95 protein-coding genes, 4 tRNA genes, 2 pseudogenes and 1 riboswitch are annotated in these 103222 nt (G+C 58.2%); of the genes and pseudogenes, 53 read left to right on the plus strand and 48 right to left on the minus strand.

The window, feature by feature from the left end:
* Positions 1-117: 117 nt before the first annotated feature.
* From LIX91_RS22455 to phhA, 4 genes are all read right to left on the minus strand, one after another.
* On the minus strand, positions 118-1317 hold the full coding sequence (locus LIX91_RS22455; RefSeq protein WP_004412826.1) for an MFS transporter: 1200 nt from the start codon (positions 1315-1317) through the stop codon (positions 118-120).
* Between the two features lie 140 nt (positions 1318-1457).
* The gene (locus LIX91_RS22460; protein ID WP_003314725.1) at positions 1458-1637 is read right to left on the minus strand and encodes a hypothetical protein; all 180 of its coding nucleotides are present in this window, start codon (positions 1635-1637) and stop codon (positions 1458-1460) included.
* Positions 1638-2091: 454 nt separating this feature from the next.
* Positions 2092-2448: a 4a-hydroxytetrahydrobiopterin dehydratase gene (locus LIX91_RS22465; RefSeq protein WP_003342603.1), complete on the minus strand. Its 357-nt coding sequence runs from the start codon at positions 2446-2448 to the stop codon at positions 2092-2094.
* A gap of 35 nt (positions 2449-2483) precedes the next feature.
* The gene (gene phhA, locus LIX91_RS22470) at positions 2484-3281 is read right to left on the minus strand and encodes a phenylalanine 4-monooxygenase (RefSeq protein WP_103696995.1); all 798 of its coding nucleotides are present in this window, start codon (positions 3279-3281) and stop codon (positions 2484-2486) included.
* 266 nt (positions 3282-3547) lie between these two features.
* Here phhA and LIX91_RS22475 point away from each other — a divergent pair, with 266 nt between their 5' ends.
* Complete coding sequence (locus LIX91_RS22475; protein ID WP_046237492.1) at positions 3548-5125, plus strand: sigma-54-dependent phenylalanine hydroxylase transcriptional regulator PhhR; 1578 nt, start codon at positions 3548-3550, stop codon at positions 5123-5125.
* Positions 5126-5222: 97 nt separating this feature from the next.
* Here LIX91_RS22475 and LIX91_RS22480 read toward each other — a convergent pair whose 3' ends face one another.
* Positions 5223-5489, minus strand: coding sequence for a DUF2790 domain-containing protein (locus LIX91_RS22480; protein ID WP_226489191.1), 267 nt, complete (start codon positions 5487-5489; stop codon positions 5223-5225).
* Positions 5490-5834: 345 nt separating this feature from the next.
* On the opposite strand from LIX91_RS22480, the gene acs reads away from it, so the two are divergent.
* The 14 genes from acs to astE all read left to right on the plus strand — a co-directional run bounded on the left by acs (position 5835) and on the right by astE (position 21523).
* Positions 5835-7790, plus strand: coding sequence for an acetate--CoA ligase (acs, locus tag LIX91_RS22485; protein ID WP_003342595.1), 1956 nt, complete (start codon positions 5835-5837; stop codon positions 7788-7790).
* Positions 7791-8321: 531 nt separating this feature from the next.
* Positions 8322-9098: an ABC transporter substrate-binding protein gene (locus tag LIX91_RS22490; RefSeq protein WP_003424807.1), complete on the plus strand. Its 777-nt coding sequence runs from the start codon at positions 8322-8324 to the stop codon at positions 9096-9098.
* An 84-nt stretch (positions 9099-9182) separates the two neighbouring features.
* The gene (locus tag LIX91_RS22495) at positions 9183-9872 is read left to right on the plus strand and encodes an ABC transporter permease (RefSeq protein WP_003369874.1); all 690 of its coding nucleotides are present in this window, start codon (positions 9183-9185) and stop codon (positions 9870-9872) included.
* Positions 9869-10567 carry an ABC transporter permease gene (locus LIX91_RS22500; protein WP_004412819.1) on the plus strand — a complete coding sequence of 233 codons (699 nt, stop codon included), beginning with the start codon at positions 9869-9871 and terminating at the stop codon, positions 10565-10567. Before LIX91_RS22495 ends, LIX91_RS22500 begins: the two co-directional genes overlap by 4 nt.
* 1 nt (position 10568) lies before the next feature.
* Complete coding sequence (locus tag LIX91_RS22505; RefSeq protein WP_226489192.1) at positions 10569-11672, plus strand: succinylglutamate desuccinylase/aspartoacylase family protein; 1104 nt, start codon at positions 10569-10571, stop codon at positions 11670-11672.
* Positions 11673-11694: 22 nt separating this feature from the next.
* Positions 11695-12459, plus strand: a complete 765-nt coding sequence (locus LIX91_RS22510) for an ABC transporter ATP-binding protein (protein ID WP_004412815.1) — start codon at positions 11695-11697, stop codon at positions 12457-12459.
* A 135-nt stretch (positions 12460-12594) separates the two neighbouring features.
* Positions 12595-13587 (plus strand): transcriptional regulator ArgR, encoded by a 993-nt coding sequence (gene argR, locus LIX91_RS22515; protein ID WP_032699250.1) that lies wholly within the window; start codon positions 12595-12597, stop codon positions 13585-13587.
* A 235-nt stretch (positions 13588-13822) separates the two neighbouring features.
* Positions 13823-15040, plus strand: a complete 1218-nt coding sequence (locus tag LIX91_RS22520) for an aspartate aminotransferase family protein (RefSeq protein WP_004411082.1) — start codon at positions 13823-13825, stop codon at positions 15038-15040.
* Positions 15041-15173: 133 nt separating this feature from the next.
* On the plus strand, positions 15174-16205 hold the full coding sequence (gene aruF / locus LIX91_RS22525; protein WP_003424821.1) for an arginine/ornithine succinyltransferase subunit alpha: 1032 nt from the start codon (positions 15174-15176) through the stop codon (positions 16203-16205).
* Between the two features lie 63 nt (positions 16206-16268).
* Complete coding sequence (gene astA / locus LIX91_RS22530) at positions 16269-17294, plus strand: arginine N-succinyltransferase (protein WP_004404400.1); 1026 nt, start codon at positions 16269-16271, stop codon at positions 17292-17294.
* Positions 17291-18760: a succinylglutamate-semialdehyde dehydrogenase gene (gene astD, locus LIX91_RS22535; RefSeq protein ID WP_226489193.1), complete on the plus strand. Its 1470-nt coding sequence runs from the start codon at positions 17291-17293 to the stop codon at positions 18758-18760. The genes astA and astD overlap by 4 nt, the downstream gene beginning before the upstream one ends.
* A 48-nt stretch (positions 18761-18808) precedes the next feature.
* A complete protein-coding gene (astB, locus tag LIX91_RS22540) occupies positions 18809-20155 on the plus strand; it encodes an N-succinylarginine dihydrolase (protein ID WP_003424827.1) in 1347 nt (448 codons plus the stop codon).
* A gap of 61 nt (positions 20156-20216) precedes the next feature.
* Positions 20217-20504, plus strand: coding sequence for a hypothetical protein (locus LIX91_RS22545; protein WP_003314741.1), 288 nt, complete (start codon positions 20217-20219; stop codon positions 20502-20504).
* Positions 20505-20515: 11 nt separating this feature from the next.
* Positions 20516-21523, plus strand: coding sequence for a succinylglutamate desuccinylase (gene astE / locus LIX91_RS22550; protein WP_096134264.1), 1008 nt, complete (start codon positions 20516-20518; stop codon positions 21521-21523).
* Between the two features lie 78 nt (positions 21524-21601).
* On the opposite strand, the gene LIX91_RS22555 is transcribed toward astE, so the two are convergent.
* Entirely contained in the window at positions 21602-22114 is a 513-nt protein-coding gene (locus LIX91_RS22555; protein WP_003369893.1) for a 6,7-dimethyl-8-ribityllumazine synthase, read from the minus strand.
* Between the two features lie 126 nt (positions 22115-22240).
* Positions 22241-22406, minus strand: a riboswitch (FMN riboswitch).
* A gap of 212 nt (positions 22407-22618) precedes the next feature.
* Between LIX91_RS22555 and ltaE the strand changes: the two genes are divergently transcribed.
* From ltaE to LIX91_RS22590, 7 genes are all read left to right on the plus strand, one after another.
* Positions 22619-23623 carry a low-specificity L-threonine aldolase gene (gene ltaE / locus LIX91_RS22560; protein WP_226489194.1) on the plus strand — a complete coding sequence of 335 codons (1005 nt, stop codon included), beginning with the start codon at positions 22619-22621 and terminating at the stop codon, positions 23621-23623.
* Between the two features lie 144 nt (positions 23624-23767).
* Positions 23768-26392, plus strand: coding sequence for an alanine--tRNA ligase (gene alaS / locus LIX91_RS22565; RefSeq protein WP_004412798.1), 2625 nt, complete (start codon positions 23768-23770; stop codon positions 26390-26392).
* 91 nt (positions 26393-26483) lie between these two features.
* Positions 26484-27716: an aspartate kinase gene (locus LIX91_RS22570; protein ID WP_003369901.1), complete on the plus strand. Its 1233-nt coding sequence runs from the start codon at positions 26484-26486 to the stop codon at positions 27714-27716.
* Positions 27717-27885: 169 nt separating this feature from the next.
* A complete protein-coding gene (gene csrA, locus LIX91_RS22575) occupies positions 27886-28074 on the plus strand; it encodes a carbon storage regulator CsrA (protein ID WP_002554426.1) in 189 nt (62 codons plus the stop codon).
* A 62-nt stretch (positions 28075-28136) separates the two neighbouring features.
* Positions 28137-28227 (plus strand) — tRNA-Ser (locus tag LIX91_RS22580).
* Between the two features lie 109 nt (positions 28228-28336).
* Positions 28337-28413 (plus strand) — tRNA-Arg (locus LIX91_RS22585).
* Positions 28414-28500: 87 nt separating this feature from the next.
* Positions 28501-28577: transfer RNA gene (locus LIX91_RS22590), tRNA-Arg, on the plus strand.
* A gap of 44 nt (positions 28578-28621) precedes the next feature.
* Here LIX91_RS22590 and bamE read toward each other — a convergent pair.
* Positions 28622-29113, minus strand: a complete 492-nt coding sequence (bamE, locus tag LIX91_RS22595) for an outer membrane protein assembly factor BamE (protein ID WP_004412797.1) — start codon at positions 29111-29113, stop codon at positions 28622-28624.
* A gap of 325 nt (positions 29114-29438) precedes the next feature.
* On the opposite strand from bamE, the gene mgtE reads away from it, so the two are divergent.
* Entirely contained in the window at positions 29439-30881 is a 1443-nt protein-coding gene (gene mgtE / locus LIX91_RS22600; RefSeq protein ID WP_003412626.1) for a magnesium transporter, read from the plus strand.
* Positions 30882-31068: 187 nt separating this feature from the next.
* Here the strand turns inward: mgtE and LIX91_RS22605 are convergent, their stop codons facing one another.
* From LIX91_RS22605 to LIX91_RS22615, 3 genes are all read right to left on the minus strand, one after another.
* Positions 31069-31395, minus strand: a complete 327-nt coding sequence (locus LIX91_RS22605) for an Arc family DNA-binding protein (RefSeq protein ID WP_002554423.1) — start codon at positions 31393-31395, stop codon at positions 31069-31071.
* A 430-nt stretch (positions 31396-31825) separates the two neighbouring features.
* On the minus strand, positions 31826-32011 hold the full coding sequence (locus tag LIX91_RS22610; protein ID WP_003369912.1) for a PA3371 family protein: 186 nt from the start codon (positions 32009-32011) through the stop codon (positions 31826-31828).
* A 36-nt stretch (positions 32012-32047) separates the two neighbouring features.
* Entirely contained in the window at positions 32048-32287 is a 240-nt protein-coding gene (locus tag LIX91_RS22615) for a hypothetical protein (RefSeq protein ID WP_010434882.1), read from the minus strand.
* 317 nt (positions 32288-32604) lie between these two features.
* On the opposite strand from LIX91_RS22615, the gene LIX91_RS22620 reads away from it, so the two are divergent.
* Positions 32605-32681, plus strand: a tRNA-Arg gene (locus LIX91_RS22620).
* Between the two features lie 111 nt (positions 32682-32792).
* The gene (locus LIX91_RS22625; protein ID WP_226489195.1) at positions 32793-34049 is read left to right on the plus strand and encodes a hypothetical protein; all 1257 of its coding nucleotides are present in this window, start codon (positions 32793-32795) and stop codon (positions 34047-34049) included.
* 22 nt (positions 34050-34071) lie between these two features.
* On the opposite strand, the gene LIX91_RS22630 is transcribed toward LIX91_RS22625, so the two are convergent.
* On the minus strand, positions 34072-34695 hold the full coding sequence (locus LIX91_RS22630; RefSeq protein WP_096125631.1) for a recombinase family protein: 624 nt from the start codon (positions 34693-34695) through the stop codon (positions 34072-34074).
* A 213-nt stretch (positions 34696-34908) separates the two neighbouring features.
* On the opposite strand from LIX91_RS22630, the gene LIX91_RS22635 reads away from it, so the two are divergent.
* Complete coding sequence (locus tag LIX91_RS22635; protein WP_096125630.1) at positions 34909-36030, plus strand: TIR domain-containing protein; 1122 nt, start codon at positions 34909-34911, stop codon at positions 36028-36030.
* A 72-nt stretch (positions 36031-36102) separates the two neighbouring features.
* Here LIX91_RS22635 and LIX91_RS22640 read toward each other — a convergent pair whose 3' ends face one another.
* From LIX91_RS22640 to LIX91_RS22675, 8 genes are all read right to left on the minus strand, one after another.
* Entirely contained in the window at positions 36103-36534 is a 432-nt protein-coding gene (locus tag LIX91_RS22640) for a hypothetical protein (protein ID WP_096125629.1), read from the minus strand.
* 43 nt (positions 36535-36577) lie between these two features.
* On the minus strand, positions 36578-37165 hold the full coding sequence (locus LIX91_RS22645) for a tail assembly protein (RefSeq protein WP_096125628.1): 588 nt from the start codon (positions 37163-37165) through the stop codon (positions 36578-36580).
* Positions 37166-37175: 10 nt separating this feature from the next.
* Positions 37176-37526 carry a hypothetical protein gene (locus tag LIX91_RS22650; RefSeq protein ID WP_096125627.1) on the minus strand — a complete coding sequence of 117 codons (351 nt, stop codon included), beginning with the start codon at positions 37524-37526 and terminating at the stop codon, positions 37176-37178.
* 9 nt (positions 37527-37535) lie between these two features.
* A complete protein-coding gene (locus tag LIX91_RS22655) occupies positions 37536-38408 on the minus strand; it encodes a hypothetical protein (RefSeq protein WP_096125626.1) in 873 nt (290 codons plus the stop codon).
* Positions 38409-38453: 45 nt separating this feature from the next.
* Positions 38454-38639, minus strand: coding sequence for a hypothetical protein (locus LIX91_RS22660; protein WP_096125625.1), 186 nt, complete (start codon positions 38637-38639; stop codon positions 38454-38456).
* Between the two features lie 419 nt (positions 38640-39058).
* The gene (locus tag LIX91_RS22665; RefSeq protein ID WP_096125624.1) at positions 39059-39511 is read right to left on the minus strand and encodes a DUF2280 domain-containing protein; all 453 of its coding nucleotides are present in this window, start codon (positions 39509-39511) and stop codon (positions 39059-39061) included.
* Between the two features lie 623 nt (positions 39512-40134).
* A complete protein-coding gene (locus tag LIX91_RS22670; protein ID WP_143482492.1) occupies positions 40135-40863 on the minus strand; it encodes a hypothetical protein in 729 nt (242 codons plus the stop codon).
* Positions 40864-40865: 2 nt separating this feature from the next.
* Positions 40866-42083: an AAA family ATPase gene (locus LIX91_RS22675; RefSeq protein ID WP_226489197.1), complete on the minus strand. Its 1218-nt coding sequence runs from the start codon at positions 42081-42083 to the stop codon at positions 40866-40868.
* Positions 42084-42847: 764 nt separating this feature from the next.
* Here LIX91_RS22675 and LIX91_RS22680 point away from each other — a divergent pair.
* Positions 42848-43126 (plus strand): hypothetical protein, encoded by a 279-nt coding sequence (locus tag LIX91_RS22680; RefSeq protein WP_226489198.1) that lies wholly within the window; start codon positions 42848-42850, stop codon positions 43124-43126.
* A gap of 279 nt (positions 43127-43405) precedes the next feature.
* Positions 43406-43729: a hypothetical protein gene (locus LIX91_RS22685; RefSeq protein WP_096125620.1), complete on the plus strand. Its 324-nt coding sequence runs from the start codon at positions 43406-43408 to the stop codon at positions 43727-43729.
* 258 nt (positions 43730-43987) lie between these two features.
* Here LIX91_RS22685 and LIX91_RS22690 read toward each other — a convergent pair whose 3' ends face one another.
* The 4 genes from LIX91_RS22690 to LIX91_RS22705 form a co-directional block, all read right to left on the minus strand.
* On the minus strand, positions 43988-44191 hold the full coding sequence (locus LIX91_RS22690) for a hypothetical protein (protein WP_096125619.1): 204 nt from the start codon (positions 44189-44191) through the stop codon (positions 43988-43990).
* 293 nt (positions 44192-44484) lie between these two features.
* Positions 44485-44889, minus strand: a complete 405-nt coding sequence (locus tag LIX91_RS22695) for a MarR family transcriptional regulator (RefSeq protein ID WP_032699229.1) — start codon at positions 44887-44889, stop codon at positions 44485-44487.
* A gap of 61 nt (positions 44890-44950) precedes the next feature.
* The gene (locus LIX91_RS22700; protein WP_080115813.1) at positions 44951-45187 is read right to left on the minus strand and encodes a helix-turn-helix domain-containing protein; all 237 of its coding nucleotides are present in this window, start codon (positions 45185-45187) and stop codon (positions 44951-44953) included.
* Between the two features lie 118 nt (positions 45188-45305).
* Entirely contained in the window at positions 45306-45506 is a 201-nt protein-coding gene (locus LIX91_RS22705; protein ID WP_032699225.1) for a helix-turn-helix domain-containing protein, read from the minus strand.
* 164 nt (positions 45507-45670) lie between these two features.
* On the opposite strand from LIX91_RS22705, the gene LIX91_RS22710 reads away from it, so the two are divergent.
* Positions 45671-46168: a hypothetical protein gene (locus tag LIX91_RS22710; RefSeq protein ID WP_096125618.1), complete on the plus strand. Its 498-nt coding sequence runs from the start codon at positions 45671-45673 to the stop codon at positions 46166-46168.
* On the opposite strand, the gene LIX91_RS22715 is transcribed toward LIX91_RS22710, so the two are convergent.
* Positions 46165-47376 carry a site-specific integrase gene (locus tag LIX91_RS22715; protein WP_096125617.1) on the minus strand — a complete coding sequence of 404 codons (1212 nt, stop codon included), beginning with the start codon at positions 47374-47376 and terminating at the stop codon, positions 46165-46167. The two genes, LIX91_RS22710 and LIX91_RS22715, sit on opposite strands and share 4 nt — an antisense overlap.
* 617 nt (positions 47377-47993) lie before the next feature.
* Here LIX91_RS22715 and LIX91_RS22720 point away from each other — a divergent pair.
* Complete coding sequence (locus LIX91_RS22720; protein WP_317135440.1) at positions 47994-48119, plus strand: hypothetical protein; 126 nt, start codon at positions 47994-47996, stop codon at positions 48117-48119.
* A gap of 322 nt (positions 48120-48441) precedes the next feature.
* On the opposite strand, the gene LIX91_RS22725 is transcribed toward LIX91_RS22720, so the two are convergent.
* Complete coding sequence (locus tag LIX91_RS22725; RefSeq protein ID WP_226489200.1) at positions 48442-48819, minus strand: hypothetical protein; 378 nt, start codon at positions 48817-48819, stop codon at positions 48442-48444.
* An 840-nt stretch (positions 48820-49659) separates the two neighbouring features.
* On the opposite strand from LIX91_RS22725, the gene LIX91_RS22730 reads away from it, so the two are divergent.
* From LIX91_RS22730 to LIX91_RS22740, 3 genes are all read left to right on the plus strand, one after another.
* On the plus strand, positions 49660-49899 hold the full coding sequence (locus LIX91_RS22730) for a hypothetical protein (RefSeq protein ID WP_226489201.1): 240 nt from the start codon (positions 49660-49662) through the stop codon (positions 49897-49899).
* 876 nt (positions 49900-50775) lie between these two features.
* Entirely contained in the window at positions 50776-51786 is a 1011-nt protein-coding gene (locus tag LIX91_RS22735) for a ParA family protein (RefSeq protein WP_024663524.1), read from the plus strand.
* A gap of 170 nt (positions 51787-51956) precedes the next feature.
* Positions 51957-52403 carry a DUF2280 domain-containing protein gene (locus LIX91_RS22740; protein WP_226489202.1) on the plus strand — a complete coding sequence of 149 codons (447 nt, stop codon included), beginning with the start codon at positions 51957-51959 and terminating at the stop codon, positions 52401-52403.
* A 371-nt stretch (positions 52404-52774) separates the two neighbouring features.
* Here LIX91_RS22740 and LIX91_RS22750 read toward each other — a convergent pair whose 3' ends face one another.
* From LIX91_RS22750 to LIX91_RS22760, 3 genes are all read right to left on the minus strand, one after another.
* The gene (locus LIX91_RS22750) at positions 52775-53014 is read right to left on the minus strand and encodes a hypothetical protein (protein ID WP_226489203.1); all 240 of its coding nucleotides are present in this window, start codon (positions 53012-53014) and stop codon (positions 52775-52777) included.
* 339 nt (positions 53015-53353) lie between these two features.
* Positions 53354-53890, minus strand: coding sequence for a hypothetical protein (locus LIX91_RS22755; RefSeq protein WP_226489204.1), 537 nt, complete (start codon positions 53888-53890; stop codon positions 53354-53356).
* A gap of 144 nt (positions 53891-54034) precedes the next feature.
* Complete coding sequence (locus LIX91_RS22760) at positions 54035-56446, minus strand: DUF3772 domain-containing protein (protein ID WP_226489205.1); 2412 nt, start codon at positions 56444-56446, stop codon at positions 54035-54037.
* Positions 56447-56784: 338 nt separating this feature from the next.
* Here LIX91_RS22760 and LIX91_RS22765 point away from each other — a divergent pair, with 338 nt between their 5' ends.
* Positions 56785-57486 carry a glutathione S-transferase family protein gene (locus LIX91_RS22765; RefSeq protein WP_226489206.1) on the plus strand — a complete coding sequence of 234 codons (702 nt, stop codon included), beginning with the start codon at positions 56785-56787 and terminating at the stop codon, positions 57484-57486.
* A gap of 198 nt (positions 57487-57684) precedes the next feature.
* Positions 57685-58269 (plus strand): TetR/AcrR family transcriptional regulator, encoded by a 585-nt coding sequence (locus LIX91_RS22770; RefSeq protein ID WP_003417990.1) that lies wholly within the window; start codon positions 57685-57687, stop codon positions 58267-58269.
* A gap of 39 nt (positions 58270-58308) precedes the next feature.
* On the opposite strand, the gene LIX91_RS22775 is transcribed toward LIX91_RS22770, so the two are convergent.
* The 4 genes from LIX91_RS22775 to LIX91_RS22790 form a co-directional block, all read right to left on the minus strand.
* Complete coding sequence (locus tag LIX91_RS22775) at positions 58309-59121, minus strand: oxidoreductase (protein ID WP_003417987.1); 813 nt, start codon at positions 59119-59121, stop codon at positions 58309-58311.
* 65 nt (positions 59122-59186) lie between these two features.
* Complete coding sequence (locus LIX91_RS22780) at positions 59187-60188, minus strand: NADP-dependent oxidoreductase (protein WP_103696962.1); 1002 nt, start codon at positions 60186-60188, stop codon at positions 59187-59189.
* A gap of 59 nt (positions 60189-60247) precedes the next feature.
* Positions 60248-61036, minus strand: a complete 789-nt coding sequence (locus LIX91_RS22785; RefSeq protein ID WP_003417983.1) for an SDR family NAD(P)-dependent oxidoreductase — start codon at positions 61034-61036, stop codon at positions 60248-60250.
* Positions 61037-61291: 255 nt separating this feature from the next.
* The gene (locus LIX91_RS22790; protein ID WP_226489207.1) at positions 61292-61894 is read right to left on the minus strand and encodes a TetR/AcrR family transcriptional regulator; all 603 of its coding nucleotides are present in this window, start codon (positions 61892-61894) and stop codon (positions 61292-61294) included.
* Between the two features lie 117 nt (positions 61895-62011).
* Between LIX91_RS22790 and LIX91_RS22795 the strand changes: the two are divergent.
* Positions 62012-62874 (plus strand): annotated as a pseudogene (locus tag LIX91_RS22795) (alpha/beta hydrolase).
* Between the two features lie 217 nt (positions 62875-63091).
* Positions 63092-63406: a hypothetical protein gene (locus LIX91_RS22800; protein WP_046270705.1), complete on the plus strand. Its 315-nt coding sequence runs from the start codon at positions 63092-63094 to the stop codon at positions 63404-63406.
* A gap of 74 nt (positions 63407-63480) precedes the next feature.
* Here LIX91_RS22800 and LIX91_RS22805 read toward each other — a convergent pair whose 3' ends face one another.
* From LIX91_RS22805 to LIX91_RS25980, 3 genes and pseudogenes are all read right to left on the minus strand, one after another.
* Positions 63481-64275 (minus strand): NYN domain-containing protein, encoded by a 795-nt coding sequence (locus LIX91_RS22805; protein WP_003314764.1) that lies wholly within the window; start codon positions 64273-64275, stop codon positions 63481-63483.
* Between the two features lie 117 nt (positions 64276-64392).
* Positions 64393-65232 carry a methyl-accepting chemotaxis protein gene (locus tag LIX91_RS25975; RefSeq protein WP_371927157.1) on the minus strand — a complete coding sequence of 280 codons (840 nt, stop codon included), beginning with the start codon at positions 65230-65232 and terminating at the stop codon, positions 64393-64395.
* Positions 65233-65247: 15 nt separating this feature from the next.
* Positions 65248-66282 (minus strand): annotated as a pseudogene (locus tag LIX91_RS25980) (cache domain-containing protein); the annotation flags it as partial.
* Positions 66283-66676: 394 nt separating this feature from the next.
* Here LIX91_RS25980 and LIX91_RS22820 point away from each other — a divergent pair.
* On the plus strand, positions 66677-67660 hold the full coding sequence (locus tag LIX91_RS22820) for a GlxA family transcriptional regulator (RefSeq protein WP_226489208.1): 984 nt from the start codon (positions 66677-66679) through the stop codon (positions 67658-67660).
* A gap of 57 nt (positions 67661-67717) precedes the next feature.
* On the opposite strand, the gene LIX91_RS22825 is transcribed toward LIX91_RS22820, so the two are convergent.
* From LIX91_RS22825 to LIX91_RS22835, 3 genes are all read right to left on the minus strand, one after another.
* Entirely contained in the window at positions 67718-68056 is a 339-nt protein-coding gene (locus LIX91_RS22825) for a hypothetical protein (protein ID WP_226489209.1), read from the minus strand.
* Between the two features lies 1 nt (position 68057).
* Entirely contained in the window at positions 68058-70133 is a 2076-nt protein-coding gene (locus LIX91_RS22830) for a PAS domain-containing sensor histidine kinase (protein WP_226489210.1), read from the minus strand.
* A 289-nt stretch (positions 70134-70422) separates the two neighbouring features.
* On the minus strand, positions 70423-71874 hold the full coding sequence (locus tag LIX91_RS22835) for an NCS1 family nucleobase:cation symporter-1 (RefSeq protein ID WP_003417967.1): 1452 nt from the start codon (positions 71872-71874) through the stop codon (positions 70423-70425).
* 344 nt (positions 71875-72218) lie between these two features.
* Here LIX91_RS22835 and LIX91_RS22840 point away from each other — a divergent pair, with 344 nt between their 5' ends.
* Complete coding sequence (locus tag LIX91_RS22840) at positions 72219-72938, plus strand: GntR family transcriptional regulator (protein ID WP_003417963.1); 720 nt, start codon at positions 72219-72221, stop codon at positions 72936-72938.
* Between the two features lie 10 nt (positions 72939-72948).
* Positions 72949-73680, plus strand: coding sequence for an aspartate/glutamate racemase family protein (locus LIX91_RS22845; protein WP_003412566.1), 732 nt, complete (start codon positions 72949-72951; stop codon positions 73678-73680).
* Positions 73681-74351: 671 nt separating this feature from the next.
* Here the strand turns inward: LIX91_RS22845 and LIX91_RS22850 are convergent.
* On the minus strand, positions 74352-75587 hold the full coding sequence (locus LIX91_RS22850) for a zinc-dependent alcohol dehydrogenase (protein ID WP_003417960.1): 1236 nt from the start codon (positions 75585-75587) through the stop codon (positions 74352-74354).
* Positions 75588-75692: 105 nt separating this feature from the next.
* On the minus strand, positions 75693-76598 hold the full coding sequence (locus tag LIX91_RS22855; protein WP_003314770.1) for a LysR family transcriptional regulator: 906 nt from the start codon (positions 76596-76598) through the stop codon (positions 75693-75695).
* A gap of 161 nt (positions 76599-76759) precedes the next feature.
* Between LIX91_RS22855 and LIX91_RS22860 the strand changes: the two genes are divergently transcribed.
* From LIX91_RS22860 to LIX91_RS22870, 3 genes are read left to right on the plus strand one after another with little or no spacing between them, the layout of a single operon-like run.
* Positions 76760-77650 (plus strand): NAD(P)-dependent oxidoreductase, encoded by an 891-nt coding sequence (locus LIX91_RS22860; protein WP_226489211.1) that lies wholly within the window; start codon positions 76760-76762, stop codon positions 77648-77650.
* Positions 77651-77653: 3 nt separating this feature from the next.
* Entirely contained in the window at positions 77654-79171 is a 1518-nt protein-coding gene (locus tag LIX91_RS22865; protein WP_103363486.1) for an aldehyde dehydrogenase family protein, read from the plus strand.
* Positions 79172-79175: 4 nt separating this feature from the next.
* Complete coding sequence (locus LIX91_RS22870; RefSeq protein ID WP_003417955.1) at positions 79176-80333, plus strand: M20 aminoacylase family protein; 1158 nt, start codon at positions 79176-79178, stop codon at positions 80331-80333.
* Between the two features lie 139 nt (positions 80334-80472).
* On the opposite strand, the gene LIX91_RS22875 is transcribed toward LIX91_RS22870, so the two are convergent.
* Positions 80473-81849, minus strand: a complete 1377-nt coding sequence (locus LIX91_RS22875) for an L-serine ammonia-lyase (RefSeq protein WP_003349229.1) — start codon at positions 81847-81849, stop codon at positions 80473-80475.
* 129 nt (positions 81850-81978) lie between these two features.
* On the opposite strand from LIX91_RS22875, the gene LIX91_RS22880 reads away from it, so the two are divergent.
* Positions 81979-82890: a LysR substrate-binding domain-containing protein gene (locus LIX91_RS22880; RefSeq protein WP_003314779.1), complete on the plus strand. Its 912-nt coding sequence runs from the start codon at positions 81979-81981 to the stop codon at positions 82888-82890.
* A 25-nt stretch (positions 82891-82915) separates the two neighbouring features.
* On the opposite strand, the gene LIX91_RS22885 is transcribed toward LIX91_RS22880, so the two are convergent.
* The 3 genes from LIX91_RS22885 to LIX91_RS22895 form a co-directional block, all read right to left on the minus strand.
* Positions 82916-84244, minus strand: coding sequence for a DUF3100 domain-containing protein (locus tag LIX91_RS22885; RefSeq protein ID WP_226489212.1), 1329 nt, complete (start codon positions 84242-84244; stop codon positions 82916-82918).
* A gap of 895 nt (positions 84245-85139) precedes the next feature.
* Positions 85140-86531, minus strand: coding sequence for a VOC family protein (locus LIX91_RS22890; protein WP_226489213.1), 1392 nt, complete (start codon positions 86529-86531; stop codon positions 85140-85142).
* 23 nt (positions 86532-86554) lie between these two features.
* Positions 86555-87802 (minus strand): aspartate aminotransferase family protein, encoded by a 1248-nt coding sequence (locus LIX91_RS22895; RefSeq protein ID WP_226489214.1) that lies wholly within the window; start codon positions 87800-87802, stop codon positions 86555-86557.
* 255 nt (positions 87803-88057) lie between these two features.
* On the opposite strand from LIX91_RS22895, the gene LIX91_RS22900 reads away from it, so the two are divergent.
* Together LIX91_RS22900 and LIX91_RS22905 are read left to right on the plus strand one after the other, a co-directional pair.
* Positions 88058-89548: an aldehyde dehydrogenase family protein gene (locus LIX91_RS22900; protein ID WP_024661328.1), complete on the plus strand. Its 1491-nt coding sequence runs from the start codon at positions 88058-88060 to the stop codon at positions 89546-89548.
* Positions 89549-89590: 42 nt separating this feature from the next.
* Positions 89591-90877: an NAD(P)/FAD-dependent oxidoreductase gene (locus tag LIX91_RS22905; protein WP_226489215.1), complete on the plus strand. Its 1287-nt coding sequence runs from the start codon at positions 89591-89593 to the stop codon at positions 90875-90877.
* A gap of 11 nt (positions 90878-90888) precedes the next feature.
* On the opposite strand, the gene LIX91_RS22910 is transcribed toward LIX91_RS22905, so the two are convergent.
* Together LIX91_RS22910 and LIX91_RS22915 are read right to left on the minus strand one after the other, a co-directional pair.
* Positions 90889-92262 carry a sensor histidine kinase gene (locus LIX91_RS22910; RefSeq protein ID WP_010413249.1) on the minus strand — a complete coding sequence of 458 codons (1374 nt, stop codon included), beginning with the start codon at positions 92260-92262 and terminating at the stop codon, positions 90889-90891.
* Positions 92259-92921: a response regulator gene (locus LIX91_RS22915; protein WP_003412541.1), complete on the minus strand. Its 663-nt coding sequence runs from the start codon at positions 92919-92921 to the stop codon at positions 92259-92261. Before LIX91_RS22915 ends, LIX91_RS22910 begins: the two co-directional genes overlap by 4 nt.
* Before the next feature lie 167 nt (positions 92922-93088).
* Between LIX91_RS22915 and LIX91_RS22920 the strand changes: the two genes are divergently transcribed.
* From LIX91_RS22920 to LIX91_RS22950, 7 genes are all read left to right on the plus strand, one after another.
* Positions 93089-93352, plus strand: coding sequence for a PepSY domain-containing protein (locus LIX91_RS22920; RefSeq protein ID WP_003349279.1), 264 nt, complete (start codon positions 93089-93091; stop codon positions 93350-93352).
* Positions 93352-93897, plus strand: a complete 546-nt coding sequence (locus tag LIX91_RS22925) for a cytochrome b/b6 domain-containing protein (RefSeq protein ID WP_100073018.1) — start codon at positions 93352-93354, stop codon at positions 93895-93897. The genes LIX91_RS22920 and LIX91_RS22925 overlap by 1 nt, the downstream gene beginning before the upstream one ends.
* A gap of 38 nt (positions 93898-93935) precedes the next feature.
* A complete protein-coding gene (locus LIX91_RS22930) occupies positions 93936-95234 on the plus strand; it encodes a sialidase family protein (protein WP_100073017.1) in 1299 nt (432 codons plus the stop codon).
* A complete protein-coding gene (locus LIX91_RS22935; protein WP_100073016.1) occupies positions 95231-95851 on the plus strand; it encodes a hypothetical protein in 621 nt (206 codons plus the stop codon). The genes LIX91_RS22930 and LIX91_RS22935 overlap by 4 nt, the downstream gene beginning before the upstream one ends.
* Before the next feature lie 10 nt (positions 95852-95861).
* Positions 95862-97895, plus strand: coding sequence for an LTA synthase family protein (locus LIX91_RS22940; protein ID WP_226489216.1), 2034 nt, complete (start codon positions 95862-95864; stop codon positions 97893-97895).
* A 351-nt stretch (positions 97896-98246) separates the two neighbouring features.
* Complete coding sequence (locus LIX91_RS22945) at positions 98247-98861, plus strand: biliverdin-producing heme oxygenase (protein WP_153221540.1); 615 nt, start codon at positions 98247-98249, stop codon at positions 98859-98861.
* Positions 98858-101095, plus strand: a complete 2238-nt coding sequence (locus LIX91_RS22950) for an ATP-binding protein (RefSeq protein WP_153221541.1) — start codon at positions 98858-98860, stop codon at positions 101093-101095. The genes LIX91_RS22945 and LIX91_RS22950 overlap by 4 nt, the downstream gene beginning before the upstream one ends.
* Before the next feature lie 47 nt (positions 101096-101142).
* Here the strand turns inward: LIX91_RS22950 and LIX91_RS22955 are convergent, their stop codons facing one another.
* A complete protein-coding gene (locus LIX91_RS22955; protein WP_226489217.1) occupies positions 101143-101835 on the minus strand; it encodes a permease in 693 nt (230 codons plus the stop codon).
* The coding region (locus LIX91_RS22960) for a hypothetical protein (protein WP_226489218.1) at positions 101832-103222 on the minus strand (1391 nt) is incomplete at its 5' end. The genes LIX91_RS22955 and LIX91_RS22960, both read right to left, overlap by 4 nt.

Raw genomic sequence — 103222 nt, forward strand, 5'->3', positions numbered from 1 at the left:
CTTAGCGTTCAAAACAATGCCTTCGCGAACAAGTTCGCCCCTACGCCCTGCGGGCAGCAGCCTGAAAACTCCGCTTTCCGGGCTCTTCAGGACCTGTGTGACTATGAGCACCGATCATTACTGGCGTAGTACCTGCGCCTGCTTGTACAGATAAACGCTCAACGCCAGCCCGGTGAGTGACGCAAGTGCCGCGAACAGGAAGATCGAGACGAAGCCGAAACCGGCGGCAATGGCGCCTGCCAGTGGGCCGGTGATGCCCAGTGACAGGTCGATGAACAGCGAGTAAGCGCCCACTGCCGCACCTCGGCTTGACGCCGGGACCAGGTTGACCGCTTCCACGCCCAGCGCCGGGAACACCAGCGAAAATCCGAAACCGGTCAGCGCCGCGCCAGCCAGTGCCAGGTCCGGAGTGGGCGCCAGCCATAGCAGCAACAGCCCCAGGCTTTCCACGGACATACAGACAATCGCTACTCGAAAGCCGCCCAGGCGATTGATCAGACTGCCGAACAGCAGGCGCGCGGCGATGAAACTGCCGCCAAACACTGTCAGGCACAGTGCAGCGTTCGGCCAGTGGTTGCTGGCGTAATACAGGGTGATGAACGTCGCGATAGTCCCGAAGCCGATACCGCCCAATGCCAGGCCCATGCCATGCGGAAACACTCGTCCCAGTACATGCATGAATGGCAGTCGCTCACCCTGCACGATCGGCGCGGGCTCTTTGTGCCACGTCAGGTAGAGCCCCAGCGCGCACAGCAGCATGATGCTCACACCCACTGTCCACAGGCCGAGTTCGTCGACCATCCACACACCCAGTGGCGCACCGATGGCCAGCGCGCCGTAGCTGGCGATGCCATTCCAGGAAATGACCTTGGCGGTGTTCTGCGCGCCGACCCGGCCGATGCCCCAGCCAATCGAGCCAGAACCGACCAGGCTTTCCGCGGCACCGAGGATCACTCGGCCAATCAGCAGGATCACCAGGCTCGCCATCGGCCAGCTGTCCAGCCACACCGGCACCAGCATGAACACACCGCTCAGCCCGCAACCGGTCAGCCCGATCTGCACAGCTTTCTTGCTGCCCAGATTGTCGATGATACGACTCGACCAGGGCCGACTGATCAGCGTGGCCAGGTATTGCACGCTGATGACCAGCCCGGCGATGACTGCACCGAAGCCCAGATCACTGTGGACGTAGCCGGGCAGAACGGCGAGGGGAATGCCGATGTTCAGGTAGCCGATAAAGGTGAACATCACGATGGACACGACGGTCAGGGTAACGGCCATCGGGGTTTGTGGTGTGTTTTGCTGTGTCTCGGACATGGGGCGGGCTTTCGTTCTTTTGCGGGCATGGCGTTCGAGCGGGCGGGGAAAAACCCTTAGCAAGCTCTCGAAGTGCTTATCATACCGATGCATCGGGCGATGCAGGTGTAACAGATTGAAATAAACCTGAATGGAGGGGGCTATTTGTCTCTGGGTGCCACAAGGTGTGTGGTCACGAGAGCGGCCAAGGCGTTTTCCTGAGTACCGAAACGGGCGAGCAGGGCGCTCTGTTTTTCCGGGCTGAGGCGTGACCAGATCTCGATCATTTTCTCGGCGGTGCCAATCAGGGCGCTGGCTTGGGTTTCAGTGAAGTCGCTCATAAAAATCTGCTGTTTGCCTGTTGCTGGTTTTCCAGGCGTATTGAAAACCGGCAAAACCGTTTTTCGATACGCCTGAAAACAATCGCCTTCAGTCTTTGCGTCCGGCTTTCTGGCTGTCTTGAGCCGAGGGTGCTGCTTTCATTGCTACAAGTTGACCAAGCTCTTGCTGAGCCAGAGTCGACTGTTGTGGTTCCTGTTGGCCTGGTGGGAAGTTAGGGATTTCATGCATCGTCGTCGCTCCTCGCAAGGGGTTGCAGATAGAACCGTGCTTTAAAAAAGCCTGCGCAGGATAACCCACTGAAAATGACAATCAGGATATTTTTTTACCCCGATTGCCCTGATCGTGAAACAAAATGGCTTTTTCACTGTCCGGCTTTTCGCCTCGCGAGGCGCTGAGCAGCTTGATTTCATTGGGCCGGACCGCGTGAGCAGGGTCCGCGGCCCATTGAACATTTTATTTTCGGCCTTCTGCACCCTTGGCCACTTCATCCGTGCGCGCGGCCATGATGAAGTCGTTGCGATGCAGGCCCTTGATCGAGTGGCTCCACCAGGTCACGGTCACCTTGCCCCACTCGGTCAACAGGCCCGGGTGATGGCCTTCCGCTTCGGCAATTTCGCCCACGGCATTGGTGAACGCCAGCGCCCATTTGAAATTCTTGAACAGAAACACTTTTTCCAGCTGCATCACCGCGTCGCGGACCTCGATGTTCCAGTCCGGGATCTGCTTGAGCAGTTCCGGCAATTCGGCTTCGCTGACCTGCGGCGCATCGGCACGGCAGGCTTCACAGTGGGCTTGATTCAAGGTGGTCATAAGCAGAGTGTCCTTTTCGAAGAGCGGGCCGAGTGTCAGGCGGCGTGGCTTTTGGTTTTAGGTGGAAACCTGGGAGCGTGCAAGCCCAACTGCATGCCTTGCCCGACCAGCGCCATGATGTCTTGCTGCGCCAGGTCGAACAGATGCTTCAGATCCGGCAGGACAAAGTACAGCGGTTGCAGAATGTCGATGCGATAAGGTGTGCGCATCGCCTCAAGCGGATCGAAAGGCTGGTGTTCCGGGGCTGACGACAAGCTGTACAACGCTTCCTTCGGTGAAGAAAGGATGCCGCCGCCGTAGATTTTCCGTCCTTGCGGGGTATCGACCAGACCAAACTCGATGGTCATCCAGTACAGTCGGGCCAGGTACACGCGTTGTTCCTTGCTCGCGCTCAGGCCGAGTTTGCCGTAGGTGTGGGTAAATTCGGCAAACCACGGATTGGTCAGCAGCGGGCAGTGGCCAAATATTTCATGAAAGATGTCCGGTTCCTGCAGGTAGTCCAGTTCTTCTGCGCTACGAATGAACGTCGCCACCGGAAAACGCTTGCTGGCCAGCAGTTCAAAAAATGTCTGGAAGGGGATCAGCGCGGGCACTCTCTCGACCTGCCAGCCCGTGGTCGCGCCCAGAACCTTGTTGATTTCGCCTAGCTGAGGAATGCGATCGAGTGGCAGGCCCAGTTGCTCGATGCCGTCCAGATAATCCTGACAGGCACGTCCTTCGACGATCTCCATCTGCCGGGTAATCAGGGTGTTCCATACCGCATGTTCGTCCGCCGTGTAATCGATGAAACCCGAAGCGTCCGGCTCGCGTGCCACATAAAGCGTCTGGGCCATGCTGATGTCCTCGAAAGGCTGCTGTTTTTAGAGTGTTCTTGTAAAAGCCTGGGTTCAGGAATAACCCGGTTTCGAGGGCGCGTCAGCGGGTGTGAGCAGGGCTGCGCGAGGGTTTGATCGCTGGTTCGTAACGAAAAGTTTACGCATTCAATGGATGAAGCCTGAAATCAAGCATCCTGCCGCTCGCGAAGCGCGCATGCGTAACGTATTGTTGACATTAATTTTCCCGCTTCATAAAAAACATACCCCTACAGGGACGATGACTCATGCGCATCAAGGTGCACTGCCAGAACCGCATCGGCATTCTTCGCGACATTCTCGACCTGCTGGTGGCTTACGGCGTCAACGTGGCGCGCGGTGAAGTGGGGGGCGAGCACGGTGATGCGATCTATCTGCATTGCCCGAACCTGATCAACCTGCAGTTCCAGGCCCTGCGCCCGAAGTTCGAGGCGATCACCGGGGTGTTCGGCGTCAAGCGCGTCGGGCTGATGCCCAGCGAGCGCCGGCACATGGAGCTCAATGCCTTGCTCGGCGCGCTGGAGTTCCCGGTGTTGTCCATCGACATGGGTGGGGCGATCGTTGCGGCCAATCGTGCCGCTGCGCAATTGCTGGGTGTGCGGGTCGATGAAGTGCCGGGCATGCCCTTGTCGCGTTACGCCGAAGATTTCGACCTGCCTGAGCTGGTGCGCGCCAGCCAGTCGCGGATCAATGGCCTGCGGGTCAAGGTGTGCGGCGATGTGTTTCTTGCCGACATCGCGCCCCTGCAATCGGAACATGACGACAGCGAGGCCATGGCCGGGGCCGTGTTGACGCTACACCGCGCTGATCGGGTCGGCGAGCGCATCTACCATGTGCGCAAACAGGAGTTGCGTGGCTTCGACAGCATTTTTCAAAGCTCGAAGGTCATGGCTGCTGTGGTTCGCGAGGCGCGGCGCATGGCGCCCCTTGATGCGCCGCTGCTGATCGAGGGGGAAACCGGCACCGGCAAGGAATTGCTGGCCCGCGCCTGTCACCTGGCCAGTCCGCGCGGCCAGTCACCGCTGATGGCGCTCAACTGTGCCGGGTTGTCGGAGTCCATGGCCGAGATCGAGCTGTTCGGTTATGACCCCGGTGCGTTCGAAGGCGCGCGCGCGGAAGGGCGGCTGGGGCTGTTGGAACTGACCGCGGGCGGCACGCTGTTTCTCGATGGTGTAGGTGAGCTGAGCGCGCGCATGCAGGCCAAGCTGCTGCGTTTCATTCAGGACGGCAGCTTTCGCCGGGTCGGCAGCGACGAGGACATGTTTCTCGATGTGCGGGTGATGTGTTCGACTCAGGTCGATCTCTCGGAGCTGTGCGCCAAGGGCCTGTTCAGGCAGGACCTTTATCATCGCCTTAACGTGCTGTCGCTGCATATACCGCCACTGCGCGACTGTCTGGACGGTCTTGAGCCTCTGGTGGAGCATTTTCTCGATCAGGCCAGCCGGCAGATCGGCTGTCCGCTGCCCGGCATATCGCCTGCGGCCATCAAGCGTCTGAGTCAGTACCACTGGCCCGGCAATGTGCGGCAACTGGAAAACGTATTGTTTCAGGCTGTATCGCTGTGTGACGGCGGCAAGGTGCAGGCCGAGCACATTCGTTTGCCGGACTACGGCGTGCGCCAGGGATTGAGTGAGGTGTCGCTGGAGGGCGGGCTGGGCGCTATTATCGGGCGCTTTGAAAAGTCGGTGCTGGAACAACTGTATGCGCAATACCCCAGCAGTCGCCAATTAGGTAAACGCTTGGGGGTGTCTCATACAACGATTGCCAACAAGTTGCGCGACTATGAATTGGGGCGCGAATCAGATCCGCATTCATTCGATAAATAACTCGCTCATTGATAGTCCTGTCAGCCACTTCGTGCATGCGCCTCGCACCCTAATATAGCGGCGAGGCGTCGTGCACAGGTTGCAACGGCAAGAAGCCTCAACCGTTGCTGCAGCCGTTGCCCATCACCTGATAGCCCATGATGTGGCGCGCGCCTTGCGAATCTTCATACACCATGCGCGCCGGGACCACTGCGCAGACGTTAGGGATCTGGCTGATGGAAATAACCCGGGCGATATCCAGATGAGTGCCGTAGGTATATTGCTCGACACGCGCCTGTTGCGCAGCCACTTTGGTCTGCGATTCTTCGGCCATGGCGAAACTGCTGATACCGCACAGGGCTAAGGCCACTAATAAAGCTTTCATTGTCGTTTACCTTTTTCAAAGTGAGCGCCGTCGCATCACGTTTTTGACGTCATGGGCTAGGGCGGTCTGATACGTTTTTCGAGTTGGAACAACACTGCGTGGGGGGCAGTTGATGTCTGCCTTGTTGGCGGATCGAATTCTATGCCTGTTGCGACAGCGCATATATAAAGACTTTGGATAAGCGCTTTTATCAAAATGGTAATAATCTTGAGGGCAGCTTGCAGCTTGCAGCTTATGGCTTGCAGCTCCGGCCCCGCCCGGTAAGACCAACGTCGAATGGCCCCTGCGGGTGGGGCGGGATACAACAGGGGCATAAAACAACAACTATCCACCGAGGTAACCAAGATGAGTGCAGCTTCCCTGTACCCCGTCCGCCCAGAAGTCGCAGCGACTACGCTGACGGATGAAGCGACCTACAAGGCCATGTACCAGCAGTCGGTGGTCAACCCTGATGGTTTCTGGCGTGAACAGGCTCAGCGCCTCGACTGGATCAAACCTTTCACCGTGGTCAAACAGACCTCGTTCGATGATCACCGTGTCGATATCAAATGGTTCGCCGACGGCACGCTGAACGTTGCCTACAACTGCCTGGATCGCCATCTGGAAGAACGCGGCGACAGCATCGCCATCATCTGGGAGGGCGATGACCCTTCCGAGCACCGGGAAATCACCTACCGCGAACTGCACGCCGAAGTGTGCAAGTTCGCCAACGCGCTGCGTGGCCAGGACGTGCACCGTGGTGACGTCGTGACCATCTACATGCCGATGATCCCCGAGGCTGTGGTCGCCATGCTGGCGTGCGCGCGGATCGGTGCGATTCACTCGGTGGTGTTCGGCGGCTTTTCGCCCGAAGCGCTGGCCGGCCGGATCATCGATTGCAGTTCCAAAGTGGTCATCACCGCTGACGAAGGTCTGCGTGGCGGCAAGAAGACGGCGCTCAAGGCCAACGTCGACCGCGCCCTGACCAACCCGGAAACCAGCAGCGTGCAGAAGGTCATCGTCTGCAAGCGCACCGGGGGCGAGATCGAATGGAACCGTCACCGTGACATCTGGTACCACTCGCTTCTGGAAGTGGCGTCCAGCACCTGCGCGCCGAAAGAGATGGGTGCCGAAGAGTCGCTGTTCATTCTCTACACCTCGGGCTCGACCGGCAAACCCAAGGGCGTGTTGCACACCACCGCAGGTTACCTGCTGTATGCCGCGCTGACTCACGAACGCGTGTTCGACTACAAACCAGGTGAAGTCTACTGGTGCACCGCCGACGTCGGCTGGGTCACCGGGCACAGTTATATCGTCTACGGCCCTCTGGCCAATGGTGCGACTACGCTGCTGTTCGAAGGCGTGCCGAACTATCCGGACATCACCCGCGTGTCGAAAATCATCGACAAGCACAAGGTCAATATCCTCTACACCGCGCCGACCGCGATTCGCGCCATGATGGCTGAAGGCACCAAGTCCGTTGAAGGTGCCGACGGTTCCAGTCTGCGCCTGCTGGGTTCGGTGGGCGAGCCGATCAACCCGGAAGCCTGGGCCTGGTACTACAACACGGTCGGCAAGCAGAACTGCCCGATTGTCGATACCTGGTGGCAGACCGAAACCGGCGGCATCCTGATCAGCCCGTTGCCGGGCGCGACCGCCCTGAAGCCGGGCTCGGCGACACGTCCTTTCTTCGGCGTGATCCCGGCGCTGGTGGACAACCTGGGCAATCTCATCGAGGGCGCTGCCGAGGGCAATCTGGTGATCCTCGATTCGTGGCCGGGTCAGTCGCGCTCGCTGTACGGCGATCACGACCGTTTCGTCGACACCTACTTCAAGACGTTCCGCGGCATGTACTTCACCGGTGACGGTGCCCGTCGTGACGAGGACGGTTATTTCTGGATCACCGGGCGTGTGGATGACGTGCTCAACGTTTCCGGCCACCGCATGGGCACGGCTGAAATCGAAAGCGCGATGGTTGCGCACCCGAAAGTCGCCGAGGCTGCTGTGGTCGGTGTGCCGCATGACCTGAAAGGGCAGGGCATCTACGTTTATGTGACCCTCAATGGCGGTGAAGAACCGAGCGATGCGCTGCGCACCGAATTGCGCAACTGGGTGCGCAAGGAGATCGGTCCGATTGCCTCGCCTGACTTCATTCAGTGGGCGCCCGGTCTGCCGAAGACCCGTTCGGGCAAGATCATGCGCCGTATCCTGCGCAAGATTGCGACTGCCGAGTACGATGCGCTGGGTGATATCTCCACCCTGGCCGACCCGGGCGTGGTGCAGCATCTGATCGACACGCACAAGGCCATGAACGCTGCCTGAGCGATCCTGTGACTGAAGCGCCCCGTTCGGTGAGAGCCGAACGGGGCGCCTTCGTTTTCGGCGTCTGGTACGGGAAAAGGGATATATATCGGGTTGTTACCGGTTTATACGGCGTTGTCGCCCAGTGCTTCGTTGTGGGATATGTCTGGGGTTTCTGTGTAGGAAAGTACGACGCAGCAAGGCTTTTAAATCGCCATGTGGCACGCTGGGCTTGCCGGATTAAAAGGGTTTGCCAATAATGGGCGCGCTTTTTGCTGTTATGACGGGTTAAGCCTCCACTGCTGGATCAGCAGAAACAGGCCCCGTCAATACCGTGTAATGGGTTTTCAAGCGCTTCTGTAACTAGTTGTCGCATTGAAGAAATATCGACTTCGAGCCTGTCGTTAAAATGCCCTTCATTCGCCGAAGGGCTGTGAGCCGCCAGCGCGGTGTCACGTATCCGGCGTCGCTTTTCCCCGAGATTGTCCTTTCGCACATTGGGCGCTTGCTCACTTTGCCACTTGTCGTGCTTTACCGATGGAGTCCCTGGAAATGAAAAAGCTCATGCTTATTGGCGCGATGGCGTTGTCCGTGCTCGCCCAGCCGATCTTTGCTGATGAAAAACCACTGAAAATCGGTATCGAAGCGGCTTACCCTCCGTTCGCGTCCAAGGCCCCGGATGGCAGCATCGTCGGCTTTGACTACGACATCGGCAATGCGCTGTGTGAAGAAATGAAGGTCAAGTGCACCTGGGTCGAGCAGGAATTCGACGGCCTTATCCCGGCGCTGAAAGTGCGTAAGATCGACGCGATCCTGTCGTCGATGTCCATCACTGACGACCGCAAGAAGTCCGTGGATTTCACCGGCAAGTATTACAATTCCCCGGCGCGTCTGGTCATGAAGGACGGCACTACGGTCAGCGACAGCCTGGCTGAACTCAAGGGCAAGAAGATCGGCGTGCAGCGTGGCTCGATCCACGAGCGTTTCGCCCGTGAAGTCCTCGCTCCCAAAGGTGTCGAAGTGACGCCGTACGGTTCGCAGAACGAAATCTACCTGGACATCGGTGCAGGTCGCCTGGACGGTACTGTCGCCGACGCCACGCTGTTGCAGGACGGCTTCCTGAAAACCGACGCAGGCAAAGGCTATGCGTTCGTAGGTCCGTCGTTCGTCGATCCGAAATACTTCGGTGACGGCATCGGCATTGCCGTGCGCAAGGGCGACAAGGCCGACCTTGACCGTCTCAACGCCGCCATCGCCGCGATCCGTGCCAACGGCAAGTACAAGGCTATCCAGGACAAGTATTTCGATTTCGATATCTACGGCAAATAAGTCGTCGTCCTTACCCTGACCAATGGCGCAAACAGAATTGCCTGGATTGCGCCATTTTTATTCCACGCTTGAGGACCGCACATCATGTTGAAAGGTTACGGAGCTGTCATCCTCGAAGGTGCCTGGCTGACGTTGCAGCTGGCCCTGTCGTCGATGGCTCTGGCGATCGTTCTCGGTCTGATCGGCGTGGCGCTGAGGCTGTCTCCGGTACGCTGGATCGCCTGGCTGGGCGATCTGTACAGCACGGTGATTCGTGGTATTCCCGATCTGGTCCTGATTCTGCTGATCTTCTACGGCGGCCAGGACCTGCTCAACCGCGTCGCCCCGTTGCTGGGGTTTGACGACTACATCGACCTTGATCCGTTGATGGCCGGCATCTGCACGCTGGGCTTCATCTTCGGCGCGTATCTCTCGGAAACCTTTCGCGGCGCGTTCATGGCCATCCCCAAGGGGCAGGCCGAGGCGGGCATGGCGTATGGCCTGAGCAGCGGCAAGGTGTTCTTCCGCATTCTGGTGCCGCAGATGATTCGTCTGGCGATTCCCGGTTTCACCAACAACTGGCTGGTGCTGACCAAGGCCACCGCGCTGATTTCCGTGGTCGGTCTGCAGGACATGATGTTCAAGGCCAAGCAGGCGGCCGATGCCACCCGCGAGCCTTTCACCTTCTTTCTGGCGGTTGCGGCGATGTATCTGGTGATCACCAGCGTGTCGCTGCTCGCCTTGCGTTACCTCGAAAAACGCTACTCGGTAGGCGTGAGGGCGGCTGACCTATGATCTTTGACTACAACGTGATCTGGGACAGCCTGCCGCTGTACTTCGGCGGCCTGCTGACCACCCTGAAGCTGTTGGCGATTTCGCTCGCGTTCGGGCTGCTGGCGGCATTGCCGCTGGGCCTGATGCGGGTCTCGAAAAACCCTTGGGTGAACATGCCTGCCTGGCTGTACACCTACGTGATTCGCGGCACGCCGATGCTGGTGCAGCTGTTCCTGATCTATTACGGGCTGGCCCAGTTCGAAGCGGTGCGCGAAAGCTTTTTGTGGCCCTGGCTGTCCAGCGCCACCTTCTGCGCCTGCCTGGCGTTCACCATCAACACCAGCGCCTACACGGCGGAGATCATCGCCGGCAGCCTCAAGGCCACACCGGCCGGTGAAATCGAGGCCGCGCGGGCCATGGGCATGTCGAAAGCCAAGATGTACCGGCGCATTCTGCTGCCGTCGGCCTTGCGCCGGGCGCTGCCGCAGTACAGCAACGAGGTCATCATGATGCTGCAGACCACCAGTCTGGCGTCCATCGTGACCCTGATCGACATCACCGGCGCGGCCCGTACGGTCAACGCGCAGTTCTACCTGCCTTTCGAGGCTTACATCACCGCAGGCGTTTTCTATCTGGGCCTGACATTCATTCTGGTGCGGCTGTTCAAGATCGCCGAACGTCGCTGGCTGGGCTACCTCGCCCCACGGAAGGTCTGAAATGCAAAGAACCGATCATGTATTGCCGTGGAGCACCCTCGGCACCGAACGCACGCTGAGCGTCTTTCGCTTCGGCACCGGCGAGCGCAAGGCCTACATCCAGGCCAGCCTGCATGCCGACGAACTGCCCGGCATGCGCACGGCCTGGGAGCTGAAAAAACGCCTGACCGAGCTGGAGCAGCAAGGCCTCCTCAAAGGTGTCGTCGAACTGGTGCCGGTGGCCAATCCGCTGGGCCTGGGGCAGTTGCTGCAAGGCGCGCATCAAGGCCGTTTCGAGTTCGGCAGTGGCAAGAATTTCAACCGTGACTTCACCGAGCTGAGCGAGCCGGTCGCCGAGTTGCTGGAAGGTCAGCTGGGCGATGACCCGCGCGCCAATACCCGGCTGATTCGCCAGGCAATGAGCGCTGCGCTCGAAGGTCTGCCCGCACCGCAGAGCGAATTGCAAGGCATGCAACGCATCCTGCTCAGTCATGCCTGCGTCGCTGATGTGGTGCTCGATCTGCATTGTGATGCCGATGCCGCGCTGCACATGTACGCCTTGCCGCAGCACTGGCCACAATGGCGTTCGCTGTCGGCGCATCTGAATATCCAGGTGGCGCTGCTCGCCGAGGATTCCGGTGGCAGCTCCTTCGATGAAGCCTGCTCGCTGCCTTGGTTGCGCCTTTCGCGGATTTTCCCGCAGGCGCAGATCCCGCTGGCCTGCCTCGCGACCACTCTTGAACTGGGCGGTCAGGCCGATACCGGCAAGCCGCAGGCAATCGCGCACGCCGAGGGCATTCTGGCGTTCCTCGCCGAACAGGGCTTCATCAGCGGCGACTGGCCGCAGCCGGCGCACGAAGCCTTGCCGTTCGAAGGCACCGAATTGCTCTATGCACCGCACCCCGGCGTGGTGACGTTCCTGCGCGCGGCAGGCGACAGGGTCGAGGTGGGCGATCCGCTGTTCGAAGTGATCGACCCGCTGTCCGATCAGGTCAGTACCATTTGCGCGAATACTGCCGGGGTGTTGTTCGCCATCGAGCGGCTTCGTTACGCTCAACCCGGTTTCTGGCTGGCCAAGGTGGCGGGGCGCACGGCGCTGCGTCACGGACGTCTGCTCAGTGATTGACCGTTCTGTGGAAACCCAAAGCATGAACAAACTGGAAGTGCAGGATCTGCACAAGCGCTATGGCAGTCACGAAGTGATCAAGGGCGTGTCCCTGACCGCCAAGGCTGGCGATGTCATCAGCATCATCGGCTCCAGCGGCTCGGGCAAAAGCACCTTTCTGCGCTGCATCAACCTGCTCGAACAGCCCCATGCCGGCAAGATCCTGCTCAACAACGAAGAGTTGAAGCTGGTGCCGAACAAGGAAGGCGGCCTGAAAGCTGCCGATGCCAAGCAGTTGCAGCGTATGCGTTCACGCCTGTCGATGGTGTTCCAGCACTTCAACCTGTGGTCGCACATGACGGCACTGCAGAACATCATCGAAGCGCCGGTCCATGTGCTGGGTGTGTCGAAAAAGGAAGCGCTGGAAAAGGCCGAACACTATCTGGCCAAAGTCGGCGTGTCCCATCGCAAGGACGCTTACCCTGGGCACATGTCCGGCGGTGAGCAGCAGCGTGTGGCGATTGCCCGCGCACTGGCGATGGAGCCCGAGGTGATGCTGTTCGATGAGCCGACCTCGGCGCTGGACCCGGAGCTGGTCGGTGATGTGCTCAAGGTCATGCAAGGGCTGGCTCAGGAAGGCCGCACCATGGTGGTGGTGACTCACGAAATGGGTTTTGCCCGTGAGGTCTCCAATCAGCTGGTTTTCCTGCATCAGGGCGTCGTTCTGGAGCGTGGCGATCCGCGCGAAGTGCTGGCCAATCCGCAGACCGAGCGTTTGCAGCAGTTCCTGTCCGGCAGCCTGAAGTGACGATCGGCAGCGCATGACGATGCCTTTTTATGGCAGAACAGGGCATGCTGCGCGACGCGCGACACGACCTGGATGTTCCAGATCGAGCTGTCTTCCAAGGCTCGGCTTTTGCGGCAATACGTATCGGATGTCCCAATGACTGCCCATCGAATAGGTTTCCTCGTCTGGCCTGGCACCAAAGCCCTGACCCTGGCACTGGCCGAGGAAGCCTTGCGCGTTGCGCAGCGCGTTCATCCTGAAGTGGTCTATGAGCTGTCGTTCCTGCAGGCCGAGGCTGCGGAGCCTTCGGCGCTTGCCGGCGCGTGGCAATTGCCGGGCGAGCCCTGGGCCGGGCGGCTGGAAGGCTTTCAGAAGCTGTTTTTGCTGGCTGACGAGCCTCCTGCAGGTGTGGCCCCGGCGCTGGGCAGTGCGCTCAAGCAACTGGTGCGTGCCGGCTGTTCGATTGGCGGGCTGTCAGCGGGCGTCTATCCGCTTGCGCAACTGGGCCTGCTGGATGGCTACCGGGCCGCCGTGCACTGGCGCTGGCAGGACGACTTCGCCGAGCGTTTCCCCAAGGTCATTGCCACCAGCCATTTGTTCGATTGGGACCGGGATCGCCTGACCGCCTGTGGTGGCATGTCGGTGCTCGACCTGCTGCTGGCGGTGCTGTCCCGTGATCATGGCGCTGAACTGGCCGGGGCGGTGTCCGAAGAGCTGGTGGTCGAGCGCATTCGCGAAGGCGGCGAGCGTCAGCGCATTCCGCTGCAGAACCGTCTGGGCTCCAGCCATCCCAAGCTGACTCAGGCGGTGCTGCTGATGGAAGCCAACATCGAAGAGCCATTGACCACCGACGAAATCGCCCAGCACGTGTGCGTGTCTCGTCGTCAGCTGGAACGGATCTTCAAGCAGTACCTCAACCGTGTGCCCAGCCAGTATTACCTGGAACTGCGCCTGAACAAGGCGCGCCAGATGCTGATGCAGACCAGCAAGTCAATCATTCAGATCGGCCTTTCGTGCGGTTTTTCCTCGGGGCCGCACTTCTCCAGCGCCTACCGCAATTTCTTCGGTGCCACGCCGCGCGAAGACCGCAATCAGCGACGCAGCAGCAGCCCGTTCGAACTTTCCCCTGTGCCTGCCGAACGCGGTTGATTGTCTTGTCGCGATAAAGTGCTGCCGCGATAGCTCAGGTCCAGACAGGCCGGCTTCAATCCGTTTAAACTGCGCCTTTGTTACGCAAATTGTCGCATTGCCGAAAACCTTGAAAAAACCCGGTTTTGCGCTGTAACAAGTTGTCGCCTGGCGGCAAGGCCGAACACAAATCAGTCCTTACAATCTTTCCATCGCTCGCCAGTTTCAGGCAGGCGTTCCTCATCAGGAGACTCCGATGTCCGTTGAGCATGCTGCGGTGCAACGCGCCGATTTCGACCAGGTAATGGTCCCCAATTACGCCCCGGCCGGGTTCATCCCTGTGCGCGGTGCGGGCTCCCGGGTCTGGGATCAGGCGGGGCGCGAACTGGTGGATTTCTCGGGCGGTATCGCCGTCAACGTATTGGGCCACTGCCACCCGGCGCTGGTCGGTGCCTTGACCGAGCAGGCCAATAACCTCTGGCATGTGTCCAACGTCTTCACCAACGAGCCGACCCTGCGTCTGGCGAAAAAGCTGGTGGATGCGACGTTCGCCGAGCGCGTGTTCTTCTGTAACTCCGGTGCTGAAGCCAACGAAGCCGCCTTCAAGCTGGCACGCCGTGTAGCGCATGACCAGTACGGCCCGGAGAAGTACGAAATCATCGCGGCGCTGAACAGCTTTCATGGCCGCACCCTGTTCACCGTCAGCGTGGGTGGGCAGCCGAAGTACTCCGATGGTTTCGGGCCGAAGATCACCGGCATCAGCCATGTGCCGTACAACGACCTCGACGCACTGAAGGCTGCTGTTACCGACAAGACCTGTGCCGTGGTGCTGGAGCCGATTCAGGGCGAGGGTGGTGTTCTGCCGGGTCAGCTGGAATACCTGCAAGGTGCGCGCAAGCTGTGTGACGAGCACAACGCCCTGCTGGTGTTCGATGAAGTGCAGAGCGGCATGGGCCGCAGCGGTCATCTGTTCGCCTACATGCATTACGGCGTGACCCCGGACATCCTTTCCAGCGCCAAGAGCATCGGCGGCGGTTTCCCGCTGGCGGCCATGCTCACCACTGAAAAGCTCGCCAGGCACTTCGCGGTCGGCGTGCACGGCACCACCTATGGCGGCAACCCGCTGGCCTGCGCGGTCGGTGAGGCGGTCATCGATGTCGTCAATACGCCTGAAGTGCTTGCGGGCGTGCAGCGCAAGCATCAGCAATTCAAGACCCGTCTGGAAAGTATCGGCCAGCAATACGGCGTGTTCAGCGAAGTGCGCGGTCTGGGCCTGTTGATCGGTTGCGTGTTGTCCGATGCCTGGAAAGGCAAGGCCAAGGACATCTTCAATGCGGCCGAGGCCCAGGACCTGATGATCCTGCAGGCCGGCCCTGACGTGATTCGTTTCGCGCCGAGCCTGGTGATTGAAGACGCAGACATCGAAGAGGGCCTGAACCGCTTCGAACGCGCCATCGCCAAACTGACATCCTGATTCGATGGCAGCCTTGCGGTGTCCGCTTGATGGCAGACGCCGCACCTGTTTCCTGCGCCATGCGGCCTGACGCCATGTGGTGCTTCTACTAGCGCCGGTCGTAAAGGCTGGTCGATCTACAAGGAGTGGCACCATGCTGGTAATGCGCCCTGCGCAAATGGCTGACCTGGCCGAGGTTCAACGCCTCGCTGCCGACAGCCCTATCGGTGTCACGTCCTTGCCCGACGATGCTGGCCGCCTGACCGACAAGATCGGCTCGTCGGAGGCGTCGTTTGCCGCCGAGGTCAGCTTCAACGGCGAAGAAACCTACTTCTTCGTGCTCGAAGACAGCGAAAGCGGCAAGCTGGTAGGCTGCTCGGGCATCGTGGCCTCGGCGGGCTACTCCGAGCCGTTCTACAGTTTTCGCAACGAAACCTTCGTGCATGCTTCCCGCGAACTGAAGATCCATAACAAGATTCACGTGCTGTCGCAGTGTCATGACCTGACCGGCAACAGTCTGCTGACCAGTTTTTACGTGGTCCCGGAGCTGGTCGGCACGGCATGGTCGGAGCTCAATTCGCGCGGCCGGCTGCTGTTTGTCGCCAGTCACCCCGAGCGCTTTGCCGATTCGGTGGTGACCGAGATCGTCGGTTACAGCGATGAGCAGGGCGACTCACCGTTCTGGGATGCCATCGGGCGCAACTTCTTCGATATCAATTACGCCGCTGCCGAACGCCTGTGCGGGCTGAAAAGCCGGACCTTCCTCGCCGAGCTGATGCCGCATTACCCGATCTACGTGCCACTGCTGCCCGACGCAGCGCAGGAAGCCATGGGACAGGTGCATCCGCGCGCGCAGATCACCTTCGACATCCTGATGCGCGAGGGCTTTGAAACCGATCACTACATCGACATTTTCGACGGTGGACCGACGCTGCACGCTCGGGTGTCCGGGATTCGTTCGATTGCCCAGAGCCGTCTGGTTCCGGTCAAGGTCGAGCCCGGGCAAGGCAGCGATGTCGGCAAGGGTGGGCGTCTGTATCTGATCGCCAATGGCCTGTTGCAGGACTACCGCGCGGTGCTGCTGGAACTGGACTGGGCGCCCGGCAGGCCGGTGGTGCTGAGTCTCCAGGCTGCCGATGCCCTGGGTGTTGGTGAAGGTGCCAGTGTGCGGATTGTCGCGGTCTGAACCGGACGTTCGATAGCTGATTAGCGAGTTTCAAGGCTCTTGATGAGCCGCTGAGGAGATAACATGATCGTTCGTCCTGTACGCAGCAGCGACCTGCCCGCGTTGATCGAGCTGGCGCGTAGCACCGGCGCCGGTCTGACGACTCTGCCCGCCAATGAGCAGCGTCTGGCGCACCGGGTAGGCTGGGCCGAAAAGACCTTTCGCGGAGAAGCCGAGCGCGGCGATGCCGATTACCTGTTCGTGCTGGAAGACGACGACGGCCGGGTGGTGGGTATTTCCGCCATTGCCGGAGCGGTCGGTCTGCGCGAGCCTTGGTACAACTACCGGGTCGGTCTGACCGTCAGCGCTTCACAGGAGCTGAACATCTACCGGGAAATTCCGACCCTGTTCCTGGCCAACGATCTGACCGGTAATTCCGAGCTGTGCTCGCTGTTCCTGCACAGTGATTCGCGTAACGGCCTCAACGGTCGCCTGCTGTCCAAGGCGCGCATGCTGTTCATCGCCGAATTCCCCAGGCTGTTCGGCAACAAGATCATTGCTGAAATGCGCGGCATGTCCGATGAGCAGGGCCGTTCGCCGTTCTGGGAAAGTCTGGGGCGGCACTTCTTCAAGATGGAATTCAGTCAGGCCGATTACCTGACCGGCGTGGGCAACAAGGCATTCATCGCCGAACTGATGCCCAAGTTTCCGTTGTACAGCTGCTTTCTTTCCGAAGACGCACGCAACGTGATCGGTCGGGTGCATGCCGACACCGAGCCTGCGCTGACCATGCTCAAGAGCGAAGGCTTTTCGTATCAGGGTTATGTCGACATCTTCGATGCCGGCCCGGCTATCGAGTGCGAGACCGGCAAGATTCGCGCAATCAAGGACAGCCAGGCGCTGGTGCTGGCCATCGGCACGCCAGGTGACGACGCTCCACAGTTCCTCATCTACAACCGCAAGCGTGAAGACTGCCGCGTCACGGTAGGCGCTGCGCGTTTTGCCGCCGGTACGCTGGTCGTCGCTCCGCAAACCGCCAAGCGCCTGCGCATGAGTGCGGGCGACAATGTGCGCGCGGTGCCCTTGTCTGCGGCGCGGGAGGGCGTTTGATGAATACCCTTTACATCGCAGGCGCGTGGCAGGACGGGCAGGGTGAGGTAGTCAATTCGCTGAACCCGGTGACCCAGCAAGTGCTGTGGTCCGGGCGTGGGGCGAGCGCCGCGCAGGTCGAGAAGGCGGTGCAGGCGGCGCGTCAGGCATTTCCCGCCTGGGCACTGCTGTCTCTGGATCAGCGCATCACGATACTGGAGGCCTTCGCTGCACGGCTCAAACATCACGCCGACGCGCTGGCGCAGTGCATTGGTGAAGAAACCGGCAAACCCTTGTGGGAGTCGGCGACCGAAGTGACCAGCATGGTCAACAAGATTGCCATCTCGGTGCAGAGCTATCGCGAACGAACCGGCGAAAAGAGCGGGCCACTGGGCGACGCCACTGCGGTACTGCGCCACAAGCCGCACGGCGTGGTCGCCGTGTTCGGCCCGTACAACTTTCCCGGGCATCTGCCCAACGGCCATATCGTCCCGGCCTTGCTGGCGGGCAACGTGGTGCTGTTCAAACCCAGCGAACTGACACCGAAAGTCGCTGAGCTGACCGTCAAGTGCTGGATCGAAGCCGGGCTGCCTGCCGGGGTCCTGAACCTGCTGCAGGGCGGTCGCGAAACCGGAATCGCGCTGGCGGCCAATCCGGGTATCGACGGCCTGTTCTTCACCGGGTCGAGCCGGATCGGCAATGCGCTGCATCAGCAGTTCGCCGGTCGGCCGGACAAGATCCTTGCCCTGGAAATGGGCGGTAACAACCCGTTGATCGTCGATCAGGTTCAGGACATCGATGCAGCGGTGTACACCATCATTCAGTCAGCCTTCATTTCCGCGGGCCAGCGCTGCACCTGTGCGCGTCGTCTGCTGGTGCCCGAAGGCGACTGGGGTGATGCCTTGCTGGCACGACTGGTGGGCGTCAGCGCTACTATCGAAGCCGGTGCGTTCGATCAACAGCCTGCGCCGTTCATGGGTTCGGTGATTTCGCTGGAGGCTGCACGCGCCTTGCTCGACGCGCAGCGCAATCTGCTCGCCAACGGCGCACTGACCCTGCTGGAAATGCGCCAGCCGCAGCCCGGCTCGGCGCTGCTGACGCCTGGCATTATCGATGTCAGCGCGGTGCCCGATCGACCCGACGAAGAGCTGTTCGGCCCGCTGCTGCAGGTCATCCGCTACGCCGGGTTTGACGCCGCCATCGCCGAAGCCAACGCCACCCGTTATGGCCTGGCGGCAGGCCTGCTCTCTGACTCCGAAGCGCGTTATCAGCAGTTCTGGCTGCACAGCCGTGCCGGGATCGTCAACTGGAACAAGCCGTTGACCGGAGCCGCCAGCAGCGCGCCGTTCGGCGGGGTAGGCGCCTCGGGCAACCATCGCGCCAGCGCCTATTACGCGGCCGATTACTGCGCCTATCCGGTGGCTTCGCTGGAGGCCGGCAGCCTGACGCTGCCTGCGACACTGACCCCCGGCATCAGGCTGAGCTGACAGTGTGCGCACGATTGCTTATAAGAATAGATCCACGGAGCCTTGCCGATGAAGTCCTGTGAAGTGAATTTTGACGGTCTGGTCGGGCCAACCCACAACTACGGCGGGTTGTCCTACGGTAACGTTGCCTCCCAGAGTAACAGCCAGCAAAGTGCTAACCCGCGTGAGGCGGCGCTGCAAGGCCTGGCGAAAATGAAAGCGCTGATGGACCTGGGTTTTACCCAAGGCGTGCTGGCACCGCAGGAACGTCCTGATGTGTCCGGCCTGCGCCGTCTGGGCTTCACCGGCAGCGATGAGCAGGTGATTGAAAAAGCGGCCCGTCAGGACATGCCGTTGCTGGTCGCCAGTTGCTCGGCATCCAGCATGTGGGTGGCCAACGCGGCCACGGTCAGCCCCAGTGCCGACACTGCCGATGGGCGCGTGCATTTCACGGCGGCCAACCTCAACTGCAAATACCACCGCAGCATCGAGCATCCGACCACCACTCGCGTGCTCGGCGCGATGTTCGCGGATGCAAAGCATTTCGCTCATCACCCTGCGCTACCGCCTGTCGCGCAGTTTGGCGATGAAGGCGCTGCCAACCACACCCGTTTCTGTCGTGATTACGGCGAGGCCGGTGTCGAGTTCTTCGTGTTTGGCCGCAGTGCCTTCGACACGCGCTACCCGGCGCCGCAGAAGTATCCGGCGCGTCAGACCCTGGAGGCGTCACGCGCCGTTGCGCGGCTGCACGGTCTGAGCGAAGCCGGCGTGGTCTATAGTCAGCAGAACCCGGCGGTCATTGATCAGGGGGTGTTCCACAACGATGTGATTGCGGTCGGCAACGGTGAGGTCTTGTTCTATCACCAGGACGCATTCCTCAATACCGAGCCGATGCTCGATGAGCTGCGCGACAAGCTCAGTCTTGTCGGCGGTAAGTTGCGGGCGATTTGCGTACCGCGTGCCGAGGTCTCGGTTCAGGATGCCGTGCGCTCCTACCTGTTCAATAGCCAGCTGTTGTCGCGGTCCGATGGCTCGATGCTGCTGATAGTGCCGCAGGAATGCCAGGCGAACGCGAGTGTCTGGGCTTACCTGCAACGATTGATCGCCGATGACAGCCCGGTTGCCGAGGTCAAGGTGTTCGACCTCAAACAAAGCATGCAGAACGGTGGTGGTCCAGCCTGCCTGCGCTTGCGGGTGGCGCTCAACGACACCGAGCTGGCGGCGGTGAATCCGGGGGTGATCATGACTGCGCCGTTGTACGAAACGTTGACGCAGTGGGTCGACAGGCACTACCGGGATCGCATGAGTGAAAGCGATCTGGCCGACCCTCGATTGCTCGACGAATGCCGCGCGGCATTGGATGAACTGACGCAAATCCTTAAACTGGGCGCGGTTTATCCGTTTCAACTGAATTGAAGCATCCTGCGCGCCGGGCCACTGTCCGGCGCACTATTTCCTTTATAGAGAGCATTTTTATATGAGCGACGCCCTGCAACTGATCCTTGAAGACACTGATGGCACCCAGCTGGAAACGTCCTGCACCCGCGTTGCCGTCATCTGGCAGGGCAAGGAACTGTGGATTCAGCAGGATGGCCGTGGCCAGTTGCTGATCGGCGTTGACGTCGAAGAGGACGATGCCGAATACGCCAACTTGCTGCTGCGTCCGCTGGCGACCAACCTGGTCAGCCTGCAACTGGAAATGGAACCGGCCGACATGGGCGTCGAGGAAGACGGTCACGTTCACGGCCCTGACTGCAACCACTAAGGAAGCGCGCCATGCTCGCCCTCGGCAAACTGCTTGAACTGACCCTGGCTGGACGTGAGCCGGCGGAAAAGACTCAACTGACCGTCGAAGGCGTGCGCATGCGCTGGATGGGCGAGGGCGCACTGGAAGTCCGCCCGCCACAGGCTCGTGACAATGGCACTGACCTGCTGCTGTCTGCCGGTATCCATGGCAACGAGACTGCGCCCATCGAGCTGCTGGATGAATTGATCCGCAGCATTGCGCGCGGCGACCTGAAACCGCGCGCACGAATTCTGTTCCTGTTCGGCAATCCCGACGCCATGCGACGCGGGGCGCGTTTTGTCGAGCAGGACGTCAATCGGCTGTTCAACGGCCGTCATCTGCAAAGCGGTGGCGCCGAGGCCTTGCGGGCCTGCGAGCTGGAACGACTGGCCGCCAGCTTTTTCAGTCTGCCGGAGCGTTATCGGCTGCATTACGATCTGCACACCGCCATTCGCGGCTCGACGATCGAACAGTTCGCGCTGTACCCGTGGAAGGAAGGACGTCAGCATTCCCGGCTTGAGCTGGCCAGGCTACGAGCGGCGGGCATGAGTGCGGTGCTGCTGCAAAACAAGCCGTCCATTGTGTTCAGCGCCTACACCTACGATCAATTGGGGGCCGAGGCTTTCACTCTGGAACTGGGCAAGGCGCGGCCGTTCGGGCAGAACCAGCAGGTCAATCTTGGGCCACTGCGCGTGTGTCTCGAGCAGCTCATCGAGGGCACTGAACCTGAGCTGGATGACGATCTTGAAGGGTTGCAACTGTTCAGCGTGGCGCGGGAAGTGATCAAGCGCACCGATGCGTTCACCTTCAACCTGGCCGATGACGTCGAGAACTTCTCCCCGCTGGAAAAGGGCTACGTGCTGGCCGAAGACGCGGGTGGTTCACGCTGGGTAGTGGAAGAAGAGGGCGCGAGAATCATCTTCCCCAACCCCAGGGTCAAAAACGGCCTGCGGGCGGGGATTCTGATCGTACCCACTGATGCGGACAGCCTCGGCTGATCGCTCGGCACCCTCAGGACCTGACGCAGAGCGTCCAGAACGATAGGTGTCCGGGAGAACACCTACCGATGCTGCGTCTCAGCAGGCCGCTTTCTGCTGTGCATCCAGACGGCGCAGGCTGCGTACCTTGTTCAGGGTGTCAGCGCAGGTCTTGGCTGCTTCTTCGCCCTTGTGCACGAAGTGATCGAAGAAGAACTTCTGATGCTCTTCGCCGGCATGGAAGTGATGCGGTGTCAGGACCACGGAGAACACCGGTACTTCGGTTTCCAGCTGGACCTGCATCAGCGCGCTGACCACTGACTGCGCGACGAATTCGTGACGATAGATGCCGCCGTCCACTACCAGTGCGGCGCCGACGATGCCGGCGTAGCGGCCGGTATTGGCCAGCAGTTTTGCATGCAGCGGGATTTCAAAGGCGCCGCCCACTTCAAAGATGTCGATATCGCTTTCGGCGTAGCCCTGATTGGCCATCTCGGCGATAAAACCTTTACGGCTCTGGTCGACGATATCCTTGTGCCAGCAGGCCTGGATGAACGCGACACGCTCGTTTGCGTGGCTTTTGCTTTTGCTGTCGATTGCAGTTGGTTGCACGTGTTCTGACTCCTGTTTATGGAAAAAACAGGGCGTTTGGATCGAAAGGGATTCAAGCTGCGTAGGAAAGCCTCCTGAACGATGTCGTTCATGGATAGGTTTTACAGACGTTCTTGTTGACGCCAATCCCGCTCTCTCTTCATCCGGACTATGACCGTCGGCCCCGGAATCACACCGGGTCTGCTGACCTTACAGATCGCGGCCAACGCCACGACCCCCAAGCGCTCGCGGGCTAGACGCATTGCGCGTCATTACCGCCGGTGGGGAATTACACCCCGCCCTGAGAACGTTGCCGTCACTTTACGTGGCCGGCGCGAGATTTTTATCATAGTTCGCTGGATCATGCATGGACACTTTCGTACGGTATACCTGCCTTTTTCTTATAAGGGGTCGGAGTATCGAGAGCGGCGGCGCTTGATTATCATGTACCGCGTCGTCAGTAATGCCTTGTTGCAAGCCAAAGGTTGCATGCATTATCGATCTTCAACTTCAGGGAGCTTTTTCGTGACTGTCATCGATCTGCGCAGCGACACAGTGACTCTGCCCACGGCCGGCATGCTTGATGCCATGGCACGTGCGCCCGTTGGCGATGACGTCTACGGCGAGGACCCTACCGTCAACCTGCTCGAAGCAACGCTTGCCGGACGCCTCGGGTTTGATGCCGCGCTGTTCGTGCCGTCGGGCACCATGAGCAATCTGCTGGCGCTGATGGCGCACTGTGAACGCGGCGACGAGTACATCGTCGGTCAGCAGGCCCACACCTATAAATACGAAGGTGGCGGTGCGGCAGTGCTGGGCTCCATTCAGCCACAGCCGCTGGAGGTACAGGCCGACGGTTCTCTGGACCTGCAGCAGGTGCTCGACGCCATCAAGCCCGATGATTTTCACTTTGCCCGCACGCGCCTGCTGGCCCTGGAAAACACCATGCAGGGCAAAGTGCTGCCCCTGGACTACCTGGCTGCCGCGCGTACCCTCACTCTGGAAAAGGGGCTCGCCCTCCATCTGGACGGCGCACGACTGTACAACGCCGCGGTCAGGCTGGGTGTCGATGTCCATGAGATCACCCGGCACTTCGATTCGGTTTCGGTCTGCCTTTCCAAGGGGCTGGGCGCGCCGATCGGCTCGGTGCTGTGCGGTTCGCAGCCGTTGATCGCCAAGGCCCGCCGCTTGCGCAAGATGCTCGGCGGTGGCATGCGTCAGGCTGGAGGGCTGGCGGCGGCAGGGCTCTACGCGCTGGATCATCAGGTCGAGCGGTTGGCGGACGACCATGCCAACGCGGCGTTTCTGGCTGAAGGCCTGAGCGGGCTCGGCTACGCTGTCGAGCCGGTGCAGACCAATATGGTCTATGTGCAGATCGGCGAGCGCGCGGCATCGCTCAAAGCGTTCTGCGCCGAGCGTGGCATCGTACTCACGGCCGCGTCGCGGCTGCGCATGGTGACCCACCTGAACGTGTCGCGCGCTCAGATCGAACAGGTCATCGCCGCATTCGCAGCCTTTGAACACCCATGACATGCCGATAATCCAGTTACTTGTTTCTATCGCACAAACACACTGTACCGAGGGCGCAACGCCTATATAATGCGGCCCTTTGCCGTCGCTACGTCATTTGACGTTTTGCACTTGCCTCTGGCCGCAGTCTCCGTGGAAGAACCTATGAAAAGCGCAGAAATCCGTGAAGCCTTCCTTGGCTTCTTCGAAGAGCAAGGCCACACCCGTGTCGCTTCAAGCTCCTTGATTCCGGGCAATGACCCAACCCTGCTGTTCACCAACGCAGGCATGAACCAGTTCAAGGATTGCTTCCTGGGCCAGGAAAAGCGCGCCTACACCCGCGCCGTTACCAGTCAGAAATGCGTGCGTGCCGGTGGCAAGCACAACGACCTGGAAAACGTCGGCTATACCGCTCGTCACCATACTTTTTTCGAAATGCTGGGCAACTTCAGCTTCGGTGACTATTTCAAGCGTGATGCCATCACCTACGCCTGGACCTTCCTGACCTCCGAAAAATGGCTCAACCTGCCCAAGGAAAAACTCTGGGTCACGGTATACGCCACTGACGACGAAGCCTACGACATCTGGACCAAGGAGATCGGCGTACCTGCCGAGCGCATGGTCCGTATTGGCGACAACAAAGGCGCACCGTACGCCTCCGATAACTTCTGGACCATGGGCGACACCGGCCCGTGCGGTCCTTGCAGCGAGATTTTCTTCGATCACGGCCCGGAAATCTGGGGCGGCCCGCCAGGCTCGCCGGAAGAAGACGGCGACCGTTACATCGAAATCTGGAATAACGTATTCATGCAGTTCAACCGGACTGCAGATGGCGTGCTGCACCCGCTGCCAGCGCCGTCGGTCGATACCGGCATGGGCCTGGAGCGCGTCAGTGCGGTCCTGCAGCACGTGCATTCCAACTATGAAATCGACCTGTTCCAGAGCCTGCTGGCTGCGTCGGCCAAGGCCATCGGTTGCAGCAATGACAACCAGGCTTCGCTGAAAGTCGTGGCTGACCACATTCGCTCGTGCGGCTTCCTGATCGCCGACGGCGTGCTGCCCTCCAACGAAGGGCGTGGTTATGTGCTGCGCCGCATCATTCGTCGCGCCTGCCGTCACGGCAACAAGCTGGGTGCCAAGGGCAGCTTCTTCTACCAGATCGTTGCCGCGCTGGTTGCCGAGATGGGGTCTGCGTTCCCTGAGCTGGTGCAGCAGCAGTCGCACATCGAACGCGTACTGAAAGGCGAAGAAGAGCAGTTCGCCAAGACCCTCGAGCAAGGTCTGAAAATTCTCGAGCAGGATCTGGCCGACCTCAAAGGCACCGTGGTTCCGGGCGAAGTGGTGTTCAAGCTGTACGACACCTACGGCTTCCCGATGGACCTGACCGGCGACATCGCCCGCGAGCGCAACCTGACCCTGGACGAAGCAGGCTTCGAGCGTGAAATGGACGCCCAGCGCGTGCGCGCCCGTTCGGCCAGTTCGTTCGGCATGGATTACAACAGCCTGGTCAAGGTCGATGTGGCCACGCAGTTCACCGGTTACTCGGCGACCACTGGCAGCGCCAGCGTCGTGGCCCTCTATAAGGAAGGCCAGTCGGTTTCTCACCTGAATGAAGGCGAAGAGGGCGTGGTGATTCTCGACATCACCCCGTTCTACGCCGAGTCGGGCGGTCAGATCGGTGACAGCGGTTTCCTGCTGGCCGGTGACGCGCGCTTTGACGTCAGTGATACCACCAAGACCGGTGGTGCGTTCCTGCACCACGGCGTTGTGGCGTCCGGCAGCCTGAGCGTTGGCGCGCAGGTTGAAACACAAGTGGCTGATGAAGTTCGCGATGCAACCAAATTGAACCATTCGGCCACTCACTTGCTGCACGCCGCATTGCGTCAGGTGCTGGGTGAGCACGTTCAGCAGAAAGGCTCGCTGGTCGACAGTCAGCGTCTGCGCTTCGACTTCAGCCATTTCGAAGCGATCAAGCCCGAGCAACTGCGCGCGCTGGAAGATATCGTCAACGCCGAGATTCGCAAGAACACCGAGGTAATGACCGAAGAAACCGATATCGACACGGCGAAGAAAAAGGGTGCCATGGCGCTGTTCGGCGAGAAGTACGGCGACAGCGTTCGCGTACTGAGCATGGGCGGCGAGTTTTCCGTCGAGCTGTGTGGTGGCATTCACGCCAGCCGCACCGGTGACATCGCGCTGTTCAAGATCGTCAGTGAGGGCGGTGTTGCAGCAGGCGTGCGCCGTATCGAGGCCGTCACTGGCGCTGCGGCCCTGGCCTGGCTGAATTCGGCCGAAGATCAACTCAAGGAAGCCGCGACGCTGGTCAAAGGCAATCGCGACAACCTGCTGGACAAGCTGACGGCGGTGATTGAACGCAACCGTCTGCTGGAAAAACAACTGGAACAACTGCAGGCCAAGGCAGCCAGTGCCGCCGGTGACGACCTGTCGTCAGCTGCGCTGGATGTCAAAGGGGTCAAGGTTCTGGCCACGCGCCTGGATGGTCAGGACGGCAAGGCGCTGTTGGCGCTTGTCGATCAGTTGAAGAACAAGCTCGGCCGCGCAGTGATCCTGCTCGGCAGTGTTCATGAGGACAAGGTTGTCTTGGTCGCAGGCGTGACCAAGGACCTGACTGGCCAACTCAAAGCCGGTGATTTGATGAAGCAGGCAGCTGCCGCCGTAGGTGGTAAAGGTGGCGGCCGTCCTGACATGGCTCAAGGCGGTGGTGTCGATGCCGGTGCGCTGGATTCAGCGCTGGCACTGGCCGTTCCTTTTGTAGAGCAGGGTATCTGAGTCGGGTCAGCGTGCCTGCCGCACACCGGCAGGCCGTACTGGGGCTCGAATGTTAATGGGTGCTCTTAACGGGATTTGAGGCGGCTTTGAGATGGCTTTAATCGTACAGAAATTTGGCGGCACCTCCGTGGGCTCTGTAGAGCGCATCGAGCAGGTGGCCGACAAGGTCAAGAAATTCCGTGAGGCGGGTGACGACCTTGTGGTCGTGCTGTCGGCCATGAGCGGTGAAACCAATCGTCTGATCGAGCTGGCCAGGCAGATCAGTGATCAGCCGGTTCCTCGCGAGCTGGATGTCATTGTCTCCACGGGCGAGCAGGTCACCATCGCGCTGCTGGCGATGGCCTTGATGAAGCGTGGCGTTCCGGCGGTGTCCTACACCGGCAATCAGGTGCGTATTCTCACCGACAGCGCGCACAACAAGGCGCGCATCCTGCAGATCGACGACCAGAAGATCCGCTCCGACCTGAAAGCGGGTCGCGTGGTGGTGGTCGCCGGCTTCCAGGGTGTCGATGAGCACGGCAACATCACGACCCTCGGGCGTGGTGGCTCGGACACGACCGGTGTTGCCCTGGCGGCGGCGCTGAAAGCGGACGAGTGCCAGATCTACACCGACGTCGATGGCGTCTACACCACTGATCCGCGCGTCGTGTCGCAGGCCCAGCGCCTCGACAAGATCACCTTCGAAGAGATGCTGGAAATGGCCAGCCTCGGTTCCAAGGTGCTGCAGATCCGTGCGGTCGAGTTCGCCGGCAAATACAATGTCCCGCTGCGCGTTCTGCACAGCTTCAAAGAGGGGCCGGGCACCCTCATTACAATCGATGAAGAGGAATCCATGGAACAGCCGATCATTTCCGGCATCGCCTTCAACCGCGATGAAGCCAAGCTGACCATCCGTGGCGTGCCAGACACCCCCGGCGTGGCGTTCAAGATTCTCGGCCCGATCAGCGCGGCCAATATCGAAGTGGACATGATCGTGCAGAACGTCTCGCACGATAACACCACCGATTTCACCTTCACGATCCATCGCAACGACTATCAGGCGGCCTTGCAGGTGCTTGAGGCCACCGCGCGTGAAATCAGCGCGCGTGAAGTCTCCGGCGATACCAAGATCGCCAAGGTGTCCATCGTCGGCGTCGGCATGCGCTCGCATGCCGGCGTTGCCAGTCGCATGTTCGAAGCGCTGGCCAAGGAGAGCATCAATATTCAGATGATCTCCACATCGGAAATCAAGGTTTCCGTGGTCATCGAAGAGAAATACCTGGAGTTGGCTGTGCGCGCATTGCACACGGCCTTTGAGCTGGATGCTCCGCGGCAGGGTGAATGACCCTGTCATCGAAGGGCGCGGCGTGACCGCGTCTTTCGGGTGCTGCGCAGAAGGGCTTTTGTTTTCTTTGCGTTAGTCGATATACAGGTAGTGGTCATGGCGTTTTGCTAGTGTCACTGCCTATAGGTTGCAGACTGTTGTCCCTGAATAAAGACGTAAGGAGAAAAGTATGCTGATTCTGACTCGTCGGTGCGCGGAAAGCCTGATCATTGGGGATGGTGAAATCACTGTCACCGTGCTCGGAGTGAAGGGTAATCAGGTGCGTATTGGTGTCAATGCGCCCAAGGAAGTCGCTGTCCACCGTGAAGAGATTTACCTGCGTATCAAGAAAGAGAAGGACGAAGAACCAAGCCATTAATTTTTATTGAATTTTTGGTTTGCAAACGGGGAAAAGGGTGGTTATTATACGCCCCGTGTTGCGGAGAGCTGGCCGAGTGGCCGAAGGCGCTCCCCTGCTAAGGGAGTACACCTCAAAAGGGTGTCGGGGGTTCGAATCCCCCGTTCTCCGCCATTATTTATGTAGTGCGTAAAACTGGGCTTGATCTGTAAGTTGTTGAATTTACTAGAAAAAGTGCTTGACTAAACAGTTTTACGACCTATAATGCGCGGCACCAACACATGCACTCGTAGCTCAGCTGGATAGAGTACTCGGCTACGAACCGAGCGGTCACAGGTTCGAATCCTGTCGAGTGCACCATTTAAAGTTGTTTGAAATGTTGTAAGCAATTACAAGGTTTCCGATAACTGGCTCCAACCAGAGGTGATCTGGTCTAAAAACACCAATGCACTCGTAGCTCAGCTGGATAGAGTACTCGGCTACGAACCGAGCGGTCACAGGTTCGAATCCTGTCGAGTGCACCATACAAACGAAAAGCCCACATCGAAAGATGTGGGCTTTTTGCTTTCTAGCGTTTTCCTTTAACGCATCCGTGCTCGTCGAACGTCACCTTATTGCTGCGGCCTTTTTTCTGGTTGTACACGTAATGCAATTCGCCGTTGCGGTTGGTGATCTTGTCGGGGCGCCCCAGCAGGCTCTCCACATCACGCTGCGTCATGCCGGGAGGGGTGCGCTGGTTGATGATCGCAGCCCGGCGCTGTTCGGCGCTTAAGCGGTTGCCGCAGCCATCATCGCGTGTGCCGACTACGACAACTGTCTGGTCTGCCGGTTTTCCGCGCGCGGTTTGTGCAGTACTGGCGGGCGGCAGCACGTCGATACGGGTTCCCGGTGGTGCATTGAAGGCTCTCTGCAGGCGGGTACTGTGCCCATCCGGGCAGCCCAGGGTGGTAAACGTAATCTTTCCCGATGCATCCTCGCAGCGATGAACGTTGCTGGCGGTTGCAGCGGCAGGAAGGCAGAGCAGGGCGCTCCACAGCAGCAGATGATTGACAGGTCGCATGCTCAAGGTCCTCCGTGACGGGTGTCAGCAAAGGCTAACTGCCGTCTTTGGGCGGGGCGAGCGTGTTTTGTTGGCTGAATGTGACGTCGAACCCTGGCTGGCTTACGGAGTTGTGCAGGTTTGCGCTGCAAACGGTTGTTCTGAGCTGAATTTTCTCGCGTGCGCTTCGCTCAAAGCGGTGTATCATTGCGCCCGTCAGCTCCGCCGGGGCTTGTGGAACACCTCCATGGACATACCCAGTCGTTACTCGATAATGTTTTTCAACAATCATGAATTAACTGATTGATCTCCCGGCGTGCTCCGCTGCTGGGAGTGGAGTTCGCCTATGACCGAAAGAGAAGTAAAAAAAACGCAGGAAAGCTTGCAGGATCGCCTGGCTCAGGTCGTCGATCTGCTGCAGCGCCAGCGTATTGTTGAGGACCTGACCCATCGTCAGGAAGGTCAGCATCAGGACCGTGTAGAAAACCTGGTTCACCGGCAGAACCTCGTCGAGTTGCAACGCAAGCTCGAAGACCTTCACTCTGCCGACGTCGCTTATATCCTTGAAGCCTTGCCCCTGGAAGACCGTCTGACCGTCTGGCAGCTGGTCAAGGCCGATCGCGATGGCGATATTCTTCTCGAAGTATCCGATTCCGTTCGTGAAACCCTGATCGCCGACATGGACGATCATGAGTTGCTCGCGGCGGCACGGGACATGGACGCCGACGAACTGGCCGACCTTGCTCCCGAGTTGCCCCGCGACGTCGTTCACGAGCTCATGGAAACACTGGATTCACAGCAGCGTGAGCGCGTGCGGTCGGCCCTGTCCTATGACGAGGATCAGGTCGGTGCGCTGATGGACTTCGAGATGGTGACGATCCGTGAGGATGTCAGCCTTGAAGTCGTGCTGCGCTACCTGCGCAGGCTCAAGGAGCTGCCCGGTCACACCGACAAACTGTTCGTAGTCGATTCCGAGGGCGTGCTCAAGGGCGTGCTGCCGATCAAGCGTCTGCTGGTCAATGATCCGGAGAAGCAGGTTGGCGAAGTCATGGCCAACGATCCGGTCAGCTTTCACCCGGAAGACGATGCCTACGATGCGGCACAGGCGTTCGAGCGTTACGACCTTATCTCCACGCCGGTCGTGGACAAGAACGGCAAGCTGATCGGCCGTCTGACGATCGATGAAATGGTCGACCTGATCCGTGAGGAAAGCGAAAGCGAAGTCCTCAACATGGCGGGTCTGCGTGAAGAAGAAGACATCTTCGCGTCAGTATGGCGTTCGCTACGCAACCGCTGGGCCTGGCTGGCAGTCAACCTGGTAACCGCGTTTCTGGCCTCGCGTGTGATCGGCCTGTTCGAAGGCTCCATCGAAAAGCTGGTGGCGCTCGCTGCGCTGATGCCTATCGTGGCCGGTATCGGTGGCAACTCCGGTAATCAGACCATCACCATGATCGTGCGCGCGATGGCGCTGGACCAGGTCAATACCGGTAACACGGCGCGATTGCTGCGCAAGGAGCTGGCTGTCGGCCTGATCAACGGCCTGATATGGGGGGGTGTGATCGGCGTGGTCGCCTACTTGCTGTATGACAGCTGGTCGCTGGGTGTGGTCATGACCGCAGCCATGACGCTCAACCTGTTGCTGGCAGCGCTGATGGGCGTTTCCATTCCCATGGCGCTTTCCCGCCTGGGACGAGATCCCGCGATGGGGGCAAGCGTCATGATTACGGCGATGACCGACAGCGGCGGCTTCTTCATCTTTCTCGGACTGGCGACGATCTTTCTGCTCTAAGCCTCGCGACTGCTACAGTCTTTTGAAATAAAAAAACCGCCATGATCAGGCGGTTTTTTTATGCTTCGGCCAAGTCTTCATGTCGCTGTGTAACGCAATAAGCCGACGACTAATAAAGAAAAAGACTACAAAAAGGCTACAACGAAAAAGGCCAGCTTTCGCTGGCCTTTGTCTGTTACGTCAAGTCTCAGGACTCTTCGGAAGCGAGTTCCGTGTCATGAGCAATCAGCGAAACAAGAGCGTTCTGTTGACGATGTGAAAGCTGACGAAAGCGCTGCAGCAGCTCGCGTTCGTGCAAGGACAGCTCAGGACTATCGAGGCGCAGGCTTGGTTCATCACCAAGAGCACCTTCCTGAATCAGGCTTTGTTCGAGACGAGCGATGATTTCCGAGTTCATGCTGCGGTGATGATTCTTGGCTACCTCTTGCACGCGATTACGCATGCCGTCTGGTAGGCGAACGACGAACTTGTCAGCCGTGCGGCTGGAATAAGTAGCCTGTTTCATAGGGCTCATATATTTAACCGGTTAGTTCAGGGGAAGCGGTTCTAGCAAGTGGCCGCAAGATTGTCACAGTCAGACAATCATTTTGGCCAAATGTTCAACCGGGGTTCCAAGGGGCCGACATCATGCCGTATTACGTCGAATCCTTGGCGTCAATTCTGTGACAAATATTGACTCAGGTAGCGGCGTATTGCCAGCACCAATTATCAGATATGCGAGCGAATTTGCAAAGTCATCGCATTTGTCCCCGGATAAAAGGGCACGCCACCGAGCCTTTTTAGCTGTCATGGCCATTTGACTCTGAGTGTGCGTCTAAATTCAGCGTGACCGAGGTTAGCCGACAAAGGGTTGGCTGCGGTGCAGGAAGGTTCTTTCGGAGGAGGGGAGATTCTGGATGCGAACGGTCAGGCGACCGGGCAAATTGCTGCAGGTAGCTTCGCTGTCAGCGAAGCACCGGGTCGAACTTGAAGCGACGACCGACGAACAACGCAACTACGAAGAGACTGGCGAACACACCGGCGGCGATGTTTGCAGCGATACTCATGGCTTGTGCATTAACAGGAAGCAAAAGGTCGGCGACGACAGCCATGATCGCCAGGACCAGAAATGACAACGCGGATTTTGACATGGCTACTCTCTCTTGAAAGGGTCGTTGCGGGCGTTATCAGAAAACCCAGCGCTGTTCGGCGCGTGGAAACTGAAGTGACTCATCATCGTCATTGGCCAGCATCGCTGCGCTTGCAACGCGTTCAGTCATGATTGCCAGCTTTGGCGCCTGACTGATCTGGTGGTGGACAGGAGCAGGCGTGATGGCCTGAGCATCCTTGATACCAGAATCCTGGAAATGAAATGCCACCAGAGCCACCAGAGCTGCCGCGTTCAACGCTGAGAGAGTCTTGTTCATTTTCCAGTACCTGTGCCCGACCGTTTGGGATGAGATGTGTTCCACAGATATCAATAATGCAGTCTGCATGCCAATCAGAAAATGATAAAAAATCCTTATAAATCAATAGCTTACTAAATTAAAAAAAGTGCTCTACAGTGCGTTTTGCAATGATGGCTTTTTGGGGTGTTGCAAATTGCATGATCGGTTTATCAGGCCGTGTTTTCAGGCGACATTGGCTACAGGGTTGAAGGGCAATGACGACATGACAAAAGCGCCACATGCCGCTAAGATGCACGCCGTCCTCGCTGGCACCGATCGGTGTGTCGGCACGCAGTGTCTCAGTAGCTCAATTGGATAGAGCATCCCCCTCCTAAGGGGAAGGTTGCAGGTTCGAACCCCGCCTGGGACACCATACAAATCAATGTGTTAAGCAGGTTTCGCTCCTTCCGCTCCGGTGTTGTGGGTGCACGGTGGGTGCAATTTTTGTTTGTCGGTAGAGCTTTTTTCGATAAGGACTTTGAAAATGCACCCAACGAAGGTTGCCCTCACAGCTGAGTTAGACGCAATTGATGCTGCAATCAAAGCACAAGTGCCATCTGATCAGATTTTTAGCGTTGCACACGGCAATTGGAGCTTTCCTAGCATAGCCCTGAGCGACCTGATTGAGCCTCTCACATTGCTCAAAAGCACCCTCAGTCAGGTAACTGATGAAGATTTTGCTGCTCATCAGCCAGTTCTTGAGGGCTTCTTGGCTCGGTTTGTATTTCTCCGTGGCAATACAGTGCCGCAAATATGGGCCAATCCGGCCTTAGCAGTCTCAGCCTATTTCATCACGCTTGATGCTTTCGAGCGTGTTTTGAAACCGCTTGTGAAAGCAGATGATGGTGGCGGCTTGCTTGAAAGCGTAAAAATCAGCTCTCGTCAGCTTAGGGCGGTTGAGATTCGCGTGAGGGATCTAACCGCGAGGTCTCAGGATCTGGGCACCATAATTGAGAGAATCGAAGCCGCTAACGATGCTGCTCTACAGCTTCCCGAAGACCTTGAATCATTGCAGGAAGGCAGAGATAGGGTGCGGGATCTGGTGGCTGACGCTGAGAAGGATCGTTTGCATGTTTTTTCTGCAAAGGAGGCCGTCGAAAGCGTTCAGAAGGATCTTAGTCAGGTGGCACTAGATACCGCAGAGGTAGTAAAAAAGGCTGACGCAGCATACTCGGCCGCTACAAGCCAAGGCTTAGCCGCAGCTTTCGCGGAGCGCTCGAAAGAGCTTGGAAACTCGATGCTTATATGGGTCCTAGCGCTCTTAGCCTCCTTGGCTTGCGCGAGCTTTTTTGGATCTACACAACTGGTGAGACTGTCAGAGCTGATCAAGACCCCTGGGGCCTCAGATGCAGCAATCGCAGTAAATTTGCTCCTATCTGTACTATCAGTAGGCGCGCCAGTTTGGTTTGCCTGGCTCTCCACCAAACAGGTCGGCCAGCGATTCCGACTTTCAGAGGACTACGCTTTCAAAGCGTCGGTCTCAAAGGCTTATGAAGGATACCGCCGCGAAGCGGCTGCGATAGATCCTAACCTTCAGGTTCAATTACTCAAATCCGCGTTAGCACGACTTGATGAGCAGCCGCTCCGCTTTGTTGAACCCGAAACTCACGGCAGCCCATGGCAGGAGGCTCTTTCTTCCGATTTGCTGAAAGAGGCCGCCAAGTCGATTCCCAACTTCGGTACCCATTTGACTGCCTTCGTTAGCGGGCTGTTGACTCGCGAAAAAACTAAGTCTGATTAGGGAAATAAGGCACAGCCAAACTTTACTGCGAGGCGTCCGCCCAATCACGGATACGCATTACCGTAGTCGTAGAGCAGTCCGCGTGCCGAGCCGTGGCGCGAATGCCCAGGCCGGCAGCCAGTAACTCCCGAACCCGCTTGTGCAGATCAGCGTCGACTGGTCGACCCTGATACTTTCCCGCAGCTCTAGCCTTTTCGATGCCTTGGGCCTGGCGTTCCCGCCGCTGCTCGTAATCCTTCCGTGCGATCGCGGCCATCATTTCCACCAGCATCGAGTTGATCGCCCCCAGCATCCGGCCGGTGAACTCGTCTCCTTTGGTATCCTGCATTCCCTGGTGGCTGGTCGGCAGGTCGAGCGCGACGATGCGCAGGCCCTTGGAATCGATCGCAGCCTTGAGCTTTTGCCAGTCATCCACCGGCAGACGCGAGAGGCGGTCGATTGATTCCACCAGTAGCACGTCTCCCTTGCGCGCGTCTTTGAGCAGGCGAAGCAGCTCCGGACGGTCAGCAGCTGCGCCGCTGGCGTTCTCCAGATACACACTGGCAATGACCTTGTTATGGTCGCTGGCGAATTGCTCAAGCGATGCCTGGGCTCGGCTGGCGTCCTGCTCTTCGGTCGATGCCCGGAGATATGCGCGTATGAACATGATATGCGTCCTGTATCAGTTTAGGTGTCTCACTAATACTGTTGCACTTTGGGTGTGACTTATCAAGCGAAATGCTAAAAATTAAGCAAATTTGCGCGTATCAGCTCAGGCATACCCTAGCGATTCGCTCAGGGTGCCAGTACATTGCCACATAGCTTAGGCGTCGTAAGGGTGAGTTTGAGGATTTGCCCTACTGTTGAATTACGAAGGGGAATGCACTTGACCGACGGCATACAAGACATCTTGGACGGTATCGATAAGCTGGAGGCGTATCGGGAAAAGTCTATTAAAAAGCTGGAGGCAGCGCGGAAGCTTAAAGAAGCCGCGGAGTATGCAGCAAAGTCGTTCTGCGGCTCATGGATGGGGTATCACTCTCGAATTTACTACCTTGAATTTCAAACTCCTCCACCAGGGGAGCATTTTGATGCGCAGTGGGGTTTTCAAGATACTTATAGCAACAAGACTTCTGGCCAGTGGAGGGAGTACGCATTTGATGGCGTGGTAGAGACTGTGAAATGCCTTGCCGGGAATCCCGACATGAGCGCTGCCGAAAGCTTCAGTAAAAAAGGAGAGGAGCTTTTCGATGAGGTCAAACGGGAAGCCGAATTAGTTATTAGGATTTTTTCCAGAAATGGAGACCCTTACGGGGAAACTTTGCTCGAAGAGCTAGAGAAGTTTTCCCCGCTCAGGGAGGGCGTATTTGTAGACTTACTGAGACCGAAAGGGGCGCGCCTTGTCGGAGATGGCTTGGCAATGTCGCAAGGGACACAGAAGCCTCCCCACGTTAAAGTCTTCATAGATGCAGTCATGCTACTTGAGCCCGCAGCAGCAATGGAAAGGCTCATCCCTTTTTTGAAAAAGGCTTATTCTTATATGCTCAGATCGGCGAAGAAAGACTCACGTTCAAGCCTCGTTGGGACAAGCGTTTTTATTGGGCACGGACGATCGCACGTATGGCGTGACCTAAAAGATTTCGTGACTGAAAGACTTAAATTGCCGTTTGATGAGTTCAATCGAGTTCCCGTAGCTGGCATTACTAATATAGCCCGATTATCAGAAATGCTAGATTCCGCTGTGGTCGCCTTCATAGTGATGACAGCTGAAGACGAGCAGGCCGACGGTAAGATGGAGGCCCGGACCAACGTCATACACGAGGTAGGGCTTTTCCAAGGGCGCCTAGGGTTCACCAGAGCAATCGTGTTATTGGAGGAAGGTTGCGAAGAGTTTTCGAATATCCAGGGGCTTGGGCAAATCCGCTTTCCGAAAGGCGATATCAAATCTAGGTTTGAGGAAATCCGCCGAGTGCTCGAGCGAGAGAAAATCATCGAATCTTGAGTTGCGCAAATGTCGAAACCAACGACGTGTGTAGGTTTCAACACACTGTGTTGTTTTCGACACGGTGGCGGGTCAAAGCGAGCTGGGGCGAATATCCGTGCCGTTCTGCGTGCCAGAGATTCGGTACTTCTGAACCTCGCCCGCCGCCACCTCTGAGGTCGTCTCCTTGACTGGCTGGCCGATCTGCATCGCGCAAAGGCCGTTGCCCTCATCGTCGCCAGCGATGCCGACAATATGACGGCCCGGCTTGACGTGGAATTTCAACACTTCGCCAGTGTTGATGCGGGCGACCTTTTTCCCGTCAATGAGCACGGTCGCCATACAGCCACCCGAAGCCCAAAACCCGTTATCCCGGCTTACCACCAACGTAGCACCACCCGGAACGGCGGCCTGGTAGGCGTAGACCCGATCGGCAGGCACGTGCTTGGCCGAACCTGGCTCTACCGGCGTGCTTGAACAGCCGACCAGCAACACGGCAGCGGCGGTGAGCAGAATCCTATGCATGATGCGTCCTCAGTATTGGATTAACGACTTTACACCAAGCAAGCTAGGTCTTGTCTTCGGCGTAGATCGATGCCGAGATGATCGCCCCACCCCAGCGCCGTTCGCCGATGCAGATCGGGACCGGGTTGCCGCTGGCAGTGGTGTTCTTGGCGCTGCCGAATGCGTAGCTGGGTAAGTTTTCAGGGGAAGCACTTTGTTTGAGGCCGGATGCTTGGGGGCTGAGCATTTGGATGATGCCGCCAGCCGCCAAGGCAATGCCCGGTGCCAAGGTAGCGCCGGCTGTGAAAGGGCTGAGCGCGATTAATACCACGCCGATGACCGTCTGTAGAAGTCCCGCTCTCTTACTGCCGCTGATAACTGGGACGATTTTCAGAGTGCGAGTACCGCCAAGATCAAAACCTTTCTGCCCAACATTTTGCCCGTTCCTGAAAATGGCGAATGTCATACCCAAGCGGTGCAGCCGCGCTATTTCTTCAGTGAAACCTTCGACTGTTGCGCGCAGTGCTTTGAATACCTCCCATGCATTCCCAGTCTCAAGGCAGTAGTCTTTCTGCTTGAAAAACTTTCTACCCAAAATTGTGCCAAGTTCGATGGTGGTCCTAGGCTTGTATTGTGCTGCTGTTGCGGCCATGAGCGGCCTCCTATACGTGCGTGGCAGGGACAGAGACGCCCAGCCGGATGCCGAGGAGAGACCGAGACATAAGCGCCTGGTCGATGATCAGCTGCTCTTGCCGTGGGTCGTAGTTCCACACTCGGTCGTAATTTAGTTGGTAGGCCCTGGCGCCTCGGAAAGTCCCACGCAGCAGATCGGCCGAGACACGCGCCTCTTCCTCAGTGAAGAACGGGCCGTCGATGGTCACCTTCTGGCCATCGCGTACGTGCTGGACATCCCAGACCAGATACCCAGCGTCTGGACCTTGGATGAGCTCGTGCGATTGAAACCGCTGCGTCTTGCACGCCTCGGCGAAGCGTTCTTGATAAGTGCTGCTCATAGCGCCTCCTTACGCCGCGTCCGGCTGTGATTGCGGCGCGTCGGATTGGTCGCCTGTGGCGGGTGTATTTGTCGGCTCGTTGCGACGCTGCGGCGCTGGCATCTTGCTCAGGAACTCCCTGATGATGTCTGCGCCCTCACAGCCGGAGCGCCACTTCTCGAAACGGCTTGTGTAGCCTGCTGAATTTGCCACCATCTTTGACACCGCTGTCGCCGCTTGCGCGGTAGTGGCCACCACGTCGTCAAATACCTTGAGCATCTCGCGCAGATCCTCTATGTCGTCTGCGTAGACGGTCGCAATGCCTGCTCGCTCCAAACTGGCGGCAGCTTCACTGCTCACGCCAGACAGCATCGGATTGGCACGCAGGATGGCGCTCACCACTTGCGGCTGATCACCTCGCTTTGCCTGGTTGATCAAATCACTGCGATCCTCTGGCTTCATCCCACGAAGCATCGATCGGAGCTCTTGGTCAGCCAGGAAGCCGACAACGTCGTCTTGGGCGCGGGGCGTAACCGGAGCAAATCCAGTTTTCACACCCTTGGCCAAGGTGAGCATATCGGCCGCTGCAGCCTGCAGTGCTGGCATTAGGCGTTCGGTCATCACGTTGATGCTTTCTTTGCCCATTCGCTCGATGGCGGCGTCGTTCAGGTCGCTGTTGGCACGGATGCCAAGTACTTCTTCACCAACGTCCTTAAACGATTCCAGAGCTTGGGTCTGTAGGGCGCGGACCTGCTTCATCAGTTTGCCGGCCTGCCAGTGGGAGCGACCCCCGTCCTGATTCTTGACGATGAATATCCGAGATTCGAGCTTGGAATAGTCGTATTCCGAATAATGCAGATTGGCATTGCCGACTTTCAGGACTGCGCGTTTAGCTGCTGTCATGGTGGTTCCTTGGTTCAATAAGTGGTGTTGTAAGAGTGGCGGGTGTCAAAGGCCCGTAAGGCGTGATTCCACGCTGATCACTGGCCGGTTTTCAGCAAGGGCGATCAGTAACGCGCTCGCCTCGACACTGCCCGTTTCAGCGGCTGCACGGAGCCGCGCCCAGGCAGCGGTGATTTCTGCCCGGGTGGGTTTGGCTTGTGGGCCGCGTTGCTTCGGATGGTTGGCCTGCATGATCAATCCTCAATTGGCTGCGTACCGATGTACGCGACCAAATTAGAACTGATATGACTGCATATCCAGTGCTTTTTGAGTGCACCTCATGTGCTACACGAAACGGGACTGAATGGGACTGAAATAGTTGGTTTTGGCGGGATTGGAGAGGGTGATTTCGTTGCAGTAAGTCGATGGTAGGCAAAGTGATACAGGGCTGGGTTTTCAGCTCAGTCCGATCTCGGATTGAGGATGGAGCGGGGAGTGCTGACCTACCGTTTTGGGATGTCAGGTTTCCGCGCCACGTTTTGCGAGATTTGAAAACTTGGCGCGGAATTGATGTGTCCAGCTTTGGACGCATCCCGGTATTCGCTGAGCGGTCGTCGAATGGTCGTCGATATGTTCCCCACCAGTGGTGGAATACCTGCTCCGACCTGCTGTCAGGCGCCCTTGTGCGGCGCCAGTACGAATTCAACCGCCACGCGGTCTGCGGGCTCGGCTTGGCCGGCGTCAGTCTTGGCCCTGCGGCTAATGTAGATGTCCCCGCACTCCTTGGCCGCCTGCTCCATCAGCTTCATTGCCATCACCAGGTGCCCGCGCGCCTCGGCCTCTTCAAGCATCCGCCCAAGCGCGCGCAGCCTCATGGATCGGTTGGCGATCGGCTCCTTGACCACCTCAGACCGGAAACCGGCCCTGGTGTCTTCGAACAGCGTCACCCATCGCTTTGCCAGGCCCTTGCTGCTCTTGCGGGTCGGGTCGTGGGCTTCGACGTGCTGACGCGACACGACCACACCGAAACCTTCCCTGACGGCCGTTGCGACCTGTGAGGGCGAGTCGAAGCACGCCAGGGACTGGACGATGAAGGCTTTGATTTCGTTGTTGAGCGCGGCCATGGGCTGGAATCTGTCTAGGGTCTGTCAAGAATCCTCATGGTTGCCCAGGCGGCGCGCAAAGGCAATGCCGGAGAGCGAACGTTAGGTAACGGTAAAGTAACGTTAGAAGCGTTACCGGGCATCTGTCGGGATATCCGACACTTCTGGCTCCTCAATTTTGATGAGTCGCCGTTTTTGGATCGTCCTGCAGTCAGGCCATACGGTCCGACTCGGCTCATTCGGTCTGCCTCGCAGCGCTAGGGGCGACTACCGATAAAATCGGAACCGCTCTCGATCTGCCAGCGAGACCAAACCGTCTCACTGAGACCAAAATGTCACACTTTCTCAGATCTCAATGGGGAGGGGGGGAGCAGCACTTATGATCGCGGAGGCACACCTACGTCGGCAGCTAACTCTGCCTGGTCTCCGTGGCGGATTTGAGGCAAGCAGACCATATGATCCGATTCGGCTCATATGGTCTGTCTCGCTTTTGAGGCAGGGAGTACCGAGAAAACCTATACAACTCTCCAATCTGCCAGTGAAGCTTGGCTTCTGATTGAGATTTACCGGTCTCGCTGAGGGCAATGCTCTGGGGCTAAGATGTTTGACTGCGAAAGATATACATCATCGAGAACAATTCAACATTACCTCTCCATGTGACTGCAGAGTTGCTCCGCGGCATCACACCTGCTTCTAACATCCGCTAAGCTTGCAACTATTTTTTTTCCGTAGACTTCATATCTAGTGAATGGGCTTTTTTTGAAGCGCCTCCGACCTGACTTTTTAACCGCTGGGTAACCAAGTGCCACCAATCGATCCTCAAAGTCTGCCAGGCTCTCATAATTGAATCCGGCAGCTAGATCAGAAAATACCGGGTCTGCAGGAGGATGTGTGGCAAGGAGCCATGTTTCTAGCGCGTAGGAGGTTAGAGCTAAGTAAAGGTGAGAGGATGTAGCGGCCTCTTTCAGCCAAAATAATATGGTGTCATTGCAATGCGTTGTTCGACAAGAACCTGGTACGTAGGCGTCGACGTGCGAGATGTCGTGGGCAATGTCAGTGTCCAGTTGTATTATCAAACCTGCGGCATTATTTATAGCTAGTAGGGCGCGCCAGTTTTGGCGCCTCAGGAACTGTTGAGCCTGCGGTGGTAGAGCAGCCAGCTCTGCTTCCGTTTTATTGCTGAACTTCATGCACCAAGCTCGAATGCCACCCCATCCATGTGATGGATAGCTTCCTGATGTTGCATCGGTCTGAGGAGCAAGTAGTGATACTTCTATATCTTCTCCTCTAACAGTTTTCAATGAGCTTGCAATTTCCTTTATGACTAAATAATCAGTAGGTCCTTCAGATACAAGCAAGAATTTTTTTTTCATTATCAGAAGCCTGTAGGCATACCTTCAATGGCGCCAGAGAGCCATATCTCGGAAAGTTTCATTCCGAAATACTGTTGCTCCCAATCAGATTTTGTCATTCCTTGCGGTGGAACAATTCTACGGCTTTTCGTGTGTCCATCTTTATCACGCTCTACCACAAATAAACGATGTGTAGGGTCGAATAAATCTACAGCATCTAGCGTGGTTGGATTATGCGTTGTTAAAAAAATTTGCTTTTCGGGTTTGTTTTTTAGTATCTGAACTATATGGGTCATAAGATTTCTTACAAGCCCAGGGTTTAACGCGGTATCAATATTGTCCAATGCGAAAATGTTGGGTGAGCGTTTGTTAGTTAAAAGGGTTAGCAGGAACAAAATATACAATGCTCCTTCGCTTACGTCATACGCATACAGCTTATTGAAGTTTGTGCGCATGAAGCGATCTTCGTACCAAACCTTTCTGCCTACGATATCCATTTGCCCAGACATTAATTCAGGATCGGTTTCATTTGTAGTACCAAATCCCTTGATCCAGTTAAGAAGCTTGAAGAATCTTCTAAGTTCGTCTATGTCTATATTCGACTGGATTGTCTCATGCAAAGCATCAGCTAAGCGTCCGCCGTAAATGCCTAGCGGTTCTTTCACGCTGGAGTCAACTTCGACCCCTCTCAGTAGTGGCGTTGAAGGGGCGTATATGGCGTAGTTGACCAGTGCTTCAAGAGGCTCCAGTGCATCTTGAGCTTCTTTTTTTACGTTTATGGTTTTATATGCCTGAAGGTAAGGGAAAATACCTTTAGTATTGTCGAGCTTTGATTTTAGAGATATTTTATCAACTGTTGCGCCGTTGTTAGATCTACCGGCAACGATTTTTCCACGCATTTTTACAGACTCTGCTAAATAGCGAAAGCCCCCGACTGCGTTGACGTCCATTGAGTAGGAAAGGTCCCCTAGCTCTGCTGATAGATTGAAGCTGCTTGTTCTGTTTTTGTTCTTAAATGCGCTTCTAAAAATTGCAGATGATGAAAGTCTTGCTCCTCTTTTTTGGAGCCTTTCGTAGTCAATTCCCCCCTCCAATGATGCGGACATGACTGCAATTGCTTCAAGTAAATTGCTTTTACCTGCGCCATTGGTTCCTATAAATACGTTTAGTTGGCCCAAGTCCAATGTGTCTTGCCATATTGACTTGAAGCCTTTTATTGAAAGCTTAGTCAGAATTGGCATGATTTGGTTTTCTTCAAACATGGTTTTGTATTTGATTCGAGAGATCTGCGGTGAGTGCCCATGATGTCATCCTTGTTAATCATTAAGCCTGAGGTTTCTAGCGCATCGAGCTATAAATTATGTATCATGACTAAGTTCTGACTGGTCGTCGAGAGATTTGTGCGTGGAAAGCGCCCTCGGGATGCTTTTGGAGTTCTGCACTGGAAGCGTTGAGCGGTAGAGGCACCGGCTTGCGCTTGATAGGCTGCGCCAACGAGCCACCCGGCTTCGTAACGCTGTGACTCCTCAGGAATGATCGGCAAGCGTAACACCTGTGTCACCCATACTGCTTTTTGCGCTGATCCCCGCCAGGTCATCCGGCAACTGCGGCTGTAACTTCCTCAGATTGAGGTAGTGTCGTTTCCAGGAACGGCACCCTTTTACGACTTGCTCGCGAAACTACCGGCATCCCGGTAGATGCCACGCAAACCCGTGCTATGTCGGCCGTGCAGATTCCCCAGATTTGGGGGCTGCAATTATTTTGCATCCCCCTATTGCCATGTGTAAGACAATGTCTTACATTCGCCCTGTCGACACGGAATGAGGCTCTCATGGCAAACACACCAACAGTAACGATGCGCTTACCGCCCGAACTGATCGCACGAATCGACGCATACGCGGAGAGGGTGTCCAGGGAAACAGGGGTAGAAGTGAGCAGAACCGCAGCACTCCGGGCGCTTGTAATGGCCGGGCTTGAGGTCAAGGAGAAGACTCAGAAGTGAGCCATGATCCAAAGCTGGATCATCAATTATGAGTTGCCGACCCGGTGTGCAACCACCGGGCCAGCTATCACACGACGCAACTTGAAGGTGAACGTCATGCAACCGAACCAGAATACCATCCAAATCCTCGACGCACGTGGGGAAATCATCGGCACTATGAATCTGCCGGCCAGCATCAGACTGACCGATCTGGCCCCACTGAAAATGCTGGGTGCCATCAGCGTCAAAGTGCTGCCTTGCTCTACCCCCTTTGGCGGAGTCAGCGTAGGGGGTGTGCAATGATTCCTAGAGCCTGCGGTGGGGATGTAGATGCCAGCACACCTGAACGCCGCAAGGCATACGCTACTCAGCTACTCAAGACCGCAATGCACTACGGGACTGAGATTGAGATCGCGGCCATCACTGCTAGCATCGAGAGTCAGATAGGCTCAATGCTTACCACTCGCCACAACCCTGGCCTGAACGACGCGAGCTACGATGTATATCGCAAGTTTTGGCTAAAAGGCGGTGAGGTATGAGCCAGCCCCCCGCCGACTTGCTGGACGTTGCGGAGGTGGCAAAATGAAAACCTCTATCGAGACACGCGACGACCTTAGCTTCACAGCGCTTGACGCTGAAGGGCGAATGATCAACTGGCCTCGTAACAATCCCGGTTTACCGGCTGACTGGCAAAAGGGCATGGCGTTCGTCGATGGCGAATTACACAGCTTGGCTTCGCACGATGAAACAGAAGCGTTTGATGCAATCAGGTTCGCCATTTTAGGAATGGGCGGGCGCTCAACAAATCTCGAGCTCGGGTTCGTCGACAGACTCGCTAGAGCGGCTGTGCTGGGACTGCGAGCGATGAGAGGTGGTGCTGATCAGTTCGAGCCAATCGAAAACTGACCCAACCCTCAATAAAGCGAAAGTTTCGTAGTAAGACCTGCTGACGCGACATTGAAAAAGGGATGCCCTCAAATCCGAGTGCATCCCTTTTTCGTTTGATGACCCAAATCTGGGCCGTCTTTAATGCGTCCAAATGTGGACGGATCGTGTAATTACCCGAGCGAGCCGAATGTGTAGGTTTAATCAAGCTGGCAGGACATCCACCAGTGTTGGGAGTTGGCCAGGCCCGTGAGACAGGCCATATTATCCGAATCAGACCTAGAGCCCCATCTGCCGAGCAACCACCCTGGGCTCCACGCCATTCGCCAAGGCGCGCCGCGCATCAGCAGTCATCTCGACCAGGGCCTTCTCCTCAAACGCCGCTGCCATTGCGCCAGCCTTCCTCACAATGAGCAGTGCCAGCTCGGGCGGGAATGTCACACGCTCGGCATTTGGCAGGTAGTCGCAGTCGATCACGTACATCGGGGCTCCGAGCTATTTGTGGTATGGCGGGAAGTTTAGCGCGTAGCGGTCCGGCCGGGTCAGGGGCTTCACGATCAGCCCGTCCATTATCTGCTCCTGTTTTCGGTGGTGGGGATGGTAATAGTTATAAAGGGGATCAGTTTTTGATCCGTTCCAACCTACAAAAAGCCGCTCAAGGGTTCAATTTTTGACCCGTTCGCGACGGGGCCAATACACAACCAGACTGAACCAGAAAATAAGGGATCAAAAATTGACCGTAGACGTATCAAAAATTGACCCTGCCAAAATTGAAATTAGGCGGACAGTTTTCGAATCGGCTTCTCAGTTGGCCGATGGTGCAGGAGCTTCCCGGGGCACTCATGAATGCGCAGCCAGGTCAGCGCGTATAGGCTGGGTTTCATCCCGCTTTCACCCTTAAAGTTGTCGCGGGTTTTAACGATGAGGTTCCGGTCTTGGAGCCCTTGCAATGCGGTGCGCAAGGTGTTTTTAGCCATCCCTCCGCGCGCTTCCATCATGGATTCGGTGGCAGCCAAGTCGCCGTTGTTGTTACCCCGATACTGCGATATCAGCAGAAACAATACGCGGTACTCCGATCCGGTCATGGTCAACCAATCAGGATGTTCGCCTAGCAACCTAGGGATCATGTACGCGCCGCGTCCACCCCAGTCAGCGTCACGACGGACTTTGCTTTTGGCCATTCAACAGCTCACAGGCAGGCGCAGAGATGCCCTCAAAGCCGAGGACATCTCTACGGAGGTTTTACGAGGCTTCACGCATCAAGATGTACTTGGCTACTCGATGAGGTGGCCTGCCTGGTTCGGTGGACTGATGCGTCCAGTAGGTGCGGATTTCGTGACCCTGATTCCGCAGGCGTCGAATCGTACTGGGAGGCTGGACGATATCCAGGATTTCAGCTGCTTCGATGGTCGATATTGGTCCGTTGCGAAGCGCCTCGATCATTTTGCGGTCTTGCTCAGTGGAAGAGTGGCGTGTCATAGTTTCGGCCTCACGTTGGTGCTACCCAGTGTGTTTTTGCTCTGGCGGTGCTCGAACACCGCCAGGGCAATTCTTGGCGCAACCCTGCGCAAATCCCTATCCTTCAAACTCTGCACGATCACCGTGCCCCGACCTTTGCTGCGCGCTCAACCCACGCCTTTAGCTCGGTCATCAAGATCAGTCGGCGGCGGCCAATTTTGAACGCTTTCAAATCGCCAGCAGCGATCAGCTCATAAACTCCAGAGCGGGAGTAACCAACGATTCGCGCTGCGTCCTCGACGCTCACGGACAGTGGGGCGATTTGGTGTGTCTGTTCCATAGGAAATCTCCAAGTCTCAGTCGACGCGACCAAGATATGCAGGAATCCTATTGCTGTATTTGCGTGCAGTCAACTGCAATCACTGACCGATTGTGAGCGCATGGACTTCGGTGGATGCAGAAGGTAGGATTAGGCATAGGTGTGAATTGACGAGTGCAGATGAAATGGCGAAGAACAAGCCCAACCAAGGCGCAAGGAAGACTGAGACGCTGACACTCCGCCTTGACCCTAAGGTGAAGATGATGATTGAGCTGATTTCAAGAATTCGCAGACAGTCAATTACAGGGGTGGTCGAAGCCGCGATTGAGGAGATTTCCTTCGATCTCGATGCGCCGTTTGAGTTAGATGGAGAGGCTCACGTAATGTCGCTTGGAAGCGCCGTGAGCGAGATATGGTCGACCGATGAAAGCGAACGCTTCATCAATTTGTGTCATTTCCTACCGTCGCTTATTACCTATGAGGAACAGCGAATTTGGGAAACCATTAAAGCGTCGAAATACTTTCTAGTTGAGGGCGATGATGAGATGTCGTCTTACTGGGAGGTCCCAAACGTAGGCCGGATAAACCGCTATCGTTTGCGATACATGTGGACAACCTTGCTAAATCACGTCGAGGACAATAAGGACAGCAGGACAATCGTTCCTTTTAGCCCCGCTGCCTAGATTAGCTCCACCGCCGCCGCCTTTGTGCCCGGTGCAAGATGAGCATACCGCAGCGTCATCTTGATGTCGGAGTGCCCCAGCAGATCCCGCACGGTGTTGAGCGGCACGCCAGCCATGACGAGGCGTGAGGCGAAGTCATGACGCATATCGTGCCAGCGGAATGCTTCAATCTTGGCGCGCTCCAGAAGATTCAGCCAGGCGCTTTTGGCATTGTCGAGGCGCTCTCCGGACTGCCCCGGGAAGACATAGCCGGTCCCTTTCGATTGCTTTTTCCAAGCGTGGAGCGTGGCGGCTGTCTCCCTGTTCATCGGGATGTGGCGGGTATCGAGTGTCTTCGTGTTATCCCCCACAACTGTGATCGTTTTCGTGGTGAAGTTAACCGCCGGCCATTTGAGATCGAACAACTCGCCGCGGCGCATTCCGGTATTCAGGGACACCAGCACCATGGGTTTAAGGTGATCCGTGAACTCTACCAGTCGAAGGCTGGCCAGCTCCGGCTTGCCTCGATCTTCCCGCCACTTATTGGCGCTATCGCGCTCTGCTTTTGCCTCGTCTTGGCGTGCATCCAGCGCTTCACGTAGACGCTTAGATTCGTCGTCGGCCAGATAGCGCACCTTGCCTTTCGAGTCGACCTTAAGTGCGCTCAGCTTCGCCATGGGGTGCGCTTCGAGGTACTCCCACTCAACGGCACGACTGAATACGCCGCTGATACTCCCCATTTTCCTGTTCACCGTTGACGGCTTGTTACCGGCCTGCAACCAGGTGGTGCGGATCTGCTCCAGATCTCGGCCTGTGATGGCGTCGATCCGCTGGGGCATGATGGATTCGAAGTTGTTGGCCAGCGTGTGCTGCGTTTTATCGTGGCCGCGGTGGTGCGCCTTGAACCAGGGAAGGTACGTCTCGTCGATAAAGTCGTGAAGCGAGGGGAGGGCAGCACCCTTGCGGCCCTGAGACACGGCAAGGGGCTCGCCGTGCTTTCTAGCGTCGGCAAGATATTGCGTTGCCTCTTGGCGGGCCTGATCGAGAGTCAGGATGCCGACCCGGCCGAGTGTCTTCTTTCGACCTCGCGCCCACGTCACTACATAGGACTTAGCCCCGGCCGCCGTTACCCTCACGAATAAGCCGGTGATGGTAGTATCGTGGACTTCATATTCCCGGCCAGTGACCTGCAGGCCGGATAGCAGTTTGGCGGTTAGCTTCTCTTTCACTTTGTTCCCGTGGGTGCAGGGTGGGTGCAAAAAGAACTATACCGACCTGTTTCTTCGGACGCTACCAGACGTTTAAGCCAGCATTTGTTGTATGTACCCAATGGTTGCTAGCGTTAAAAACTCCCTCCTAAGGGGAAGGTTGCAGGTTCGAACCCCGCCTGGGACACCATATAACTCAAGGCTTGCAGCCTATTCGCTCTGACAGTCATAAAGCCCGTGACAGCAGGGTGGCAGCAACAGGCATAGAAAGGTCGAGTAATATCTCCTTTGGTCGTGCTTCATCGCGCCGACTGGCCCAGTGTTAGAGTTCGATTTCTTCTAGTCCAAAAATTGGACTTAGGTTTTCCGGTTCCGTCTGGTTGCGGATCGGCATCGAATTAGCAGTCTAAAAAATAGACTGCTGGTGGCCTTTTTGGATGTTTTGTTAGTCCAAAAATTGGATACCCTTATAAATTTACCACCCATACCTATCAGAGTTAGGGGTGCGCTACGCGTCTCCGCGCGCCTGCCAACGCCGAGGAAGCCCTAGGTCCGCGATCGATTGCAGCTATCTGCTCACCGCCAAAGTCGAGTTTCCGCCAGAGCTGGCCCTTTTAATCGTTCGTGTGGCCGAGAAGATGGCTGCAGTGTTCGAGCAGAAGGCGCTGGACCAGATGACGACTGATGCCCAGCGCGCGTTGCAGCGTGGCGTGGAGCCCAGTGTGATTGCTCGCCAGATGGGCTATAGGGCTGAATCGGCATAAATGGTCTGTCCCGCGGGCCAGGCTAGCTCCCTCATTTTGAGGAAGTCCGGTCACAACTCTTTCACAGAGGCAGGTTTAACGTTAAACCGCCGTGATCCAAAGTTATCGACCGTGTAGAACACGACACACTGTATTGAAACGTACACACTCCGGCTCGCCCGGGTAATTACGCGATCTGTCCAGATTTGGACGCATTAAAGATGTGTCCAGATCTGGATCATTGAACGAAAAAAGGATGCACTCAGTTTTGAGGGCATCCCTTGATAATGTTGCGAGACGCCACCCCGTCGCAGCGTAGTGCCGTACTACGAAAGTTTCGTAGTTACTCCGGCGTATATGTGTCCTCTAACGTTGGCCACTTGCCTACACTGATGTCGATCACGTCTTTTTCGGTCATCGGATCGTAGCGATTCAAATGGCCGCTGAGGCCAAGCAGGACCCAGCTTGTAGCGCTGCAGTCATTGGCCCAGGCGTCATAATCCAGATGATCGCCGACGTCGTTCTTGCCAGCACACCATTCTGGAAGTTGCCTGTTGAGACGCATCTCGTTCAGGTAGGTCCACCAGCGCGATGCGTGCTTTCGCTCTGAGATCAGCAGTTCGGCGATTACTGCTTTTGAGCGTTCGTGAACTTGGCTTCGATAAGGGCTGCTTCCAAGACAGATACAGGCCCCTCGGGTATGTTCGCGCTGATTGGGCACCCCCTTTCAGCCAAAACTTGCGATGTACGTCATAGCTCGCGTCATTTAGGCCAGGGTTGTTGCGAGTGGCGAGCATTGAGCTGATCTGACCCTCTATGCTGGCCGTGATGGCTGCAATCTCAATCTCACTCCCGTAGCGCATTGCGGTCTTGAGTAGCAGAGTGGCGTATGCCTTGTGGCGTTTTGGCGTTTTGGCGTTCTGGCATCTGAATGCCCAGCGTGGGCTTTGAGAATCATTGCACACCCCATGCGCTGACTCCGGCAAAGGGAGTAGAGCAAGGCACACCACTTTGCGTTGATGGCACCCAGCATTTTCAGTGGCCCAGATCGGTCAGTTTGATGCTGGCCGGCAAGTTCATAGCGCCTATTATTTCCCCGCGTGCATCGAGGATTGGAATGGTATTCTGGTTCGCTTGCATGACGTGCTTCTCAAGAATTGCGTCGTGTGGCAGCCAACCCGGTGGTTGCACACCGGGTTGGCACTTCTTTTTGATGTCCGAATTACGGACTTCTACTGCTTACTTTTCTCGCTGATCCACCTGGCCGCCCAACTGAGCGGGTCGAGTGAGTCCATTGGTGCCAGTGGCTCGCCTGTCCGTGCCGCCCTTATCCCTTCCTTCGCTGTCTCCATCCGTATGGCGGTGAGTTTGTATCCTGCTGCTCGCTGCCTCTCTTTGTAGTCCCGTTGCGTGGCTGCTGCTGAGCGTGGCTGCTTGGGCTGGTCTGTCACTGCTTACCTCCGTTACTAGTCACGCAATAGGGGTATGCAAAATAATTGCAGCCCCTAATGCAAAGTATGTTGCTGCCGAGACAGGGAGGTATCTAAATAGAGGGCTTCAAATGATTTCGTTGATTAAATTGCTTTCGAAGAAAATCTTGGCTGCATTGATCGCGGGTGCATCGCTTATTTCTGGGACTTGTTGGATGGTGTCGGCAAATGCCCAGGTGGATTCTATTGGCGCGAGCCCGAAAGCAGCTGAGATGCTAATCAAGTATTCAGCCTTGCTAAATCAGTCGGCCGCCGGTGCAGCTATGCTTGCTGGCGTCTGCATCGCGTTAGCGCTCTGCGTAGATGACTGAATGATCAGATGCTGAATGGGAGCATATCTGCTGTACAGGCGGAGCCTAGGTTGCGGTCCTGCCCTCAGTGACCAGAGAGCGGCAGCGCCCTTGCCTAGAACCAGACACTGCCTAGGTGGGTGTCGAGAGATCGGCTTGGGTTTCAGCCGATCTCTCTGTGAGAGCGAAGCAGAAATTCCTGTTTTGAGATATCGGAAGGCTCGCCGGTATCTATCCAGGGTTGGGTAGTTTCGGATTTGAGATCCTGAAGGCGTGATATCCCAACCACCAATGGTGGAATATCTTTTACGAGATAATCGCGAAACCCAAGAGTAACTGGCTGGGTTACTGATGGGTCATGGGATAGCTATCCGCGAGGGCACCTGCCATACCGGAGTGGGAGGCCAGGTCTAGCGCTGTAGGAGCGGGGTGTGAAAATCCCACTTTGAGATGCAGGAAGATTTTCCGGTATCTGCCTAGGTATCATTCCTGGGAATGACAACCATTCGCGACCAAGTCGTAAAGTGATTCAGGCCCACTTTGAGATACGCGCAGAACTGCTCACATCTGGATGCGTGGTCGAGCCCCCAGTGGAGGTTGGAGCAGGTCGGGCCGAACGAACCGTTCACCCCTAGCGCGGGAATACTTGGCCTACCGAAACGGGAGGTCAGGTGCAAAACATTTTGCAACTGAGATGTGCTCAAAGCTGAGCACAGCCCCCACTGGGGGATGAAGCTAAGACGAATTGCCGAGTGCGCCGGTTTGGTATCGGTGGGATGATTAAGTCACATTCCGGGTTTGTAAATCCGTAGGTGCCAGCTTGATTTGGCTGGAGGCACAATCCGCAGCTCATGATAACCTTTGTAGCTCCATATGCGTCTTAAGCAGGGACAGCTAGTGCAAATTATCAGTATCTTCAACAACAAGGGCGGAGTCGGAAAAACGACCTACATCTATCACATTGCTCATTTGCTCGAGCGTGCTGGTCAGACAGTTTTGCTCGTTGATCTAGACAGCCAGTGCAACCTATCTTCCTATTGCCTCTCCGATCAAGAGCTTGAACGAAGCTGGAGGTCTGAGAGAGGAAACAGCATCTGGAATGCGATCGAGCGCGTTTCTGTGGGTATGGGCGATATCAGAGAGCGCCGGCCTACCCGCCTGATCAAGCAGCACGCCTTAGGTGAATACGAGAACCTTTACCTCGTACCTGGTGACGTAATGTTGAGTTCTTACGAGGATCGACTTGGAGATACGTGGGCGGCGGCCCGCGGTGGTGATCCTATGGCACTCAGGGTTCAATCGGCAATCTATCGATATATCCTCTGGTGTGCGGAAACCATTCAGGCGGATGTAGTGTTGCTTGATTTAGGCCCGAACCTAGGTTCGTTGAACCGCGCTGTATTGGCTGCTAGCAATTATTTCATTACTCCCGTGTCACCCGACCTTTTTTCGATACGGGGGACTGAGAACCTCGGAAGCAAGCTCAATACATGGCGTACCGGTTGGGACCAGTGCAACACCTACGCTGATTACATAGATTTCCAGTTACCAGCAGGAAGGCCTTGCTTTCTCGGTTACGTGAAGCAGCAGCATAATGTTCGAGACAACGAGGCCGGCATGACAAGGGGCTGGAACTTGTTTGGAGAGCAGATTGAAGGTGCGGTGCGCCAGAACATCGTTTCCCGATTGGAACCGTTGGGACAAGTTTTTCACTGGGGCGATGGTCTTTTTGACTTGGGCGGTATACCCAACCTTCATAGCCTTGTTCCATATTCTCAAGAAGCAAGGAAACCAATCTTTGACCTGCGAAGTGCGGACGGGCTGACGGGGGCTCACATATCTCGCGCTCGCAATTCAGCAGAGTATTTCGAGCCTATGGTTGATGTCCTGTTGCAGGTCCTCGACTAGATATCCGATCTCATCTGGGGATAACGTTGGAGCTTTCTTGCGCATGCTGAGACAGGCTATATCAGCCAATTCGGACTGGATCGCCTGTTATCAATTGTTATGGTTGCACCGTCCGCGCCTCTGGGTGAGCATGGTGCAACTCTTGAAAGACCCTAGACAGATTCGACCACATGGCCACGCTCAGTCCCGAAATCAAAACGTTCACCGCCCGGGCTTTGGCCTGCTTCGACTCGCTGTCGCAGGTAGCAGAGGTCGTCAAGGTTAATTTCGGGGTGACTGTCTCTCGCCAGCAGGTCGAGATTCGCGCCCCGACCAAGCGCAGCAGTAAAGGTCTGGCCAAGCGCTGGGTCACGCTGTTTGAAGACACCCGGGCGAGCTTTCGCGAAACGATGGTAGAGGTGCCAGTCGCGAACCGGGCCTATCGCCTTCATGCACTAGGCAGGATGCTTGAAGAGGCCGAAAGGCGCGACATCCTAAAGTTGCTGGAACAGGCTGCCAAGGAGTGCGGCGATATTTACAGCAGTCGCCCAGGTAAAGCAGATGACAGGGCAAGCAAACTCGCCGCACCGGTGCGCTTCGAGTTCGTGTTGGCACCACTCGGCGCTCCCCGACAATAGGTCGGAACAGGCCGCCTCGTCCCTTTGGTGATCTCCCCCACCCTGCGTTGCAGGCCGGACGTCCAATCTGCGCCACGATTTCATACGCCGCCATTTCGTGGCGCTGCTCACGTAAAAACAAACTGTCTTAGTACCGCCATCATGTTGATTGCTAAGACGGCGAGCCCTAATGCCGAGGTCCATTCGGATTCTGGAGTATATGAAAACCGGGAGCCTTTCGACGGATACTTGCCGAGCGTGATAAGCCTCATCAACGGCCAGCCGATCGGGAAGCAGATCGCGCGAAAAACCACTTCGACCAATATTTCTATCAAGCTCAAACCCCGTCGCAGAGTGAGTGTGCCGCAGGGTAAGTGCGGCGCGTCCCGCGCTTAATGGCCGGCCCGGCGCAGATCATCTGCTCTGTCCTTGAGGTAAGTGATGAGAAGCTCAATCTGTTCGGCGCTTGTGGCTATCGGGTATTCGCCAACCATTGAGCGCAGGACATCATGGTGGTCTACCCAGAACAGAGCTTCCTCTACATAGCTTGAGTATTCCTCCGGTGACATAGATTCCATGGTTGGGATGTCGGAGACGTCGTTACCTATATCAATTGTTATGGTGTGCTTCATCATGCTTCCTATGGGGTAGGGTTTACCTAATCAATACCGGCAACCGGCCACTATTTCAAGGCGAATGAACCACTGGAGGACGTTATGCAAAAACAACCCTATGAATGGGGCTTCATTCCCAGTGCCCAGTGGGGGCTCGACCCCTTATCCAGATGCGAGCAGTTCTGCGCGCATTTAAAAGTGGGCCGTATCACTTTTACGATTTGCTCGCGAAAGGGTGTCTTTCCTTGAAACGGCACCCCTCTGTATCCCGAATCCGAAACTATCGACATCGCGATAGACACCGGAGTCGGTGTCACGCAAGCTCGGTTCATCTCCTTTGCCGGATCTAAAACTTGATTAAGGTTGTGCTTGCCTACCCAGCTTCGCCGCACGGACGAACTCAAGCGCCTCCAAAAATACATCAGAGAGCTCCTGCCTGGAAATCACTTCGCTCTCGTTTAACTGCCAAGCGATCCCGTATTTGAGGTCAAGGCCTGGGTAGGCGATAGGGTTGTCGATTGCCTTGTATTTTCGAGAAGCCTCAAATTTTGCCAGTGGTATACGCACGCGGGCGAAGCGATCTCTCGCGGCTTCGATCCGCGCCGCGACATCGGGAGGATCATCGCTCTGCCCATTCTTAACTCGCTGAGCCAGAGTGCGGAGGATCTCATACGCCCCCAAGATCCACAGGTAGGATTGCGTCTTATGTGACTGGATCGAGTAATGGTCGTAAAGAGCATTTTGCTCGTCCGGATGCGCTCTGACGAATCTCGCATCCATAGAGCATAAGTTCGCATCTAACTGCCCCATATCCTGCACAAGTTCTGGAAGGTGCGGCTCGAATCTCGCCATACCGATCGAGACCTTAAGCCACCGTTCGAAGCGATCCTCCATGACTACCTCCTCATCCGACATCAACTATTCCTAACTGAAAGTTCGAACTCCAGCATCACACTAGCCTGTCAGCGCACCTTCCGAACACATCTGAGGGGAAGGTTGCACGTTCGAACCCCGCCTGTGACACCACACAAACAAGCATCACTGACTCTCCTCCGCCGCCGCCTCCTTCCCAGCCCCCTCATTAATCAACACCATGCTCTGCGGTGCAGACAGCGCTACACCCAATTCCCTCAGACGCCCCAAGACCGTAAACAACAGATCACTCCGTGCGCCACCCACCGAGCGTGGGCTGTTCACGTAGCCGCTGGCGCTGATGATCAAACCGGTATTGGTCAGGTCCTTGAAGGTGACTGAAGGCGCTGGCGCATCGAGTATGGCTTCGTGTTCGGTGAAGGCCTGCAGCAGCAGTTCGCGTATTTGCAGAACGTCTGTTTCCAGGGGCAGGGTAAGGGTGATTCCGACCACGCCCAGCGCATTGCCCATGGTGACGTTGCGCACGTTCTGCGTGATGAACTGCGAGTTCGGCACGATCACTGTCGAGCGGTCGCCCATCTGGATTTCGGTCGCGCGGACGTTGATCCGGCGAATATCGCCTTCGACCCCCGCCAGGCTTACCCAGTCGCCGACTTTGACCGGACGCTCGGTCAGCAGAATCAGGCCGGAGATGAAGTTCTGCACAATGGCTTGCAGGCCGAAACCTATCCCCACCGACAGCGCACTGACCACCCAGGTCAGGTTGGTGAGGCTGATGTTGAGTGTGGACATCACCACGGCCACCACCAGCACAAAGCCGATGTAACCGATCAGGGTCACCAGCGAGGCCTGCATGCCCGCGTCCATATTGGTTTCGGGCAGCAGGCGTTCTCCAAACCATTCCTTGAGTACACGCACACTCAGCAGGCCGACGACCAGGCAGACCAATGCCACCAGAATGTCGCTGGGGACAATGTTCAGGTTGCCCATGGATTTGGACGTGACATCCAGCTGAGTAAAGCTGGCGAGCAGGTCGCCCGGGCTCGACCCTGAGGGCAGGAACGCCAGCAGGACAGCGGTGAGCAGCAGTAAGGTGCGACCTATGCCGGCCAGTACGGTACTTGCCTGCGCCTGATGGCGAGTGGACAAGCCCAACGCTGAGCCCAGCGCCAGGCCGCCAGGTTGTTTGGGCGACAGGAGGGTTTCGCAGATGTCACCGAAGCAGGCGATCAGCAGGTACGCAGTGGACGCCACTACGCTGACCCAGAGCAGTTTCACTGCCAGAAAGTAAGCCAGCGTCAGGTAGCCGCTCAACAATGCCAGCAAACTCAGGCCGACCCACACCGCAACGATAAACGGAATCAGCCCGGCGAAGCCTGCCGGGCGCTCCAGCTCAAAGCGGCGGCGGGTACGGCGATAACGCAGCAGGGCGTAGAAGAACACCAGCGAAACCGCCAGTGCCGTCAGGCCATTGACCGCAACCGTCAGTGCCAGGCTGCTGGCAATCACACTGTTGATTCGCTCCTGCGTGCCGATGACCATCAGTGCCAGCGCCAGGGCAGGGGGGATGCGGCCCAGTGCGGTGGCGATCTGGTCAGGAATTTGCGGCAGGCGCCACGAGGCGTGTGCCAGCATCAACAGCGCACGGCCCAGACCGACGATAAAGGCGCAGAAGGTAATCAGCGTTTGCACCTGATCGAGCAGATTGACTACGTCATTGCTGAGCACCGCGTTGTGGACGATTCCCCAGCGCAGCAAGGAAGTGGCAATGGTGATGGTGAGAATGGTCGACAGCCCGACAGCCAGGGCCAGCGCACTGCGGCGCAGTCGGCCTTCCGGCAGCCAGCGAATCATCGCCCAGATCAGCAGGCGCTCCAGTAGGCGCCGGACAACCACCCAGATGAACAACGCGCCCAGCGCCACACTGATGAATTGCACACGGTTGTCCGGTGCCATCGCGTTATTGAGCACCTGGCGCACGTCCACCAGAAGCCTGTTCAGGCGTCCCAGGTCGTCATCGGTCGGGCGAATCAGCGTGGACCAGAATGCCGAGCTTAGCGGGCTAGCGGTGCGCGTGCTGATCTGTGAGTCGAAGAGGCTGCGGCGCAGGTTGAATATCTGCGTGGCCAGATCCCGGGCTGACTGGCTTAGCTCATTGGTCTGCCGTTCATCACTGACCAGCGCGTTTTTCTGCGCGGTCAACGTTTTGCGCTGACTGGTCAGGCTTTGCGCTTCGTCCGGTTGCACCGGCCCGAGAATGTTGAGCTGATCATTCAGGTGTTCGATGTCGACAGCTTGCTGCGCAACCAGATTGTCGGCTTGTTTCTGAACCTGCAAAGCCGCCTGACGCAGGCTTGAAAGCAGGTCATCGTTGGCGCTGCCCGTCACTTTCTGACGGATCTGATCGAGCTGTTGGTTCAGATCATCCAGGCTCGGGGCTTCCACGACAGGCGCTGCGCTGCTGGCACTATCGGCCTGGGGCGCGGGGGCATTCTGGGCCAGGGCCGGCAAGGTCACGCACAGCAAGAGCAAGGTGAGCAACCCGGTACGAAAACGGTTCAGCGAAGCGTGCTGCATTCTTTTTCCTTCTTTCTCTGCGCGATGCGGCCTGGCAAGGCCTGTGGTTCGAGCCTGGGTCTTGTACGTTTTTGAGCAGCATTCACTGGCCGCCCGAGATCGGCGCACAGGATATCAAGGCGCTCACGTTTGAGCGCTGTCAATGCGGGCCAACCCATGCCTGAAGGCTGCATTTTCAGCAGAATCCTGCCCGGTTGCCAGGCTTGCTGATCACCCGAGCCAAATACTTTTACCTAACAAATGTTAGGTAGGCGTTGACTTGGCGAGGGAGTACCGCTACGTTATGGCTACCTAACGATAGTTAGGTAGGTTTTCTACCCTACCTCACAGGCCCGAACATGACCTCTAAATTGCGACTTTTCACCTCTCCTTCGGCTTTTCCGAATCCTCAACGCCTGCGTTTGTTCATCCACGAAAAAGGCATTGCCGATCAGTTCGAAGAAACCATTTATGACATGACGCCCGGTGGAGAGCAGCGTGGCTGGCGTCACCTGAACATGAACCCGTGGGGTGAAACACCGACCCTGGAACTGGCAGACGGCAGCTTCATTTCCGAGACAGCCGCTATCGCTCGCTATCTGGATCAGGCTTATCCGGGCCGCAAGATCATGGGCGAGGGCGCTCTGCAGCAGGGCCTTGACAACATGTGGGATAACCGCATCTGGGTGCATATCCTCTATCGGATCGTTACGGCCTTTCACGTGCTGCACACCGGCCTCGGTTTCAAGCTTGAACTGACCAAGAACGAAGCATGGGGCGAGCATTGCCGCAAAGAGGCGCTGAGCCATGCGGCATTGGTCAATCGTCATCTGTCCGATGGTCGCGAGTGGCTGCTGGGTGGCGATGCGCCAACGTTCGCGGACATCACGCTTGCAACTGCCATTGCCTTCTCCAAGTTCCCGGTCAACGCCACGCCACTGGATGAGCGTTTCGAGTTCCTGGACCTGTACTGGCAGCGCTGGCAGAAGCGTCCGGCTTTCCAGGCGGCTTATGCTGATCGCAGCAGCGGTATTCCTGAGCTGGACTCGCTGGCCGAATGATTGAGCTGTTGCACGCCCACCTTATCGCCGGGAACGTCAAGCAGGATGTTCCCGGCGATAGCCGTTACAGCTTGGGAGAAACCGACGATGGCCGTTCAGCAGCCATGCGCTACACCGTCTTTCTACCTAACAAAAGGCAGGTTTTTGAATTAGCATGTGTCGGTTTCCAGAAACGCGGCCGAAGTACAAGGCACTACGATGACCATCAACGCCCGTGAGGCGATCCTGCTTGCTGCCAGAAACATCGCCCAGTCCCAGGGCTACAACGGCCTGAACTTTCGCGATCTGGCCGCTCAGGTCGGAATCAAGCCGGCCAGTATTTACTACCACTTTCCCAGCAAGGCTGATCTGGGTGTCGCTGTTGCCAGGCGATACTGGCAGGACGGTGCCGCTGCACTCGAGACGATCTCCGCAGAAACCCCCGATCCCGGCGAAGCGTTACGGCGTTTCCCGGAAATTTTTCGGCGTTCGCTGGAGGTTGAAAACCGCCTTTGTCTGGGCACTTTCGTCGGCGCTGAAACCGACAACCTGCCGCCGGAGATGACTGAGGAAATGCAGCTGTTTGCCCAGGTCAACATTGCCTGGCTGAGCAAGCTTCTGGTGGCCGCGAACATTTGCACGCCTGCGGACAGCGAGGTGCGGGCGCAGGCTATTTTTTCCGCTGTGGCGGGCGCTCAACTGGTTGCCAGAAGCAGGTCGGACATTTCCCTTTTTGACACGTTGATCAACACCTATCGTGCCTGTGGGCCGCTGCCGAACCAAGTGAGTGTGGAACGGCGCTGACACTCGAATTCGAGAAGCTGCCAACCCGACCCACGCCATTCACTCCGGCAAGCGAAACTGCTTGCGCAAGCTCTTATCGAACGCCCCGGCAGGTGCGAAGCGCCGTAGCAGGCTGATTTGTCGGGCGGTCTTGCCGGCGGTGTATCGATGCCGGGGACGAACATCGCTCGCCGCTTTCAGCACCACCGCTGCGACAACCTCGGGCAGGTCGGCTGTCGGCATGACATCGGCGAGCAGTGCACGGACACCGGCTCGCGCCTGATCGTACGCCTGCAACTGCGAGTCCGGCTCGATGCCATTTTGATCGAAGACGGTGCGTACGTAGGCCGGCTCAATGACCGAGACACGGACGTTGAAGGCACGAATTTCATGATCGAGCGATTCCGAATAGCCTTCAAGGGCATGCTTGACCGCCGAATAATGAGCCGAGTAGGGCGCCGGTATCAGTCCCAAAACCGAGCCGATATTGATAATGCGCCCCTGACCTCGTTGGCGCATTGATGGCAGTACTGCGTTGGTCATGCGCATGACGCCAAACAGATTGACGTCGAACAGTGCCTGCACTTGCTGGATAGAGAACTCCTCGGCACCGCCCAGCATACCGATGCCGGCATTGTTGACCAGCAGGTCGATACGCCCGGTTTGCGCGAGGACGGTGGCAACGAGCGCGCGGACAGAATCGTCATCCGTGACATCGCAGGTCAGCATGGAGACCTGTGCAGAACTGTCACCGGCTTTGCGGCTGGTGCCAAACACGGTATACCCCGAGCGCGCGAGGGCCTCGGCGGTGGCGCGACCGATGCCCGATGATGCACCCGTGACGATGGCGGTTCTTTCGGAAGAGGTGTTCATTTGATACTCCAATGCTCGACAGGCGCGGGCCTGAAGGGTGGCTGGGCGGGGCGTTGAATAAGCGCTTACTTGATCTTCACGACGACCTTGCCCTTGGCGCGGCCCTGACCCAGGTATTCAAGCCCTTCGCGGGCCTGTTCAAACGCAAAGACGCTGTCAATCACCGGTTTTATCTGGCCACGTTCGAGCAACCTGGCAATGTCGCCAAGTTGAGCGCCATCCGCGCGGACAAACAGAAACGAGTACGACGCACTTTTCTTCTTGGCCAGGCGCGTGATCCTGCGGCTCATCAACCCGAATACGAAGGTGAAGAAGGCATTCATCCGCCGAGCCCTGGCGAATGCCGTATCCAGCGGGCCGACCAGGGATACGATCCTGCCGCCGGGCTTGAGGATGCCGACAGCTCTTTCAAGGTCGTCTCCCCGGGTGGTGCCAAGCACCAGGTCAACGTCGTGCAGCACCTGTTCGAATGCCTGCTCTTTGTAATTCACCACTTCATCTGCGCCCAGGCTGCGAACCAGCGCCATATTTCCTGTGCTGGTGGTCGTGGCCACTGTGGCGCCCAGGTGTTTGGCCAGCTGGATGGCGAAGGTGCCGATACCTCCAGCCCCGGCCGGTATGAACACCTTCTGGCCGGCTTGAAGAGGGGCGCGATCCTTGAATGCCTGCCACGACGTAAGCCCGACCATCGGGATGGAGGCTGCCTGAACAAAGTCCAGGTTGGCGGGCTTCAATGCGGCAGCGTGTTCCGGTACGGCGGCGAACTCGGCGATGGCGCCCCCACCCAGTTCGAACAGGCTGGCGAAAACCGTGTCGCCTGCCTTGAATCGAGTGACTGCGCTGCCCACTTGAATGACCACGCCCGCCAGATCGCTGCCCATGGTGGCCGGTAGTTGCAACTTCACCACCGACTTGAAGACACCCGTAGTGATGATGTTGTCGATCGGATTCAACCCGGCCGCGTGAACTTCCACCAACAGTTCGTCAGGTTTGATGGCCGGTATGGGGACGTGGGTAATCGCAATTTCAGGCGACTTGCCGTAGTTTTCAAATGTCAGTGCTTTCATGACGCTCTGATTCCAGTGTCGTCGAACAAGGATGTGCATCTGCCGCGGCTTGATCCGCTTCAGGCTTGCGGGCGATAGCGCTCGGCCGCCTGAGCCTGTCGAATGTCCGACATCAGCCCTAGTCGCGCCTCATCCAGCGAGTCCCAACGCCCCGCCACATGCAGCGGTGGAATGGTCACCTGTTCGCGGCGGTCGAAACCCACCAGTGCTGCATCAACCAGCTCTTCGACGTCCATCACCTCTGCAATAGTGTTCAGATCGATCCCCGCACGCTCCCAGATTTCGGTGCGCGTGGCCGCCGGAAGCACCGCCTGGACGTATACGCCCTTGGGCGCCAGTTCCACGTTCATTCCCTGGGAAAGGAACAGTACGTAGGCCTTGGTCGCACCGTAGACCGACATGCCGAACTCTGGCGCAAAACCCACCACCGATCCGAGGTTGACGATCGAGCCCGACCCGGACTGCGCGAAACGCGGGGCCACGGCGGCCGCAAGGCGTGTCAGGGCGACGATATTGAGTGCGACGAGCTTGTCGATGGACTCGGCGTTCTGTTGAACGAACCCTCCGGATTGGGCAATGCCCGCGTTGTTGATCAGCACACCGATGCTGGCGTCCTCACGCAGACGGGTTTCCAGAGCTGTGAGATCGGCAGATTGAGTCAAATCCGCCTGGATGACTTCAACGGCAACGCCGTTTTCTTCACGAAGGCGTGTTGCCAGGGCATCAAGACGTGCCTTGTCACGAGCGACCATCACGAGATTGTGACCGCGACGGGCAAATCGTTCGGCATATACCGCGCCGATGCCGCTGGAAGCACCGGTAATGAGAACAGTGGATGGCGTTGTCATGGAGGAGGTACTCGTAATGTGCGTTGAGGAAGTCGCACTTATGATTACGATCTAAATCTAAAATGTCAACGTATTGATGTTGATCGACATCAAAAATGGTCGATGCCGATCTTGCCCGGTTTTCGGAAGGGGACGTGGGGAACATCGTCGCAAGACGTGCGGGCAAATGGCATGCACACCGTCGGACCTGCTTCTGCGCAAGCGCAGTCACGACGGTGGTTGTTTATCGATAGGGTGGCGGCAGTGCGCCTGTTTTCAGTCTGACGGCGTGAGCACGGCGCGTGCCATCAATTGGAATATCGACTCGGCAGAGGGAATAGGCGGTTGATCGGTCTTTCTGTCGATGGTCAGGGACGCGTAGCCATGCGCGGTGCTCCAGGCGAGGAAGGTGCGCTGTTCAAGCAGTTCCGGCTCGGGCTCGCTACCGTATTTCGCTATCCAGGCATTGCGTATCGACTGGCGGAGCACTTGCAGCGCACGTTCACCCGATTTTAGAAGCCTGGGCAACGTGCGGTTTACACCCGCGCCAAACATCAATCGGAAGTGCTCCGGGTAACTTTTGGCGAAACTTACATAACCAATACCGCAACCCAGGAGGGTGTCGTCAAGTTCCTGTTGCACGGCAATGATGACGTCGGCCATGCGCTCATATCCATCGGCCACCACCTCTGCCAGCAGATTTTCCAGAGAGCCGAAATGGTGGGCGGGCGCGGCATGAGAGACATTCGCCCGTCTGGCGCACTCGCGCAGTGACATGCCGCGGACTCCCGCTTCCCCCACAATATCCCAGGCGGCCTGACGCAGGACGGCGGGCAGATTGCCGTGGTGGTAGGTCCGTGGGGCGTCTGAAGTCGACATGTAAGGCTCCCTATCATGAAACAAAAGTTATATTCCCATCGGTTCAGCCTATCTTGTCAGTGACAAGATAGGCTGTTCTAATGGCGCCAGATCATCTGACGGGCGTGGGGAATACCGATGAGCGACATCATCAACAGGCTTCGACTATTGACGCTGCGCGGCACGTTCACGCTGATCAGCCGTATTCTACCGGGCATCACCGGAAGATATCTCGCTCGACGTTTTGTGACTCCGCAGGCGTCCGGACGTGCCAAGGCTGCTGAAATTCTGAGTACAGCGACGGATGCGCAAACCGGTAGCCTTGAACTGGACGGCATCAGAATCGCCACTTATGTCTGGGGCGACCCCTCCAGCCAGCCGTATGTGTTGCTGGCCCACGGCTGGTCAAGTTACGCGATGCGTTTTATCGGATGGGTGCCGTTACTGCGCTCGATGGGCTACGCGGTGGTGGGGTTCGATCAGCCCGCGCACGGGTTGAGCGCAGGCACTATCAGCCACATGACCCAGTTCGTGGCTGTGCAGCAGCACGTGGTACGCCATTTCGGAAAGCCTGCGGCGGTGATAGCGCATTCACGGGTGCTTCATCGATTGTTTTCGCTCAGGAACAGTCGTGGCGCCCTGATCGTTTTATCTTGATTGCGCCGTTCCTGGCACCTACGGACAGCGTACTTCAACTGTTCGATTCGGTCGGTGTTGCCCACACAGTATTCAAACCTTTCGAGGGCGTCCTGCATTCGCTGACCGGTCGCCGCTTTGCAGACTACGACGCCAGTTCGCGACTGCCGCTGCTTGATCGTCCCGCCCTGGTCATTCATGACCGCCGTGACCGTGAAACACCGTGGGAAAAGGGCGCTCGTTTTGCAGAGCTATGGCCGGGAGCGCGTCTGTTTACCACTGAAGGGCTTGGCCACAATCGGCTGATTGATCATCCTTTGGTGATTACGGAAGCGATGAAATTTCTGAAACCGGATCATCGTTAACGGCATCCGCAACGGATGGCCTTTCCAACGCTTCCACTCTAAAGCGTCTACACGCAGCTTCATGAAATCCGTATGTGCCAGCTGGATCTGGCTCGTTTAATTGCAAGATGAATAACGGAAGCCAGATGCGTTTCCGCTCATCACGAGCTGAGCTTCTTTTAAAAGTCCTGACATAGCCGGACAGGCGAGTCAGCGTCTTCAGAAGTTGGAGGCCGCTATGGGTTTTAATAATTTTTCCGATGAATTGGCGGTGCTTGAAATCGTCCGCAGCGCGAACTTCGTTCGCCCTGGAAAGTTGACGTCCGGTCAAATTTATCTCGCGTTGATACGTCTTCAATCAGAAGTGCCGGCGGCCGGGGATTTTATGGCCATGATTGATGAGCTGGTCAAAGAGGGGCTGCTGGTTTCAGCCGCTGTGCTGGAGCACGACATCTCGTTTCCCTATGTCCAGCACATTGTTCTTGGTGTTACCGAGACAGGTGCGGCCGTACTGGAAGACCGGAGTTTTCAGGCTGACCTTTTTTACATGTGATCGACGGTGCCGTTCCAGCTACAGCGTCAGGAAAGAACCGACAGTCGCAACCGTCAGTCCCGGACTGACGAACCTCACTTGCCCTGCAGTTTATGCCGCGCGTAAAGCACTGCCGTTCCGCCCGAGGCCGGACGGGCCTGTAGCTCGAACGTTTGTGGATAGCCTTTGATCAAATCGCTCAGTTTCTTGTAGCCATGGGTACGAGGATCGAACTCAGGCCGCAGTTTGGTGATGTTCGTGCCAATGGCGCCCAAGGGTGCCCAGCCGTCTTCATCAGCAATATCGTCCATTATCTTTGCAATGAAGCCCACAGGGGCTTTGGGTTTCTTGCTCGGCTCGGTTGCCACTGATTTGACGTTGCTCGGTGTTGCAGCTGCATCCGGCGTAGAGTCTCCGGTGGCCGGTGTGGTGATCTCTTCACGAAGCAATTCGATGTAGATGAACTTGTCGCAGGCCGCCACGAAGGGTTTGGGTGTCTTTTCTTCGCCAAAGCCATAAACGGTCAGACCTTCCTCACGCAAACGTGAAGCCAGGCGTGTGAAGTCACTGTCGCTGGACACCAGGCAGAACCCGTCGAAACGACGCGTGTAGAGCAAGTCCATAGCGTCGATTATCAATGAGCTGTCAGTGGCATTCTTGCCTTTGGTGTAGGCGAACTGCTGGATGGGCTGGATGGAGTAGTCGAGCAGAACTTTCTTCCAGCCGCCGAGTTGCGGGCCGGTCCAGTCACCATAGATGCGTTTGACGCTGGCCACGCCATATTTGGCGATCTCTTCGAAAAGGCCTTCTACGATCGCTGCTGGCGCATTGTCGGCATCGATCAGCACCGCCAGGTGCTTTTGAGAACTGTTGGGGTTTTGGACGGCCATGGATCACCCTCATAAGAAAGCATAACCATACCGCCAAAACGAGAGATTGGCGCTATTCCCCGACATCTATGCAAGGCAGGCCGCTGCCGAACAGTTCCCGGCAGCGGCCTTGGCACCTCAGATTCGGAAACTGCCCACCAGTTGCGTCAGCCGGGTGGACTGCTGTTCAAGGTCAGTGCACGCACGCAGGGTCGCGTTCAGGTTCTCTACGCCTTGCTGGTTCAGCGTATTGATCTCGGTGATGTCCACGTTAATCGCTTCAACGACGGCGGTCTGCTCTTCGGTGGCAGTCGCCACCGACTGGTTCATGCCGTCGATTTCGCCGATACGCTCGGTGACGTTTTCCAGACTTGTCACGGCCTTGTTGGCAATCTCGACCGTTTCAACGCTTTCGCGCTGGCTGTCGTTCATGATCGACACGGCTTCACGAGCACCGGATTGCAGTTGCTCGATCATCTCTTGCACCTGGCTCGCTGATTCCTGGGTTCGGTGCGCCAGGCTGCGGACTTCATCGGCGACCACGGCAAAACCTCTGCCGGCCTCACCCGCACGCGCGGCCTCGATGGCGGCATTGAGGGCCAATAGATTGGTCTGTTGCGAGATGCCGGTAATCACGTCCAGGATCTGGCCGATGTTGGCTGTTTTGGTATTCAGCGTTTCGATCTGCTCGCTTGCGCTGCTGATGCGCTTGGAAAGACGGCTCATGGCCGAGATGTTCTGCCCGACCACATCCTGCCCGTCCGACGCCAGTGTCCGTGCATCGCTGGAGTGACCCGATGCGCGCGCGGCATTCTGGGCAATCTCCTGCGTTGCGGCGCCCAGTTCATTGATGGCTGCGGCGACGCTGTTGGTGCGGTGGGACTGTTGATCGGAGTTGAGCATCGATGAGTTGGACGCATTCAGTACCCGCTGGGCAACTTCATTGAGCTGCACGGTGGAGGAGGCGACTTCACGCATCGAGTCATGGATTCGTTCTACAAAGAGGTTGAAACCATTGCCCAGATGCCCGAACTCGTCCTGGCTCTCGATGATCAGACGCTTGGTCAGATCACCTTCGCCGGCAGCGATATCGTGCATGGCGCGACCCATCAGATTCAATGGGCGCAGCAGGACACTCAGGAGCATGCCCAGCAGCAGGATGATCAGCACCACCGCAATCACAGTGGCCACGATGGCCGAGTTTCTGAACTCGCCCAGTGCCGCGTAGGCGATGTCTTTATCCATCGCTACACCGACGTACCAGTTGACCGACGGCAGGCCGTCCACGTGAGCGAAGGTCAGGATCTGAGTCTTGCCGGCATGCTCGCTTTCACTCAGGTCTTGCGACAGCCTGGGCGTGTTCGCCGGGTAGACTTCGGCCAGCGTCTTCATCACCAGTGAGGTGTCCGGATGAACCAGGATGCGGCCATTCGCGTCGACCAGAAACGCGTATCCGTCGCCATGCAGCCGCAGCGAACTGATCATCTTCACCAGGATTTCCAGGCTCAGGTCGCCGCCAATCACACCGGCCACGCCAGACTCACCCTTGATCGGTGTGGCAAGGGTCACGATCAAGCCCTTGGTCACGGCGTCCAGATACGGCTCGGTGAGGATGGTTTTGCCGGCGCGAACGGCATCGACATACCACGGCCGGGTTCTGGGGTCGTAATCGGCCGGCATGTCATCAGGCGGCTGGGTGACGAAGGAGCCATCACTTCTGCCCTGGTAAATGCTCATGAAGGTGGCGATCAGCGTGGGTTGGCCGAGCACCCGATTCTGCTCTTCCGGGGACTGAGGCGAAGAGGCGTTTTCCGCCAGGTTCTCTACCAGAAGAATTCGCCCTGAAAGCCAGTTACGGATATTGCCGGCGGTGCTTTCGCCCGTCTGGTTAAGGTTCTCCTTGAGCTGGACGCGCAACGCATTGCGCTGCAGATAATCGTTATAGAAGGTGAACAGGGTGAAGGCGGCGATCACCACAAGGGACGCCGCCAAGAGGATTTTATGACTGAATTTTAACGATTTTCTCATGCCGGTATGAGCCTTTAGGTATTACTCGGAAATGATGTACTGCGCACGCAACGGCGTGTTATCGGCTGGCAGGCTGATTAATGAATGCCGACCGTCATATAAATAGACGGTGCACAAAACGACAGGATTCATTTCGGAAAGCGACGCAGCGTTTTTCATGATGTTTTGATAACGTCACGAAAACAAAAACGAAGTGCATGGAACGCATTCAGCGCGTGTTTTCAATGTATACCTTTCTGCAACGTCTCACGCTTCCTGAGCTCTGCGGTTTTTATGGGGATAAAAGACATGGACCGTTCACCAGGCGGCACAGGTACATCGGCAAGAGTGGTGTTCAATTGGCGTGAATCAAGCGAGGTTTCAAGTGATCGCCAGGCGTAAATTCAGCGACGCAATGCAAGGAAAAAACCTTCGCTTTCTGCAAGAGGAAACCCTCGGGTCCAGGCGGCAAACGCGTGCCGGTTTTCTTCTGCTGGAGCACTTTTCGCTGCCTGCTTTCACTCAAGTGCTGGACGCCATTGTCACGGCCAATCTGCTGCGACGAGATCTGTTTTCGACCACCACGCTGGGTCTTGGCGAAGGCGAGGTGGTCAGCGATCTTGGGCTGGTGATTCGCCCGGACGAGCTGTTTGGGCGTGACAGCCTTGCAGGACTGGACCTGCTGGTCATCTGCGGAGGCTATCGCACCGAGTTGAAGGCAAGCGATAGCCTGATCCGCTTATTGCGCGACGCTGCCTCTCAGGGGGTAACCCTGGCAGGATTATGGAATGGTGCCTGGTTCCTCGGGCGGGCCGGCTTGCTGGATGGCTACCGATGCGCGATTCACCCGGAGCATCGACCCGCTCTCGCGGAAATTGCCAGCGTGGGCCAGGTCACCAGTGAAGCGCATGTCGCAGACCGGGACCGACTGACCGCATCAAGTCCGACAGGCGCCTATCATATGGCTTTGGAGTGGATCAAAGGTCTGCATGGCAAGGCGCTGGTAGAGGGTATTGAAGACATTCTGTCATTCGAAGAGTCCAGATACCGGCGTATCAAAACCTCGCCGTTACTGTCCGTGAGCGCTCCTTTGCGCGAAGTGATTCGGCTCATGGAGTCGAATCTGGAGGAGCCTCTGGAAATGGAAGAGCTGGCCGTTTATGGAGGGCGTTCGCGACGTCAGCTCGAGCGGTTGTTCAAAGAGCAATTAGGCACTACACCGCAGCGCTATTATCTGGAACTTCGCATCACCGAAGCTCGGCGGTTGCTACAGCACACCGAGTTGTCTCAAACCGAAGTGCTGGTGGCGTGCGGATTTGTATCGCCGAGCCATTTCAGCAAGTGTTACAGCTCCTACTTCGGCTACCGCCCCTCTGCGGAGAAAAGGCGTGTCAAATAAACAAGTGAGCGAGCAGCACAATGGTGTCGATCATCACGTGTTATGGCATGAACGTGCTTACTCACTGCTTGTCTGTTTTTCCGACGCCTCATGCTCTGCATACCACTGTGCATAAGGTGTGTTTTTTACCTTGCGCCGATTGAAATCCTCGGCGCCATCGGTCCACCAGACTTCACCGCGCTCGCCCAGTGCAACTTTGGCCTTGTCGACACTGGCACGAGCCGCCTTCAGGGCTGCGGGGTCTTCGGATGCCTTGGCGGCTTTGACTGCACGACGCGCAGCCATCAGATCATCCACCAGATGCTGGCGGACGTCGTCGCTCAAAGAGGGATTGGAGCACCGCCAGAGTTGCCCTTTGACCACAAAATACCGACCATCTGGCGTGGTCGGATTCACCCTACGAATATCCGCGGGCGACCGCGTCAGCGCCGATCAGGCCTGTCACTCGTCCGGCCAGCGCGTCCAGCCCGAACGGCTTGGTCAGCACTTGCGTGCAGGGCCGCAGGTGGCAATCGTCCAGCACCGACGTCTTGGCGTAACCGGTGATGAACAGGGTCGGCAGGCCTGGTCGACAGTCACCGGCCGCATCGGCCATTTCCCGGCCATTCATACCGCCTGGCAAGCCTATGTCACTGATCAGCAGGTCGATGCGTGTGTCCGACTGCAGGATCTGCAAACCTGACTGTGCGTCTGCCGCTTCCAGGCAGTTGTAGCCCAGACCGCTGATGACTTCGGCGACGAGCATCCTCACCGAGGGTTCGTCGTCCACGATCAGAACGGTTTCGCCGGTGTGATGCGGCGGTTCTTCGATGACTTCCGGCTCGACGGGGCGCGGAGCATTTTCAGCGGTGTGGCGGGGCAGGTGCATGACCACGCTGGTGCCCTGGCCTTCGATCGACTCGACGCGAATCTGCCCCCCGGACTGGCGCACAAAGCCATACACCATCGACAGCCCGAGACCGGTGCCGGCACCTATGGCCTTGGTGGTGAAGAACGGTTCAAAGGCTTTGGCGGCGATGTCCGGGCTCATGCCGATGCCCGTGTCGGTCACGCGGATGCTCAGATGCTCGCCGGCGGGAATACCGTGGTCCGGGTCGGTGCACTCTTCAAGGGACGCATTGGCGGTCTCGATGATAATGCGCCCGCCGTTGGGCATCGCGTCACGGGCGTTCAGGCACAGGTTCAGCAGCGAGCTTTCCAGCTGGGCATGATCGATCAGCGCGGGCCACAGGTCATTCTGCGCAACGACCTTTATGTCTATCTCCGGGCCGACGGTACGGGCGATCAGCTCTTCCATGTCATGAATCAAGCCGTTGACATCGGTGGCTCTCGGCGACAGTGTCTGGCGTCGAGAGAACGCCAGCAGGCGGTGAGTCAGCGACGCCGCGCGGCGTACCGCGCCCTGGGCGACCGACACGTAACGGTCTACGTCACCGACGCGGCCCTGGGCCAAGCGTTTGGTGATCAGTTCCAGGCTGCCGGAAATGCCGGCCAGCAGATTGTTGAAGTCATGGGCGATGCCCCCCGTCAGTTGCCCGACGGCATCCATCTTCTGCGAGTGGCGCAGGGCATCTTCGATTTGCTCGCGTTCGAAAACTGCCTGTTCGATGCGCTGTTCAAGTGTCTGGTTGAGCTCTCTGACCGCCTCTTCGGCTTTTTTTCTGGCGGTGACATCGATGGATGAGCCGATCAGACCGATCACCTCGCCGTTTTCATCGAGCAGGGGCGCTTTGGTCGAGAGCCATATCGCTGCAGAGCCATCAGCCAGATTGACCTGTTCTTCGATCTGTTCGCTGACGTTGTTCTGCATGATCCGGCGGTCGGTTTCCATGAGGATCCGCGCCTGTTGCTGGTCATCCAGGAAATCGAGGTCCGTCTTGCCAATGAAAAACTCGGGCGGTTTGCCGATCAGGTCAGCGGTGCCACGATTGGCAACGAGCATGCGGCCCTCAAGATCCTTGGCGTAGACCACGCCGGGAACGGCAGCGGTGAATATTCTCAACAACTCGTTGAGCCGGTCGCGCTCTTCTTCGGCAGTACGACGGCTGTCTATATCGAGCAATACACCCGGACTGCGGACAGGTTTACCGCGACTGTCGCGCTCGATTTTTCCGCTGGCTTCGATCCAGCGATAAATGCCGTCTTCATGCAGAACCCGGTATTCGCATCGATAGGTTTCGCTGCTCTGCAGCGCTTCCTCGATCGACTTGTCGACTCTGGCCGAATCGTCAGGATGAATGGAGGCAATCACCAGTTCCAGTGGCAAACCTTTGGCGCACAGCTTCGGGCACAAGCCGAAGGTCCGGGCAAAACGCTCATCGCCAGTCAGTTGATCGGCAATGATGTCCCACACCCAAGTGCCGACAACTGCCCCAGAATCGAGGGTGAGTTGCAGCCGCTCGGCCGCTTCTTGCGCCGAGGATAGGGGGGGCTGGGGGGCGAATGGCCTGCCGCCATAAACATCATTGCTCATCACTATCGACCCACTTGAACGCCTGGTTCACAAAGACTCAGTCATAGGGCAGCGCAGCGGCCTGAAAGTTGTACAAAATTTATTCTATTTTGTGCCTGATGCCTGACAAAGCGATCAGTGACACTCGATCATTTCATGATTCAGGTAGAGGTGATATTAAAATAATATCATTTGAGGCGCGCGCAAGCCTCAGCGGAGCAGGCAGGGCAACGCTTCCAGGTCATGCCGGGGCTGGCGAATCACCTGAAAGCGCTGGTTTCATTCAAGTACTTAACGTCTTGCCAACACCTCAATGCTGTCCGACAGGCGCAGGCAGGTTGGCAGCCTGCACCGGTGACCAGCGAGTCAGCGCATAAAACACTGCGCCGCCCAGGATGCAGCCGGTAAACCAGGCGAAGTTGGCAATCGGCTTGAACCACTCGACAAAGGTGAAGCACAGACCGACCAATGCGGTGAGCAGCAATGCCTTGACCGCGATCCAGTTCACGCCGTTGGTGTACCAGTAGCGCCCGCTCGGCGTGTCATTGAACAGGGCGTCGACATCGATTTGCTGCTTCTTGATCAGGTAGTAATCCACCAGCAGGATGCCGAACAGCGGGCCGATGCAGGCCGCCAGCACGTCCAGGGTGTAGTGAATCACTTCCGGGTTGTTGAACAGGTTCCAGGGTGTGATGAAGATCGACGCCACCGCAGCGATCATGCCGCCTGCACGCCAGCTGATGCGGCTGGGCGCCACGTTGGCGAAGTCGAAGGCGGGGGAAACGAAGTTGGCGACGATGTTGATGCCGACCGTAGCGGTCACGAAAGTAAAGGCACCGAGCAGCACGGCCGTGGTGTTGTCGATGCGCGCAACGGTCGCGATCGGGTCGTGGATCATCTCACCGAAAATCGGCAACGTGCCTGAAACAATCACCACCGTTACCAGTGAGAACGCCAGAAAATTCACCGGCAAACCCCAGAAATTGCCGCGGCGCACGTCGGCCATGCTGCGGCAATAGCGGCTGAAATCACCGAAGTTTAGCGTCGGCCCAGAGAAATACGAGACTACCAGAGCAATGGCCATGACCACCTGGCCGAACGCCGCCCAGCCGGACAACTCCTTTTCAGCCAGGGTAAAACTGATGTTGTCCCAGCCCGCGCGCCAGACAATCCAGCCTGCCAGCGCGAACATCACCGCGTACACGGCCGGGCCGGCCCAGTCGATGAAGCGCCTGATCGATTCCATACCTGTCCAGAACACCGCGGCTTGCACCACCCACAACGCGAGAAAGCCGAACCAGCCGAGCCAGGACAGACCGAGAAACGTCACGCTTTGATACGCGGCCAGTTCCGGGAAGAAACGCAGCACCACGATCACCAGTGCGCTGGACGCCAGGTAAGTTTGAATGCCGTACCACGCCACGGCGATGAGCCCGCGAATGATGGCGGGAATGTTGGCACCGAACACGCCGAAAGCCAGGCGGCAGATGACCGGGTAGGGCACGGCGGCTTGCTGACTGGGTTTGGCGACCAGGTTGGCAATCACCTGAATGATGCAGATCCCCACCAGCAGGGCGATCAGCACCTGCCAGCTGGCCAGGCCCAGGGCGAACAGACTGGCGGCGAAAACATAGCCGCCGACGCTGTGCACGTCGCTCATCCAGAACGCCAGAATGTTGTACCAGGTCCACTTCTGCGGCACCGGCCCCAGATCGTGGTTGTGCAGGCGCGGGCTGTACCCGGCTGGGCGTTGATCTGTCATTGCCTGACTCCCTCGGTGTGTCGTAACGGGATCGGAGTACGATCGATGATTTTTTTGTATACGATCGTGTACGCAAAACATGTGCCATGCGATTTCTCGTTGGTAGGGAATGGCTGCGAGTCTTGTTTTAGGGCGTTTCTACTGAGACAGGCGGGTAAATCGGGCAAGTCCGAGCAGGTGTTTGAAGTGCACGTAAACAGGGCGCTTTTGCTCATTTACGGTGCGATTCATGCGTTTACAGTTGAGTGGCTAGCTGGCGTGTTATTCAAATTGCGCTACTCATCATGTTCCGCATCAGGCACTATTCTTGTATACGATCTGTAATGCCAATGTGATGTGAAGCCATGATCCGACCTGACAGTGCCCCGTTGTTTCTCACGCCTGCCGCTGATGAAAAGGGCCGTGACGAACAGATTTACCAGCATGTCCTGGAAGCTATCGTCGAACACCGGCTCGCTCCGGGAACGCGCTTGCCCGAGGACGCCCTGGCCGAAGTGTTCGAGATCAGCCGCACCGGCATTCGCAAGGTCTTGCAGCGTCTGGCGCTGGAACGACTGGTGACCTTGCGCCCCAAGCGCGGCGCAGAGGTTGCGCAACCGTCGGCTCAGGAGGCACAGGATGTATTGGGTGCCAGGCAACTGATCGAGCCCGCGCTGATGGCCGATATCGCCACGCGAGTCAGCGGCCAGCGTCTGGAGGCACTGCGCGCGCTCTGCGCTCAGGAGCATGAGGCGCAACACGCCGGGCGCCACAGCGAAGCGATTCAACTGTCGGCGCGCTTTCATGTGCAGTTGAGCGCGCTGGCGGGCAATCAGGTGTTGACCGAACAGGTCGCGCAGCTCACCACGCGGTCGTCGTTGATTGTGGCGGTGTACGGCTCGCGACGCAGTGTCGGCTGTGATTGTGGCCAGCATGTCGACTTGCTGGCCTTGCTCGAAAGCGGGCAAGGCGAACAGGCACGCGAGTGGATGGCCGAGCATTTGCGCCGCATTCGCGCCAGCCTGAATGTGGATGCGCCGCTCAGCGAGACGGTGGATTTTCATAGCATTTTCAAACGGCGCTGAAGGAGTCCCGGTGCGTATTCAAGTAATCAACCCCAATACCAGCGAAGCCATGACCCACAAGATCGGCCTGGCCGCGCAAGCCGTGGCGCGCCCCGGCACGCAGATCATCGCCTGCAGTCCGGCGGATGGCCCGGTGTCCATCGAAGGTCATTTCGATGAGGCGATAGCGACGCTGGGCGTGCTGGAAGAAGTGCGCAAGGGGCGCGAGCAACAGGTCGACGCGCACATCATCGCCTGTTTCGGCGACCCTGGCCTGCTGGCGGCACGCGAGTACGCCAGCGCCCCGGTGATCGGCATCGCCGAAGCGGCCTTTCATATGGCCAGCCTGATTTCTACCCGTTTTGCCGTGGTCACCACGCTGACCCGCACGCGGATCATTGCCGAGCATCTATTGCAGCGTTATGGCTTCAGTGAGTTGTGCACATCGGTGCGTTGTATCGATCTGCCGGTGCTGGCGCTGGAGGAAAGCGGACCGGAGCTCATCGAATGCATGGCCGAACAGGCCCGTCGCGCCCGTGACGAAGAAGGGGCTGGAGCCATTGTGCTGGGTTGCGGCGGGATGGCGGATCTGGGCAGGCAACTGAGCGAAGCGATCGGCCTGCCGGTCATCGACGGCGTGGCTGCGGCGGTGAAACTGGCCGAATCACTGGTGGATCTGGGCCTGACCACCAGCAAACACGGCGACCTTGCCGACCCCATCGGCAAACCGTTCAAAGGCCGGTTCGCCTACCTGAGCCGGTGATGGCGTTTGCCCGGAGGGCGCAGGAGCGAACGTGTTCGCGAAAGGGGCGGCATGAACGATGAACATACACCGTATGCAATACCGTTCGCGAACAAGTTCGCTCCTACGGCCTGCGGCCAGAGTCAAAAGCGAACGTGCGCATAACGATGAGCGCTCTGCGTGGTAGTGACATTTTCAAGCTTCTGCCCGCAGGGCGTAGGAGCGAACGTATTCGCGAAAGGGGCGGTATGAACGATGAACATACACCGTCTGCAATACCGTTCGCGAACAAGTTCGCTCCTACGGCCTGCGGCCAGAGTCAAAAGCGAACGTGCGCATAACGATGAGCGCTCTGCGTGGTAGTGACGTTTTCAAGCTTCTGCCCGCAGGGCGTAGGAGCGAACGTATTCGCGAAAGGGGCGGTATGAACGATGAACATACATCGTCTGAAATACCGTTTTCAAGCTTCTGCCCGCAGGGCGTAGGAGCGAACTTGTTCGCGAAGGGGGCGGTATGAACGATGAACATACATCGTCTGAAACACCGTTTTCAAGCTTCTGCCCGCAGGGCGTAGGAGCGAACTTGTTCGCGAAGGGGGCGGTATGAACGATGAACATACATCGTCTGAAATACCGTTCTCGAACACGTTCGCTCCTGCGGCCTTAGGCCAGAATCAAAGGCGAACCCGTACCTTACATAGCCGGCACGCCACCCCCGACCAGGGCTTCGGTCGTGTCGTCCGGCACCACAATCGTGTTGTTGCCAGGCGTCAGGATGACCTTGCGGCAATCATCTTCCTTCTTGTCGAACAGCTTGTAGCCCTTCGCCGCATCTTCCAGTGACATCCGGTGAGTGATGATGGCTTCGGGTTCCAGGCGGCCGGCCTCGATGTGTTCCAGCAATTCAGGCATGAAGCGATGCACGTGGGTCTGGCCCATTTTGAAGGTCAGGCCCTTGTCGAACGCATCGCCGAACATGAAGCCGTGGATGAACCCGGCATAAACCCCTGGCACACTGACTACGCCACCGCGTCTTACCGCCGCGATGCACTGACGCAACGCCTTGCCACTGCTGCCTTCCAGTTTCAGCGTGGCCAGAATGGTTTCAGTAGTGCTGCCCTTGGCCTCGAAGCCCACCGCGTCCACTACGCCATCCACACCGCGCATGCCGGCGGTCTGGCGAATGATCGTGTCGGCCGGATCATCGTCGTCATCAAAATTGATCGGGATCACGCCGTAGGTTTTCTGCGCATAAGCCAGACGATACGGGTGGTGATCGACCATGAAGATCTTCTCCGCGCCGAGCATTTTTGCGCACGCTGCGCTCATCAGGCCGACCGGGCCAGCCCCATAAATGGCAACCGTCGAGCCTTGGCCAATCCCGGCGTTGAGTACAGCCTGCCAGGCGGTGGGAAGAATATCGGAGAGGAACAGAACCTTCTCGTCAGCCAGCGTGCCCGGCACCTTGAACGGGCCGACGTTGGCCTTGGGCACTCGCACGTATTCAGCCTGGCCGCCCGGGACGCCGCCATACAGATGGCTGAAGCCGAACAGCGCCGCTCCTGGTGGAATCGACTTTTTGTTGAGGATCGCGCCACGTCCGGTGTTGGTGGTTTCGCAGGCCGCGAACTGGTCGAGGTTGCAGAAAAAGCAGCTGCCGCAGGCGATGACAAACGGGATCACCACGCGATCGCCTTTGGCCACAGCCGTGACGGCCGAGCCGGTTTCTTCCACGACGCCCATGAACTCGTGACCAAAAATGTCGCCGTGTTCAACCGTAGGGATTTTGCCGCGATACAAGTGCAGGTCGGAACCGCAGATAGCGGTCGCCGTGACGCGCAGAATGATGTCATCCGTTTGCTCGATCACAGGGTCCGGCACTGTATCGACCTTCACACTGTTCGCGCCGTGGTAAGTCAAAGCTCTCATGGTTAATCCTCAGTGATAGCAGAAAAATTCGGTCCGTTACTGAAGATGAACGATGAGGTTTTTGTTGGTTCAGCGCGATTGCTTGACGTGGGGACTAACGGTAGGTCAGTTGCGGAACGCTGTCATATCCTGCAACAGCATGCCCATCAGGCGATTGGCGCCGACACTCAGTTGACGGCCCAATCGGCTGATCAGGTGAGTCTGCGGGCTGCTGAACACCTCATGCTGCAAGGGCAGGGCACGCAATCTTCCGGCCTTTATTTCTTCCTCCACGACAAAGGTCGGCAGCAACGTCACGCCACCCTGCATGGCGAAATGCTTGAGCATCGCGAAGGTGCTGCAGGTCAGCGTCGGCTGCACGGTGATGCCCAACTGATGCTCGGCTTGCAGCAGAATCTGGCGGATACCGTAAGACACGGCAGGCAGGGCGACACGGTAGTCTTCAAGTGCCCGCAGCTGTATCGGGCCAGGTTCTTCGGCCAGTGGATGATCTGGCGCGGTGATCACACAGACCGGTTGACGCTGATGCGCATGCGAGCGGATTTTCGGGTCGGCAGCCGGGTTGAAGACCAGACCGATGTGCGCTTCATCCTCGACCACCTGGCGAATCACTTCGTTGCTGCCACAGACGTTCACGATCAGTTCGATCCTGGGGTACAGCTCGGAAAACCGGGCCAGCGGCTGCGCGAGACTTTCCAGAAAACCCTCCCCGGAGACCAGCGTCACCGAGCCGCTGTGCAAGCCTTTCAAGGCCTGAATCGAATCCAGCAAAACCTCCTGCTGCGTCAATCGCTGGCGGTAGTAGGCCAGCACCTTGTCGCCCGCCTCGGTCGGTTTGACGCCGCGTCGATGACGCTCCAGCAGGGGAGAGCCCAGCTCCTGTTCCAGTTGTGCGATCTGGCGGCTCACCGCCGAAGGCGCAACGTTGAGGAAGTCGGCGGCAGCCCGGACGCTGCCCAATCGTACGGCTTCGAAAAAATACAGGATGCGTCGATCTTGAACGAGGCTCATGGGCTTCCAGTGTTGCGCTAAAGGCAACATAAATTCGATTTTTGGATTATTGCTGAGAGGGGAGAGCGCTGTCCATACTCGAATCATCAGCGCATTGCAGGCCGAAAGGGCTCGCAGCGTCATCCTCTAATTCGTACAAAATCTTTGATCGGGATGCAGACATGACTTTGAAAGCAGGTGTGATCGGGTTGGGCAACATGGGCGGCGGCATGGCTGCCACGCTGGCGGGCAAGGGCTTTGATGTCAGCGGCTTCGACCTGTCGCAGGCCGCGCTGGCCCAGGCCGAAAGCAAGGGCGTCAAGCCGGTTGCCGACCGCACGCAACTGATTCAAGACGTGGACATTCTGATCCTCTCGCTGCCCAAGGCCGAGCACGTGGAGTCGGTGTGCCTCGGCGCGGGCGGCATCAACGAGGTGGGGCGCAAGGGCCTTATTGTCGTCGATACCACGACGTCGACGCCGGAAATGAGCCGCAAGGTCGCCGCCGAACTGGCGAAGAACGGCATCGCGTTCATCGACGCTCCGGTGTCTGGCGGCCCGAAAGGCGCTGCCACCGGCACCATGTCGATGGTGATCGGTGCCGAGGACGCTGACCTGGCGCGCGCCATGCCGGTCCTGGAAGGCATGAGCGGGACACGCGTGCACGTCGGGCAATGTGGCGCAGGCAACGTCGCCAAGATCGCCAACAACATGCTCGCCGCCTGTCACCTGATCAGCACTGCCGAAGCCGTGGCGATGGCCGCGCGCGCAGGGGTCGATCCGGAAAAACTTCTGCAGGGCCTGAATGCCGGTTCCGGACGCAGCGGTGCCACGCAAGTGATGTTCCCGACCTGGGTACTCAACAAGGCGTATGACTCCGGTTTCACCATGGGCCTGATGCGCAAGGACGTCGGCCTGGCCAGCGACCTGGCGGACAGCCTGGACATGGACCTGCCGCTGTCGCGCGTCGTCGCGCAGTTGTGGCAGGCCAGCAGTGAAACCCTGGCGGACAACGAAGACTTCTGCGCCATCGTGCAACGCACCGATGGCAAACTTTACGGTCATGGAGAATAAGCGATGAGCACTGCAAGAATCCTCGAACTGATGCGTCCTTACTGGGGCGATCGCAGTGTCATCGCCAGCTACGTCGGCGGCCAGTTCATCGAAGGCCACGGCGCGCCCGTCGAAGTGCGCAATGCCCATGACGACAGCCTGCTGCTGAGTTTCCCGGACGCCGACGAGTCGTTGGTCGAAGTGGCCGACAAGGCCGCAAAAGCTGCGCAACAACAATGGTGGGCACTGACCGCTCAGGCACGTGGCCGCGCCATGTATCAGGTGGGCAATCTGATTCGTGACGAGCTGGAAAACCTCGCGCAGATCGAATCCCTGACCGCCAACAAGCCGATCCGCGATGCCCGTGTCGAAGTGCTCAAAGTGGCCGAGATGTTCGAGTATTACGCAGGCTGGGCGGACAAGCTGCACGGCGAGATCATCCCGGTGCCGACCACGCACCTGAACTACGTGACCTACGAACCACTGGGCACTGTGTTGCAGATCACACCCTGGAATGCGCCGATCTTCACCTGTGGCTGGCAGATCGCCCCGGCGATTGCAGCGGGCAACGCGGTCATTCTCAAGCCGTCGGAACTGACCCCGCTCAGCTCGCTGATGGTCGGCGTGCTGATCGAACGTGCCGGCGTGCCGAAAGGGCTGGTCAACGTGATTGCCGGTTTCGGTCATTCCATCGGCCAGGCGTTCATTGCCAAGGCTGACATTCGCAAGGTGGTGTTCGTCGGCTCGCCAGCCACTGGCCGGCATATCGCCGTGGCAGCGGCACAGCGCTGCATTCCTGCGGTGCTGGAACTGGGTGGCAAGTCGGCCAACATCGTGTTCGACGATGCCGACCTGGAAGTCGCCTTGCGCGGTGCCCAGGCTGCGATCTTTTCCGGTGCCGGGCAGAGCTGTGTTTCCGGTTCGCGGCTGCTGGTGCAGGAGTCGATCTTCGAGAAGTTCACCAATGCCCTGGCGGTGGCTGCGACGCAGTTCAAGGTTGGTGATCCGAGCGACCCTGAAACCCAGATCGGCCCGATCAACAACGCCAAGCAATACAATCACGTGAAAAACATGGTCGAGCAAGCGCTCAAAGACGGCGCGAAGCTGGTGGGCGAGCATGCTGATCCGATCCCGGAAAAGCCCGGTTACTACATCAACCCGACCGTTCTGGCAGGCTCAAACGAGCTCTATTGCGCGCAGGAAGAAATCTTCGGTCCGGTGGTGGTGGCGATTCCATTCAAGGACGAAGAAGATGCGATCCGCATCGCCAACGACAGCCGTTTCGGCCTGGCCGGTGGTGTCTGGACCCGCGATGTCGGCCGCGCTCACCGCGTTGCCAGACAAGTGCGGGCCGGGACCTTCTGGGTCAACGGTTACAAGACTATTCACGTCAGTTCGCCGTTCGGCGGCTATGGTGAGAGTGGTTATGGCCGGTCTTCCGGTCTGGATGCCCTGCGCGAGTACAGTGAAGTGAAAAGCGTCTGGGTCGAAACCGCCGCCAAGCCAGCCGCCAGCTTTGGCTACGGCGCGAGTCTGGAGTAAGCACATGTCCATTTCAAAAACGTTGATTGACGAAGCAACCGTGTGGCGCCGCACCCTTCATGCCGCGCCGGAACTGGGCTTTCAGGAGCTGAAAACCTCCGACAAGGTGGCACAGCTGCTGAGCAGTTTCGGCATCGAGATTCACCGTGGTCTGGGCGGCACTGGCGTGGTCGGCACGTTGCGTAACGGCGACGGACCGACCATCGGCCTGCGTGCCGACATGGACGCCTTGCCGATTCAGGAACTGGGCGACAGCGTTCACAAGTCGACCCACAAGGGCTGCATGCACGCCTGCGGTCACGATGGCCATACCGCGATCCTGCTAGCCACCGCCAGGCATCTGGCCGAGACTCGGCGCTTTCGCGGCACGGTGCATTTCGTCTTCCAGCCTGCCGAGGAGAACCTCGGCGGCGCACAGCGAATGATCGAAGACGGGCTGTTCGAGCGCTTTCCGATGGAAGCCATCTACGGCCTGCACAACTGGCCGGGTGTGCCTGCGGGGAAGGTGGTGATCAATCCGGGGCCGATGATGGCGTCGCTCGACACTTTTGAAATCATCCTGACCGGCAAGGGCAGCCACGCAGCCATGCCGGACAAGGGCAACGATCCGATCGTGGCCGCGGCCGAACTGGTCCTGGGGCTGCAAACCATCGTCTCCCGGCGCCTGTCGCCACTCGATTCTGCGGTGGTCAGCATCACTCAGTTCAATGCCGGCGAGGCGATCAACGTGATCCCGGAAACCGCCACGCTGCGTGGCACCGTGCGTTGCCTGCAAACCCCTGTGCGGGAAAAGGTTCAGCGCCTGATCGGCGAGTTCGTCGAGCGTTTGCCGACGGCCTTCGGCGTACGCGGCGAGCTGGTCTACAACGTCGGCTACCCGGTGACCGAAAACCACGTCGAAGCAGCAGCCACGATCCGTCGTGCCGCAGTCGCTGCAGTGGGCGAGGCCAAAGTGCAGTGGGGCTGCAACCCGTCGATGGCCTCCGAAGACTTCGCCTTCATGCTGCACGCCTGTCCGGGAGCCTACATCTGGATGGGCGTCGACGGCGAGAAGCCGTCGGCGGCGTTGCACAACCCGTACTACGACTTCAACGACCAGGTCATCGAACCCGGCGTTGCGGTGTGGACCTCGCTGGTGGAGCAGTGTTTGCCGGTAGCTTGAATGGCTCGCGCGCTTACGCCAGCCTTTGATTCTGGCCGTAGGCCATAGAGCTAACCGGTTCGCGAAAAGGACGGTACATCCGCAGGAAATGTACCGTCCCTGACGCTCTCGAATACGTCGCGACGCCGATGAATGCCTGTCAGCACTCGATCAGGTTGACCGCCAGGCCGCCGCGTGAGGTTTCCTTGTATTTGTCGTGCATGTCGGCGCCAGTGTCGCGCATGGTGCGGATGGCGTGGTCCAGCGAGATGTGGTGCTCGCCGTCGCCGCGCAGGGCCATTTGTGCAGCGTTGATTGCTTTCACGGCAGCAATCGCATTGCGCTCGATGCAGGGGATCTGCACCAGCCCGCCGACCGGGTCGCAGGTCAGACCCAGATTATGCTCCAGGCCGATCTCCGCAGCGTTCTCTACCTGCTCGGGCGTTGCGCCGAGTATCTCTGCCAGACCGGCTGCGGCCATCGCGCAGGCCGATCCTACCTCACCCTGACAACCGACTTCGGCACCGGAAATCGAGGCGTTTTTCTTGCACAGAATGCCGACCGCAGCGGCGCTCAGGAAAAAGCGCACCACGTCATCGTCATTGGCCGTGGGTTTGAATTTCATGAAGTAATGCAGCACGGCGGGCACGATGCCAGCCGCGCCGTTGGTGGGCGCCGTCACCATGCGCCCGCCTGCGGCGTTTTCTTCGTTGACCGCGAGGGCGAACAGGTTGACCCATTCCATGGCGCTCAGCGTCGAGCCGATCACGTTGGGGTTGTCCAGGTTCTGCAGGTTCTGATGCAGGCGGTAGGCACGTCGCCGCACGTTCAGGCCACCGGGCAGGATGCCGGTTTCCACCAGACCCTTGTCGACGCAGGCGCGCATCGCGGCCCAGATCACCATGATTTTCTCGCGGATTTCTTCCTCGCTGCGCCAGACCTTTTCGTTGGCCATCATCAGTTCGGAAATGCTCATGCCGTGGGTCTTGCATAGCTTGAGCAACTGCGCGCCACTGAAAAAATCATAGGGCAGGACGGTTGTGTCGTTGTCCAGCACGCCGCTGGCGGCCTGTTCGGCGTCGATCACAAAACCGCCGCCCACCGAATAATAGGTCTGCTCGTGGAGTTCGCCGTTCTTGCCGTAGGCACACAGGGTCATGCCGTTGGGATGGTAGGGGAGGCTTTCATCGAGCAGGCACATGTCCCGTTCCCAGACGAAGGTGATGGCTTGTTCGCCCGCCAGCATCAGCTGGTTATCGGCACGCAGCGCGTCGATGCGCTGGTTGACCTGGCTAGGGTCGATCTGGTCCGGCCACTCACCCATCAGGCCCATGACCGTTGCGCGATCGCTGCCGTGACCGATGCCCGTGGCTGACAGAGAACCGTACAATCGCACCTCGATCCGTTCTACGCTGTGCAACCGGTTGTGGTTGCGCAGCTCGGTCACGAACAGCGCACCGGCGCGCATAGGGCCGACGGTGTGGGAACTGGACGGCCCGATGCCGATTTTGAACATGTCGAAGACGCTGATAGCCATCACGAAGGTCCTTCAGGTGAGATGATGCACGGGAATTTGGTATTCCCCTTTTTCTGTTACTCATCTTTGGCTTCGGCTGTCGAAACGACAAACGATTGTTGCTATGCAACGCTTTAGCGGAACTCTTCAATGAGCAGAATCTTCAACGCACAGATGCACGCCTGGCTACAGGTGTTCGCCTGCGCGGCCCGTCACCTGTCCTTCACCCGCTGCGCGGAAGAATTGCACGTTACCCCCGGCGCGATCAGTCAGCAGATGCGCCAGCTCGAGGAGCGCCTGGGCTTTGCGCTGTTTCACCGGGTCGGGCGCGGGCTTGAGCTGACCGCTGAAGGTCAGCGTCTGGCGGTGGTCGCCAACGAAGTGCAGAGCCGTATCAGCGAAGAACTGCGCCTGCTGTATTCCGGGCGTATCGGCGGGGTGTTCAAGCTGCGCTGCATTCCATCATTCCTGAGCAAATGGTTGATGCCGCGCCTGCCACGCTTGCAGGCAGCGTTTCCGGACATCCAGTTGCGGATCATTGCCGAGGACAGCAGCGGGTCGTTGCGTGATGACGATTTCGATCTGGCCATCGACCTGAACGACGGCAGCTATCCGGGGTTGTCGACTACGCCCTTGCTGGAGGAAGAGCTGTTTGCGGTCTGCTCGCCTGACCTGCTGGTGGGCAAGCCGCCGCTGGATACGCCCAGTCAGCTGGTGCACTTCCCGTTGCTGCACGACATCACCGCCTGGCGCGGCAGCTATGAATACGCGGAGTGGGAGTTCTACCTGACGGCCATCGGTGCCGATGGCATCGACGTGCGTCGCGGCCACACGTTCAACCGTAATCATCTGACCATCGACGCCGCGCGCATGGGCATGGGCGTGGCCATTGCGCGCAAGGCGCTGATCACCGACGAACTGGAGCAGGGCTTGCTGATCGTGCCGTTCGGTCATCCTATCAAGGCCAGAAAGAAATACGTGCTGGCCTATCGCGAAGGGGCGCTCAGCACCCCGTCACGTCGCGCAGTGCATGACTGGCTGGTGAACGAGGCGCTGGGCTGACTCGCGCCGAATCAGGCAGTGCGGATCAATGGAACAGCTCGGCGATCAATACCGCGCCAATGAACGTACCGAAGTTGGCGAGGAACGACACCAGCACAATCCGCCAGCCCAGGCGGCGGAAGGCCGGGAGGTCCTTGGCAATCGACAGGCCGGCGAAGGTCAGCATCGGGGTAATGACCGCCAGCAGGTTGATCGAGCCAGTGATCCGCGCAATTTCGGCGGCCCATGGGCAGGCTGGCGAGGTCAGGAACATCGCGACCAGTGACACCATGCACACTGCGGGGATCTTGCGGCGAAGCAGGTTGCACAGCACCTCTCCCGCGAAGGCGCAGAAAATCATGATGCCCATGCCGGTGAAGGCATCGCCTGACAGTGTCTTGTAGCCGACATAGTTGGCAATCAGCGCCAGTGCACCCGCCGCCAGCCAGGCACTGACCTTGCCCGACCAGCCCAGTTCCGGCACCTCCAGCGACACGTCGCTGTGGCGCAGACCTTCCTCGCTCATGGACGCCTTGGTGGTGCGGCCGATCAGCGGCTCGAGCACACGATAGCCCCAGACCGCCAGTGGCAGGGAGATGAACAGGGTGAAGTAGGTGCCGATGGTGGTGGTGATCAGGTTCGAGGCTGCCGCCAGGGTCATGACTTCCTTGGCGACTTCCGGTGTCTGTTGCGCGGCAATCGCCCCGGCAGCGGCGGCCATCATGCTGCCCGAGCCGATGCCTGAGCCCATCGCCAGCGAGTTGGGATGGAAGATCCCCAGGCTGGCGATAAACCCGGCGACAATGGCGATGAACAGCGCGCCGAACAGGGTTCCCGTCAAGTACTCGGCCAATACGCCGCGGCCTTCAGGAGAGTCCATGCCATAGCGCTCGCCGATGATTGCCAGGCTCGGCTCACGGCCGACCGAGAAGGTCGCACCGATGGCTTCGCGCTTGATACCGAGCATCAGTGCGACCGGCAGACCGAGCATCACGGTGCCGACGAAGTGGCCGAACTCCTGAAACATCAGCGCCCATCCGGAAGCGAACACCACCGGCAGCGAGCCGCCGACCACCAGGCCGAGCTTGGCGATGAACAGCAGCAGGGCAGGTTGCAGGATGGAAGCCGAACGCAATTGCGTGCCGTGGTCGATGCCAATGGTGCCCGGCATACGGCGGCTGGCAAGGCCGATCATCGCGCCCAGCAACAGCGCCCACACCATCGGCAACAGCACCACCTTGCCGGGGCCCAGCGGGATACTGATGGCGCCGATCATCTCGGCAATGATGAGGATAATGGCGGCCCAGACATACAGTTTCACCGTCGATGAAACGGCCTGATTGTCACCCGACACTGCAGCGTGTGAGTTTTGCATGATGATCCCCTTGCCTGCTGAATGGCCTTTTTCAGGCCTTATCAATCGTTATTCTGTTTTTCAGGTCGGCGCGGTGAAGCGCCAGGGCAGCGTTGAAAAGTCCATGAAGTCATGGAGACCGTTATCCGGCCAAGTATTTTTATGAGGTCTGAATGTGATCCAGACCCAGGCTGCTTCGAGCCTTTGCAAGGGGATCACAGGGTGCGCTATTTGAAGGGATGAGCCTTTGAATACGGCACTTTGCTGTCCACACGCAACCGCAGTATGCATAGCACGAGGTTGCACACCAATATTGCGAATTTTATTTATCGTTGCTTTAAACAGAACACAGAACGCACTGGGAATGTGACGCAGCGCGCTCATCGTTATACACAAATGCGCGTTTGATGCTGGCCGAAGGCCGTAGGAGCGAACTTGTTCGCGAAGACGATGTTTCAGGCGATACATTCTCGTGAAGGCTTGCGGCCCCTTCGCGGACAAGTCCGCTCCTACGCCCGTTGGGCAGAATCAAAACGGCCTTTTGCCCAAGGGGTAGCGAACCGGGAATGTGACGCAGCGCGCTCATCGTTATACACAAATGCGCGTTTGATGCTGGCCGAAGGCCGTAGGAGCGAACTTGTTCGCGAAGACGATGTTTCAGGCGATACATTCTCGGGAAGGCTTGCGGCCCCTTCGCGGACAAGTCCGCTCCTACGCCCGTTGGGCAGAATCAAAACGGCCTTTTGCCCAAGGGGTAGCGAACCGGGAATGTGACGCAGCGCGCTCATCGTTATACACAAATGCGCGTTTGATGCTGGCCGAAGGCCGTAGGAGCGAACTTGTTCGCGAAAGATTCGGTATGGGCGCCAAAAAAGCATCGCCTGAAACATCGTCTTCGCGAGCAAGCTCCCACCAATTAGCAGGCGGGACTGCTCAGCTCCAGCGCCCTGGCGCATTCCTCCAGTGAGCGCCGCTGGGTGTCGGCGTACAGGTCCAGTTCGTTGAGCGTCCCGCGTCCCAGCGCCCGTTCGAAATCCTGCTGATTCGAATTCGTCGCGTAATGCGCCTGTGCGTTATCGCCCAGATTGGACTGGAAGATGCCCGCCGCACTGACCGGCAAAAAGTCTTCGTACACCAGTGGCTCGAAGCGCACATGACCTGCTTCGATAAGCTGCTCCAGACTGCCGGATGCGCGCGCGGCAACGCCTGACTCGGTCGGGAAATAGCGGAAGTAGGCCAGACCCTGCCTGCGCATTTCAGCGTGGCTGTCCGGGAACGCCTTGAACGTCTCTTCCAGCAGCCTGGCATAACGCGCGGCATTCGCCTCATTGGGGAACTCGCCCAGCGTATCGCGGGCCTCGTTCAGCAGCCGGTCATACAGCTCGCGGCCTTTGGGCGTCAGGGCAGCGCCACGCTGTTCGATCTCGCCGAAGCGTGCCGAGTGGCTGCCCGACTGCCTGCCACCCTGGCCGATGAAGGCAATCGGTTCTTCCAGCGCCTTGAAGCTGGTCTGGCGCAGCAGAATCGGGCAATGACGACGCGGTGGTCCTTCAACCACTGCCTTGGGTGTGATGCCCTTGCCAGGCATGCCGGCCTGAACCGCATCGATGTCCAGCGTGCGTGGCGTCAGGTGGTTGATATGCGGACCTCGAAACGCCACCACATCAGCAATCAGGCGATGCTGAGTGTTCAGCTTCTGATAGTCGTCCAGCGAAACCGTCGCCGTGTTGTGCCAGCGAAAGGTTTCCAGCGCCTGCTGAATGAACTCGGCCGCATCGGCTTCGCTCAAGCCGCCGTCTGCTTCATGCTTGTCGATTAACGCCAGGGCGCCGGGCGTGAAGATGCTGCGCTTGCCCAGCACCTGACTGGCGAACTCACGCAGGCCGTCGCTTTCGATCAGCTCCAGACGCAGCAACGAGGTGAACACGCGAAACGGACTGACCTGCAGCGCCTGCTCATGCACGGCGCGAAAAGCGGTGGAGTGAACCGGCACGCCCGCCGCGCTCAGGTCGTAGTACCCCACCGGCTGCATGCCCATGACCGCGAACAGGCGGGCGAGGGTGGCCAGTTCCTGTGCCGTGCCGACTCGGATCGCACCGTGCCGTTCCATGTCCAGGCGCTGGATTTCACCGGTCTGGCGCAAGCTGTCCAGCACACTGCTGTCATGGCTCATGACCTGTTCGTTGACTTCACTCACCAGCGCCATCAGCGTGCCGTACAGCGGCACTTCGTGCTTGTACATCTGCGACATGGCGCGAGAAAAGCCCGCGCGGATCTCATCCGGGTCGGCAAAGCGTGCTGTGCTCATCAGGGTGTTTTCTCCGTACGGGTTCAAGCCAGCGCTGCCAGGCAGCGCTCGAAAATATCCAGCCCTTCGTGCAGCACGTCGGGCTCAATGGTCAGCGGGATCAGCAGGCGGATAATGTGCCGCGATTTGCCGCTGGGCATCAGCAGCAGACCGGCGTCCCTGGCCGAGCTCAGCAGCTCGGCGAGCTGTCGGGTACCGGGTTCGCCCTCCGCCGTGATCAATTCGATACCGCGCATGCAGCCAACGCCGGTCAGCCTGCCCAGGTACGGCGACAGTTTGCTCGCCCGCCAGGCTTCATAGCGTGAAACGATGGCGTGTTCCTGCTGCTCGCCCCAACTGGACAGGTTGGCATCGGTCATCTGCGCCAGTGACGCGAGGCCCGCTGCGCAGCCAATCGGGTTGCCGGAATAGGTGCCGCCCAGGCCGCCTTTGGGCAGGTTGTCCAGCAACGGCTTGCGGCCTACCACGGCGCCCAGCGGAATGCCGCCCGCAATGCTTTTGCCCAGCAGAATCAGATCGGGCTCGATGCCCAGGCGGCTGAACGCAAAACGCTGCCCGGTACGGCCGAAGCCGGACTGGATTTCATCGGCGATCAGTACGATGCCGTGTTTATCGCAGAACGCTCGTAATGCCTGGGCAAAGTCCGGCTGCATGGCCAGAAAACCGCCTTCGCCCTGCACCGGCTCAAAGATGATGCAGCCCACGTCGTTGACGTCGATCTCGACGCTGAACAGCCGGTCCATGGCCTTGAGTGCCTGCTCGGTGGACACGCCATTGTCCTTGCTGGGGAACGGAACGTGAAAGACCGGGCCGGGCAGTGCGCCGACTTTCTGTTTATAGGGCGCTACCTTGCCGTTGAGGTTCAGGGTCGCCAGCGTTCGGCCATGAAAGCCACCGTCGAAGGCGATGACCGCAGTACGGCCAGTAGCGCCACGTACGATCTTCAACGCATTTTCGGCCGCTTCCGCACCGCTGTTGGTGAGCATGCCGCTGAGGGGATAACTGACCGGTACGAACTGCGTGAGCTGCTGCATGAAGCGGATGTACGGGTCGTGAGGCGTGGCGTTGAAGCAATAGTGGGTGAGCTTTGCTGCCTGATCCTGAATGGCCGTGACCACCTGCGGGTTGCAATGCCCCAGATTGAGCACGCCGATGCCGCCGACAAAGTCGATGTAGCGTTTGCCGGCGGTGTCCCAGACTTCGGCATTGCGGCCGTGGGACAGCGTCATGTTGTGGACAAACGAAATGGATTCGCTGATGTGTTCGCTCATCGGTCTGGCCCCGACTCCGGGTGATCATGATGGCCTTATCCAAACAAACATCGGGCAGCGCTCGCAAACGAAATAAAATCACCGGGTCATTCCAATAATTCCCGATGTAATGGCTTTTCTGGCTGCTAATGATCAGAAGTTCATTCCTAAAAGGAATCATGTTTTTCAAAAACGTCGTTTGTAGCCCGACCCTGAGTGGCTTGATACTGAGGTCATCGATGATTTCCACCGTGGTTTCATGACAGGAGAATCAACATGGTTGCCGAGTTACTAGCACGTCTGGGCGTGGCGAACAGTGCCCACACACAAGGGGACTATCCGGTTTACACCCCGATTGATGGCAGCCGGATTGCCTCGGTCACGCTTGAAGGCAAGGCACAGGTGGTGGCGCGAATCGACAGTGCCCACAGCGCGTTTCTGAAGTGGCGCACAGTGCCGGCCCCACGGCGTGGCGAGCTGGTACGGATCTTTGGTGAAGTGCTGCGTGAGCACAAGGCTGATCTGGGCGAACTGGTGTCGGTCGAGGCCGGCAAGATCACTCAGGAAGGTCTGGGTGAAGTGCAGGAAATGATCGACATCTGCGACTTCGCCGTCGGTCTGTCGCGTCAGCTGTACGGGCTGACCATCGCCTCCGAGCGTCCCGGTCATCACATGCGCGAAACCTGGCACCCGCTGGGTGTGGTCGGTGTGATCAGCGCGTTCAACTTCCCGGTCGCGGTCTGGGCCTGGAACACCACGCTGGCGCTGGTCTGCGGCAACCCGGTGATCTGGAAACCTTCGGAAAAGACCCCGCTGACGGCACTGGCCTGTCAGGCGCTGTTCGACAAGGCGCTGAAGATTTTCGGTGATGCGCCCGCAGCACTGGCGCAATTGGTCATCGGTGATCGTGACGCCGGTGAAGCGCTGGTCGATGATCCGCGTGTGCCACTTATCAGCGCCACCGGCAGCACCCGCATGGGTCGTGAAGTCGGGCCGCGTGTCGCCGCCCGTTTCGGGCGCAGCATTCTGGAGCTGGGCGGCAACAACGCGATGATTCTGGCCCCGAGCGCCGATCTGGACCTGGCCGTGCGCGGCATTCTGTTCAGTGCGGTAGGCACCGCCGGTCAGCGTTGCACCACGTTGCGCCGCCTGATCGTGCATCGTTCGATCAAGGATGAAGTGGTTGCCCGCGTCAAGGCAGCCTACGCCAAGGTGCGCGTCGGTGATCCGCGCGAAGGCAATCTGATCGGTCCGCTGATCGACCAGCAAGCGTTTTCGGCCATGCAGAACGCGCTGACCAAGGCCCGCGACGAAGGCGGGCAGGTGTTCGGTGGCGAGCGTCAGTTGCAGGACAAATACCCGAACGGCTACTACGTCACGCCGGCCATTGCCGAAATGCCTGGCCAGAGCGACGTCGTGCGTCACGAAACCTTCGCGCCGATTCTCTACGTGCTGGCCTACGACGACTTCGAAGAGGCCCTGCGCCTGAACAACGAAGTGCCGCAGGGCCTGTCGTCGTGCATTTTCACTACCGACCTGCGTGAGGCCGAGGCTTTCCAGAGCGCCGCGGGCAGCGATTGCGGGATTGCCAACGTCAATATCGGCACCAGCGGTGCGGAAATCGGCGGGGCATTTGGTGGCGAGAAGGAAACCGGTGGCGGTCGCGAGTCCGGCTCCGATTCGTGGCGCGCCTACATGCGCCGTCAGACCAACACCGTCAACTATTCCCGCGAATTGCCGCTGGCTCAGGGCATTGTTTTCGACTGATGTGAACCGGGCGCTTGTTACCGACACTGCTGGAGTTTTTCGATGGTGCAGTTTGCTGAAGGCTGTCTGTGGGAACAATTGACTCCGCAACGTCCGGTCAGCCCGGCCCTGAGCGGCGAGCGGAGCGCCGACGTGTGCATCATCGGCGCCGGGTTTACCGGTCTGTCGGCGGCGTTGCGCTTGCTGGAAGGCGGCAAATCGGTGTGCGTGGTCGAAGCGCATCAGGTCGGGCATGGCGGTTCCGGACGCAACGTCGGTCTGGTGAATGCCGGGACCTGGGTGGCGCCCGATCAGTTGGACAAGGTACTGGGCAGCGTCGAGGCCAGCCGACTGAATAGCGCATTGGGCGCGGCGCCGGCTCTGGTGTTCGCGACCATCGACCAGTACCGCATCGATTGTCAGGACACGCGCACCGGCAACCTGCACATGGCGCATAACGCCAAGGGCCTGGCTGACTTGCGCAGCCGTGCCGCACAGTGGCAGCGGCGCGGTGCCAACGTCGAATTACTGACCGGCAAACCCTGCGAAGACGCCTGTGGCACCGACAAGGTCAGCGGTGCGTTACTCGATCACCGCGCCGGCACGGTGAACCCGATGGCCTATGTCTCGGGCATGGCGCTCAACGTGGTGGCGCGGAGTGGGCAAGTGTTTGGCGATTCTCCTGTCAACGGCTTGCAACGCACCGCTGACGGCTGGAAGGTCTCTACTGCTGCCGGCAGTGTGCGCGCCGAGAAAGTGATCATCGCGTCCAATGCCTACACCGAAGGCGAATGGACCGATATCAAGGATCACATCTTCACGGGTTACTACTATCAGGTCGCTTCGCAGCCACTCAGCGGTGCCGAGCAGGCGCAGATTCTGCGCGGCGGGCAGGGTTCGTGGGATACGCGCACGGTGCTCAGCAACATTCGTCGTGATGCCCATGGGCGCCTGCTGCTGGGCAGCTTGGGTAACGCCGGCAATTATCCGCTGTGGTTCATTCGTCAGTGGGCGGATCGCGTCCAGCAGCATTACTTCCCGCAACTGGGCCGGGTCGAGTGGCAGAGCACCTGGACCGGGCGCATCGGCTTCACGCCTGACCACTTGTTGCGTCTCTTCGAACCTGCGCCAGGCTTGCTGGCGGCGACCGGTTTCAATGGTCGGGGGGTGACCACCGGAACGCTGGTGGGCAAATGCTTTGCCGATTACCTGCTGACTAACGATGCGACTGCACTGCCGATGAGTTTCTCAAGCGGCAAAAAGGTCTTGGGCAGTTCGCTGCGCAGCCTGGCCTACGACACGGGTTTCACCCTGTATCACGCCGGGCAATGCCTGCGCGTGGTGCTTTGAGCCGAGCGGGTTCAGCTCGTCCTGCTCTTGATGCGCAGCTCTGCACACAGTCCGCCCTGCGCCGAGTTGCGCAGGTGCAGGCTGCTTTCCAGTTTGCGCACGATCATGTCGACGATCGCCAGCCCCAGCCCTGCGCCATTGCTGTGACCCTGACTGTAAAAGCGTTCGAACAGGCGCGCCTTCTGTTGTTCGTCGATACCCGGCCCTGCGTCTTCGACTGACAGGTGTGCGCTGCCATCTTCCTGGGCGTGCAGGGCGACGCGAATCTCGCTGGCGGTCGGGGCGAAATTCAGCGCATTGGTCAGCAGGTTCTGCAGGGCAATGGTGATGGCTGCCGGGTCGCTGCGGATCACGCAATCCTCGCCTTCCTCAAACACCAGATCGACGCGCTTTTCCAGGGCCAGTGGCGTGAGTTCGGCCATCTCCTCGCGTACCAGCGTGTTCAGCTCGAAGGTCTGTAACTGGCTGACTTCAAGACGCGGTTCCAGGCGTGCCATGGTCAATAGCTGGCTGGCCAGGCGGGCGGCGCGATCGACGCCATGGACGAGGAAATCCAGTGCTTCCAGGCGTTGCTCCGGGGTTTCGGCCTGGCGCGCGTTCTGCGCGTGGATGCGCAGGATGGTCAGCGGTGTACGCAGTTCGTGGGCCGCGTCGGCGATAAAGCGTCGCTCGCGTTCCAGCACACTTTCGATCTGGGTCAGCAGACGATTGAGCGCGTACTGCATGGGCTCCAGTTCTTTGGGCAGGGGCGTTACATCAAGCGGTTCGAGGCTCTCGGCATCGCGTTTGCGGATGACTCTGGCCATCGCTTGCAGCGGGCGCAGGCCCCAGCCGATAGCCAGCCAGATCGCCACCACCAGCAGCGGCACACCGATCAGCGTCGGCCACAGCGTGTGACTGACAATGCGCTGAATCAGATCCTGGCGCACGTCATCGCGCTCACCCACCCAAATCAGAAAACCCTGCTGTGGATCGGCGAGGAGAAAGCCGCACCACTCGTGCCCGTTCTCGACCAGATCATGGGAGCCTTCGGTTGCCGGAGGTGCACTGAGCAGCGGCGCTTCGGCCGAGCGCACCAGCAGCTCGCCCGAGGTACGCCAGACCTGAAAGGTCAGCCGGGTTTCGTAGGGGTGGGCCACGCCGCTGGTGCCGACCCGGCTCATGGCCTGATCGAACGCCTGATACAGCTTGTCGAGGTCCTGCTCACCCGCTGCGCGCTGACGCAGCACACCTTGTAGCAGGCGTGCACTCTGGGCCAGCTGTGCATCGTAGACTTCTTCGATTTCGTGATGGCTGTCGCGCAGGGCGAGCAGGCTGATGGTCAGGTCGCCGAGCAGCAACAGCATCAGTACCGGGATCAGAATGCGCGCGCGTACCGAGGTCATGCCTTGAGCTCCAGCAGGTAGCCGACGCCGCGCACGGTACGGATCAGCTCGGTGGACAGCTTCTTGCGCAGGTTGTGAATCAGCACTTCCAGCGTGTTGCTTTCGACCTTGTCCTGCCAGCCGTACAGGGTATTGGACAAACGCTCGCGGGTGACCACTTTACCGGGGCGGATCATCAGTTGATGCAGCAACTGGTACTCCATCGGCGTCATCGGTACTTCGCTGCCCTTGAAGCTGACCTGTTGCGACGCCGGGTCGAGGCTGATGCCCGCGTGCTCCAGCAGCGGTTGCGCACGGCCCTGGCTGCGCCTGAGCAGGGCGCGGACCCGGGCTTTCAGTTCATCGACGTCGAATGGCTTGATCAGGTAGTCGTCCGCACCGGCATCCAGACCGGCAATACGGTCGGCAGTCCCGTCGCGCGCGGTCAGGATCAATACCGGCAGGGTGAGTGCTTCGGCGCGTAACTGGCGCAGCAGGTCCAGGCCATCCATGCGCGGCAATCCGAGGTCGAGCAGCAACAGGTCGAATGGCTCGCTGCGCAAAGCGTGCAGCGCGCTCAGTCCGTCCTCCAGCCAGTCGAGGGTATAGCCCTCGGTATTCAGGGCCACGCGGATGCCTTGACCAATGGCTCGATCATCCTCGACGAGAAGCAGGCGCATAGGGTTTGACCGGTGAGTGTGGGAAGAAGGGCGCCATGATGCCGTCAGCAGGCAGTAGCGCGAAGTGCCGTGTGTCCGGGAAGATGTTACGAGCTATTACGTATTAAGCTTTTCCTAAGATTCGTTTCGCACAGTAGGCGCTCCTTAACTGCTTGCGAGTATCTGTCATGCGTAAAGTCCTGCTGATTTCCCTGTGTCTGGCCAGCCCGCTGGCACTTGCCGGGCCGCAATGCACCACGGCTGACAAGTCCCAATGGCAGGATCAGGCCAAATTCCAGGAGCAGCTCAAGGCTCAGGGTTACGAGATCAGCAAATTCAAGGTGACTGACGGCAACTGCTACGAAATCTATGGTTTCGACAAGGACAAGCGCAAGGTCGAGATCTATCACGATCCGGTGACGGGTAAAGCGGTCAAGACCGAGACCAAGTAATGAGCCGTGTTTCCCTGCGCCTGTGGGACCCGCTGGTCAGGCTGTTTCACGTCTCGATCGCGGGTGTCTTCGTTGCCAATTATTTCTTCAATGAAGCAGGTGGCGACTGGCATATCTGGCTGGGCTATTACGCGGTTGCCTGGCTGGCGGTGCGCGTGGTGTGGGGATTCATCGGGCCGCGCAGCGCACGCTGGAGTGATTTCTGGCCACATCCGGCGCGCCTGCGTGCGCACATGCGCTCGCTGATCGACCGGCGGCCGATCCATCGGCTCGGCCATTCCCCGCTCGGCTCGCTGGTCATGGTACTCATGATGGTGCTGATCTTCGGCATGGGCCTGACCGGTTTTCTGATGGAAGAGGTCGATGCCTTGTGGGGCGCCGACTGGCCGCAGGACATCCATGAAATTCTCGCCAACACCTTGTGTGCCCTGGTGGTGCTGCACATGACCGCCGCCATCTTCGAAAGCTTTCAGGTGCGTGACAACCTGCCCCTGTCGATGCTGACTGGCAAACGACGTCCGTTGCCCGAAGATCGCCATCGCTGAAACCACACCTTTGTTCCTCTTTACAGTGATGCCTCCCGATGCGTGTTATTTCCCGAAACCTTGCTGCATGGAGCGCAGGCCTGATTGTTGTGGCGATTTTTCTCAGTGCGTGGCTCAGCCATCCACAGCACCGTATTGCGCCCTTTGCGGTAAGCCCCGCGCCAGTTGGCGCTGAGAGCGTGGCGCCCAAGGCGTCCTATATGTCGCGTTTCGCGTCTTCCGACCTGGACGACTTCGTGCATTCCTCAGCCGTGACAGCGTTGCCCGGCGGCGACCTGATGTCGGTATGGTTCGCCGGTTCTCGCGAAGGGGCGGGCGACGTTGAAATACGCACCTCGCGCTTCGATGCGGCCAGTGGCGAGTGGGGCGGCGAGCAGGTGCTGGCAACCCGTGAGTCCACCCAGTCGGGGACCGGCAAATACATCCGCAAGCTGGGCAATCCGGTGATCGCCCTGGCTCCGGACAATCGCCTGTGGCTGTTCTACGTTTCAGTTTCGGTCGGCGGCTGGGCGGGCAGTACGGTCAACGCCATGGTCTCCAGCGACATGGGAGCCAGCTGGTCGCCGCCGTGGCAACTGGTGACAACGCCGTTTCTGAACATCAGTACGCTGGTGCGCGGCGCGCCGGTGTTTCATGCCGACGGTTCGATCGGCCTGCCGGTCTATCACGAGTTTCTCGGCAAGTTTGCCGAATACCTGTACCTGAGCGCCGACGGTGAAGTGATCGACAAGTTTCGCATCAGCCGTGGCAACAATTCCCTGCAGCCCACTGTGGTGCCTTTGGATGGGCAGCGCGCCGTGGCCTTGTTGCGCTATGCCGGCGAGACGTTCCACCGGGTGCTGGCCAGCCGCACCGAAGACGGCGGGCAGAGCTGGAGCGAGCCGTATCCGCTGACCCCGAGCAACCCCAACTCTTCGCTGGCTGCGGTCGGTGTGCCGGGCAGGGGGCTGCTGGTGGCGCTCAATGACCTGCGCGAGGGGCGCTTCAAGCTCAGCCTGTACGGCACTGACGAGGAGATGAACGTCTGGAGGCCCTTGATGGATTTCGACAAGTCGCCCGATCCGCTGGGCACGCCGTTTACCCTCGAGGCGTACAAGGAGGTGATCGGCGAGGGCTTCCGCAGTTCCAGTGGCGCACTGCGTCAACCGATGGAAGAGGCGTTTCTGAGCAATCTTGACCAACGCGTCTGCTCGCCCCAGGGCTGCGACTTCGAATACGAATACCCGTACTTCATCCGTAGCCCGGACGGCCTGTATCACCTGGTCTACTCATGGAATAACACCTTCATCAAGCATGTCAGCTTCAACGAGGCCTGGCTGGCGGAGCAACTTTTATGATCGCTTTGGGATTGGCTCATCTGGCGTTTGCCTGGACCCTGTTTGTACTGTTGGCGCCCTTGACCGCATCGTTATGGTGGCGCTGCGGACTGCTGGCCGCCGCCTCGCTTTTGAGTGTGATCTCGATCGACGGGCTGTCGATGGCGTCCTATGCCCGTAGCCTGACCGATGACCTGGCCATCAGCAGTCTAGTGCTGCTGGGCTGGCTGACCCTGCAGCGACTGGGGGTGCTCAAGCCACTGGCCGTGTCCAGGCGCGGGGTGATGCTGTTGGTGTTCGCTGCGCTGGCACTGACCCTGTACCCGGCTACGCTGGGTCTGACGTATTTCGATCCGTATCGCTGGGGCTACAACCCAAGGCCGATGATCATGATTGTCGCTGTCATCGCATTGGGACTGGTCTTTATGCGCAATGCGCTGGCCGCCGTGATGCTCAGCGCTGCGACGCTGGCCTTCACTTTCCGCATCAAGCCATCGGAAAATTATTGGGATTACCTGATCGATCCGCTGCTTGGCCTTTACTGTTGTGGGGCCTTGCTGATCCTGGCTGTCCGTTTTGTTTATCGCCGTGCAATGGAGACGCGCCGTCCGGCCGCTCTGTCTGTCGGCAATGTCTAGAGGAATGACGATGAGTTGGTTGCAATCGCGACGCCTGCATTATTGGCTGGGCGCGGTCATGGTGGTGTTCCTGCTGTCGGCGTTGCTGAGAGGTGTGTTCTTCTACGGGTTTTCCGGCATTGAACCGGGCACGCTGTTCACGCATGGCGAAGTCGCACAGACGCTGGGCATCGGCTTGCGCTTCGACTTGCGCCTGGCGCTGCTGATACTGCTGCCGATCGCGCTGCTGCTCTGGTTGCCGGGCTGGAACCTGATCAGCGTGCGTGCCTTGCGCTGGCTGGCGCGAGGCTATCTGATCGTGGCGCTGGCGATCCTGACGATGATTTACATCGTCGATTTCGGCCATTACGCCTATCTCGGGGTCAGGCTCAACGCCAGCGTGCTGCGCTATCTGGAGGATGCGCAGATTTCCCGGGACATGCTCTGGCAGACCTATCCGGTGTTGTGGATCACTGCCGGCTGGCTGCTCACGGTCGCAGTGCTTGGCTGGGTATTGATCAGGCTTGAGCGTGTCACCCTGGACCGTGAGGCCAGGCCAATCAAACGCGGGTCCGTGGTCTGGGGTTCGGCGCTGATGGTCTGTGCAACCTTTCTCGGCCTGTTGGGCCGGGTCGAGAATCTCAATCTGGAAAACCCGGTACCGCTGCGCTGGAGCGATGCGTTCTTCTCCGGTAACAGTCAGGTGGCGGCGCTGGGACTCAACCCGGCGTTGTTCCTGTACGACACGCTCAAGGTCTCGCAGTCGAACTTCGATGAACCCCAGGTGCGTAAGCACTATGAACAGGTCGCGCGTTATCTGGGCGTCCCCCAGCCAGACGTGCAGGGGTTGAGTTTCAAACGTCACCAGACCGTGCAGCCATACCGGCTGCCGGGCGAGCGACCGCCGAATGTCATGTTCGTCATGCTCGAATCGCTGGGCACCAGTGCCGTCGGCGCCTACGGCAACCCGCTGAACCCGACGCCGAACCTGGACCATCTGGCCACTCAAAGCTGGTTCTTCAAGCACTTTTACGTGCCGGTTACCGGCACCGCGAAAACGGTCTGGGCGAGCATCACCGGGGTGCCCGACGTGACCCGGCAGGAGACCGCCACGCGCCATCCGATGCTCACCCGGCAAAACACCATCATCAACGACTTCAAGGGGTACGAGAAGCTGTACATGATTGGTGGCAATTCCGGCTGGGCCAACATGAACGCCCTGATCCGTCGCAGTATCGATGACGTACGTCTCTACGACGAGCGCGACTGGAAGTCACCGCAGGTAGATGTCTGGGGGATTTCCGACCTTGATCTGTTCAAGGAGAGCGACCGGATCCTGCGTGCGTTGCCAGCCGACAAACCGTTCTTTGCCTACGTGCAGACCGCGGGCAATCACCGGCCGTTTACCATTCCACAGGACAACGACGGTTTTCAGGTCAGTGACAAGACCGTGGAGCAGGTCCAGGCCGCCGGTTCGCGCAGCGTGGAGCAGTACAACGCCGTGCGCCTGCTGGATTTCAACATCGGACGGTTAATGGAACTGGCCAAGGCGGGCGGTTACTACGAAAACACCATCTTCGTGCTGTTTGGCGATCACAACACGCGGATCAGCCAGATCCCGCACATGGCGCCAGCGTTCGAGCAACTGGGCCTGGAGAGCAACAACGTCCCGCTGTTGATTCACGCCCCTGGCCTGCTGGGCACACGGGTCGTCGACGAAGCGGTCGGCCTCGCCGATCTGTTGCCGACACTGGCGGGGATGGCCGGGATGGACTTCACCAGCGGCACCATGGGCCGTGACATTCAGCAGGCGGCTCCGGAAGGTGAACGTGTGGTGCCGCTGGTACTGCGCGAAGGTACGTTCCCGCTGATCGGCGGTGTCACGCGCAACTACCTGCTGCAAATGGAGCACGACGGCAGTTCGCCAACGCTCCACGACCTGTCTTCCCCCACGCCGCTGGACAACGTTGCCGAACAGAACCCGCAAGAGTTCGAACGGCTGCGCGACCTGACCCGCGGTCTGCATGAAACCTCGCGCATGATGCTGTATCAGAACGTGCGTTGACGGAGAGAGCCGGCTTTATTCAGGGGCACACGCGAGCCGCCGGTCGAGTCGGTGGCTTGCGTGAGGATGGCATCGCAATTAGATGATGTTAAAGTGCTTGCTCCTGTGAACCGCGCGCGCACCAAACGCGTATAGGGCTCGGTTCTCGACTATCGTCTTTAGTTGAGCGCGTATTTCGCGGGGAGTGGTAGACCGTCGTCTTGTAACCCTGACTCTTTTTCTTTATGGATTGTGGTATTTCATCGCAAACGCAGGAAAAAACTGTCAGATTTTGCTCTGAATCTGTATTTTGGCGGCCTGTTTTCGCTCGGATGCGTTTTCTGCCCATTGCACACTCAAGAGCCTTCCTGGATGCCGGCAAGTTTTTCATCTGTTACCCCGCCGAAACTGCTTGATGCACTGCGTGCTGAGACGAGTCAGTTGCACGTCAGGCTTGAAAAACGCATGCCATTTTTTTCATCCGCTCTGGATCGCGCCCATTACCTGCGCCTGCTTCAGGCTTACTACGGTTTTTATGCACCGCTTGAAGCGATCCTGCATGCCAGTGCCTTGATCCCCGCGGAGCTTATCCCGATCGAGAGGGTCAAAACCCCTGTGCTGGTCGAGGATTTGCGTGCGTTGGGGCTGTCCGATTATGACATTGGCCAATTGCCCCGCTGCGAACAGTTACCCGCTGTTGATTCTCCCGGCGCCTGTATGGGGGTGATGTATGTGCTGGAAGGGGCGACATTGGGCGGGCAAGTGTTGCGACGCGAAATAAACAAGCGTCTGGGCCTGGATGAGCAAAGTGGAACGGCCTTTCTCGATGTGTACGGTGCCCGCACCGGACCTCGCTGGAAAGCGTTTCTTGATCATCTGGATGAAGTACCCCGAGAAGTTGCCTTTACTGATGCCGCCGCTTTTGCAGCGCACTCCACATTTGCATGTTTCGAGCACTGGCTCGAGGGTCAAGAGGTACTGTTATGAGCCAACTCGACAAAGATGCCTTTGAAGTCCTCCTGGCCAATTGTGCGGATGAGCCCATTCAGTTTCCCGGCGCCATTCAACCTCATGGCCTGCTGTTCACCCTGACAGAGCCCGAGCTGACGATCCTGCAAGTCAGTGCCAATGTGCAGACCGTGCTGGGCCATGTGCCCGAGCAGGTGCTCGGCAAGGGGCTGGACTGTGTGCTGGGCGCTGGCTGGGCCGACGTGATCCGAAGCGCCAGTGCTCATGATTCGTTCATCGACGCGCAACGCCTGCTGATGTCGATCAACGGCATCGAGTTCGAAGCCTTGCTGCACCGCCATCAGGGCGTTCTGGTTCTGGAGCTCGAAATTCAGGGCAAGGATGCGCAATCGGTCAGTTATTCCGAGCGCACCGGCAACATGGGGCGCATGTTGCGTCAACTGCACGCTGCGAGTGATCTGCAGACCCTGTATGAAGTCAGCGTTCGCGAGATCCAGAAAATGACCGGTTACGACCGGGTGCTGATCTACCGTTTCGAAGAGGAGGGCCATGGTCAGGTGATCGCCGAAGCATCGGCGCCAAGCATGGAACTCTTCAACGGTCTGTTCTTCCCGGCATCGGACATTCCCGAGCAGGCGCGCGAACTCTATCGCCGCAACTGGCTGCGCATTATTCCCGATGCCGATTACACCCCGGTGCCCCTGGTGCCTCAACTGCGCCCGGACACTCAGCAGCAGCTTGACCTGAGTTTTTCGACGTTGCGCAGTGTTTCACCGATCCACTGCCAGTACATGAAGAACATGGGCGTGCTGTCATCCATGAGTGTGTCGCTGATTCAGGGCGGCAAGTTGTGGGGATTGATCAGTTGCGGCAACCGCACGCCGCTGTACGTGTCCCACGAACTGCGCAGTGCCTGCCAGGCGATCGGCCAAGTGCTGTCCCTGCAGATCAGCGCCATGGAAGCGCTGGAAATAAGCCGTCAGCGAGAGGCGAAGGTCAGGGCGCTCGAGCAATTGAATCTGGCCATGGCCGGGTCCGAAGAAAACGTCTTCGATGGCCTGGCGCAGCAACCACAGTTGTTGATGGATATGGTGGGCGCAACCGGCGTCGCCATCATCGAAGACCGGCAAACGCATTGTTTCGGCATCTGCCCTGAGCCGTCCGACATACGTGCATTGCATGCCTGGATGATCGCTGGTGGCGAACCAGTGTATGCCAGTCATCATCTATCCAGTGTCTATGCGCCTGCCGAGGCTTATCAGCCAATCGCCAGCGGTGTGTTGGCGATGAGCCTGCCAAAGCCGGTCGACAACGGTGTTATCTGGTTTCGTCCCGAGGTCAAGGAAACGGTTCAGTGGAGCGGTAATCCGAAAAAACCACTGGATATGGAGAGCTCGGCAGGCGGCATGCGTCTTCGGCCGCGCACCTCGTTTGAGATCTGGAAGGTCGAGATGACCGGGATCGCTACGAAGTGGAGCTATGGCGACGTGTTCGCTGCCAATGACCTGCGCCGCTCCGCGCTGGAAAACGACCTTGCCCGTCAGGTGCGCAGGGAGCAGCAGGCTGTTCGCGCCCGCGACGAACTGGTAGCGGTTGTGTCCCATGACTTGCGTAACCCTATGACGGTCATTTCCATGCTCTGCGGGATGATGCAGAAATCGTTCAGCTCCGATGGGCCGCATACGTCGCGACGTATCTCCACGGCAATCGATACCATGCAGCAAGCGGCCAGCCGCATGAATGTGTTGCTGGAAGACCTGCTCGACACCTCGAAAATCGAAGCAGGCCGTTACACGATTACGCCGCAGCCGCTGGAAGTCAGCCAGATATTCGAGGAGGCCTATACCTTGCTGGCCCCGCTGGCGATGGATAAATCCGTCGAAATTTCCTTCAACGCCGAGCCGGATATCAAGGTCAATGCTGACCCGGAGCGCCTGTTCCAGGTGCTGTCCAACCTGGTTGGCAACGCTATCAAATTCACCCCGAAACTGGGCAAGATCGACGTGTCAGCCATGTCCAACGGCTCCGAAATCGTGTTCACCGTGCGGGACTCCGGCGAGGGTATCCCTCCCGAGCAGTTGCCGCATATCTTCGAACGCTACTGGACCGTCAAGGAAGGCAACCCGACCGGCACCGGCCTGGGCCTTTACATCTCCCAGGGCATCGTCAAGGCCCATGGTGGAGAACTGGTAGCGCAAAGCCGGGTGGGCGAGGGCAGCGAGTTCCGCTTCACGGTGCCCATGGCAGTTTGATCGCTTGCTCAGGCTTGCAGTGAGTTTCAGCTCAAGCCTGAGTCGCATCAGCCCTGATACCAGTGGGTAGCCTTTTCGATGTATTCAACCTTTGCTGGAAGTACCTCGCGCAGGAAGGCGAGGTACTTGTCCATCAATGCCTTGCTGGGAAAGCGCGCGGCGAAGCCGGTGGTGATATCGTCGCAATGGATAATGACCATAAGGCGTTTGTGATCGACCGTGACAAATTCGTGCAGTTGCCATGGTGCGGTTTGTCGATGGTGGACAGGGTTTTCCCAATTCAGCAGTTTGATGGCGGCGATGAAGGCCATCGCCACCGGGCCGACCAGAAAGAGCAACGATCCGGTCATGACGGCGACGAGTCCGAATACCAGCATGACGAAAATGGCGATGCCTTTGAAGAAGCTTGAGGCGAAGTCGGGGTAGTGGAGGTAATACTCGACTGTGGCTCCATCGGTTTTCAGGGTGTAGTTGAAGATGGTTTTTTGGCGGATGAGCAGGCCTACGAAATAGGCAAGAATGCCGGCGAGCGCTAATATCGTACCTACTAGTAAATGAGGTGTTTCTAAAAACGGTTTCCAGCCTCCCCAAATATAAAGTGAGCTCGCAGCTAAGTAAAGTGTGATAAATATGGATTGTATGATCATTATTTCTTTAGGCGAGCTAGCAAGTGTTTTGATTTTCCAGTTCATAACATCTTTACCTTGTGGCAAGGCTGAGATTTTTTCCTGTGGGTTCATAGCGGCCTGCTTCCTGCAACTTCAAGTGTTAAGGTTTCAGCCCTGCTTAACGCTTTTACTTCAAGTTCGACAGCAGCCAAACCATCACTCTCGGTGTCGCCTCTTGTGCCCAGCTCTATCTGAAACAGATAGCCTCGATCCTCCTCGCCAGGATGTATCAGATTGGTGGGGTACCAGATTTGTAGCTCAAGATATGTTGCGTTATTGTCGAGCGGCACCCAGGTTTCCCAGATGAGGTCTTCGTCTTCAGGCGGCATGAGAGGATAGGTGAAGTCTTCACTTGCTTTGCCAGTAGGCTCGTTGGTAAGGATCTTGAATTGCTCCACTCTCCTGAATTGCCCGCGATTCAGAAAGTCGTCATGTATTGGTCGGTCTATTTTTTCTACAGGTAATAGCCCCCATGGTCGTTTGCTGCTAATGACGTTGAAATGCAAGGAGGTTCCACGTACCAGACTTGGTAGACGCACTTGTACTCCTGCGCCATTTTGCACAGCTACCCTCATGTAATCACCTTTTCCAAGGTAACGGTCTTCGTAATGTACGGTGCTTTTTACATAAACTTCAGGGGATAGTTGGATTTCCAGTAATGCCTGTATTTCTTCATACTCACCCTTGGCCGTTTCGGGATGACGGAAGTCTACGGTTTTCGACCAGCAACACCTACGTAGCCACCAGCCTACACCGTCTTGTTTGAAATAGTTTAAAGCTATTGTAGTGAAAAGATAAATAAAGCCGGTTACTAGCAAGACAACACTTAACCATGAGCTCATTGCGATAGTTGTAATTGTGCTAGCGGGGGATATTCCTGCCGCTAACTGAACTGTCGAAGCCGCCCCCATTACGAATACAGAGGCGCCCTTTACGCTGAGTGCAGTTTTTTCTTCTAATGTTCTAGCTGCGTCAAAGTCTTCAAGAACATCTTTCAACTCTAACGTGGCCGCCGCTATCCCAAACGCCCCCATCGCCACCATCGAACCTCTAAACTCCCTTATCGCATCCCCCCAAACCGCATTACCCCGTGCTTTCCAGTAAGCCGCCGATTTATCGAGAATGCCTATGTTATAGCCGCCAATAGAAAGGGGCTTCGCATCCCTGATAACCGCCCACGGTGCTTCAACAAACACCGCCATTAACAGGTTAAAGCTATACCCCAACCCATACGTCACCTTGCCGATGTCCTTGGTGCTGAAGTCTCCATCCCGAGTAAGGTCGCGATAAGTGAAGGCGGTGTTGATGAAGTTGAGCATGATCACGCCCCAGGTGATCGAACCGGCAATCCCTCCCAGTCCATCGAGCCAGCGCTTGGCGCTGCTCAGCCAGTCTTTGGCGATGGCTTTGCCGGACTGGAAGTGCAGGCGAATTTCGTCCTGCAACTGCTTGGCGTATT

This window comes from Pseudomonas sp. B20, from assembly GCF_020515755.1.
Taxonomy (GTDB): Bacteria; Pseudomonadota; Gammaproteobacteria; order Pseudomonadales; family Pseudomonadaceae; genus Aquipseudomonas; species Aquipseudomonas syringae.

Bases quoted from the DNA above. Each gene is read 5' to 3' on its own strand.
- LIX91_RS22455 (WP_004412826.1), bottom strand. From the start codon at position 1,317: ATGTCCGAGACACAGCAAAACACACCACAAACCCCGATGGCCGTTACC.
- LIX91_RS22460 (WP_003314725.1), bottom strand. From the start codon at position 1,637: ATGAGCGACTTCACTGAAACCCAAGCCAGCGCCCTGATTGGCACCGCC.
- LIX91_RS22465 (WP_003342603.1), bottom strand. From the start codon at position 2,448: ATGACCACCTTGAATCAAGCCCACTGTGAAGCCTGCCGTGCCGATGCG.
- phhA (WP_103696995.1), bottom strand. From the start codon at position 3,281: ATGGCCCAGACGCTTTATGTGGCACGCGAGCCGGACGCTTCGGGTTTC.
- LIX91_RS22475 (WP_046237492.1), top strand. From the start codon at position 3,548: ATGCGCATCAAGGTGCACTGCCAGAACCGCATCGGCATTCTTCGCGAC.
- LIX91_RS22480 (WP_226489191.1), bottom strand. From the start codon at position 5,489: ATGAAAGCTTTATTAGTGGCCTTAGCCCTGTGCGGTATCAGCAGTTTC.
- acs (WP_003342595.1), top strand. From the start codon at position 5,835: ATGAGTGCAGCTTCCCTGTACCCCGTCCGCCCAGAAGTCGCAGCGACT.
- LIX91_RS22490 (WP_003424807.1), top strand. From the start codon at position 8,322: ATGAAAAAGCTCATGCTTATTGGCGCGATGGCGTTGTCCGTGCTCGCC.
- LIX91_RS22495 (WP_003369874.1), top strand. From the start codon at position 9,183: ATGTTGAAAGGTTACGGAGCTGTCATCCTCGAAGGTGCCTGGCTGACG.
- LIX91_RS22500 (WP_004412819.1), top strand. From the start codon at position 9,869: ATGATCTTTGACTACAACGTGATCTGGGACAGCCTGCCGCTGTACTTC.
- LIX91_RS22505 (WP_226489192.1), top strand. From the start codon at position 10,569: ATGCAAAGAACCGATCATGTATTGCCGTGGAGCACCCTCGGCACCGAA.
- LIX91_RS22510 (WP_004412815.1), top strand. From the start codon at position 11,695: ATGAACAAACTGGAAGTGCAGGATCTGCACAAGCGCTATGGCAGTCAC.
- argR (WP_032699250.1), top strand. From the start codon at position 12,595: ATGACTGCCCATCGAATAGGTTTCCTCGTCTGGCCTGGCACCAAAGCC.
- LIX91_RS22520 (WP_004411082.1), top strand. From the start codon at position 13,823: ATGTCCGTTGAGCATGCTGCGGTGCAACGCGCCGATTTCGACCAGGTA.
- aruF (WP_003424821.1), top strand. From the start codon at position 15,174: ATGCTGGTAATGCGCCCTGCGCAAATGGCTGACCTGGCCGAGGTTCAA.
- astA (WP_004404400.1), top strand. From the start codon at position 16,269: ATGATCGTTCGTCCTGTACGCAGCAGCGACCTGCCCGCGTTGATCGAG.
- astB (WP_003424827.1), top strand. From the start codon at position 18,809: ATGAAGTCCTGTGAAGTGAATTTTGACGGTCTGGTCGGGCCAACCCAC.
- LIX91_RS22545 (WP_003314741.1), top strand. From the start codon at position 20,217: ATGAGCGACGCCCTGCAACTGATCCTTGAAGACACTGATGGCACCCAG.
- astE (WP_096134264.1), top strand. From the start codon at position 20,516: ATGCTCGCCCTCGGCAAACTGCTTGAACTGACCCTGGCTGGACGTGAG.
- alaS (WP_004412798.1), top strand. From the start codon at position 23,768: ATGAAAAGCGCAGAAATCCGTGAAGCCTTCCTTGGCTTCTTCGAAGAG.
- LIX91_RS22570 (WP_003369901.1), top strand. From the start codon at position 26,484: ATGGCTTTAATCGTACAGAAATTTGGCGGCACCTCCGTGGGCTCTGTA.
- csrA (WP_002554426.1), top strand. From the start codon at position 27,886: ATGCTGATTCTGACTCGTCGGTGCGCGGAAAGCCTGATCATTGGGGAT.
- bamE (WP_004412797.1), bottom strand. From the start codon at position 29,113: ATGCGACCTGTCAATCATCTGCTGCTGTGGAGCGCCCTGCTCTGCCTT.
- mgtE (WP_003412626.1), top strand. From the start codon at position 29,439: ATGACCGAAAGAGAAGTAAAAAAAACGCAGGAAAGCTTGCAGGATCGC.
- LIX91_RS22605 (WP_002554423.1), bottom strand. From the start codon at position 31,395: ATGAGCCCTATGAAACAGGCTACTTATTCCAGCCGCACGGCTGACAAG.
- LIX91_RS22610 (WP_003369912.1), bottom strand. From the start codon at position 32,011: ATGTCAAAATCCGCGTTGTCATTTCTGGTCCTGGCGATCATGGCTGTC.
- LIX91_RS22615 (WP_010434882.1), bottom strand. From the start codon at position 32,287: ATGAACAAGACTCTCTCAGCGTTGAACGCGGCAGCTCTGGTGGCTCTG.
- LIX91_RS22625 (WP_226489195.1), top strand. From the start codon at position 32,793: ATGCACCCAACGAAGGTTGCCCTCACAGCTGAGTTAGACGCAATTGAT.
- LIX91_RS22630 (WP_096125631.1), bottom strand. From the start codon at position 34,695: ATGTTCATACGCGCATATCTCCGGGCATCGACCGAAGAGCAGGACGCC.
- LIX91_RS22635 (WP_096125630.1), top strand. From the start codon at position 34,909: ATGCACTTGACCGACGGCATACAAGACATCTTGGACGGTATCGATAAG.
- LIX91_RS22640 (WP_096125629.1), bottom strand. From the start codon at position 36,534: ATGCATAGGATTCTGCTCACCGCCGCTGCCGTGTTGCTGGTCGGCTGT.
- LIX91_RS22645 (WP_096125628.1), bottom strand. From the start codon at position 37,165: ATGGCCGCAACAGCAGCACAATACAAGCCTAGGACCACCATCGAACTT.
- LIX91_RS22650 (WP_096125627.1), bottom strand. From the start codon at position 37,526: ATGAGCAGCACTTATCAAGAACGCTTCGCCGAGGCGTGCAAGACGCAG.
- LIX91_RS22655 (WP_096125626.1), bottom strand. From the start codon at position 38,408: ATGACAGCAGCTAAACGCGCAGTCCTGAAAGTCGGCAATGCCAATCTG.
- LIX91_RS22660 (WP_096125625.1), bottom strand. From the start codon at position 38,639: ATGCAGGCCAACCATCCGAAGCAACGCGGCCCACAAGCCAAACCCACC.
- LIX91_RS22665 (WP_096125624.1), bottom strand. From the start codon at position 39,511: ATGGCCGCGCTCAACAACGAAATCAAAGCCTTCATCGTCCAGTCCCTG.
- LIX91_RS22670 (WP_143482492.1), bottom strand. From the start codon at position 40,863: ATGAAAAAAAAATTCTTGCTTGTATCTGAAGGACCTACTGATTATTTA.
- LIX91_RS22675 (WP_226489197.1), bottom strand. From the start codon at position 42,083: ATGCCAATTCTGACTAAGCTTTCAATAAAAGGCTTCAAGTCAATATGG.
- LIX91_RS22680 (WP_226489198.1), top strand. From the start codon at position 42,848: ATGATCCAAAGCTGGATCATCAATTATGAGTTGCCGACCCGGTGTGCA.
- LIX91_RS22685 (WP_096125620.1), top strand. From the start codon at position 43,406: ATGAAAACCTCTATCGAGACACGCGACGACCTTAGCTTCACAGCGCTT.
- LIX91_RS22690 (WP_096125619.1), bottom strand. From the start codon at position 44,191: ATGTACGTGATCGACTGCGACTACCTGCCAAATGCCGAGCGTGTGACA.
- LIX91_RS22695 (WP_032699229.1), bottom strand. From the start codon at position 44,889: ATGGCCAAAAGCAAAGTCCGTCGTGACGCTGACTGGGGTGGACGCGGC.
- LIX91_RS22700 (WP_080115813.1), bottom strand. From the start codon at position 45,187: ATGACACGCCACTCTTCCACTGAGCAAGACCGCAAAATGATCGAGGCG.
- LIX91_RS22705 (WP_032699225.1), bottom strand. From the start codon at position 45,506: ATGGAACAGACACACCAAATCGCCCCACTGTCCGTGAGCGTCGAGGAC.
- LIX91_RS22710 (WP_096125618.1), top strand. From the start codon at position 45,671: ATGGCGAAGAACAAGCCCAACCAAGGCGCAAGGAAGACTGAGACGCTG.
- LIX91_RS22720 (WP_317135440.1), top strand. From the start codon at position 47,994: ATGGCTGCAGTGTTCGAGCAGAAGGCGCTGGACCAGATGACGACTGAT.
- LIX91_RS22730 (WP_226489201.1), top strand. From the start codon at position 49,660: ATGATTTCGTTGATTAAATTGCTTTCGAAGAAAATCTTGGCTGCATTG.
- LIX91_RS22740 (WP_226489202.1), top strand. From the start codon at position 51,957: ATGGCCACGCTCAGTCCCGAAATCAAAACGTTCACCGCCCGGGCTTTG.
- LIX91_RS22750 (WP_226489203.1), bottom strand. From the start codon at position 53,014: ATGAAGCACACCATAACAATTGATATAGGTAACGACGTCTCCGACATC.
- LIX91_RS22755 (WP_226489204.1), bottom strand. From the start codon at position 53,890: ATGGAGGATCGCTTCGAACGGTGGCTTAAGGTCTCGATCGGTATGGCG.
- LIX91_RS22760 (WP_226489205.1), bottom strand. From the start codon at position 56,446: ATGCAGCACGCTTCGCTGAACCGTTTTCGTACCGGGTTGCTCACCTTG.
- LIX91_RS22765 (WP_226489206.1), top strand. From the start codon at position 56,785: ATGACCTCTAAATTGCGACTTTTCACCTCTCCTTCGGCTTTTCCGAAT.
- LIX91_RS22770 (WP_003417990.1), top strand. From the start codon at position 57,685: ATGACCATCAACGCCCGTGAGGCGATCCTGCTTGCTGCCAGAAACATC.
- LIX91_RS22775 (WP_003417987.1), bottom strand. From the start codon at position 59,121: ATGAACACCTCTTCCGAAAGAACCGCCATCGTCACGGGTGCATCATCG.
- LIX91_RS22780 (WP_103696962.1), bottom strand. From the start codon at position 60,188: ATGAAAGCACTGACATTTGAAAACTACGGCAAGTCGCCTGAAATTGCG.
- LIX91_RS22785 (WP_003417983.1), bottom strand. From the start codon at position 61,036: ATGACAACGCCATCCACTGTTCTCATTACCGGTGCTTCCAGCGGCATC.
- LIX91_RS22790 (WP_226489207.1), bottom strand. From the start codon at position 61,894: ATGTCGACTTCAGACGCCCCACGGACCTACCACCACGGCAATCTGCCC.
- LIX91_RS22800 (WP_046270705.1), top strand. From the start codon at position 63,092: ATGGGTTTTAATAATTTTTCCGATGAATTGGCGGTGCTTGAAATCGTC.
- LIX91_RS22805 (WP_003314764.1), bottom strand. From the start codon at position 64,275: ATGGCCGTCCAAAACCCCAACAGTTCTCAAAAGCACCTGGCGGTGCTG.
- LIX91_RS25975 (WP_371927157.1), bottom strand. From the start codon at position 65,232: ATGCGTGAAGTCGCCTCCTCCACCGTGCAGCTCAATGAAGTTGCCCAG.
- LIX91_RS22820 (WP_226489208.1), top strand. From the start codon at position 66,677: ATGCAAGGAAAAAACCTTCGCTTTCTGCAAGAGGAAACCCTCGGGTCC.
- LIX91_RS22830 (WP_226489210.1), bottom strand. From the start codon at position 70,133: ATGAGCAATGATGTTTATGGCGGCAGGCCATTCGCCCCCCAGCCCCCC.
- LIX91_RS22835 (WP_003417967.1), bottom strand. From the start codon at position 71,874: ATGACAGATCAACGCCCAGCCGGGTACAGCCCGCGCCTGCACAACCAC.
- LIX91_RS22840 (WP_003417963.1), top strand. From the start codon at position 72,219: ATGATCCGACCTGACAGTGCCCCGTTGTTTCTCACGCCTGCCGCTGAT.
- LIX91_RS22850 (WP_003417960.1), bottom strand. From the start codon at position 75,587: ATGAGAGCTTTGACTTACCACGGCGCGAACAGTGTGAAGGTCGATACA.
- LIX91_RS22855 (WP_003314770.1), bottom strand. From the start codon at position 76,598: ATGAGCCTCGTTCAAGATCGACGCATCCTGTATTTTTTCGAAGCCGTA.
- LIX91_RS22860 (WP_226489211.1), top strand. From the start codon at position 76,760: ATGACTTTGAAAGCAGGTGTGATCGGGTTGGGCAACATGGGCGGCGGC.
- LIX91_RS22865 (WP_103363486.1), top strand. From the start codon at position 77,654: ATGAGCACTGCAAGAATCCTCGAACTGATGCGTCCTTACTGGGGCGAT.
- LIX91_RS22870 (WP_003417955.1), top strand. From the start codon at position 79,176: ATGTCCATTTCAAAAACGTTGATTGACGAAGCAACCGTGTGGCGCCGC.
- LIX91_RS22875 (WP_003349229.1), bottom strand. From the start codon at position 81,849: ATGGCTATCAGCGTCTTCGACATGTTCAAAATCGGCATCGGGCCGTCC.
- LIX91_RS22880 (WP_003314779.1), top strand. From the start codon at position 81,979: ATGAGCAGAATCTTCAACGCACAGATGCACGCCTGGCTACAGGTGTTC.
- LIX91_RS22885 (WP_226489212.1), bottom strand. From the start codon at position 84,244: ATGCAAAACTCACACGCTGCAGTGTCGGGTGACAATCAGGCCGTTTCA.
- LIX91_RS22890 (WP_226489213.1), bottom strand. From the start codon at position 86,531: ATGAGCACAGCACGCTTTGCCGACCCGGATGAGATCCGCGCGGGCTTT.
- LIX91_RS22895 (WP_226489214.1), bottom strand. From the start codon at position 87,802: ATGAGCGAACACATCAGCGAATCCATTTCGTTTGTCCACAACATGACG.
- LIX91_RS22900 (WP_024661328.1), top strand. From the start codon at position 88,058: ATGGTTGCCGAGTTACTAGCACGTCTGGGCGTGGCGAACAGTGCCCAC.
- LIX91_RS22905 (WP_226489215.1), top strand. From the start codon at position 89,591: ATGGTGCAGTTTGCTGAAGGCTGTCTGTGGGAACAATTGACTCCGCAA.
- LIX91_RS22910 (WP_010413249.1), bottom strand. From the start codon at position 92,262: ATGACCTCGGTACGCGCGCGCATTCTGATCCCGGTACTGATGCTGTTG.
- LIX91_RS22915 (WP_003412541.1), bottom strand. From the start codon at position 92,921: ATGCGCCTGCTTCTCGTCGAGGATGATCGAGCCATTGGTCAAGGCATC.
- LIX91_RS22920 (WP_003349279.1), top strand. From the start codon at position 93,089: ATGCGTAAAGTCCTGCTGATTTCCCTGTGTCTGGCCAGCCCGCTGGCA.
- LIX91_RS22925 (WP_100073018.1), top strand. From the start codon at position 93,352: ATGAGCCGTGTTTCCCTGCGCCTGTGGGACCCGCTGGTCAGGCTGTTT.
- LIX91_RS22930 (WP_100073017.1), top strand. From the start codon at position 93,936: ATGCGTGTTATTTCCCGAAACCTTGCTGCATGGAGCGCAGGCCTGATT.
- LIX91_RS22935 (WP_100073016.1), top strand. From the start codon at position 95,231: ATGATCGCTTTGGGATTGGCTCATCTGGCGTTTGCCTGGACCCTGTTT.
- LIX91_RS22940 (WP_226489216.1), top strand. From the start codon at position 95,862: ATGAGTTGGTTGCAATCGCGACGCCTGCATTATTGGCTGGGCGCGGTC.
- LIX91_RS22945 (WP_153221540.1), top strand. From the start codon at position 98,247: ATGCCGGCAAGTTTTTCATCTGTTACCCCGCCGAAACTGCTTGATGCA.
- LIX91_RS22950 (WP_153221541.1), top strand. From the start codon at position 98,858: ATGAGCCAACTCGACAAAGATGCCTTTGAAGTCCTCCTGGCCAATTGT.
- LIX91_RS22955 (WP_226489217.1), bottom strand. From the start codon at position 101,835: ATGAACCCACAGGAAAAAATCTCAGCCTTGCCACAAGGTAAAGATGTT.